Origin of the sequence: Mycobacterium sp. NPDC051804, from assembly GCF_044452905.1 — a bacterium.
GTDB lineage: Bacteria > Actinomycetota > Actinomycetes > Mycobacteriales > Mycobacteriaceae > Mycobacterium.
In genome coordinates this window covers 227,966-340,931 of record NZ_JBITCD010000006.1, presented here as the reverse complement: position 1 = coordinate 340,931, position 112,966 = coordinate 227,966, and the positions used below count along the sequence as shown (strand labels likewise).

Annotated in this window: 113 protein-coding genes and 1 riboswitch (1 of these 114 only partly in view); of the genes, 55 read left to right on the top strand and 58 right to left on the bottom strand. The window is 65.0% G+C overall.

The window, feature by feature from the left end; all coding sequences use genetic code 11:
* The 3 genes in view from ACIA48_RS24525 to ACIA48_RS24515 are tightly spaced (at most 43 nt apart) and all read left to right on the top strand, a layout consistent with a single transcriptional unit that may run on beyond the window.
* On the top strand, positions 1-2,142 hold the 3' portion of the coding sequence (locus ACIA48_RS24525; RefSeq protein ID WP_396737693.1) for an aminotransferase. Its footprint begins 780 nt before the window's first position; only the last 2,142 of its 2,922 coding nucleotides appear in the window; its start codon lies beyond the left edge, outside the window; it ends in the stop codon at positions 2,140-2,142.
* A gap of 43 nt (positions 2,143-2,185) precedes the next feature.
* Positions 2,186-3,352 (top strand): alpha/beta hydrolase family protein, encoded by a 1,167-nt coding sequence (locus tag ACIA48_RS24520; RefSeq protein ID WP_396737691.1) that lies wholly within the window; start codon positions 2,186-2,188, stop codon positions 3,350-3,352.
* A 43-nt stretch (positions 3,353-3,395) separates the two neighbouring features.
* Positions 3,396-3,770, top strand: coding sequence for a nuclear transport factor 2 family protein (locus ACIA48_RS24515; protein WP_396737688.1), 375 nt, complete (start codon positions 3,396-3,398; stop codon positions 3,768-3,770).
* Here the strand turns inward: ACIA48_RS24515 and ACIA48_RS24510 are convergent.
* Entirely contained in the window at positions 3,767-4,723 is a 957-nt protein-coding gene (locus tag ACIA48_RS24510; RefSeq protein ID WP_396737686.1) for a hypothetical protein, read from the bottom strand. The two genes, ACIA48_RS24515 and ACIA48_RS24510, sit on opposite strands and share 4 nt — an antisense overlap.
* 28 nt (positions 4,724-4,751) lie before the next feature.
* On the opposite strand from ACIA48_RS24510, the gene ACIA48_RS24505 reads away from it, so the two are divergent.
* A complete protein-coding gene (locus ACIA48_RS24505) occupies positions 4,752-5,534 on the top strand; it encodes an adenylate/guanylate cyclase domain-containing protein (RefSeq protein ID WP_396738462.1) in 783 nt (260 codons plus the stop codon).
* Here the strand turns inward: ACIA48_RS24505 and ACIA48_RS24500 are convergent.
* Complete coding sequence (locus ACIA48_RS24500) at positions 5,531-5,692, bottom strand: hypothetical protein (protein ID WP_396737683.1); 162 nt, start codon at positions 5,690-5,692, stop codon at positions 5,531-5,533. The two genes, ACIA48_RS24505 and ACIA48_RS24500, sit on opposite strands and share 4 nt — an antisense overlap.
* Before the next feature lie 41 nt (positions 5,693-5,733).
* On the opposite strand from ACIA48_RS24500, the gene ACIA48_RS24495 reads away from it, so the two are divergent.
* Positions 5,734-6,429, top strand: a complete 696-nt coding sequence (locus ACIA48_RS24495; RefSeq protein ID WP_396738460.1) for a guanylate cyclase — start codon at positions 5,734-5,736, stop codon at positions 6,427-6,429.
* Here ACIA48_RS24495 and ACIA48_RS24490 read toward each other — a convergent pair.
* The 3 genes from ACIA48_RS24490 to ACIA48_RS24480 all read right to left on the bottom strand — a co-directional run bounded on the left by ACIA48_RS24490 (position 6,426) and on the right by ACIA48_RS24480 (position 9,384).
* Positions 6,426-7,394, bottom strand: a complete 969-nt coding sequence (locus ACIA48_RS24490) for a DUF2993 domain-containing protein (protein ID WP_396737681.1) — start codon at positions 7,392-7,394, stop codon at positions 6,426-6,428. The two genes, ACIA48_RS24495 and ACIA48_RS24490, sit on opposite strands and share 4 nt — an antisense overlap.
* A gap of 37 nt (positions 7,395-7,431) precedes the next feature.
* Positions 7,432-7,983 (bottom strand): VOC family protein, encoded by a 552-nt coding sequence (locus ACIA48_RS24485; protein ID WP_396737679.1) that lies wholly within the window; start codon positions 7,981-7,983, stop codon positions 7,432-7,434.
* A gap of 72 nt (positions 7,984-8,055) precedes the next feature.
* Positions 8,056-9,384 carry a S1C family serine protease gene (locus ACIA48_RS24480; protein WP_396737676.1) on the bottom strand — a complete coding sequence of 443 codons (1,329 nt, stop codon included), beginning with the start codon at positions 9,382-9,384 and terminating at the stop codon, positions 8,056-8,058.
* An 88-nt stretch (positions 9,385-9,472) separates the two neighbouring features.
* Here ACIA48_RS24480 and ACIA48_RS24475 point away from each other — a divergent pair, with 88 nt between their 5' ends.
* The gene (locus ACIA48_RS24475) at positions 9,473-10,666 is read left to right on the top strand and encodes an acyltransferase family protein (protein ID WP_396737673.1); all 1,194 of its coding nucleotides are present in this window, start codon (positions 9,473-9,475) and stop codon (positions 10,664-10,666) included.
* Here ACIA48_RS24475 and ACIA48_RS24470 read toward each other — a convergent pair.
* A complete protein-coding gene (locus tag ACIA48_RS24470) occupies positions 10,587-11,015 on the bottom strand; it encodes a hypothetical protein (RefSeq protein ID WP_396737670.1) in 429 nt (142 codons plus the stop codon). The genes ACIA48_RS24475 and ACIA48_RS24470 overlap by 80 nt on opposite strands.
* 98 nt (positions 11,016-11,113) lie before the next feature.
* Here ACIA48_RS24470 and ACIA48_RS24465 point away from each other — a divergent pair, with 98 nt between their 5' ends.
* Positions 11,114-11,407, top strand: coding sequence for a hypothetical protein (locus tag ACIA48_RS24465; protein ID WP_396737667.1), 294 nt, complete (start codon positions 11,114-11,116; stop codon positions 11,405-11,407).
* On the opposite strand, the gene ACIA48_RS24460 is transcribed toward ACIA48_RS24465, so the two are convergent.
* From ACIA48_RS24460 to ACIA48_RS24435, 6 genes are all read right to left on the bottom strand, one after another.
* On the bottom strand, positions 11,408-12,154 hold the full coding sequence (locus ACIA48_RS24460) for an alpha/beta fold hydrolase (protein WP_396737664.1): 747 nt from the start codon (positions 12,152-12,154) through the stop codon (positions 11,408-11,410).
* Positions 12,151-12,690 (bottom strand): putative immunity protein, encoded by a 540-nt coding sequence (locus tag ACIA48_RS24455; RefSeq protein ID WP_396737661.1) that lies wholly within the window; start codon positions 12,688-12,690, stop codon positions 12,151-12,153. The genes ACIA48_RS24460 and ACIA48_RS24455 overlap by 4 nt, the downstream gene beginning before the upstream one ends.
* A gap of 38 nt (positions 12,691-12,728) precedes the next feature.
* A complete protein-coding gene (locus ACIA48_RS24450) occupies positions 12,729-13,040 on the bottom strand; it encodes a hypothetical protein (protein ID WP_396737659.1) in 312 nt (103 codons plus the stop codon).
* Between the two features lie 616 nt (positions 13,041-13,656).
* Positions 13,657-14,052: a VOC family protein gene (locus ACIA48_RS24445; protein WP_396737657.1), complete on the bottom strand. Its 396-nt coding sequence runs from the start codon at positions 14,050-14,052 to the stop codon at positions 13,657-13,659.
* Positions 14,053-14,192: 140 nt separating this feature from the next.
* Positions 14,193-14,507, bottom strand: coding sequence for a DMT family transporter (locus ACIA48_RS24440; RefSeq protein ID WP_396737655.1), 315 nt, complete (start codon positions 14,505-14,507; stop codon positions 14,193-14,195).
* Positions 14,508-14,516: 9 nt separating this feature from the next.
* Positions 14,517-14,583, bottom strand: a riboswitch (guanidine-III (ykkC-III) riboswitch).
* Between the two features lie 175 nt (positions 14,584-14,758).
* A complete protein-coding gene (locus ACIA48_RS24435; protein WP_396737653.1) occupies positions 14,759-15,313 on the bottom strand; it encodes a nitroreductase/quinone reductase family protein in 555 nt (184 codons plus the stop codon).
* Positions 15,314-15,543: 230 nt separating this feature from the next.
* On the opposite strand from ACIA48_RS24435, the gene ACIA48_RS24430 reads away from it, so the two are divergent.
* Entirely contained in the window at positions 15,544-15,948 is a 405-nt protein-coding gene (locus tag ACIA48_RS24430; RefSeq protein WP_396737649.1) for a VOC family protein, read from the top strand.
* A 52-nt stretch (positions 15,949-16,000) separates the two neighbouring features.
* Here ACIA48_RS24430 and ACIA48_RS24425 read toward each other — a convergent pair whose 3' ends face one another.
* Together ACIA48_RS24425 and ychF are read right to left on the bottom strand one after the other, a co-directional pair.
* Positions 16,001-16,906 carry an alpha/beta fold hydrolase gene (locus tag ACIA48_RS24425; RefSeq protein ID WP_396737646.1) on the bottom strand — a complete coding sequence of 302 codons (906 nt, stop codon included), beginning with the start codon at positions 16,904-16,906 and terminating at the stop codon, positions 16,001-16,003.
* Between the two features lie 34 nt (positions 16,907-16,940).
* Positions 16,941-18,014 (bottom strand): redox-regulated ATPase YchF, encoded by a 1,074-nt coding sequence (gene ychF, locus ACIA48_RS24420; RefSeq protein ID WP_396737643.1) that lies wholly within the window; start codon positions 18,012-18,014, stop codon positions 16,941-16,943.
* Positions 18,015-18,098: 84 nt separating this feature from the next.
* Between ychF and ACIA48_RS24415 the strand changes: the two genes are divergently transcribed.
* On the top strand, positions 18,099-19,121 hold the full coding sequence (locus ACIA48_RS24415) for a DUF6542 domain-containing protein (protein ID WP_396737641.1): 1,023 nt from the start codon (positions 18,099-18,101) through the stop codon (positions 19,119-19,121).
* 4 nt (positions 19,122-19,125) lie between these two features.
* On the opposite strand, the gene ACIA48_RS24410 is transcribed toward ACIA48_RS24415, so the two are convergent.
* Positions 19,126-20,127 carry a 4-hydroxy-3-methylbut-2-enyl diphosphate reductase gene (locus ACIA48_RS24410; RefSeq protein WP_396737639.1) on the bottom strand — a complete coding sequence of 334 codons (1,002 nt, stop codon included), beginning with the start codon at positions 20,125-20,127 and terminating at the stop codon, positions 19,126-19,128.
* 54 nt (positions 20,128-20,181) lie between these two features.
* On the opposite strand from ACIA48_RS24410, the gene ACIA48_RS24405 reads away from it, so the two are divergent.
* The 4 genes from ACIA48_RS24405 to ACIA48_RS24390 all read left to right on the top strand — a co-directional run bounded on the left by ACIA48_RS24405 (position 20,182) and on the right by ACIA48_RS24390 (position 23,367).
* A complete protein-coding gene (locus ACIA48_RS24405; protein WP_396737636.1) occupies positions 20,182-20,748 on the top strand; it encodes a lipid droplet-associated protein in 567 nt (188 codons plus the stop codon).
* Positions 20,745-21,995 (top strand): exodeoxyribonuclease VII large subunit, encoded by a 1,251-nt coding sequence (gene xseA, locus ACIA48_RS24400; protein WP_396737633.1) that lies wholly within the window; start codon positions 20,745-20,747, stop codon positions 21,993-21,995. Before ACIA48_RS24405 ends, xseA begins: the two co-directional genes overlap by 4 nt.
* Entirely contained in the window at positions 21,982-22,194 is a 213-nt protein-coding gene (locus ACIA48_RS24395; protein ID WP_396737630.1) for an exodeoxyribonuclease VII small subunit, read from the top strand. The genes xseA and ACIA48_RS24395 overlap by 14 nt, the downstream gene beginning before the upstream one ends.
* Before the next feature lie 63 nt (positions 22,195-22,257).
* On the top strand, positions 22,258-23,367 hold the full coding sequence (locus ACIA48_RS24390; protein ID WP_396737628.1) for an NAD-dependent epimerase/dehydratase family protein: 1,110 nt from the start codon (positions 22,258-22,260) through the stop codon (positions 23,365-23,367).
* 10 nt (positions 23,368-23,377) lie between these two features.
* Here ACIA48_RS24390 and ACIA48_RS24385 read toward each other — a convergent pair whose 3' ends face one another.
* Together ACIA48_RS24385 and ACIA48_RS24380 are read right to left on the bottom strand one after the other, a co-directional pair.
* Positions 23,378-23,656, bottom strand: coding sequence for a dsRBD fold-containing protein (locus tag ACIA48_RS24385; protein WP_396737625.1), 279 nt, complete (start codon positions 23,654-23,656; stop codon positions 23,378-23,380).
* 93 nt (positions 23,657-23,749) lie between these two features.
* Positions 23,750-26,416 carry an alpha/beta hydrolase-fold protein gene (locus tag ACIA48_RS24380; protein WP_396737622.1) on the bottom strand — a complete coding sequence of 889 codons (2,667 nt, stop codon included), beginning with the start codon at positions 26,414-26,416 and terminating at the stop codon, positions 23,750-23,752.
* A gap of 270 nt (positions 26,417-26,686) precedes the next feature.
* On the opposite strand from ACIA48_RS24380, the gene ACIA48_RS24375 reads away from it, so the two are divergent.
* The 8 genes from ACIA48_RS24375 to ACIA48_RS24340 all read left to right on the top strand — a co-directional run bounded on the left by ACIA48_RS24375 (position 26,687) and on the right by ACIA48_RS24340 (position 38,258).
* The gene (locus tag ACIA48_RS24375; RefSeq protein ID WP_396738459.1) at positions 26,687-28,573 is read left to right on the top strand and encodes a hypothetical protein; all 1,887 of its coding nucleotides are present in this window, start codon (positions 26,687-26,689) and stop codon (positions 28,571-28,573) included.
* 3 nt (positions 28,574-28,576) lie between these two features.
* Positions 28,577-30,100 (top strand): hypothetical protein, encoded by a 1,524-nt coding sequence (locus tag ACIA48_RS24370; protein ID WP_396737620.1) that lies wholly within the window; start codon positions 28,577-28,579, stop codon positions 30,098-30,100.
* On the top strand, positions 30,097-31,587 hold the full coding sequence (locus tag ACIA48_RS24365; protein WP_396737617.1) for a glycosyltransferase: 1,491 nt from the start codon (positions 30,097-30,099) through the stop codon (positions 31,585-31,587). Before ACIA48_RS24370 ends, ACIA48_RS24365 begins: the two co-directional genes overlap by 4 nt.
* On the top strand, positions 31,584-33,278 hold the full coding sequence (locus ACIA48_RS24360; protein WP_396737614.1) for an ArnT family glycosyltransferase: 1,695 nt from the start codon (positions 31,584-31,586) through the stop codon (positions 33,276-33,278). The genes ACIA48_RS24365 and ACIA48_RS24360 overlap by 4 nt, the downstream gene beginning before the upstream one ends.
* Positions 33,279-33,382: 104 nt before the next feature.
* The gene (locus ACIA48_RS24355) at positions 33,383-34,924 is read left to right on the top strand and encodes an arylsulfatase (RefSeq protein ID WP_396737612.1); all 1,542 of its coding nucleotides are present in this window, start codon (positions 33,383-33,385) and stop codon (positions 34,922-34,924) included.
* 13 nt (positions 34,925-34,937) lie between these two features.
* Positions 34,938-36,491: an arylsulfatase gene (locus ACIA48_RS24350; RefSeq protein ID WP_396737609.1), complete on the top strand. Its 1,554-nt coding sequence runs from the start codon at positions 34,938-34,940 to the stop codon at positions 36,489-36,491.
* Positions 36,491-37,387 carry an HAD family hydrolase gene (locus ACIA48_RS24345; protein ID WP_396737606.1) on the top strand — a complete coding sequence of 299 codons (897 nt, stop codon included), beginning with the start codon at positions 36,491-36,493 and terminating at the stop codon, positions 37,385-37,387. Before ACIA48_RS24350 ends, ACIA48_RS24345 begins: the two co-directional genes overlap by 1 nt.
* Entirely contained in the window at positions 37,380-38,258 is an 879-nt protein-coding gene (locus ACIA48_RS24340; protein ID WP_396737603.1) for a formylglycine-generating enzyme family protein, read from the top strand. The genes ACIA48_RS24345 and ACIA48_RS24340 overlap by 8 nt, the downstream gene beginning before the upstream one ends.
* A gap of 2 nt (positions 38,259-38,260) precedes the next feature.
* Here ACIA48_RS24340 and ACIA48_RS24335 read toward each other — a convergent pair whose 3' ends face one another.
* A complete protein-coding gene (locus tag ACIA48_RS24335; protein WP_396737600.1) occupies positions 38,261-39,052 on the bottom strand; it encodes a Coq4 family protein in 792 nt (263 codons plus the stop codon).
* A gap of 28 nt (positions 39,053-39,080) precedes the next feature.
* Between ACIA48_RS24335 and ACIA48_RS24330 the strand changes: the two genes are divergently transcribed.
* Complete coding sequence (locus tag ACIA48_RS24330) at positions 39,081-39,728, top strand: TetR/AcrR family transcriptional regulator (protein WP_396737597.1); 648 nt, start codon at positions 39,081-39,083, stop codon at positions 39,726-39,728.
* Between the two features lie 3 nt (positions 39,729-39,731).
* Here the strand turns inward: ACIA48_RS24330 and ACIA48_RS24325 are convergent, their stop codons facing one another.
* Together ACIA48_RS24325 and ACIA48_RS24320 are read right to left on the bottom strand one after the other, a co-directional pair.
* The gene (locus tag ACIA48_RS24325) at positions 39,732-41,405 is read right to left on the bottom strand and encodes a SulP family inorganic anion transporter (protein WP_396737594.1); all 1,674 of its coding nucleotides are present in this window, start codon (positions 41,403-41,405) and stop codon (positions 39,732-39,734) included.
* Positions 41,406-41,411: 6 nt separating this feature from the next.
* The gene (locus ACIA48_RS24320) at positions 41,412-43,772 is read right to left on the bottom strand and encodes an arylsulfatase (protein ID WP_396737591.1); all 2,361 of its coding nucleotides are present in this window, start codon (positions 43,770-43,772) and stop codon (positions 41,412-41,414) included.
* Positions 43,773-43,886: 114 nt separating this feature from the next.
* Here ACIA48_RS24320 and ACIA48_RS24315 point away from each other — a divergent pair, with 114 nt between their 5' ends.
* Positions 43,887-46,208 carry an arylsulfatase gene (locus tag ACIA48_RS24315; protein WP_396737588.1) on the top strand — a complete coding sequence of 774 codons (2,322 nt, stop codon included), beginning with the start codon at positions 43,887-43,889 and terminating at the stop codon, positions 46,206-46,208.
* 6 nt (positions 46,209-46,214) lie between these two features.
* On the opposite strand, the gene ACIA48_RS24310 is transcribed toward ACIA48_RS24315, so the two are convergent.
* Positions 46,215-46,664 carry an SRPBCC family protein gene (locus tag ACIA48_RS24310; protein ID WP_396738457.1) on the bottom strand — a complete coding sequence of 150 codons (450 nt, stop codon included), beginning with the start codon at positions 46,662-46,664 and terminating at the stop codon, positions 46,215-46,217.
* 76 nt (positions 46,665-46,740) lie between these two features.
* Here ACIA48_RS24310 and ACIA48_RS24305 point away from each other — a divergent pair, with 76 nt between their 5' ends.
* Genes ACIA48_RS24305 through ACIA48_RS24295 form a run of 3 tightly spaced genes read left to right on the top strand, consistent with a single transcriptional unit; the run spans position 46,741 to position 49,568 of the window.
* Positions 46,741-47,514 (top strand): SDR family NAD(P)-dependent oxidoreductase, encoded by a 774-nt coding sequence (locus ACIA48_RS24305; RefSeq protein ID WP_396737586.1) that lies wholly within the window; start codon positions 46,741-46,743, stop codon positions 47,512-47,514.
* Positions 47,511-48,338, top strand: coding sequence for an SDR family oxidoreductase (locus ACIA48_RS24300; RefSeq protein WP_396737583.1), 828 nt, complete (start codon positions 47,511-47,513; stop codon positions 48,336-48,338). Before ACIA48_RS24305 ends, ACIA48_RS24300 begins: the two co-directional genes overlap by 4 nt.
* A gap of 9 nt (positions 48,339-48,347) precedes the next feature.
* Positions 48,348-49,568, top strand: a complete 1,221-nt coding sequence (locus ACIA48_RS24295; RefSeq protein ID WP_396737580.1) for an AI-2E family transporter — start codon at positions 48,348-48,350, stop codon at positions 49,566-49,568.
* On the opposite strand, the gene ACIA48_RS24290 is transcribed toward ACIA48_RS24295, so the two are convergent.
* Both ACIA48_RS24290 and ACIA48_RS24285 read right to left on the bottom strand, forming a co-directional pair.
* Positions 49,549-50,346, bottom strand: coding sequence for a dienelactone hydrolase family protein (locus tag ACIA48_RS24290; RefSeq protein ID WP_396737578.1), 798 nt, complete (start codon positions 50,344-50,346; stop codon positions 49,549-49,551). The genes ACIA48_RS24295 and ACIA48_RS24290 overlap by 20 nt on opposite strands.
* Positions 50,347-50,369: 23 nt before the next feature.
* A complete protein-coding gene (locus tag ACIA48_RS24285) occupies positions 50,370-51,017 on the bottom strand; it encodes a DUF4245 domain-containing protein (protein WP_396737575.1) in 648 nt (215 codons plus the stop codon).
* 54 nt (positions 51,018-51,071) lie between these two features.
* Here ACIA48_RS24285 and glpX point away from each other — a divergent pair, with 54 nt between their 5' ends.
* From glpX to ACIA48_RS24265, 4 genes are all read left to right on the top strand, one after another.
* Positions 51,072-52,100 (top strand): class II fructose-bisphosphatase, encoded by a 1,029-nt coding sequence (glpX, locus tag ACIA48_RS24280; protein WP_396737573.1) that lies wholly within the window; start codon positions 51,072-51,074, stop codon positions 52,098-52,100.
* A gap of 30 nt (positions 52,101-52,130) precedes the next feature.
* Positions 52,131-53,540 (top strand): class II fumarate hydratase, encoded by a 1,410-nt coding sequence (locus tag ACIA48_RS24275; protein ID WP_396737570.1) that lies wholly within the window; start codon positions 52,131-52,133, stop codon positions 53,538-53,540.
* 100 nt (positions 53,541-53,640) lie between these two features.
* Complete coding sequence (locus tag ACIA48_RS24270) at positions 53,641-56,400, top strand: AAA family ATPase (protein WP_396737567.1); 2,760 nt, start codon at positions 53,641-53,643, stop codon at positions 56,398-56,400.
* 93 nt (positions 56,401-56,493) lie between these two features.
* Positions 56,494-56,748, top strand: a complete 255-nt coding sequence (locus ACIA48_RS24265; protein ID WP_396737565.1) for a hypothetical protein — start codon at positions 56,494-56,496, stop codon at positions 56,746-56,748.
* Positions 56,749-56,752: 4 nt separating this feature from the next.
* Here ACIA48_RS24265 and ACIA48_RS24260 read toward each other — a convergent pair whose 3' ends face one another.
* The 4 genes from ACIA48_RS24260 to ACIA48_RS24245 form a co-directional block, all read right to left on the bottom strand.
* The gene (locus ACIA48_RS24260; RefSeq protein WP_396737563.1) at positions 56,753-58,066 is read right to left on the bottom strand and encodes a PhoH family protein; all 1,314 of its coding nucleotides are present in this window, start codon (positions 58,064-58,066) and stop codon (positions 56,753-56,755) included.
* A 193-nt stretch (positions 58,067-58,259) separates the two neighbouring features.
* The gene (locus ACIA48_RS24255) at positions 58,260-59,087 is read right to left on the bottom strand and encodes an acyl-ACP desaturase (protein ID WP_396737561.1); all 828 of its coding nucleotides are present in this window, start codon (positions 59,085-59,087) and stop codon (positions 58,260-58,262) included.
* 53 nt (positions 59,088-59,140) lie between these two features.
* Positions 59,141-60,589 (bottom strand): glycine hydroxymethyltransferase, encoded by a 1,449-nt coding sequence (locus ACIA48_RS24250; RefSeq protein WP_396737558.1) that lies wholly within the window; start codon positions 60,587-60,589, stop codon positions 59,141-59,143.
* A gap of 18 nt (positions 60,590-60,607) precedes the next feature.
* Positions 60,608-61,810, bottom strand: a complete 1,203-nt coding sequence (locus tag ACIA48_RS24245; RefSeq protein WP_396737557.1) for a DUF885 domain-containing protein — start codon at positions 61,808-61,810, stop codon at positions 60,608-60,610.
* 30 nt (positions 61,811-61,840) lie between these two features.
* Here ACIA48_RS24245 and coaA point away from each other — a divergent pair, with 30 nt between their 5' ends.
* On the top strand, positions 61,841-62,779 hold the full coding sequence (gene coaA / locus ACIA48_RS24240; RefSeq protein ID WP_396737554.1) for a type I pantothenate kinase: 939 nt from the start codon (positions 61,841-61,843) through the stop codon (positions 62,777-62,779).
* A 72-nt stretch (positions 62,780-62,851) separates the two neighbouring features.
* Here coaA and ACIA48_RS24235 read toward each other — a convergent pair whose 3' ends face one another.
* The 4 genes from ACIA48_RS24235 to ACIA48_RS24220 all read right to left on the bottom strand — a co-directional run bounded on the left by ACIA48_RS24235 (position 62,852) and on the right by ACIA48_RS24220 (position 66,041).
* Complete coding sequence (locus ACIA48_RS24235) at positions 62,852-63,262, bottom strand: hypothetical protein (protein ID WP_396737552.1); 411 nt, start codon at positions 63,260-63,262, stop codon at positions 62,852-62,854.
* Between the two features lie 92 nt (positions 63,263-63,354).
* Positions 63,355-63,792: a hypothetical protein gene (locus tag ACIA48_RS24230; RefSeq protein ID WP_396737549.1), complete on the bottom strand. Its 438-nt coding sequence runs from the start codon at positions 63,790-63,792 to the stop codon at positions 63,355-63,357.
* 83 nt (positions 63,793-63,875) lie between these two features.
* Positions 63,876-65,228, bottom strand: coding sequence for a hypothetical protein (locus tag ACIA48_RS24225; RefSeq protein ID WP_396737546.1), 1,353 nt, complete (start codon positions 65,226-65,228; stop codon positions 63,876-63,878).
* Positions 65,229-65,243: 15 nt separating this feature from the next.
* Positions 65,244-66,041 carry a (2Z,6E)-farnesyl diphosphate synthase gene (locus tag ACIA48_RS24220; protein ID WP_396737543.1) on the bottom strand — a complete coding sequence of 266 codons (798 nt, stop codon included), beginning with the start codon at positions 66,039-66,041 and terminating at the stop codon, positions 65,244-65,246.
* Positions 66,042-66,095: 54 nt separating this feature from the next.
* Here ACIA48_RS24220 and ACIA48_RS24215 point away from each other — a divergent pair, with 54 nt between their 5' ends.
* The gene (locus ACIA48_RS24215) at positions 66,096-66,830 is read left to right on the top strand and encodes a hemolysin III family protein (protein ID WP_396738455.1); all 735 of its coding nucleotides are present in this window, start codon (positions 66,096-66,098) and stop codon (positions 66,828-66,830) included.
* On the opposite strand, the gene ACIA48_RS24210 is transcribed toward ACIA48_RS24215, so the two are convergent.
* Genes ACIA48_RS24210 through mca form a run of 4 tightly spaced genes read right to left on the bottom strand, consistent with a single transcriptional unit; the run spans position 66,827 to position 70,334 of the window.
* Positions 66,827-67,198, bottom strand: a complete 372-nt coding sequence (locus ACIA48_RS24210; protein ID WP_396737540.1) for a nuclear transport factor 2 family protein — start codon at positions 67,196-67,198, stop codon at positions 66,827-66,829. The genes ACIA48_RS24215 and ACIA48_RS24210 overlap by 4 nt on opposite strands.
* Before the next feature lie 10 nt (positions 67,199-67,208).
* Positions 67,209-69,251, bottom strand: a complete 2,043-nt coding sequence (locus ACIA48_RS24205) for a thioredoxin domain-containing protein (RefSeq protein WP_396737537.1) — start codon at positions 69,249-69,251, stop codon at positions 67,209-67,211.
* Complete coding sequence (locus tag ACIA48_RS24200) at positions 69,220-69,465, bottom strand: hypothetical protein (protein ID WP_396737535.1); 246 nt, start codon at positions 69,463-69,465, stop codon at positions 69,220-69,222. Before ACIA48_RS24200 ends, ACIA48_RS24205 begins: the two co-directional genes overlap by 32 nt.
* The gene (mca, locus tag ACIA48_RS24195) at positions 69,462-70,334 is read right to left on the bottom strand and encodes a mycothiol conjugate amidase Mca (RefSeq protein WP_396738454.1); all 873 of its coding nucleotides are present in this window, start codon (positions 70,332-70,334) and stop codon (positions 69,462-69,464) included. The genes ACIA48_RS24200 and mca overlap by 4 nt, the downstream gene beginning before the upstream one ends.
* Before the next feature lie 126 nt (positions 70,335-70,460).
* Here mca and ACIA48_RS24190 point away from each other — a divergent pair, with 126 nt between their 5' ends.
* The 3 genes from ACIA48_RS24190 to ACIA48_RS24180 all read left to right on the top strand — a co-directional run bounded on the left by ACIA48_RS24190 (position 70,461) and on the right by ACIA48_RS24180 (position 72,311).
* Positions 70,461-70,880: a DUF4307 domain-containing protein gene (locus ACIA48_RS24190; RefSeq protein ID WP_396737532.1), complete on the top strand. Its 420-nt coding sequence runs from the start codon at positions 70,461-70,463 to the stop codon at positions 70,878-70,880.
* 236 nt (positions 70,881-71,116) lie between these two features.
* Complete coding sequence (gene greA, locus ACIA48_RS24185; RefSeq protein ID WP_083126812.1) at positions 71,117-71,611, top strand: transcription elongation factor GreA; 495 nt, start codon at positions 71,117-71,119, stop codon at positions 71,609-71,611.
* A 37-nt stretch (positions 71,612-71,648) separates the two neighbouring features.
* Complete coding sequence (locus ACIA48_RS24180) at positions 71,649-72,311, top strand: GPP34 family phosphoprotein (RefSeq protein ID WP_396737530.1); 663 nt, start codon at positions 71,649-71,651, stop codon at positions 72,309-72,311.
* Here the strand turns inward: ACIA48_RS24180 and ACIA48_RS24175 are convergent.
* From ACIA48_RS24175 to ACIA48_RS24145, 7 genes are all read right to left on the bottom strand, one after another.
* Positions 72,303-73,457, bottom strand: coding sequence for a cystathionine gamma-synthase (locus ACIA48_RS24175; protein WP_396737527.1), 1,155 nt, complete (start codon positions 73,455-73,457; stop codon positions 72,303-72,305). The genes ACIA48_RS24180 and ACIA48_RS24175 overlap by 9 nt on opposite strands.
* Before the next feature lie 6 nt (positions 73,458-73,463).
* Positions 73,464-74,045: an RDD family protein gene (locus tag ACIA48_RS24170; protein ID WP_396737524.1), complete on the bottom strand. Its 582-nt coding sequence runs from the start codon at positions 74,043-74,045 to the stop codon at positions 73,464-73,466.
* A 10-nt stretch (positions 74,046-74,055) separates the two neighbouring features.
* The gene (locus ACIA48_RS24165; RefSeq protein ID WP_396737521.1) at positions 74,056-74,589 is read right to left on the bottom strand and encodes an RDD family protein; all 534 of its coding nucleotides are present in this window, start codon (positions 74,587-74,589) and stop codon (positions 74,056-74,058) included.
* A gap of 118 nt (positions 74,590-74,707) precedes the next feature.
* Positions 74,708-75,643, bottom strand: coding sequence for a hypothetical protein (locus ACIA48_RS24160; protein WP_396737518.1), 936 nt, complete (start codon positions 75,641-75,643; stop codon positions 74,708-74,710).
* 99 nt (positions 75,644-75,742) lie between these two features.
* Positions 75,743-76,084: a CD225/dispanin family protein gene (locus tag ACIA48_RS24155; RefSeq protein WP_396737515.1), complete on the bottom strand. Its 342-nt coding sequence runs from the start codon at positions 76,082-76,084 to the stop codon at positions 75,743-75,745.
* 177 nt (positions 76,085-76,261) lie between these two features.
* Positions 76,262-77,662 (bottom strand): cystathionine beta-synthase, encoded by a 1,401-nt coding sequence (locus ACIA48_RS24150; RefSeq protein WP_396737513.1) that lies wholly within the window; start codon positions 77,660-77,662, stop codon positions 76,262-76,264.
* Between the two features lie 44 nt (positions 77,663-77,706).
* Positions 77,707-78,768: an alpha/beta hydrolase fold domain-containing protein gene (locus tag ACIA48_RS24145; protein WP_396737510.1), complete on the bottom strand. Its 1,062-nt coding sequence runs from the start codon at positions 78,766-78,768 to the stop codon at positions 77,707-77,709.
* Between the two features lie 195 nt (positions 78,769-78,963).
* On the opposite strand from ACIA48_RS24145, the gene ACIA48_RS24140 reads away from it, so the two are divergent.
* Entirely contained in the window at positions 78,964-79,932 is a 969-nt protein-coding gene (locus ACIA48_RS24140) for an SGNH/GDSL hydrolase family protein (protein WP_396737508.1), read from the top strand.
* 31 nt (positions 79,933-79,963) lie between these two features.
* Positions 79,964-81,181 (top strand): acetyl-CoA C-acetyltransferase, encoded by a 1,218-nt coding sequence (locus ACIA48_RS24135; RefSeq protein ID WP_396737505.1) that lies wholly within the window; start codon positions 79,964-79,966, stop codon positions 81,179-81,181.
* A 38-nt stretch (positions 81,182-81,219) separates the two neighbouring features.
* Here the strand turns inward: ACIA48_RS24135 and ACIA48_RS24130 are convergent, their stop codons facing one another.
* Together ACIA48_RS24130 and ACIA48_RS24125 are read right to left on the bottom strand one after the other, a co-directional pair.
* Positions 81,220-82,089 (bottom strand): hypothetical protein, encoded by an 870-nt coding sequence (locus tag ACIA48_RS24130; protein ID WP_396737502.1) that lies wholly within the window; start codon positions 82,087-82,089, stop codon positions 81,220-81,222.
* Between the two features lie 148 nt (positions 82,090-82,237).
* A complete protein-coding gene (locus tag ACIA48_RS24125; protein ID WP_396737499.1) occupies positions 82,238-83,086 on the bottom strand; it encodes a Bax inhibitor-1/YccA family protein in 849 nt (282 codons plus the stop codon).
* Between the two features lie 165 nt (positions 83,087-83,251).
* Between ACIA48_RS24125 and ACIA48_RS24120 the strand changes: the two genes are divergently transcribed.
* From ACIA48_RS24120 to ACIA48_RS24110, 3 genes are read left to right on the top strand one after another with little or no spacing between them, the layout of a single operon-like run.
* The gene (locus ACIA48_RS24120) at positions 83,252-84,289 is read left to right on the top strand and encodes an enoyl-CoA hydratase/isomerase family protein (protein ID WP_396737497.1); all 1,038 of its coding nucleotides are present in this window, start codon (positions 83,252-83,254) and stop codon (positions 84,287-84,289) included.
* A complete protein-coding gene (locus ACIA48_RS24115) occupies positions 84,286-85,065 on the top strand; it encodes an enoyl-CoA hydratase (RefSeq protein ID WP_396737494.1) in 780 nt (259 codons plus the stop codon). Before ACIA48_RS24120 ends, ACIA48_RS24115 begins: the two co-directional genes overlap by 4 nt.
* Positions 85,066-85,074: 9 nt before the next feature.
* The gene (locus tag ACIA48_RS24110; RefSeq protein WP_396737491.1) at positions 85,075-86,775 is read left to right on the top strand and encodes an alpha/beta hydrolase; all 1,701 of its coding nucleotides are present in this window, start codon (positions 85,075-85,077) and stop codon (positions 86,773-86,775) included.
* 61 nt (positions 86,776-86,836) lie between these two features.
* Here the strand turns inward: ACIA48_RS24110 and ACIA48_RS24105 are convergent, their stop codons facing one another.
* Positions 86,837-87,238: a rhodanese-like domain-containing protein gene (locus tag ACIA48_RS24105; protein WP_396737488.1), complete on the bottom strand. Its 402-nt coding sequence runs from the start codon at positions 87,236-87,238 to the stop codon at positions 86,837-86,839.
* The gene (locus ACIA48_RS24100; protein ID WP_396737486.1) at positions 87,235-87,780 is read right to left on the bottom strand and encodes a cysteine dioxygenase; all 546 of its coding nucleotides are present in this window, start codon (positions 87,778-87,780) and stop codon (positions 87,235-87,237) included. The genes ACIA48_RS24105 and ACIA48_RS24100 overlap by 4 nt, the downstream gene beginning before the upstream one ends.
* Positions 87,781-88,050: 270 nt before the next feature.
* Here ACIA48_RS24100 and lpqV point away from each other — a divergent pair, with 270 nt between their 5' ends.
* Together lpqV and ACIA48_RS24090 are read left to right on the top strand one after the other, a co-directional pair.
* Complete coding sequence (lpqV, locus tag ACIA48_RS24095; protein ID WP_396737483.1) at positions 88,051-88,503, top strand: lipoprotein LpqV; 453 nt, start codon at positions 88,051-88,053, stop codon at positions 88,501-88,503.
* A gap of 15 nt (positions 88,504-88,518) precedes the next feature.
* Complete coding sequence (locus ACIA48_RS24090; protein ID WP_396737480.1) at positions 88,519-89,484, top strand: patatin-like phospholipase family protein; 966 nt, start codon at positions 88,519-88,521, stop codon at positions 89,482-89,484.
* An 11-nt stretch (positions 89,485-89,495) separates the two neighbouring features.
* Here the strand turns inward: ACIA48_RS24090 and ACIA48_RS24085 are convergent, their stop codons facing one another.
* Positions 89,496-90,347 (bottom strand): patatin-like phospholipase family protein, encoded by an 852-nt coding sequence (locus tag ACIA48_RS24085; protein WP_396737477.1) that lies wholly within the window; start codon positions 90,345-90,347, stop codon positions 89,496-89,498.
* A gap of 52 nt (positions 90,348-90,399) precedes the next feature.
* On the opposite strand from ACIA48_RS24085, the gene ACIA48_RS24080 reads away from it, so the two are divergent.
* Genes ACIA48_RS24080 through ACIA48_RS24070 form a run of 3 tightly spaced genes read left to right on the top strand, consistent with a single transcriptional unit; the run spans position 90,400 to position 92,919 of the window.
* Positions 90,400-91,125 carry an HAD family acid phosphatase gene (locus ACIA48_RS24080; RefSeq protein WP_396737474.1) on the top strand — a complete coding sequence of 242 codons (726 nt, stop codon included), beginning with the start codon at positions 90,400-90,402 and terminating at the stop codon, positions 91,123-91,125.
* Positions 91,126-91,132: 7 nt separating this feature from the next.
* Complete coding sequence (locus ACIA48_RS24075; protein WP_396737471.1) at positions 91,133-92,176, top strand: zinc-binding dehydrogenase; 1,044 nt, start codon at positions 91,133-91,135, stop codon at positions 92,174-92,176.
* Positions 92,173-92,919 (top strand): SDR family NAD(P)-dependent oxidoreductase, encoded by a 747-nt coding sequence (locus ACIA48_RS24070; RefSeq protein WP_396737468.1) that lies wholly within the window; start codon positions 92,173-92,175, stop codon positions 92,917-92,919. Before ACIA48_RS24075 ends, ACIA48_RS24070 begins: the two co-directional genes overlap by 4 nt.
* 1 nt (position 92,920) lies before the next feature.
* Here ACIA48_RS24070 and ACIA48_RS24065 read toward each other — a convergent pair whose 3' ends face one another.
* Entirely contained in the window at positions 92,921-93,109 is a 189-nt protein-coding gene (locus tag ACIA48_RS24065) for a hypothetical protein (protein WP_396737467.1), read from the bottom strand.
* Between the two features lie 104 nt (positions 93,110-93,213).
* A complete protein-coding gene (locus ACIA48_RS24060; protein WP_396737464.1) occupies positions 93,214-94,263 on the bottom strand; it encodes a dihydrodipicolinate reductase in 1,050 nt (349 codons plus the stop codon).
* 154 nt (positions 94,264-94,417) lie between these two features.
* Between ACIA48_RS24060 and ACIA48_RS24055 the strand changes: the two genes are divergently transcribed.
* From ACIA48_RS24055 to ACIA48_RS24035, 5 genes are all read left to right on the top strand, one after another.
* Positions 94,418-95,557, top strand: a complete 1,140-nt coding sequence (locus ACIA48_RS24055; RefSeq protein ID WP_396737462.1) for a BTAD domain-containing putative transcriptional regulator — start codon at positions 94,418-94,420, stop codon at positions 95,555-95,557.
* A gap of 50 nt (positions 95,558-95,607) precedes the next feature.
* Positions 95,608-97,368 carry a serine/threonine-protein kinase gene (locus tag ACIA48_RS24050; protein WP_396737459.1) on the top strand — a complete coding sequence of 587 codons (1,761 nt, stop codon included), beginning with the start codon at positions 95,608-95,610 and terminating at the stop codon, positions 97,366-97,368.
* Between the two features lie 219 nt (positions 97,369-97,587).
* Entirely contained in the window at positions 97,588-97,929 is a 342-nt protein-coding gene (locus ACIA48_RS24045; RefSeq protein ID WP_396737456.1) for a DUF732 domain-containing protein, read from the top strand.
* A gap of 101 nt (positions 97,930-98,030) precedes the next feature.
* Entirely contained in the window at positions 98,031-99,221 is a 1,191-nt protein-coding gene (locus ACIA48_RS24040; RefSeq protein WP_396737453.1) for a lipid-transfer protein, read from the top strand.
* 17 nt (positions 99,222-99,238) lie between these two features.
* Positions 99,239-99,547 (top strand): hypothetical protein, encoded by a 309-nt coding sequence (locus ACIA48_RS24035; protein WP_396737451.1) that lies wholly within the window; start codon positions 99,239-99,241, stop codon positions 99,545-99,547.
* 5 nt (positions 99,548-99,552) lie between these two features.
* On the opposite strand, the gene ACIA48_RS24030 is transcribed toward ACIA48_RS24035, so the two are convergent.
* Together ACIA48_RS24030 and ACIA48_RS24025 are read right to left on the bottom strand one after the other, a co-directional pair.
* Positions 99,553-99,849: a hypothetical protein gene (locus tag ACIA48_RS24030; RefSeq protein WP_396737448.1), complete on the bottom strand. Its 297-nt coding sequence runs from the start codon at positions 99,847-99,849 to the stop codon at positions 99,553-99,555.
* A 158-nt stretch (positions 99,850-100,007) separates the two neighbouring features.
* Entirely contained in the window at positions 100,008-101,381 is a 1,374-nt protein-coding gene (locus ACIA48_RS24025) for a cation:dicarboxylate symporter family transporter (RefSeq protein ID WP_396737445.1), read from the bottom strand.
* Positions 101,382-101,479: 98 nt separating this feature from the next.
* Between ACIA48_RS24025 and ACIA48_RS24020 the strand changes: the two genes are divergently transcribed.
* The 3 genes from ACIA48_RS24020 to ACIA48_RS24010 are packed head-to-tail and all read left to right on the top strand — an operon-like array spanning position 101,480 to position 104,624.
* Positions 101,480-102,370: an alpha/beta fold hydrolase gene (locus ACIA48_RS24020; protein ID WP_396737442.1), complete on the top strand. Its 891-nt coding sequence runs from the start codon at positions 101,480-101,482 to the stop codon at positions 102,368-102,370.
* On the top strand, positions 102,367-103,941 hold the full coding sequence (locus ACIA48_RS24015; RefSeq protein ID WP_396737439.1) for an ATP-binding protein: 1,575 nt from the start codon (positions 102,367-102,369) through the stop codon (positions 103,939-103,941). The genes ACIA48_RS24020 and ACIA48_RS24015 overlap by 4 nt, the downstream gene beginning before the upstream one ends.
* Entirely contained in the window at positions 103,938-104,624 is a 687-nt protein-coding gene (locus ACIA48_RS24010; RefSeq protein ID WP_396737436.1) for a response regulator, read from the top strand. The genes ACIA48_RS24015 and ACIA48_RS24010 overlap by 4 nt, the downstream gene beginning before the upstream one ends.
* Positions 104,625-104,662: 38 nt before the next feature.
* On the opposite strand, the gene ACIA48_RS24005 is transcribed toward ACIA48_RS24010, so the two are convergent.
* From ACIA48_RS24005 to ACIA48_RS23985, 5 genes are all read right to left on the bottom strand, one after another.
* Positions 104,663-105,721 carry a hypothetical protein gene (locus ACIA48_RS24005; protein WP_396737434.1) on the bottom strand — a complete coding sequence of 353 codons (1,059 nt, stop codon included), beginning with the start codon at positions 105,719-105,721 and terminating at the stop codon, positions 104,663-104,665.
* A gap of 449 nt (positions 105,722-106,170) precedes the next feature.
* The gene (locus ACIA48_RS24000) at positions 106,171-106,668 is read right to left on the bottom strand and encodes an ATP-binding protein (RefSeq protein WP_396737431.1); all 498 of its coding nucleotides are present in this window, start codon (positions 106,666-106,668) and stop codon (positions 106,171-106,173) included.
* Positions 106,665-106,973 (bottom strand): STAS domain-containing protein, encoded by a 309-nt coding sequence (locus ACIA48_RS23995; RefSeq protein ID WP_396737429.1) that lies wholly within the window; start codon positions 106,971-106,973, stop codon positions 106,665-106,667. Before ACIA48_RS23995 ends, ACIA48_RS24000 begins: the two co-directional genes overlap by 4 nt.
* 248 nt (positions 106,974-107,221) lie before the next feature.
* On the bottom strand, positions 107,222-107,725 hold the full coding sequence (locus tag ACIA48_RS23990; protein WP_396737426.1) for a nucleoside deaminase: 504 nt from the start codon (positions 107,723-107,725) through the stop codon (positions 107,222-107,224).
* A gap of 32 nt (positions 107,726-107,757) precedes the next feature.
* On the bottom strand, positions 107,758-109,041 hold the full coding sequence (locus ACIA48_RS23985) for a ClC family H(+)/Cl(-) exchange transporter (protein ID WP_396738452.1): 1,284 nt from the start codon (positions 109,039-109,041) through the stop codon (positions 107,758-107,760).
* Positions 109,042-109,185: 144 nt separating this feature from the next.
* Between ACIA48_RS23985 and ACIA48_RS23980 the strand changes: the two genes are divergently transcribed.
* Complete coding sequence (locus ACIA48_RS23980; protein ID WP_396737423.1) at positions 109,186-110,445, top strand: serine hydrolase domain-containing protein; 1,260 nt, start codon at positions 109,186-109,188, stop codon at positions 110,443-110,445.
* Between the two features lie 152 nt (positions 110,446-110,597).
* On the opposite strand, the gene ACIA48_RS23975 is transcribed toward ACIA48_RS23980, so the two are convergent.
* Entirely contained in the window at positions 110,598-111,197 is a 600-nt protein-coding gene (locus ACIA48_RS23975; protein ID WP_396737421.1) for a TetR family transcriptional regulator, read from the bottom strand.
* Positions 111,198-111,280: 83 nt separating this feature from the next.
* On the opposite strand from ACIA48_RS23975, the gene ACIA48_RS23970 reads away from it, so the two are divergent.
* Entirely contained in the window at positions 111,281-112,414 is a 1,134-nt protein-coding gene (locus tag ACIA48_RS23970; RefSeq protein ID WP_396737418.1) for a Rieske 2Fe-2S domain-containing protein, read from the top strand.
* A gap of 3 nt (positions 112,415-112,417) precedes the next feature.
* Here the strand turns inward: ACIA48_RS23970 and ACIA48_RS23965 are convergent, their stop codons facing one another.
* Entirely contained in the window at positions 112,418-112,840 is a 423-nt protein-coding gene (locus tag ACIA48_RS23965; protein WP_396737415.1) for a nitroreductase family deazaflavin-dependent oxidoreductase, read from the bottom strand.
* Positions 112,841-112,966 lie beyond the last annotated feature (126 nt).

Genomic DNA, 112,966 nt, shown 5'->3' with positions numbered 1-112,966 from the left:
ACGGCGTCGTGTGTGCTGGGGCATGCGGGCAGCGACCCCACGTCGGTGCTGCCGGCGATCCGGGCATTCAACGACATTCGGCCGCTGTCTGCCACGGAGGCGGAAGCACTGTGGCCGCTGCTGGTGCTGCGCACCGCGGTGCTGATCGTCAGCGGCGCACAGCAGGCGGCTCTCGACCCCGACAACGACTACGTCACCGAGCAGTCCGACGGTGAATGGCGCATGTTCGAGCAGGCGATCTCCGTACCGGTGGACGTGATGACCGAGGTCATCAAGGCCGACCTCGGGTTGGGCCGGGCACCTTCCGCCCTTGAGGTCACGACGCCGCTCGTCGGCGCTGCGGCTGTGACGCTGGACCTGTCGGCGACGTCGGACGCGTACGACGATGGCGGCTGGCTCACAACGGATCTCGAGGATGCGCAGGCGCGTGCCGCCGTGACGGATGGCGCCGAACTGGTGGTTACCGACTACGGCCAGCCGCGACTGAACCGGGCGTCGAAGTTGAGTCAGGACAGCCCCGCGGTCGTGCCGACCGGCATCGGAATGTGGCCTGCGTCGGATATCGAATTGTTCGCCCCGTGGGATGGTGAGGTCGTCGACGCGACCGCGGAGGAGCTCACCTTCCGCGGAGGCGGTTACGAACTCACGCTGACCGGGGTCCGCGCAGGGGCGTCGGGTGCCCTGCGCGTCGGCGATCCGCTCGCACAGGCACCGGCGCAACAGTGGGCGCGGGTATCCGTCCGGCCGATCGGTGCGCCTGCGGCGCCGCCGTTCACGACGGCGGAGTTGGCACCGGGATGGCTTGCGCTGACCCGTGATCCACGTCCGCTGCTCGGGTTGGACTCAAGGGATGTGGCGACGACGCCCGACCTGCTGGCTCGACGCGACGCGAGCTTCGCGCAGGTACAGGAGCACTACTACCGCACGCCGCCGCAGATCGAGCGCGGATGGCGCAACTACCTGCTGTCGACGCGGGGCCGCTGCTACCTCGACATGGTCAACAACGTGACCGTGCTCGGACACGCGCATCCCCGCGTCGCCGCGACCGCAGTCCGTCAGCTGCGCAAGCTGAACACGAACTCGCGATTCAACTACGAGGCGGTGGTCCAGTTCAGCGAGCGGCTGGCCGCTACGCTGCCCGACCCACTCGACACGGTATTTCTGGTGAACTCCGGTTCGGAGGCAAGCGATCTGGCGATCCGACTGGCGACAGCGGCGACCGGCCGACGCGATGTGGTCGCGGTCAGGGAGGCCTATCACGGCTGGACGTACGGCACCGACGCGGTATCGACCTCGATCGCCGACAACCCGAATGCCCTTGCGACCCGGCCGGAGTGGGTGCACACGGTGGAGTCGCCGAACAGCTTCCGCGGCAAATATCGCGGTCCCGATGCGGTGCGGTACGCCGATGAAGCGGTGCGGCAGATCGAGGAACTGATCGCCGCCGGCAGCGCGCCCGCCGGATTCATCTGCGAAAGCGTGTACGGCAATGCGGGCGGCATGGCCTTGCCCGACGGTTATCTGCAGCGGGTGTACGCCGCGGTGCGGGCGGGCGGCGGGCTGGCCATCTCCGATGAGGTGCAGGTCGGGTATGGCCGTCTCGGAGAATGGTTCTGGGGCTTCCAGCAACAGGACGCCGTGCCGGACATTGTGTCGATCGCCAAGTCGACGGGCAACGGCTATCCGCTGGGTGCGGTCATCACGAGCCGCGAAGTCGCGGACAGGTTCGCCTCGCAGGGTTACTTCTTCTCATCGACCGGTGGCAGCCCGATGTCGTGCGCGATTGGCATCACGGTGCTCGACGTACTGGAAGAAGAGGCATTGCAGCAGAACGCCTCTCGCGTCGGCGCCCACCTCAAATCAGGGCTGCAGGCGCTGCAGCAGAAGCATCCGATCATCGGCACCGTGCACGGGATCGGACTGTACCTCGGCGTGGAGATGGTCCGCGATGCGCAGACTCTCGAGCCCGCGACCGAGGAGACCGCCGCGATCTGCGACCGCATGCTCGAGCTCGGTGTGATCATCCAGCCGACCGGCGATCATCTGAACATTCTGAAGACCAAGCCGCCGTTGTGCATCGACGTCGAGGACGCCGACTTCTACGTCGACACCCTGGATCGGGTGCTGACCGAGGGCTTCTAGCTGGTTAACTTTCGCCATGGGATGGTGGCGACCCGCGTCGTGGATGTCTGTTCTTCTGATGCTCGTCTTGGCGACGGCACCGATGGCCCCGGCGCACGCCGTCGCACCGGTGTGGTCCGGGCTCGATGCGCGCTTCTTCGCGGGTCCGATACCTCCGCAGGGCACCACCATCGCGTCGGTACCGCTTGATCCCGCGTTGTCTCTCACCGGCGCGGGATCCGCCTACCGGGTGCTCTATTCCACGGTCAACCAGCACAACCAGCCGGCCGTCAGCACCGGCGCGGTCTTCCTGCCGCCCGGCCCGGCACCCGAGGGCGGGTTCGGAGTCATCGCGTGGGCGCACGGCACCGTCGGCCTCGGCGATGACTGCACCCCGTCCGCGCTGCCGCGTACACCGCGCGACAACGAATACCTCTCGCACTGGCTCGGCCAGGGCTACGCAGTCGTCGCCAGCGACTACGTCGGCCTCGGGACACCCGGACTGATGAGCTACCTGAACAGCGTCACCACCGCTCACGGTGTGGTCGACTCGGTGATCGCGGCCCAGGGCATGGGGCTGCCGCTGTCACCGAAGTGGGCGATCGTCGGTCAGTCCCAAGGCGGCGGTGCCGCCATCGCCAGCGCGCGCTGGGCCACCGAGTTCAGCGCGGGCACCGGGCTCGACTACCGCGCCGTGGTCGCCACCGGCACCCCGGCCAACATCGACCGGCTGATCCTGCAGGCGGGCCCCGACCTGATGCTGCCCGAGTTGGGGCCGATCGCCAACGCCTACGCCGCCTACATCCTGGCCGCGCTGCGCGAGGCACGGCCCGATCTCAACGTCGACCGCGTGCTCAGTCCCGCCGGGTTGAACGCGGCCACCCGCGCCGAAACCGTCTGCACCCTGGCGCTTTCCGATGAACTCGCCAATTTCAAGGTGGCGGACTTCTTCGTCGCGCCACTGAACTCGATTCCCGGCATGGCCGACGCGTTGCACGACTTCATGGGTACGCCGACCACCGGGTTCGATCGCCCTATATTCCTCGGTGTCGGCCTTCTCGACCGCGACGTGCCGCCGGAGTCGACGCTGAAGTTCTACGACGAACTCGTCGCCAACAACCAGGACGTCACGCTTCGCGTCTATCCGGAGGACGACCACAGCGGCACGGTGCTGGCGTCGATGGCCGACTCGACGCCGTTTCTGCGTAAGGCGTTCACCGAGGGCGCCTGATCGCGGTCTTGATTTACCTTGTGTCACTGGGTTTCATCAAGAGATGACACGAACGCCCGATGCACTGGTCACCGAGTTCTGCAAGAAGTGGTCCTCCCCCGATGCCGCCGAGCTGGCCTCCTACTTCACCGAAGACGGCATCTACCACAACGTCCCGATGGATCCGGTGATCGGACCGGAGGCGATCAAGGAGTTCATCGCGGGGTTCACCGCGGCGTTCGACGGTATCGACTTCCAGGTGCACCGGCAGGTCAGCGACGGGAACATCGTGATGAACGAGCGCACCGACGTCATGCGCCGCAAGGACGGTGGCGAGATCGCGCTACCGGTGATGGGTGTGTTCGAGGTCGTCGACGGCAAGATCGTCAAGTGGTCGGACTATTTCGACATGGCCACGGTGACAAAGGCATTCGCTTAGGCCAGCAACGGCACCGCGTCGTGGCGGGCGTCGGTGAGGATTTCGAACATCGCACGTCGGGACGCGACAAGCTCCGCCCGCGAGAATGCCTTGCCGGCCACCTGGATTCGGCATGTCGCGATAGCCGAGTTGTAGCAGTATTTCTGCCCGCCGTCGGTATCGGTGTACGTCAACCCGATGACGTCGTCGACCTCGGCGGTGATCTCACCCTCGATCATGTGGTCACCGATCCGGCCGCCGAACGTCCATGAGAACGGCTCATAGCGCGCGTGCGTCTGCAGGCTGCTCAGGATCGAGCGCACCGCGAATTCCTCACCCTCATGCCGGAATACGAACAGCGTGGCGGCCGGCGTCAGGAACCGGCCGATCGCGGCACGGGCCGTCACGATCTCCAGAGTTGAGTCCGGCGCATTGTCGAACCCGCACACCTGACCGAAGGCATACGCCGGCGTGTGTTTGGTTCCCCAGTTGTGGTTGACGCTGCCGGTCCAGTCGTCGACGACGACGCGGGCATCGTCGAGTTCGAGCAGTCCGTTGAACTGTGCCAGCGGATGCCGCACGGTGGTCTTGGCCGTCGGGATTCGTGCTCTGTAGGCGCGTTCGGTGAGGAGCTTGACCGGTTCGGCCGTTTCCGCGGTGATCCGCATATCCCAACGTGCCGATCGGTCTCTGCCGGTGATGACGCCCTGCGCGGACCGGTCGTCGAGGGAGGTTGCACCGATGCGCGCAGTCCAATCGTGGTACTCGTAAGAGGCCGCGTCGATGGGGTAGGGCTCCTTGAGCGCACGATTGCCCGACCCGTCGGGGTCGAAGACCATCACCCAGACGTCGGCGACGGGCTCGCCGGCCGTCGGCACCAACAGCGTCTCGCGCAACCACAACGCCTGTGCCTGGTCAGGACGGTTGGCCCTGATGTAGCGACTCTCGTAATACGGGGCCTTCGCAGACAGCACGGCCTAAGCATCCAATACTTGGGTGGTGATGGGTGCACAGATCGCGGCCTACGTACTCGGTGCGATTGCCGCCGCGGAGGCGGTCGCCCTCATCGTCCTCTACGTACAGCGCAACCGCGAGCGCGAGGAGCTCGAACAGCTGCGAAGCCGCGTCGACACCAGGAACATGCTGCTCTCCGGTGGTCGTGAAGCCGTCAAGACGGTATGGCAGACGGCCAACATCCTGCGCAAGGACGGGTTCGGCGCCGCGGTGCGATCCTCCATCGAAGACCTCGCCGATTGGGCCGAGGTCGAGCGTCCGGACCTGGCGCGACTGGCCCCCAACGGGCGGGTCGCGATCCTGTTCTCCGATATCGAGGAGTCCACCGCACTCAACGAACGCATCGGCGATCGGGCGTGGGTCCGGCTGATCAGCAGGCACGACAAGATGGTCCGCAGGCATGTGACGAAGCATTCGGGTCATGTGGTGAAGAGCCAGGGCGACGGTTTCATGGTCGCGTTCGCCCAGCCGGACCAGGCGGTGCGGTGCAGCCTCGACATCCAGCGGTCGCTTCGCAGAGAGTCCGAGAACATTCGGGTGCGAATCGGTATCCACGTGGGCAAGTCGGTGCGGCGCGGCGAAGATTTCTTCGGGCGCAACGTCGCTATGGCCGCGCGCGTGGCCGGCGAGGCCGACGGCGGTGAGGTCTTGGTCAGCAAGGAGGTGCGCGATGCCCTCGCCAATGCTGACGGGTACGAGTTCGACGGCGGCCGCGACGCCTCCCTCAAGGGGTTCAGCGGGACCCACCGGCTCTACGCGGTCGCGGCTTAGTCGGCGGAGCCTGCTTCGGCGACGCGCTGGTGCAGACGCGCGCGGATGTCCTCGGGGGTGTACGCGTTGCGACGACGTTGATCGCGCGCGACCAGCGCGCCGCCCGCCACGACACCGGCGACTCCGGCCAGTCCGACCCACTTCCATATCCCGCGCATACCGAGAGTCTGCCTAAGCTGCAGGCGTGAATCCAAGCACCGTGTCGCTGGCGAAGGCGCTCGAAGAGACCCGAACCGGCGATCTCTGGCTGTTCCGGGGCAGCTCAGGGCCCGATCGTGCGATTCAGACGATGAGCAACAGCCCGGTCAACCACGTCGGGATGACGATCGCGATCGAGGATCTGCCGCCGCTGATCTGGCACGCCGAACTGGGCGACAAACTGACCGACATGTGGACCGGCGGCAATCACCGCGGAGTTCAGCTCAACGATGCACGCCAGGTCGTCGAGCGTTGGGTGCACAACTATCACCAGCGCTGCTGGTTCCGTCAGCTGACGCCGTACGCCACCCGCGAGCAGGAGGACCGTGCGCTCAAAGTGGTCGCCCGCATGGATGGCACGCCCTTTCCCAGCACGGCCCGGCTGACCGGTAGGTGGTTTCGCGGCCGCGTGAACACCGCCGACTTCACGCGCGGAATTCCGTTCCTGCACAAGAAGGTTGCTGAGCGCACCCAGAGAAAGAAGCAGGCGAAGCTGCAAGGCGGTCTGGAGACCGCCTACTGCGCCGAGACAGTCGCGATCACCTATGAGGAGATGGGATTGATGTCGACGGAAAAGAATTACAACTGGTTCGATCCGGGAGTGTTCTGGAGCGGAGAAGAGTTGCCGCTCACGCCGGGATACCGGCTCGGGGACGAGATCTCGGTCGTCGTACCGGACGCGCCGCCCGAGGGCTAGAGGCGCGCGAAGCAGGGGTTGGCGGCCTCGTTCGGGATCGAGGCGTTGTGACTCGAGAACTTCCCGACGACTCCTGATTCGGTCACGTCGACGCTGTCGGCATGGATCCCCAGCGGATAGTTGTCGTTCAGCTTCTTCGTCAACCCGTCGAGTGCGCCCTGCACGGCGTCCTTCGGCAACGGGCCCGTCACCTCGAGAACTTCCAGATTCAGGTCGCCCTCCCGCACCACGGGCTTCGCGGTCACGGTGTTGTCACCGGCGTCCAGGATCACAGTGTCCGCGGCGGGGTCGGTACGCACTCCGGTGATGAGATTGCCTACACCGGGCAGGTTTTGGGCCACGGTGTCTTTGATTCCCGCCGACTTCCAGCTGAGCGTCGCGTTGAGCGATCCGATGGTGCCTTTGGAGCCCCCGGATTCATGCAACCGCACATCGGCGAGGGTGACCTCGGCCGTCATACCGTTGGCGCTTTGCACGCGGTTGCCGTCAGTCGTGACCGAGATATTGGTGTAGTCGCCGGTGATGTACTGCCACAGGAAGGGCGGATTCACCCCGAACGAAACGCTGGAACCGTCCTCGACGACGCATTCGGCGACCTCCACCAGAATCGAATCCGCGCGGTGGCGTGCGTAGAGCTCAGCGCCCGCCAGCCCGCCGGCCGCCAGCGCGAGCACGATGACGGCGGTCAGGAGGATCGTCTTGCGGTTACGGGGCCGCGGATCCCAGGGGCTGTCGTCGAACGACGGTGGCGGTGGTGCCGCCGGAACCGGTGGAATCACCTGCGTCGGCCGCACATCGGCCGGTGACGGCGCTCGTCTAATTCGCGCGGTGCGCGTGGAACGACGCGACTTCGGAAGCTTGTCTGTCGGCGGCTCAGGACGCGGGAGTGGCCGAGTGGCCGGGTCCGGCTGTGGCGTGCGCCTACCGCGCCAGTCCGGCTGACCGGGTTGTTGGGGCGGCGTCACGTGCGCGATTGTGCCGTATCCGGGGCCGCTGGGGCGATCAACGGCGCGGCAGACTTCGCCTGGCCTGGAACGTGACGCCCGGAACCGTTCTCGCAAGATCGGACCGGCTCCCGGTGAAGACGCGAAGAGCGCGGTAAAACTGCCAAACCTGGCGCGGGCTGGGCACTTTCGGGACCCACGCCAGTTCCCAGTGAATCCCGTTGATCGGGTCGTCGAAAAACACCGCGTAATAGCCGGGCCAGTACTGCGGGTAGTCCTTCGGTTCGTCCGTGACGTGGATGTCATGGTTGGTCAGGAACTCGCGATAGAACCGATCGACCTCTTTCCGGCTGCGGGCCCACAACGCGATGTGGTTGATGCCGACCGCCTGGTCGCTGTGCTTAAGCTTCTCCCCGGTGCGTGCCGGTTGAATGCCTATGTAGCTGTGCGGGTTCACGTATCGCGTGAAGTAGTAGACCGACTGGTACTCCATGTTCAGCGACGAGAAGCTGTCATAGCCCAGCCAGCCGAACAGGGCGTCATAGAACTTGAGCGACTCGTCGTACTCCAGCACCGCGAACTCGACATGGCTGACACCGCGCCACCGCATCGCACCTCCCACAGTCGTAGCTACTACAAAATGTAGTAGCTACGACTGCTCCTGGGAAGTGTCAGAGGTGACCTACGCCTGGCCGAGCGTGACCTCGGTGGTCTGAGCCGCGCCGGACTCATCGAGGTAGGTCAGCGTGACGGTGTCGCCGGGCGCCTTCGAGCGCACTGCGGCGACCAGCGCCTCAGGACCGTCGATCACTCGGTCGTCGACCTTGGTGATCACCGCACCGCTGGGCAACCCGGCCTCGGCGGCAGGACCTCCGGCCACGACCTTGGCAATAGCCGCGCCACTTGCGGATGGGTCCTTGCTGAGCTGGACACCGAGCGAGCCGTGGCTGGCTGTGCCGTTGGATATCAGTTCGTTGGCAATGCGCTTGGCCTGATCGGAGGGAATCGCGAAGCCAAGCCCGATCGAACCGTTCGGCGCGCCGCCGGATTCACCTCCGCCGCCACCAAGCGTCGCGATCGCGGAGTTCACGCCGATCAGTTCGCCGTTCATGTTCACGAGGGCACCGCCGGAGTTACCCGGGTTGATCGCCGCGTCGGTCTGGATCGCATCGATCACCGACGTCCCCTCACCGGAACCATCGCCCGCAGCGACTGGACGATTCAGTGCGCTGACGATCCCCGTCGTCACGGTTCCCTGCAGCCCGAGGGGGGAACCGATGGCGACGACGTTCTGGCCGACCTGCACATCGGCCGACGAGCCGATCGTTATCGGCGTGAGGCCCGAAACCCCTTGGGCGCGAACGACGGCGATATCGCCGGACGGGTCGGTTCCGACCACCTCGAACGGGACGGTCTGACCGTCGGAGAACGACACAGTGGCACGAATGCCGCGACCACCGCCATAGCCCGAGGCAGCGGCGGCCTCGGCGACCACATGATTGTTGGTCAGGATAAGCCCGTCCGAGGTGAGGACGATGCCGGAACCCTCGCCACTCGAGTTGCCCGTGTCGATCTGCAGTTTGACCACACTGGGCGTCACCTTGGCAGCAACTTCCTCCACGGAGCCGGCGGGCACGTTCGCCGCAGGCCTGCTCGTCGGCTCTGGCGCAGTAGCCGTGTGCGAGACGGTCGCGGGCTCGGACTGACTCGCGACGACTGCGGCTCCGATCCCGCCGCTCACCATGGCGACAGCGAGCGCACCGCCGATCACCTTGGCGCGACCGTGCGAGCGCTTATTCCGCTGGACGCGGATGGGGCCCGTAATCTCCTCACGCGCAGTGTGATACGGATCATAAGGCTGCGTGATAACGGCCTGACCAGCATAGCGCCAGTCGTAAGGAGACCGGTGCGTACCGGTTGTGACGCCAGACGGGTGCCCTTGTCCCATAGCATGATCCGCGTAGGACGGACGGTGCGGATGTCGCGGGGCGCGCGGCGGGTTGTTGGTCATGACGTCTTTCTCGCTCCTGAATCTTCAAAATGCACAGTTGATTTGACCAGCCTGCCGTCGTCATCTGAGAGTGAACTGAGAGATACCTATGGAGAGTCGACGACTTTTCCTGTCCCGCACCGGGGATCGCACGGTGTCACTCACCGGTCTTCGCGCGGTGGCCGCGTTGCTGATCGTCGGTACCCACGCGGCGTACGGCACCGGCAAATTGGCCGATGGCTATCTGGGCGCGCTCTACGCGCGTCTCGAGATCGGTGTCCCGATCTTCTTCGTCCTTTCGGGTTTCCTGCTGTTCCGCCCGTGGGTAAGGGCGACCGCGGCTGCAACTCCGCCACCGTCGTTGCGCCGTTACGCAATTCACCGCCTGCGACGCATCGTGCCGGCGTATCTCGTCGTGGTGCTGATCGCGTATGTGCTCTACCACTTCCGTGATGCCGGGCCCAATCCCGGACACACCTGGAAGGGGCTGCTCGAGCATCTCACCCTGACGCAGATCTACGAACCGGTGTACTTCTACGTCATGCATCAGGGCTTGACCCAGACCTGGAGTCTGGCAGCCGAATTCGCCTTCTACGCGGTGCTGCCGCTACTCGCTGGGCTCCTACTTATAGTCGTCTGCAAGGGAGTCTGGCGGCCGGGACTGCTGCTAGCGGGGCTGGGTTGCCTGGCCGCCGTCACACCGGCGTGGCTCTGGCTGCAGCACGGGACCGACTGGCTACCCAGCTCGGCGGGCATGTGGCTGCCGGCGCATCTGATCTACTTCGTCGGCGGAATGGCACTGGCGGTGCTTCAGGTAGTCGGAGCGCGCGTGCAGGCGCTCATCATGGGTGCGGTCGCGGTGGTCAGTTATCTCCTCGTGTCCACGCCGATCGCAGGCGATGTCACCACTGGTCAGGCCGCACTGTGGCAGATCCTGGTGAAGGTCGCCCTCTATGCAGCCGTCGCATGCGCCGCCGTCGCGGCGTTGGTGCTCAGTGAGGGCCATGGGTTCGAACGACTGCTGCAGGCAGCTCCGGTCGTGTGGCTTGGGGAGATCTCTTACGAGGTGTTCTTGCTGCACGTGATCGCAATGGAGATCGTGATGGCGTCGGTATTGCGCTGGCCGGTCTTCACCGGATCGTGGCCCGTCGTCTTCGTGGTCACCCTGGCGATGACGATTCCAGCAGCCTGGCTACTGCACCGGTGGACGCGACCCGACTGGGCTACTGCTGTCCCTCCAGCAGGTGGGCATAAGGATCGCTCTCGGCGTCAATTGATTCCGGCATCGGATAGTAGGTCTTGATCAGCAGGTTGCCCTCGTCGTCCCACGCGAATGTCTCGATGCTGTAGGCCATTTGAATGTTCGGCTCGGTGCCGAAATGGTTCTCGCAGACCCAGGCCATCTCATTGCCGTTGACCTGAACGGTGAGCATCTTTATCTTGAGGATCGACTGGAACATGTCGTAGGCGTCCGATGTCGCGGCGGCGAAGCCGTGCTTCTCCTCGGTCCCCACCGGGTCGAACATGCGAACCTCGCCCGGGCAGATCGTGCGCCACGACGCGACCCATTCATCCTTCTTGCCGGCATTCCACAGATCAGCATGCTTGGCGGCGTGGGCCAACCGGGCCTTACGGCTTGGAACCATGGTCACGATGGTCACGATAGCCGGGGTTCGAACACGCCGCGGGCGATCGCTGGGTGAAGCCGTCTGGCTTGATAGCGTCGGCAAGCAACGGGCGGAGCAAGCGCATGACAATCGTGGTGATGGATGGCCCGACGGCTTCCGCGCTCGCGCAAATCCTGCCGTTGCTCCTGCTCACGCTCATCATCGAACTGCGGCGTACCGCATTGCACCGCAAGGTTTCTCGTAGCACCTTGGTTGCTTTCTTCGTATTGTTCGGCGTGATCGAAACGGTGCTGGTGTTGTCGATCGACGGTGAGCTCTACCCCTTCCAATGGGGCGATCTGCTGTCCGCGATCACCATCTTCGGATTGCTCGCCGCGATCCTCGGCATCTCCCTGATGGAACCGCGCGACTTCTGACTAGTCGAGTCCATCCCAGAATTGGTTGAGGATCTTCGCGCTTCTGGCGGGATCCTCGACCATCCACCAATGCCCCAGCCCCTCGAGGGTCTCGGTCCGTGCGCCGGCCCGATCGGCGGCGCGGCGGCGTATCTCGACGGACCCAACGTAGGTGTCCTCCGTGGCCAGCATGGACAGTCCCGGCCGAGCCGCCGCGTTCTCCAGGTCCCGACCGGCGTGCGCCATCGCCGGCTGCGCCGCCGAGCGATAGAGCAGCAGGATGGCCCGGCCCAGGTCCGGATCCTGGCCCGCCGCGATCTCGGTGCCGACGTCAATCGGCATGCCGCCGAGGGCGTAGGCGGCGGCGCGTTCCTCGGCAGTACCACCGAGGAAGGTGGCGACCATCTCCTCACCCTCGCCGGGTGTCTGCCACACCTGTGCCAAGTCATGCCACATGTAGTCGGTGTCAAAGATCCCGAGGACGTCGCTGACCCAGCTGCGGACGAGCTCAGGGCGGTGCATCATCGCGTTGACCACGTGGATGCCGCCGAAGTCGTGCCCGACGAGGTCGATCGGCCCGTCGAACTTTTCGAGCTCGTCTTCGAGCCAGTCGCGGTAGGCGAGGTAGGTCGCCGAGAACCCATCGGGCAGCGGGACACCGAACCCTGGTGGTGACAGCCGCACGACGTCGTCACGCCCGAGGGCGTCCACGAGTGGACCCCAGAGCGCGTCGGTCTCCGGATTGCCGTGCACCAGAACAATGGTCATGGTCGGCATCCTCGCACGCGCAGTGACGCGTCCAGCGCCGACATGAGCTGTGCCGCGCGGCTCTTGCCGGTACGTGCGATGGGGTATCTGCGCAGCACGTCGATCAGGGTCGGCGTCGCCCGGACGCGGGCCCGTTCGATGAACGCGACACCCACGTCAGGATCGTCGCCGGCCTCGATCTCGGCGATGCGAGCAGCGTTCGCCGCGGCGCGAAGGATGTGCCCGACTTGGTGCTCCCGCGCGATCGGGTGCAGGTAGGCAGCGGCGGCTGCGTCTCCGGCAGCCTGTGCGGCCAAGCGGGCGATCTCGGTGGGAGCGGCACTCGCGCAACGATGCGCGTCCATCGCGGTCACGCGCTGAAGCCGTGCCCTCGGCGCACCGTTGATGAACGTCCACGCCGCCTCGATGGCTGCGCGCGGACGATCATCGTCGGGCATGACGCGCTCAAAGTGCGGGAGCACGTCGTTGGCGGCCTCTGCGACGTAGCGGGCCACCTCACGCAGCTCGTCGGCGGTCAGCTCGAAATCGCCTGCCACGCAACGACTGTAGCACCGCTAAGCAGCGACGTCGGGTGTCAGAGGTCGGGGATGGTTTGGCTAACGTACGTCTGCCAGGTGGCGATCTGCGAGCTCTCGACCATGAGGGCCTGCATCTCTGGATCGCCCATGAGGGCCTCTTGGAGCTGGCCGAACTTCGCCCAGTCCGCGGCGCTGGAGAGGATGGCGATGGTGTTCGTCGCGTCTCCTCCGAGCATCGTCACCAGCGTCGTGACGTTCTCGGCGCCGTGCTTGCGCGAGAGGTCGTTCGCCTTCTTGAGTTGCTTCTGCACATCGTCCCAGCCAGCGCCAGGGTTTGGGTGGACCGTCACCAACGAGACAATGGCCATTTTCGGCCTCCTTGATTAAGGGATAATTCGGTCCGTCTCGGGCCGCTTTCAGTGTCCTCCTGGCGTGTCGCGAAGACAACAGAAATCTATGCAGGCAAGCCTATTCTAGGCCGTATTTGTGAATTTGCAATTATCCACACAGCGAATGAAACAAATCGGATCGATTCCAATTTGACGGTGCTGTTTATGGCCTCTGGAGTGCAGGCTCAGGCCGCCGGCGATCCTGCGGAATGGCGCTACTTGCATTGAATGCAATGCACGTCGTCGCGATGCTGCGTTTCGTGAATCTGGCCGCATTCGGGGCACTGCTGAATGTATTTGTGACTGGGATTGCATTCCGAATACATCAGCGCTTGCGCTCGCCTATTTGCTGAATTTCGATGTGCACTAGATAGCATTTCTAGCTCTTTCAACTCTTGCAGTTTGCTCTTGCTGAGCATCCTTGAGCCCCTTTGGCGGGTGCCATTGAATATTCCCGAGTGCAGCCGGTTGAAACACTCATGGGCGCATGCTGCGTCAACGCCGAAACCCCGACGGTGGACGGGCGCTTATCTGGCAGCAGTCCTCGACGTGGAAAACGAAACTCCGTGGCGTCGCCAGTGCGATTGGGCGGTCATCAGTCACTCTGAGATGGCGAATCCTCTAGGTAGACAAGCGTGTTGCCATCAGGATCGGTGAACTCGAACATCGGTGGCGCGAAGTCCAGGCGGAGCACTTCCTCGCGAACCGATGGATCGTGGCGCCTGACGACGCGGTGGGCGGCATCGGCGTCGGCCACTCCCATCCGGACGCCGATCGGAATCTCGCCGTTATCACTGAGGAGAAGCAGAGTGACATCCGAGCCGGGCAGGCCAACTTCGAGGAGGCGGGCGCCCGGCCACAACACCTGGTCTGTCAACAGTTCGAAGCCGAGGACATCGCAGTAGTACTGCTTTGCCCTGTCCTGGTCGGACACCTGGATCGAGATCGACTGGATTCGTGTGGTCCGGATGGTTTCGGCGTTGTCGCTCACTGTGTTCCTTCCGTTGATGATCTCTGTCTGGAGATGACGACTTACCGGATCGGCCAAACTCATCGCCGTTGACTCTGCGCCTACGCCGGCGACGCGCCGAGGCACGGCGGCCTCACCGCAGAGTCAACGTTCGGGCGGCGTCAATGGGCGAGCTTGAGCCCCACCACGCCCCCGACGATCATCACCAAGTACACCGCTTTGAGCAGTGATGCCGCGTCCTCACCGGTGGCCATCGCGTAACCGACGGTGAGCACCGCACCGATTCCCACCCATATGGCATAGGCGGTCCCGGCCGGCAAGTCCCGCATGGCGTACGCCAACCCCGCCATGCTGGCGACGATCGCGACCAAGAACACGATGCTCGGCGGCAGCTTGCTGAAGCCTTCAGACTTACCCAACGCTGTTGCCCACACCGCTTCGAGGACACCGGAGACTGCGAGTATTACCCAAGACATGACGCTTCCCTCGGGCCGTCTTGTCGCACACCGGGTACGGCGCCCATCGTCCGGAAGCCAGTTGTTAAGGCTCTGTTACGAAGTTCTCACAACGGGAGGTAGGTGGCAATGTCAGGCTGGTCACCATCGGGAAATCCGCGCTGATAAACGTCTGCCGCGTACGCAGTGTCAGCCTGAGAGCTTCGCGGTGGATATATGTGCGTAGTGAGGCTCGCAGAATGACAATGTGATCCGGCGTCAGACCGCGAGCGCTAGCGTGCTTCGTCTCGAGGCGTCAACCGCATGACCGGGATCGTCCGTGCTTCACCACTTCGCTTGTCGTGCAACGCGAAAACGTTGCTGAGCCGGTCAGTGGCGAGCTCGTAGAGGCGGTCTCGGTCGGCCCCGACGGCTTCCGTTGCGAGGAACGAACCGCCCCGAGGGCCGATGTGCAACTCACATTCGGGGTGAGCGCGCAGGTTGTGATACCACGCCGGATGCCGGCTGCCTCCGTAGTTCGACGCAATGAGTATCACGTCATCACCGTCAGTGAAGTAGGCAATCGGAACCTCTCGGTGTTCGCCGCTACGGGCACCCACCGAAGTCAGCACGACCATCGGCAAATTGGCGCTCAGCTTCAACCGTCCGCCGGTGGCCTTGATCAGTGGCGCCTCGAAACGGTTGATCTTCGGCCAGACGCGAGTCATAGCAGCCTTACTGAGGACGATGGGACCGCCCAGCCACCACCACAGTCTTCGTCGCCACTGCCCGCGACTCTGCAGATCGACACGCGGGATCCCTTGGAGTTTGTCCCCCGACTCGTCCATCGGCTGATTTTAGAAGCAGGCTGCAAGGACGTCGCAGTATTTCCCTACTCGTCAGCAGACGGATGCCTCAGTCGATCAGTGTCCGCCGGCCTTTACCACTAGATGTTGAAGCGGAACTCCACCACATTTCGTCGCGGATAAACGTCGGCGATAGCCGCCGGATCCCATCTTTGCCGGTGCGGTGCAAGGATCTGCCGGAGTGTTGCAAAAATCCAGAGGAGAGAAGCACGATGGCAAACCGCTGGTCTGGAGTGACGATCGATTGCGCCGATCCCATTCGGATGTCGGCATTCTGGGCCGCACTGCTAGGCATTCCAGCTTCAAGCGAGCATGGGGATGATCCGAACTGGGCGACGGTGGGCTCGCGCTCGGGACGGTTTCCCCGACTGACCTTCCAGCGCGTACCCGAACCGAAGGTCACCAAGGTCCGCATTCATCTGGACGTGCAAGTAGACGACGTCGAAGCGGGCCGCGACCAAGTCGAGGCCGTTGGCGGACGGTGGACGGGCATCCGCAACGACCACGACGAGGGAGCGGTCCTTGTGATGCTCGATCCCGAAGGACACGAATTCTGCTTGGTCCAGTACTTCGAGAACCAATCATCAGACGTTGAGCCGGAATCGGTCAAAGGTTGAAGCGGAACTCGACCACGTCGCCGTCGGAACTCTCGAGAGGTCAGCCCTCAGTTCACTCACCGAGGAACTCGACGAGCAGTTTCTGGACAGCTGCGGCTTGGTCCACCATCACCATGTGGTTCGCGTCGTCGACGACCTCGATCCGTGCATTCGGTAGCGACTCGCGCAGCATGCCGGCGGACTTCGGGCCGTTGAGCGCCGACTCGTCTCTGCCGATGACAGCCAACACAGGAATCGTCTTGAGTCGATAGAGATCGCAATCGCTTCGTAATGGCCATGGTCGAGGCTGAGCGTTCCTGAAAGACATCTTGAAATTTATTGCACCGCAGACGAATTGATGCATAGACGGCATCCATGGCTGTTGGCGCAACAGTTTGCGGTTCTCAGGCACCACCATGGTGTCAAGCACCCGCCAGACATGTCTTTCCTTGAGTGGCAGAACCAATGGCGCGAGTCCTCGGACCATGAAGCTCGGACTCATTCCGCCCGCGATGCCAACTGGACACAACAGCGCCAAGCGCTCCACCTTTTCGGGGAACACAGTCGCGTAGTGGGCGGATATCCACGTGCCACGCGAAGCGGCCACAAACGACGACCGCTGAACATCCAGGGCACGCATAGTTTCATCGAGCCAAGTCACGATGTCAGTGATCGACTTGGTGGGCTTCGCAGCGATGCTCTTTCCTGCTTCGTCAATCACATCGATCATGGTCACGCTATGGCTGGCAGTGAGAGCCCCAAGGAGCGGCACCCAGGACGTGGAGCTGATCGACGACCCATGGAGCGTCACAACGGACGGCTTCGACCGGTCTCCCGCGTGAAGCACATGGGTGCTTCCAAACGATGTCTCAACGTCCGATTCCGTGATGTGGATTGGGCTGTCCGAAAGCGCCGCGTCATACAGGCGGAGGTAGGCGGCACGCGCGTCGTCAGAACGGAACTTCGAAAGCCTGGCCATGTTCACACCTGCCTGCTACGAGCTACTGCTTACTTCAGACGTTGAAGCGGAACTCCACCACGTCGCCGTCGGCCATAACGTAGTCCTTCCCCTCCATCCGGACCTTGCCCGCAGCCTTCGCCGCAGCCATCGACCCGGCCTCGATCAGGTCGTCATACGAGACGATCTCAGCCTTGATGAAGCCCTTCTCGAAATCGGTGTGGATCACCCCAGCCGCCTTCGGCGCCGTGTCGCCCTGGTGAATCGTCCACGCGCGCGCCTCTTTTGGGCCGGCGGTCAGATACGTCTGCAGCCGAAGCGTGTGAAAACCCGCCCGCGCCAACGCATCCAAGCCACGCTCGGTCTGACCGATCGACTCCAACAACTCGGCGGCCGACTCGTCGTCGAGTTCCTGCAGTTCCGCTTCGATCTTGGCGTCGAGGAACACCGCGTCCGCAGGCGCCACCATCTCCCGCAACGCCGCGACCCGGGCGTCGTCGGTGAGCACACCCTCGTCGGCATTGAACACGTACAGAAACGGTTTGGTCGTCAGCAGATTCAGCTCTCGCAACACCGCCGAATCAAAGCGCGCACCGAACAACGTTGTGCCGCCGTTGAGGATCTCCTGCGCCGCCACCGCCGCGTCGTACACCGGACGACGATCCTTGTGCGTCCGCGCTTCCTTCTCCAGGCGCGGCAGCGCACGCTCCAGGGTCTGCATGTCGGCGAGGATCAACTCGGTCTCGATCACCTCGATGTCGGACTTCGGGTCGATACGGCCATCGACGTGCGCGACGTCGTCGTCGGTGAAAACCCGGACCACCTGACAGATCGCATCGCTCTCGCGAATGTTGGCCAGGAACTTGTTGCCCAGACCCGCGCCTTCGGACGCGCCTTTGACTATTCCGGCGATATCGACGAACGTGACCGGCGCATGGACGATCTTTTCAGAGTCAAACATCTTCGCGAGCTCCGTGAGCCGCGGATCGGGCAACGGGACGACACCCTCGTTCGGCTCGATCGTCGCGAACGGGTAGTTCGCCGCCAGCACGTCGTTCCGCGTCAGCGCATTGAACAGCGTCGACTTACCGACGTTCGGCAGTCCCACGATTCCGAGATTGAGGCTCACAGGGACGACAGTCTAAGAGACTGTGACGCGCTCGCCGGAACCACGCTGACAGCCTCTCTAACCAATAGCCGGTACGGTCAACGTGTGTCAGCACAGCGCGCGAGGTCGGCCGTTACGGCCGACCATCGTTCTGTGCACCCCAATATCCCAGGTGTCCCCTGGTGGGGCGCGGTGCTCATCGCCGCGACACTGATGGCGGTCGGATTCGCCTATGACGCCGGTTCGGGCGCCAAGGAACTGACCTCCGTGTTTGCCGGCACGTACGTGATCGGCTGCATCTTCGCGGTGCTGGCGGTGCGCCAGACAGGCATCTTCACCGCCGTCATCCAGCCACCGCTGCTGTTGTTCGGCGCCGTACCCGCCGCATACTTCGTGTTCACTGACAGTCAGCTGTCGAATTTCAAAGACACACTGATCAATTGCGCCTACCCGCTGATCGAACGCTTCCCGCTGATGTTCTTCACCTCCGCGGTGGTGCTGCTCATCGGGATGGCCCGCTGGTACACCGGGATGTCCGCACGCCGGGGCGTGCCCGCCGCGACGGACAAGAACGACACGAGCGAGGGCGGCGGACTGGTAGCGGCGGTGAGCGCCAAGGTGTCCGCGCTGTTGGCCGGTCTCGGCACCAAAGACAAGGCCGACGACGCTGACGAGCCGCCGCGCCGTCGAACCGCCGCGGAGCGTTCCGGCCGGACGTCGGGCCGCAGCGGCAGGCCTGCCAGCCGCACGACGCCGTCGCGATCCAGGCACGCACGACCTCCCGAGACGGACTACCCCGAGCCCGGGGACCGGCCACGCCGTCCGCGCCCCAGCAGGCAGGCCGAGCCGCCCATGGAACCGCCCCGCCGCAAGCCCCGATCGGGGTCGAGCCAGCGCAGGGCGACGCCGCCCCCCGAGCGCCGCTCCGGCTACGAGCGCCCCGAGCGTCGGCGCCGCTACGACGACGGCGAGCCGCCCCCCGCGCACACCAATGGAAACGGCAGCCATCACCCGATATCGCGCGTGCGCTACCGGGCGACCGAAGACGGTGACGACTACGCGCAGTACCGCCGGCCACCGCGGTCAGCGCGGGACCGGGCCGTAGAAAGCTGGGAGTACGACATCTGACTCGCTAGACGCGGGCCGGACGGATCTCCCGTGGCAGAGCGAAAACCAAGGTCTCGTTGGCTGTCGTGACCGGCTGCACGGTGTCGTAGCCGTACTCCGCAAGACGCTCGAGCACCCCGCGCACCAGCAGTTCCGGCACCGACGCGCCCGACGTCACGCCGACGGTCGTCACACCGCCGAGCCAGGCCGGGTCGATGTCCTCGGCGTAGTCGACCAGGTAGGCGGCGTCGGAACCCGCGTTCAGCGCGACCTCCACCAACCGCACGGAGTTCGACGAGTTGCGTGACCCAACGACGATCACGAGCTCGCATTCCGGCGCCATGGCCTTGACCGCGACCTGACGATTCTGGGTGGCATAGCAGATGTCGTCGCTGGGCGGATCCTGCAGCGTCGGGAATCGTTCCCGCAGCCGACGCACGGTCTCCATCGTCTCGTCCACGCTCAGCGTGGTCTGCGACAGCCAGATGACCTTGTTCTCGTCGCGGATCGTGACGTTGGCCACGGAATCAGGACCGTCGACCAGCTGCACGTGGTCAGGTGCCTCGCCTGCGGTGCCGACGACCTCTTCGTGGCCTTCGTGGCCGATCAGCAGAATGTCGAAGTCGTCGCGGGCGAAACGTTTGGCCTCGTTGTGCACCTTGGTCACCAACGGACAGGTCGCGTCGATGACCTTCAAATTGCGCTCAGCGGCATTCTGATGCACCGTCGGGGCCACCCCGTGGGCGGAGAACACCACGATGGCGCCCTCGGGCACCTCATCGGTCTCGTCGACGAAGATCGCACCCGCCTTGGCCAGCGTCTCCACGACGTGGACGTTGTGGACGATCTCGTGGCGCACGTACACCGGCGCGCCGTGCTTCTCGAGTGCGCGTTCCACGGTCTCGACGGCGCGGTCGACCCCGGCACAGTACCCGCGCGGCTCGGCTAGCAGCACCCGCTTGCCCGTGACGCCACCGGTCACCGAGCTCGAAGCGCCCGGGATCCCCATATTGATAGTCGGCGGCATGTTTCCAAGGGTACTGACACGCGGGCTCAACTGGCCAACCGTAGGGTGGAGCCCATGGCAACTGCACCGTATGGGGTCCGTCTGCTGGTGGGGGCGGCAGTGACCGCCATGGAGGAAACCCGAAAAATTCCGCAGACCATCCTCACGTACCCGATGACCGTGGTCAGTCAGCTCGCGCATCTCGTGATGAAGATGCAGCAAGACGTCGCTGACCTGGTCATCAAGGGCGACGAGACCCTTGACTCGCTCTTTCCGCCCAAGGACGAGCAGCCCGAGTGGGCCACCTTCGACGAAGACCTCGAAGACGCGCCGGCGGCGACGCCGATAGTCGATCGAGAACGTCTCACCGAGGGTCGTTTCGCGCTCTTCACCGGCGGCGAACCCGACACCGACAAGAATTCCGAGCCCGAGCCGATCGTCCGGACATCGTCGGAGAGCGTGCCCGAGATCGTCGAGGAGCTCGAATACGAGTCGCTGACCCTGGCCCAGCTGCGCGCGCGCCTGACGACGCTGCGGGTCGCGGACCTCGAGGCCCTGCTCGCCTACGAGGAGGCCTCCAAGGCGCGCGCACCCTTCCAGACGCTGATCTCCAACAGGATCACTCGCGCGACCGCGAAGTGACGGCCCCGACGGACGCCGAGCCGGGTAAGTCTCCCGACAACCCCTGGCCCGTTCGCGCGGTCTCCACCCGCGTCGCGAAGTACATCGACAAGCTCGGCACCGTCTGGGTCGAGGGCCAAATCGCCCAGCTGAACCTGCGGCCCACGGTCGCGTTCATCATGTTGCGCGACCCAGCCGCCGACATGTCGCTGTCCGTGGTGTGCCCGCGGGATCTGGTCGAGAACGCACCGGTCGAATTGGCCGAGGGTGTGCAGGTCATCATGTTCGGCAAGCTCGCCTTTCACACCGCACGGGGTACAGTCTCGTTGCGGGTCAGCGAGATTCGCGCTGTGGGCCTTGGCGAATTGCTCGAGCGCATCGAGCGTCTGCGCAAACTGCTCGAGGCCGAGGGTCTGTTCGATCCGCGCCTCAAAAGACCGCTGCCTTTCCTGCCGAACACCGTAGGGCTGATTACCGGACGGGCCTCGGCCGCCGAACGCGACGTCGTCTCCGTCGCGCAGAATCGTTGGCCCGCAGTGCGGTTCGCAATTCGCAATAGCGCGGTACAGGGCCCCAACACCGTGTCTCAGGTCGTCGAAGCGCTACGCGAGTTGGACGCCGACCCCGACGTCGACGTGATCGTGATCGCCCGCGGCGGCGGCGACATCGACGCACTGCTGCCCTTCTACGACGAGACGCTGTGCCGTGAAATCTCCAGGTGCACAACGCCGGTCGTGAGCGCCATCGGCCATGAACCCGACAATCCACTGTGCGATCTGGTCGCCGACATACGCGCGGCAACGCCGACCGATGCGGCCAAACGCATCGTTCCCGACGCCGCCGCAGAACAGGCCGGTGTCCGGGATCTGTGCCGACGCGCCGGTCGCGCGCTACGCAACTGGGTGCACCGCGAACAGCAGCAGCTGGACCACTGGCGCAATCGGCCGGTACTCGCCGCGCCGCTGGCTGCCCTGACCGCACGCTCCGAAGAGGTGCACCGCGCCCGCTCCGCGGCCCGTCGCGACATCGCCCGCCTGGTGGCCGTCGAGGCCGACCGGGTCGAGCACCTGTCGGCACGGCTGGCCACACTGGGACCGGCGGCGACGCTGGCGCGCGGTTACGCGGTGGTGCAGACCCTGCCCGATGCGGCCGTGCTGCGAACCACCGCCGGCGCCCCGTCCGGCGTCCGGCTGCGGGTCCGGGTGGCCGACGGCGCGATCACAGCTGTTAGCGACGGCCCAGAAGGGACATCAAATGAAGCCCATTAGTCAGCTGGGGTACGAACAAGCGCGAGATGAGCTCATCGCGGTGGTACAGCAGTTGGAGCAGGGCGGACTGGACCTGGACGCCTCGCTGAAGCTGTGGGAAAGAGGCGAAGAACTGGCTAAACGATGCGAAGAGCACCTAGCCGGAGCCCGTAAGCGAGTAGAGGACGCGCTGGCCGCAAAGGACCCCGAAGATAGTTGAGTTCGGAATGACTTCCCGCCAAGGGGGTCGAAACTGTAACACGTTTCAGTTAGGCTTCCCGGCATGGGTGATGCAACGTTGACCACCGACATCGGCCGCGTACTTGTCACCGGGGGCTCCGGATTCGTCGGCGCCAACCTGGTGAGCGAACTGCTCGAGCGTGGACACGAGGTCCGCTCGTTCGATCGCGCCCCTTCTCCCCTGCCCGCGCATCCGCGGCTGCAGGTCATCGAGGGCGATATCTGCGACGAGGAAACCGTCGCGGCCGCGGTCGCGGGCATCGACACCGTCTTCCACACCGCGGCGATCATCGACCTGATGGGCGGCGCGTCGGTCACCGAGGAATACCGCCAGCGCAGCTTCTCGGTGAACGTCACCGGCACCAAGAACCTCGTGCACGCCGCGCAGGCGGCTGGGGTGAAGCGCTTCGTCTACACGGCGTCCAACAGCGTCGTCATGGGCGGCAAGAAGATCTCCGGCGGCGATGAAACCCTGCCGTACACCGAGCGGTTCAACGACCTCTACACCGAGACCAAGGTTGTGGCGGAGAAGTTCGTGCTGGCGCAGAACGGCGAAGGCGGTCTGCTCACCTGTTCGATCCGGCCCAGCGGTATCTGGGGCCGTGGCGACCAGACGATGTTCCGCAAGGTGTTCGAGAGCGTGCTCGCCGGCCACGTCAAGGTGCTCGTCGGCGGGAAGAACGTCAAGCTCGACAACTCATACGTGCACAACCTGATTCACGGTTTCATCCTCGCCGCCCAGCATCTGGTGCCCGGCGGATCCGCGCCTGGGCAGGCGTACTTCATCAACGACGGCGAGCCGATCAACATGTTCGAGTTCTCCCGCCCCGTGGTGGAGGCGTGCGGCCAGAAGTATCCAAAGATCCGCGTGCCCGGCCGACTGGTGTGGTTCGCGATGACGGTGTGGCAGTGGTTCCACTTCAAGTTCGGAATCCCCAAGCCGATGATCGAGCCCCTTGGCGTGGAGCGGCTCTACCTCGACAACTACTTCTCCATCGCCAAGGCGAAGCGTGACCTCGGCTACGAGCCGCTGTTCACCACCGATCAGGCGATGAAGGAGTGCCTGCCGTACTACGTCGACCTGTTCCACCAGATGAAGAACGAAGGCACGGCGCCGGCGGTCAGTGTCGCAGGAGCGCCGCCCGAGGGCTGAACCCCTGAGGTCAGCTGACCAGATGGACCGGGTGACGTGTGACCGCCTCGATCCGTCCTCCTGCGCGGTGCAGAAGGTCGGTCCCTAGAGCGATCAGGGCACGCGCCGCGGCGATCTCCTCGCCGATCATCGGCTGACTGAGGTCCTTGGGATTACGGAAGGCGTCCCCAACCGCGGTCATGCTGTCGCCGTCGTCGAGATCGAGACGGACGGTGGCATGCGTATGGGTCTCGTCCTCGTCGAACCGGATCTCGATTCGCCAAATGTTGGTCAGATCTCTGTCGTACATATTTGGTCCACCCTCCACCTTCTACGTACAGACTCCTCCCCTCCGGCCGTCTGCGGGCCGAAACGTGCGTACATCGGGTTGTCTGCGACCTGACTACGGGCGACCCGGCAGCGGACGCTCTGGGACGTCCGGCGTCCCGAGCCGCCCGGCGAGCCAAGGCAGCGCAGCGGAGAAGGCCTCACCCGCGGATAGAAAATCGTGCGAACCGCCGTAGCCGACCACTGAGCATTCGACATTGTGACCACTGAGCAGCAGGCATAGTGTGCGCGAATTATCCTCGTGCTCTTCGGAATAAGGGTCCCATTCCGCGATCCCCGACGGATCCGGCGGGGTGATGGTGGCCGATCGGTAATCGGCAGGAATATCCTCTGAGACGCCCAACCAGGCCGCCATGTCGTCGTACGGACCGTGTTTTTCGATGACGGTCCTGGGGTCGAACGCCGCCCATGCCGCGGCATCTCCCCCGAAGAGACGGGCGATGGTCTGTCGTTTGGTTCCGGTATTGGGCCCAAGCTGGCCGTCGAGGGCGACGAACGCGCTGAACACCTCGGGGTGCATGACCGTGGTCATCAACGCGCAGGTGCCGCCCGATGACCACCCGACCAGACCCCAGTTGGCCGGGTCGGCACTCACGCCGAACTCAGAAATGATGAACGGCACAACATCTTTCATAAGATGGTCCGCAGCATTCCCCCTCGGTCCGTTTACGCACTCGGTGTCGTTGCTCAGGCTGCCGGTGGTGTCGGGGAAGACGACGACGGGCGCATTCCCTCCGTGCGCTGCGGCGAATCGGTTGAGTGTTGTCACCGCGCTGGCGGCGACCGGCCAGTCGGATGGCTGACTGAACTCCCCTCCGAGCATCATGAATGTCGGAAGTTTCGGCGGCGGGTCGGAGCGGAACCAGGCTGGCGGTAAGTACACGAGCTCCGGACGGTGATCAAAGCCCGATGCGTCGTTCGGGATGTCGACCCATACCATCACGCCCTCGGCGGGCGTTGCCTTGTCGCGCACCATCTGCGCCAGGGTGGCCTCGTCGATCCAGTCATCGGGTGTTGCGCCCGTAGCTTGTCGCCATAGCGCCGTGACCGTCGGAAAGTAGCCGGTGGCGGTGTTGAGCGCCATCCCCGCCGACAGCACGCACAACAACACTGAGGCCACCGATGCCGAACGCCGCCACCAGGGCGACCGGGGCCATCCAAAGACTGCGACACCGAGCGCGAAACCGGAGGCGGCTGTCCAAGAAACCGCCTGCATTGACGCCGCCTCCTGATTCCAGCCCTGGTACTTCACGAACAGCCGCGCAGCGGCGGCTGTCGCGAACCCGACCATCAGTGCCGCCGGTATCCAGCGCAGGCGCCAGTCCTCCGACCGCAAGCCGGTCGCGACTGCCAGCAGCGCCAAGGTGGTCAGTTGGATGGTCGCCGGTAGCCAACCCGAGGTCAGGGCGACCCCGGTTTCGGTCGGCGCCGACGTTTGGGTGTCCGGCTCATCGGCCGCAGCCGGCCGGCGCGGCGCCGGGGCCTCGCCAGGTGGCACGGGATGGTCAGCGAGGAACGGCGCGCAGTCGTTCGCTGACGGGTTCGATTTCAGCCGGTCGACGAGCCAACCGACCCCGGCGAGTGGATCGATGTCCTGATGCCCCTTGTCCGGCCACTCCGCGACCTGAATCACGTCACCCATCTGGCATGCGCGGCCGATGGCACGCTCGGTCCACGCGGCGGGGATCATCGGATCGGCGCCGCCATAGATGACGTACATCGGCGCCGCCGTTGGACCCTGGGGCAACGTCGTCTTCTGCATGTAGCCGCGCAGGGTTGTCAGCGCCTGCTCGTCCGCGGGCTTGAGGTCCTGCGGTGGGATCTGCTCAGCCAACGCCAGTCGGTCCGGCTGTTGACAGGACAGCAGCGCATCCCAATTCTGTTGTGCCGCACCGCGTCGGTAACTGTCGAGATCAACGTCGTACTCGTGCTCACTCGCAACGGCCGCCAGATACGCCACGTAGACAAGTTTCTGCTCGGCCGTCAGGGTGCCGACCATCGCCGCATCGGCGAGCCCTTCGAAATCGGCGAGCGGTGCAAGACTCGCGGTGGCGACGAGATCCAGGCCGGATCCGTAATTCTCGACGAGCTCGTTGGCAGCCCAAGCGGCCTGTCCACCCTCCAAGCTGCCCAGCGCGGCCCATGAATTCGACGTCTTCACGGGTGCAAGGGTTTTCGCCGCCCTGACACCGTCGATGACGACGTAACCGGCGGTGGTCGAGTCAAGGTAGGGGTGGTAGATCCCTTCGCTGTCCGACGGCTCGCCCAAACCCTGGTAGTCGGGCACGAACACGACATAACCCGCGTTCAGCAGCGCCGCTGCCGCCCCGGCGCTGCCGAGCAGGTCAGGTGACAGCGACGCGGCGCAATCAGAAGCGGTACCGACGACGCGGGGCGCCAGTGCCACGACGGGAAATCCTCCGTCCGGAGGTTCCCCCTTCGGCGCCAACACCACGCCGGTGACGTGTGTGTTGTCGTCGTCAATGCCGGATCGCGACCGATACGTCATGGCCCTGGCCCACGACGCCGAGTCACGCAGCGCCGGATCGAGGTCGGGTAACTCGGCATCAGAGACGACGGTGCCGGCGCCGGGCTCACTCTGTTCGCCACCTGGCGTCGAGCCGCTGTCTGACGCCCCGCAGCCGACGATGGCAAGCAGGAGTGCGCACAGCAGCCCTACACCCCGCGCCGTGCGACGGCGGCTCGGAAAGATCCGTTTCAACAGAACGGAATTTCCGCTATGCACTACGTCGTCAATCCGCTGGCTTCATCGCGGTTGCCATCGCGGGATCTCATAAACTCCGATTATTGCTGTTTGCAGGACATTTCGATTGGGGTTTCTGCTCATCGCTTTGCAGAGGCAAGGTCGTCTAAAGATTCCCGATAAACGGACATCGGCCAGTCCGCCTCACCTAGACTTCTGCCCGTGGGGTGGCATATAGCTGGTGGCCGGCGCGCACTGGCCACTGTCACCGCCATTGTCATTGCTCTTATGGGGCTCGTGCCAGCTCCGATTGCAGCGGCCCAGGGTGACGAGGCGGATCCTCAGACTCTGAGCCTGCGGTCGTTGGGCTTGGGAAACACGCTGTCGTTCTACGGGTTGGACGGCGAAACGACTCTGACGATCCCGGTTCCGGTCGGGGCGGACCCGGTGGATCTCAACGGCACCGTCGAAATGCCGCCCACGGTCTTGCGCGGTTTCCTGACCGTCACCCAGGGCGACCGCTCCATTGTGCGAATGCCATTACCGGCAAACGATCTGGCACCAATTACGATTCCACTGGCAGGCGCCGCGGTGGTAGATAACTCGATCACGATTCAAATGCGCGCCACGCTGATCCCGCCGCCGGAATACTGCCTTTACGATCCCGCAAATCCGTTGAGGCTGACCGGTATGTCACTTGAATTGGCCGGCAATGAAGCCCCGCCGGCTGCTGTCGCCGATTTTCTGCCGCCGGTGTTGCAACGGCTGACGATCTTCGTTCCTCGCTCACCGTCACTGGTCGAATCCGACGCCGCGATTCGGCTGACCGCCGCGGTCGTCGCCCACTACGGACAGCAGAATCCCGAAGTGAGCGTCGTGGCCCTGGACGGGACAACAATCCCGCCGACGCCACCGGGACAATTCGAACGGCAGATCGTGGTCAAGGAGGGCCCGCAAGCTTCGGTAGGCCTGCAGCGCGGGCCGGGCCCGATGCCATCGCTACTGATCACCGGCCCCACCGGAGAGATCACCAACCAGGTGCTGCTGCTGACCAGCGACCTGTCGCGACTGGCCGCGAGCGCCAAGGCCACCGTCGGTCCGTTGCATCCGGTGGCCCAAATCCCCGCCGACCTCACCACCATCCGCGATCTCGGGCAGCCAGGCGTCAACGCCACCGACCTGACCAATCCCAGGGTGACCATTCCGCTGGACCAGACGCGGCTGGGCCGACCAGTGCGCGCAGTGCGGGTCCATCTGATCGGCAGCTACACACCGCTACCTGACTCACTCGGAGGCCAGGTGGTAGTGAGCATCGCCGATCAGACGGTCGCGCAATGGCCCACGGAATCAACAGGTTCCATAGACCGCTGGATCGACATCCCCGAGGATCGGATATCCCGGTACACCGCGTTGGATGTCGAAGTGCAGGCCGCGGGCAACACCGGACGCTGCGGCGAGAACGCACCCATTCGGTTGGTCATCGACGGCGCCACCGCCGTCGAGACCGCGCTGGCGAACCCACCCGTCGACCTCGGATTCCAATCGATGCCGCAAGCTCTGATGCCGCGAGTCGAGGTCGGACTGAACGGAGGCGAGGAGGCGTTTGCGAACACCGTGCGGGCCGCCACCATCGTCGAAGGCCTACAGCACCTCAGTGCCCGTCCCCTGGACACGGTTGCGGTGCCATTCGCCGACGCGGTCGGTTCGCCGAACCCCGCGATCCTGATCTCCGCCACGGGCTGGGACCAAAGCGCAATTCCGCTGCTCGTCTCGGCCGACCAATCGGGTCCGATCACTGTGCGGGGCGGCGACGGTGATGGCGGCGACACGACGCTGACCCTGGATCCGACGAAGCCGTTCGGATCGCTCCAGACGGTGTACGCAGGTGGCCGTACGGTCTTGGTGGCGACGTCCAACGGCGATGCGGCACAACTGGACTCGTTGTTGTCCTGGCTCGACCAAGACACCCTCCGCTGGTCGCAACTCGACGGCAATGTCGTGATTGCGATGCCCGGCCGTCAGCCGGTGACGGTCGATGTCGACGTCCCGCAAGCGCCGGCACCGGCCGGCGACGGACAATCCGCGCTGTGGTGGCTCGGCGGCGGCTTGATCGCTGTGGTGATTGCCGGTGTCCTCGTGTGGACACTGAAGCGGCGTCGATCGACGAGCGGCTAAGCGATGCCGGCCGCCACACCGGTTGAGTCCGAACGTAAGTCGTCGCTCGGCCGCATGTGGGAGGCGACGGAGTCCACTGACCGGCTGGTCCTGCGCTGGATTCTGATAACCGCTCTGACGGTGTTCGCCTTTCACCGGAGCCTGGCCAACCTGGTCGCCGCGACGCGCGGCGACACGCTGATCGGTTTCGTCTGGACAGTTTTTGCCGCGGGGCTGTTGGCCGCGATAGCGGTGACGCTTCAGCCGCGTACCGACCGGCCCATCCACGATCGCCAGACCGACATCATCGTCGGTGTGATGGGCCTGGTGCTCTCGTTGCTGTTACACGCGGTGCTACTGGACCGCTACGCCATGTACTTCGATCTGTTGCGGCTGGATCTGGTCGCGATGTGGTTGTTCGTGCTGTCGTCAACGGTCGTGCTCTTCGGAATCCGGCCACTGATCAGATACGTGTGGGTGTGGATTCTGCTGCTCGCGGTCTTTCCGCTGCCGTACCAGATCCTGGTCGTCGTCCTACTCGGCGGCGGAAAGCTGACCGCCGCGGTGGGAACGCTGCTGATCGCCGCCTTCGCGGCGTGGATTTGTACGCGTCGCGGACCGCGCCGCGGTGCGATCGGGGCGCTGGCAGCGGTGCTGGTGGGAATCGTCGTGCTGGGCGTGATGGCCATGTTCTTCCCCGCGGCCCCGCTGCTCGCCTACCAATTGGTCCCGTCGCTCGCCGCCGTCATCGTCTCCGCGATCGGCGTGTTCTTCTACGCGCACAAGGGACTGCGGTTGTCTGCTCTCAACACCCACCCGCAACCGTTGGCCGCTCGGCAGGTGTGGGCGGCGGTTCCTTTGGTAACCGTCGTCGCCGTTGCGCTGTCGTTCGTACAGCTGCCCGTGGTACCACGGCCTGCACCCGTCTCATCGGACATGCTGACGCTTGACCGGCCGTTGATCATCCCGCCGGGGTGGCACCAAACCGACATCATGGAGTTCCCCGCGGTCGCCAGCCGCCTTTACGGCCCCGGAGCCCGGATGATCCGCCAGCAGATGACCGCGAACGTCGGAAACCCAGACTGGGACAAGCTTTCTGCGCCACGCACAGTTGTCATGGACACCATCACGACCAACCTTTCATCTACCCTCCAGATCTATCCGAGCCTGGTGGTCTACAACGCGCCACATGTGCGGTTCAGCGAGTCCCGTGTAATAGATCTCGGTCACGGTGTTCGCTCCCAACTCCTCTCCGGTATAGATGACCAGCTTCTGGTGACCTGGAACGTCCTGCAATGGACGTGGACAAACGGCTCTGTCGCGCAGCGCGTACTGGTGGCGTCGGTGGACAACCATGACGACGGGGCGCCCTTCCCCAAGCCGGGCCACTCCCTGCCCACCCTGCTCAACTCTCTGATCGTCGTGCTGTTCCGCGGAAACGCGGCGGTCGAGAACCGCGAGCCGGAGTTCAAAGACGCCGGCATGCTCGAGCAGGTCGGCACCGCACTCGTCACAGCCCAACTCGAACCTTCGGCGGAACAACAGTGAGTGCCGGGCAGAGAGAGCACATCCCGCTCACGGTCGACACGCTGACCGAGACGGAGAAACACCGTGCGCTGCACATTGCCGTTGACGGACTACGCGAGACGGATCCGTCACGTTCGGCGTCGGTAGCGGTGGTCGGGTGGCAGCGCCTGACGGCGTGGACTCTGTTGGCCGTCATCGTCGTATGCCTCATTCTGTGGCCGATGGGCACGATAGTGACCCTGATCGGCCTGTGCACCCTGGGTTACGTGCTCACGATGGTGGACAGGGTGCTGATCTTTCGTACCGGACTCGCGACGCGTCCGATCGTCGTGACAGACGAGGAAGCCCTCGCGATACCCGACGCCCACCTCCCGCTCTACACGATTCTGGTGCCCGCTTACAACGAACCCGAGGTGGTCGCCGACCTCATCGGCTCGATGGCCGCCCTGAACTATCCGAAGGCGAAGCTACAAATCCTGCTTCTGCTCGAAGCCGATGACGAGGCCACCATCAGCGCTGCCCAACAATGTGCCGAAGTGGACACGATCACGATCGTCCTCGTGCCACCCGCCGAACCGCGCACCAAACCCAAGGCGTGCAATTACGGGCTGCAGTTCGCCACGGGCGAGATCGTCACCATCTACGACGCGGAAGACCTTCCCGAACCACTCCAATTGCGCCGTGTGGTCGCGGTTTTCGATCGTCTTCCGGACAACATCGCTTGCGTGCAGGCCAAACTGGCCTACCACAACGGCCATCAAAACATCCTCACCGGATGGTTCACTGCCGAGTACGCCCTATGGTTTGGCTACCTGCTGCCCGGCTTGATGCGTAGCAATTCACCTATCCCGCTAGGGGGCACGTCGAACCATCTATTGCATCCGGTTCTCGACAAGATCGGTGCATGGGATCCGCACAACGTCACCGAAGACGCCGACCTCGGGCTGCGTATCGCGGCGTCTGGTTACCAAACCGCGATCGTGGACTCCCAGACTTTGGAAGAGGCCAACAGCGATCCGGTGAACTGGGTGCGGCAACGATCCCGCTGGTACAAGGGCTACCTCCAGACGTGGCTGGTTCAGATGCGGCATCCTCGAAAGCTATTGCACACCATCGGTTTTCGTAACTTCCTGCGATTCAATCTGGTCTTGGCGGGCACTCCCATCATCGCGGTCCTCAACCTCATGTTCTGGCTGATCACCATGTTCTGGTTCCTTGGCCAACCCGCACTCATCGAGGCCGTCTTTCCTTGGTACATCTACTTTCCCGCCCTCGTTTGCCTGGTACTGGGCAACGCAGCGACGATCTACATGAACCTCATCACGCTCTGGGAGGATGACCGCGCCGACCTCCTGTGGCCTGCGCTCACCGTGCCGGCCTTCTGGCTGATGATGAGTGTGGCAGCCGCCAAGGGCACCTACCAACTCATTCGCAATCCCTCTTACTGGGAGAAGACGTTCCACGGGCTCACCGACTCGCCTGGGCAGGCCAAGGAGGCGGCCACGTGAGCCTGCGCCGACTCACCGACAGCCGGCTGGCGTGGGCCGCATTCACGACGATGTTCGTCGGCTACGCCGCGGTCGGGTACTGGCTGCAGGTACGACACGGCTTCATCATCGGTGACGCTCTCGCCCGTGTCGCCGCTGCGCAAAGCGTGTTGTTCAGCCGGAGTCCGCATCTAGCCGCCATCGGGTTCATCTTCACGCCGCTCACCGCGATGGTGCAGATTCCGCTTGTGGCGCTGAGCGCACTTTGGCCGCCGATGGCCGAGCGTGCGTTCTCCGGAACGCTGATGTCGGCGGCATTCATGGCCGGTGCGGTGTACCAAACTCTGCGCATGGGAATGGATCGCGGCTTACCGCGGGCATTCACGTTGACGATCGTCGCGCTGTTCGCGCTCAACCCGATGATCATCTTCTACGGATCCAACGGGATGAGTGAGGCGCCTTTCGTATTCTTCGTCGTTTGGGCGGCCCGGCGATTGACGATGTGGATGGTCGACAATGATGTCCACCATCTGGTGGTTGCAGGCGGTATCGCGATGGGCTTGGCCTACCTCACCCGATACGATGCCGCCGCGGCGATCGGCGCCGCGGGGTTCCTCGTCGCGATCACAACCTATGTGCGAGCGCGCGGAAAACCACGCCTCAAACGGGCGTTGTTGGGCATGATCATCGTCAGTGGGCCGGGCCTCGCCGCGTTCATCGGCTGGGCGGTGGCCAGTTGGATGATCACCGGTCTGGCCTTCGCGCAGTTCGGTTCGCGGTACGGGAATACCGCGATCCTCGAGCAAGAAGGCGGGACCGGCGCGTCGGGATTCACCGATAGCCTGACGTTCTCGCTGATGTCCTTCACCTTGTTGGCACCCACCTTGCTTGTGCTGATCGTCGGCGGCGTCTGGCTACGGTGGGGACGGCCGAACTGGTCGATGCTGGCCGCGCCCCTCACCGTCTTCGGCGCGGTGTTGGCGTTCCAGGTGTATTCATTCTCGAGTGGATCGACGTTCCCTTTCCTTCGCTTCTACATCATCGCGATACCGTTCGCTGCGGCGATGGCGTTGATGTGGGTGCCGGACGGCCCGCTGCGCTCTCCTGCCCGCCGCGGCCGCTACCCGGCACCGCCGGTGACCGAGACAGCGACCGATCCCCGTCGGCGGTGGGTGTACGCCGCGGCCGCGTTGCTGCTGGCGGTCTGCGTGCCAGTCGCGGGATTCGGTATGGCACAACCGAAGTACGCGCCGCAGGAATACGGACTCGGCGCGGTCGTGAATCCTGACCCCGATGATGTGTCCCCGCGCAAGGCCGACGAACGGGCGCTGGCGACCCAGTTCTCGACGGAACGGGCGATCGCCGAGTATCTGGAGCGAAAGAACCTCCCGGATTCGTCGATCCTCACCGACCCCGTGTACGCGTTCTCGGTCATCGCGGCCTCACAACAACCCAAAGCCTTTATCGTGCCGTCGGATCCAGACTTCGTCCGTTTGCTCAGCGATCCGTCCGCGCACGGCATCGAGTACATGCTGGCCATTCCCAACGAGGGCAGAGGTACCTCGGATGCCCTGAATCTGCGGTACCCGACGCTCTACGAGACCGGTGCAGACGTGGCGACGCTAGAGCTCGAGGTGCCGAACAACGGCAAGGACCAACCGACGTGGCGCCTGTACAAGGTGAAGGAGCCGACACCTCCGCCTGAAGGATGACAAACCACCACGTAAGTTTCTGCTGAGAAGCGCCGCTTTCCAGCACGACTTGCCTTGATACGGCATAGCGTCCGACGTGACGACGTGCTGGAAGGGAGCAGGCCATGCCGGACGGAAAGCCCAACATATTGGTCATCTGGGGTGATGACATCGGAATCTCGAACCTCAGTTGCTACAGCGACGGCTTGATGGGCTACCGCACCCCCAACATCGACCGCATCGCCAACGAGGGCATGCGGTTCACTGACAGCTACGGTGAGCAAAGCTGTACCGCTGGACGAGCCGCATTCATCAGCGGACAAAGCGTGTACCGAACCGGCATGAGCAAAGTCGGGGTTCCCGGCGTCGATATCGGGTGGGCCGCCGAAGATCCCACCATCGCTGAACTGCTCAAGCCTCTCGGCTACGCAACCGGGCAGTTCGGGAAGAACCACTTCGGCGATCTGAACAAGTACCTGCCGACCGTGCACGGGTTCGACGAGTTCTACGGCAACCTCTACCACCTCAATGCCGAAGAGGAGCCCGAGCAGTACGACTACCCACACAAGGATCAGTTCCCGAGGTTGTACGAGCAGGCCTTGCCGCGCGGCGTGATGAACTGCAAAGCAACGGGCGAGGTGTCGACCGAACCCGACGACCCGAAGTTCGGCCCGATCGGGAAGCAGACCATCGAGGACACGGGTCCGCTCACCGCCAAACGCATGGAGACCATCGACGACGACATCGCCGACCGCACTGTCGACTACATCAAGCGGCAACATGCTGAGGGCAACCCGTTCTTCGTCTGGTGCAACTTCACCCACATGCACCTGTACACACATGTGAAGCCCGAAAGTAGAGGGCAGGCCGGGTTGTGGCAGTCCGAGTACCACGACGTGATGATCGATCACGACAAGAACGTGGGCACGGTGCTCGACGTGCTCGACGAACTCGGCATCGCCGAGGACACCATCGTCATCTACTCCACCGACAACGGGCCGCACCGCAACACGTGGCCGGACGGCGGCACGACGCCCTTCCGCAGCGAGAAGAACACCAACTGGGAGGGCGCCTACCGGGTGCCGGAGATGATCCGTTGGCCGGGAAAGATCAAGGCGGGCATTGTTTCCAACGACATCATCCAGCACCACGACTGGCTTCCCACGCTGCTCGCCGCAGCGGGCGACCCCGACGTAAGCGACAAGCTGAAGAAGGGCTACCAGATCGGCGTCATGGAGTACAAGGTCCATATCGACGGGTTCAACCTGATGCCGTATCTCCTCGGCGAGGTCGAACACAGCCCCCGGCGCGGATTCTTCTACTTCAACGACGACGCCGAACTGGTCGCGATGCGCTTCGAGAACTGGAAGATCGTCTTCGCCGAACAGCGCTGCCAGGGCACGCTACGCATCTGGGCCGAACCCTTTACCGAGTTGCGGGTGCCCAAGCTGTTCAATCTGCGCACCGATCCGTTCGAGTACGCCGACATCACGTCGAACACGTACTACGAGTGGTTCCTCCGCCGTGATTTCTTCGCCTTCTACGCGACGGCGATGGCGGCGCAGTTCCTCGACACGTTCAAAGAGTTCCCCCCGCGGCACCCACCGGCCAGCTTCAGCATCGACCAGATCGTCAAGAAGCTCGATGCCTTCTTGGCATCCGACTAGAAGAGGATTGCGCATGCCTGATTCCAAGCCGAACATTCTCGTCATCTGGGGCGACGACATCGGTATCCAGAATCTCAGCTGCTACAGCCGCGGCATGATGGGTTATTTCACGCCCAACATCGACCGGATCGCCGACGAGGGAATGCTTTTCACCGACTCGTACGGCGAGCAGAGCTGTACCGCGGGGAGGTCGTCGTTCATCACCGGGCAGAGCGTGTACCGCACCGGGATGAGCAAGGTCGGGATGCCAGGCGTCGACGTCGGTCTGCAGAAGGAAGACCCGACGATCGCCGAAATCCTCAAACCCATGGGGTACGCCACCGGACAATTCGGTAAGAACCACCTCGGCGACCTGAACAAATACCTGCCGACCGCCCACGGATTCGACGAGTTCTTCGGCAACCTCTATCACCTCAACGCCGAGGAGGAACCTGAGCACGAGGACTATCCGACCGCTGAGGAAGCGCCGCTGCTACGCAAGGCGCTGCTCCCCCGCGGCGTGATCCATTCCTGGGCGACCGAGGAAGACTCCGGCGAGGTCGACGACCGGTACGGCCCGGTCGGCAAGCAGCGCATCGAGGACACCGGCCCGCTGACCAAGAAGCGAATGGAAACGGTCGACGACGAAACCACTGCCGCGTGTGCGGATTTCATCAGGCGACAACACGAGGCCGATACCCCGTTCTTCGTCTGGATGAACATGACCCACATGCACTTCCGCACTCACACCAAGCCAGAGAGCCGAGGGCAGGCCGGCCGCTGGCAATCGCCGTACCACGACACGATGATCGACCACGACCGCAACGTCGGCCAGCTGCTCGACCTGCTCGACGACCTGGGCATCGCCGAGGACACCATCGTCATCTACAGCACCGACAACGGCCCACACGCCAACAGCTGGCCGGACGGCGCCACCACGCCGTTCCGCAGCGAGAAAGCGACCAACTGGGAGGGTGCGTTCCGTATTCCCGAGATGATCCGCTGGCCCGGCAAGATCAAGCCACGGTCAGTCTCCAATGAGATTGTCCAGCACCATGACTGGCTGCCGACGTTCGCTGCAGCCGCAGGCGACCCGGACATCGTCGAGAAGCTCAAGAAGGGCTTCAAGGCCGGCGCCGACGGAAAGACCGAATACAAGGTGCACATCGACGGCTACAACCTGCTGCCGTACCTCACCGGCGAGGTCGATGAGAGCCCCCGGCGCGGAATGATTTACTTCTCCGACGATGGCGATGTGCTGGGCATCCGATTCGACAACTGGAAGATCGTCTTCATGGAGCAGCGCTGCCCCGGCACGCTGCAGGTGTGGTTCGAGCCCTTCACCAAACTCCGCGCACCGAAGTTGTTCAACCTCCGGACCGATCCCTTTGAGCACGCCGATATCACGTCGAACACCTACTGGGACTGGATGATCGACCGCCTGTTCCTGATGTTCTACGGTTCCGCCCTGGTGAACCGGTTCCTGGAAACCTTCAAGGAGTTTCCGCCGCGGCAGGAGCCGGCGTCGTTCACGATCAACAACGCCGTCGAGGAACTCGAGAAGTTCCTCGCATCTCGGGGCGGCTGATGCTCGATACCTGGAACGAGGGTCCCGCAAAGTCGGCGATCGTCGACTTCGTGGGACGGATCATCACCGAAGGCGGTCCGGAGTACGTCGCACCCGAAGAACGCGTTGCCGTGTTCGACAACGACGGCACGCTGTGGTGTGAGAAGCCGATGTACATCCAGCTCGACTTTCTCCTGCGCCGCTTCAAGGAACAGGCCGAGGCGGACCCGTCGCTGCGCGACCAACAGCCCTACAAAGCCGCCTACACGGGTGACCTACAGTGGCTCGGCGACGCGGTCACCAAGCACTACCAGGGCGACGACACCGATCTCAAACCGCTTATGGGAGCGATCCTCCGCGCCCATCACGAGATCACCGTCGAGGAGCACGCCGGGCGGGTCAGCAGTTTCTTCGCCGAAGCTAAGCATCCGACGCTGGGCCGGCCGTACACGTCGTGCGGGTACGCGCCGATGGTCGAGCTGCTCCGCGATCTTGAAGCTAACAGCTTCACCTGTTACATCGTGTCCGGCGGTGGCCGGGACTTCATGCGTCCGGTGACCGGATCGCTGTACGGTGTCCCGCCGGAGCGCGTGGTGGGCAGCTCGGTAGGTCTCGTCTACCGCGACGGACACCTCTACACGACGGATCAGCCGGAGTTTCTCGACGACGGGCCGATCAAGCCGGTACGGCTGTGGAGCCGGATCGGTCGCAGGCCGATTCTCGGCGCGGGCAACTCCAACGGCGACATCGAGATGTTGGAGTTCACCAAGGGCCTGCGCCTGTTGGTGCTGCACGACGACGCCGATCGCGAATTCGATTACATCGCAGGTGCAGAGAAGTCCTTGGACCAAGCGTCCAACGAGGGCTGGACCGTCGTCAGCATGAAGAACGACTGGACCACTGTCTTCGGTGACTGACGACCTCGTCTGGATTCCGCCGCAGACCGCGACGCTGGGATCCGATCACCACTACCCCGAGGAGGCGCCGGCGCGGCCCGTCGACGTCGACGGGTTTTGGATGATGGCCAGGGCGGTCACCAACACGCAGTTCGCCGAGTTCGTCGATGCGACAGGCTATCTCACGGTCGCCGAGCGGCCCGTGGATGCCGCCGCCTACCCCGACGCGCCATCGGAGAACTTGCAACCCGGATCGATGGTGTTCACCCGCACCAAAGGGCCGGTGGACCTTCGGCACCTCAACCTGTGGTGGACGTGGACGCCGGGGGCGTCGTGGCGTCACCCCGTCGGCCCGCTGTCGTCCATCGACAAGCGCGCCGATCACCCCGTCGTCCATGTCGCATACGAAGACGCCGAAGTCTATTCGGTGTGGGCAGGCATGTCCCTACCGACCGAGGCCGAGTGGGAGATCGCGGCACGGGGCGGTCTGAACCAGGCCGAGTACACCTGGGGCGATGAGCCGGAGTCGCCGGGCCAACCGATGGCCAACTACTGGCACGGCGATTTCCCGTGGCGACCGGAGAAGGGATACGGCCGCACCGCCCCGGTCGGCAGCTACCCGCCCAACGGGTACGGGCTGTTCGATATGGCCGGCAATACATGGGAGTGGACCACCGACTGGTACGGCGAGACCCGTGACAACCAACCCTGTTGCGCCTCAGACAGTTACGATCCTCGGCAGCCGCAGTTCCAGGTGCCGCGGAAGGTGCTCAAAGGCGGATCATTCCTGTGTGCCGATGTCTACTGCCTGCGGTACCGTCCCGCCGCACGTCGCCCGCAGCCAGTCGATACTGGTATGAGCCATGTCGGTTTCCGCTGTGTGAAGCGCTAGCACTATGCGAGGGACTTCTCGTACTCCCACGGTTCGTAGGGGACGCCGCCTAGAAACGGTGGCTGCCACCGGGTGAAGAAGTGTCCCGCGGGATGTGCAACGTCCGTCGGCTCGATGCCAAGCTCAGCACGGACCTCTTGAAGGGGCCGGGCGAGGAGTTCTTCGTAAGGCGCAGCCATCAAGCTCTTGGCGGCCCGGCCACGGTCAACCGCTTCCTGCCAATACCGGCCCTTACGTCGCACGGACCCACCTTGAATCAACACACGGAGTAGCGCGCCGAAAACGGCTGTCGTTCGGCAGCTTCCGAGCTGCCCGTGAGTGAAGCCGAGATTGCCAAGTTCGCCACCGAGGTCGGGGCCGTACCCTCCGAGGACATGGAACAGGTCGTGCAGGACGGTGCCGCGGGCGATCATGTAGCAGAAGTCCCGGTCCCAACCGTTTCGCTCAACGACCGGTCGAATGACGTCGGCGGCGTCGAACACGCCGGCGTCGAGGCGGTGCTGGCGCAGAAAGTCTCGGTACGCGGCGCCGAGCGATCCGGGCGGAAGCGACGCGAGGTAATCATCGTCGCCGAGGAAAGCCATCAGGTCCGGCTTGTTCTGCAACAGCGTGCGCCCCTCGGGCGACTCGGCCAGCTTGCGGTATTCGCGTTCTATGGTGGGGAATCCGAACGCGACGACGGCTTCGAATACCTGCTCATGGTTGAAGGTGAGACCTATGAACTTCAGACCGAAGACACGGGTAAGCGCCTGAAATCCCGTTCGCAGTTGCCCGCCACGTGCGCGCGCGTCCATGACCCAAATAGTATACATTCTGAGGTATATGTCAATTATGTCCCCGATGGTGAAGGCCCGGCCTCGAGGCAGGCCGGCGGGCGGTGGAAATTCCCCGGCCGAAGCCCGGCAAGCCTTGGTGGATGCCGCCGAATTGTGCTTCGCAGAGCGCGGACTGGACGTGACCATGGCACAGGTCGCCCAACGCGCCGGCGTGACACGAACCGTGCTCTATCGACACTTCGACGGGCGCGACGAGCTCATCGTTGCCGTAGCCGCCCACGTGATGGACAGGTACGTGGCCACATTGATCGCAGACCTGCTGCCCACCGACGACGTTGGCGGACTCATCACCGAATCGCTGGTTTTCGTGACCACAGTCGTCAGCCGCGATCCACTGCTGGTGTTGCTTTCCTCGGGTGGCGAACACGCGCTGGCGAGCCTGCTTACCAACTCCCCTGTGCTCAGCGCCAAAGTCAGCGGACTCTACGAGCAGCTTTTCGTTCTCTACCAGGACCACCTTCGGCCGGGGCTCGAACCAGGTGATGTCGGACGCTACGTCCTCAGCATGGCTCTGACGTTGTTGATGAACGTGATTCCCGGATCGGACGACGCCGACGTCGTCCGCCGTTTCATCCACACCTTCGTGCTGCCCGCTGTCGTCCGCCGGCCGCCGGCGCCTGGACCGGTGTTCTGACACTCAATCCTTTGGGCCATCGGCGTGGATCCACCGCTTACCGCGGTCAACGGCCTCGTCGAGTGCGCCGAACACCCGCGGCGTTGCCGGGATTATCCCGTCTCCGCCGACGACGTCGCCGACACCCGCGCGCTTGAGCACCGCCTCAGACGCCTGATCGACACCCGCGATGATCAGTCGGCCACCGTTGGCCGACAGTCCTCGCGCCCACCGTTCGAGCGCATGAATCACCTTGGTGGACGGCACATCCGGCAGGGAGCCAAGGCTGAGAACCACGACTGCCTTGCTCGTACCGGACACATCGGGCCACTCCTCGTCGATTCGCGGTACTTCGGCGAACAGTCCGATACCCGCATAGTGCAGCACGGTCACGTCATTGCTCGACAGCTGGTCGGGCACCGGTGCCCGGTCCCAGCCATCCCTCGCGGGACGCAATGCGATCAGCGTTGCCGACTGCGTAGCCTTCACGCAGTAGAGAACCAGCGATGTGATCGCACCGATCAGAATCGCGGTATGCAAGGGCAACTGTGTCGTCGCCGCGAAGGTGATCAGCATCGCAACCGCGGACAGCGGCGCGGTGCGCAGAACGAGCTTGATGTCGGCCCAGCGGCCCGACACGAGTTCGGCACCGATCACCAGGATCAGCCCGCCGATCACCGGCATCGGGATCAGCTCCGCCAACGAGCCGGCGACCAAAACCAGTGCGGCCAGCCAGATCCCGGCGAAGATGCCCGACCATCTGGTCTGCGCCCCCGCCGAGACCGCAACGCCGGTGCGCGACAGTGACCCACCGGTCGGCAGTGCGCCGAAGAAGCCACCGGCCAGGTTGGCCGCGCCCTGGGCGACGAAATCCTTGTTCGTGCTCGGACGGCTGCCGTCGGGATTCGGTACCGCGGCCGAGATGCCTGCCGCCTGGGCGAGTCCGACCAATGCCACGGCCAATCCCCCGGCCAGCAGCTCCGGCATAACGGCGAAGTTCGGAATCTCCAACGGCGGCAGTGCGTTCGGGATCGACGCGATGTTCCCAACCGTTTCGACATCGACCGCGAGGAGTGTCACGCCGGCGGTCACCACCACCAACGCGATCAGCGTCGCAAACGCTTCAAGAGGCTTGATGAAGTGGAACACTGCCCACACCGCGACGGTCCCAAGCGCGACCAGGCAGGGCGCCAATTGCCACGACCCGACGTGGGCGAACGCATCGATGAACTTGCCGACGGTGTTGTGGCTGGCGGGTTTGTAGCCGGTGGCGTCGTGGATCACGCCGGCGATGATCTGCAGCGCGATGCCGGTGGTGAAACCGGTCATCACCGCGTTGGAGACGAAGTTCATCATCGCGCCGAAGCGCAGCAGCCCGAACAGCAGCATCACCGCGCCCGCGACGAGGACCAGCGCCGCGATGTTCGCGGGTTCGGTCGGATCCAGACCCGCGGCGGTCAACACACTTTGCGACGTCAGCGCCAGCGCGCTCGTCAGCGTCGTCACCATCAAGACGGTGCGCGCGAACATCGACCCGACGATCGTCGAGACGACACCGGAGTAGAGGCCGGCCACCGGATTGAAGCCGCCGATGCTGGCGTACGCCATGCCCTCTGGAATAGAGAACAGGCCGGTGACGAGCCCGGCGATGACGTCGCGGAATCTCGGCTTGCCCAGCGATGCGATCGGCGATTTCACTCCGGCTCAATCCATCTTCGTGGCCATCTCGAGCCGGTCCATACCCGATGGCTCGTCAAAATCGCCGAACTTGAACGTCACCGACTCGAATGTTCCGGTGAACGGAAACAGCCCTTTGTCGCCGTACTCATCGCAGACCGGTGAGACACAGTCCATCCCCACATCGAACGTCTCGGTGCCGCAGCGCTGCGGAACCTGCCGTTCGATCCTCGCCTGGGCCACCTGATCACCATCAACCGAGACGGTTACGGACGCGGGGCTGCCAGGCTGCGGGCTGTCCGGTTCGAAGTCGACGACGATGGTGTGTTTACCTGGAGGCAACGCGTTCTCGGCGACGGCGTCGTATCGTTCGATGCCGAAGAAGTTGTAGTGGTAACGAACCTTGCCTTCCCACAGGAACAACGCGAAACCTGCGGCATCACCGCCGAGGGCGCACAACACGCCTTCGGCACCACCTTCGGGTATCTCGACCGGCACCGTGATCGTGTGCGGCACGCCGACCATCTTGGGCGCCGACCCCTCGGGTAGCCGGGTCATGCCCGGATGGAAAGTGACTTCCTTGCGTCCGGTGAAGAAGCCAGGACGAAGCGTGACATCCAGTCTCTCGGCGAAGCGGTCGTCGATCGGCAGCACGTTGTACTTGGCGGCTTCGGCCAAAAACATGTCCTGCAATTCGCGCAATTTTGCGGGCTCTTGTTCGGCGAGATCGACGGACTCGCTGAAGTCTTCGGCGATGTTGTACAGCTCCCACGTGTCGTCGTCATACGAGAAGGTGCCCGCGGTCTCCCAGGGCAACCGGCCGTGACGGCAGCAGGCGATCCACCCGTCGTGGTACATCGCGCGGTTGCCCATCATCTCGAAGTACTGCTTGTCGCGGGCACTCTCCTGGTCAGCGTCGGCGAATGAATAGGCAAGACTGACACCCTCGATCGGGCGCTGAATGTACCCGTTGACTTCGACTGGTTCGCGGACACCGACGACTTCGAGAAGTGTTGGCAGGACATCGATCACGTGGTGGAACTGCGACCGCACGGCGCCGTGGTCGGCGATGCGCTTGGGCCACGACACAACCATGCTGTTGCGGGTGCCCCCGAAGTGCGACGCCACCTGCTTGGTCCACTGAAACGGGGTGTCACCGGCATGCGCCCAGCCCACCGCGTAGTGCGGCGACGTGCCCGGCAGTCCCCAGCGGTCCATGAAACGCATGGATTCCTCGACGGTGGGCTGCTGGCCGTTGAGGCTCATGACCTCGTTCGGCGTGCCAATGAGCGACCCTTCGCCCGACGAGCCGTTGTCGCCGATGATGTAGATGACCAGGGTGTTGTCCAGCTCGCCGATCTCGTCGATGGCGTCGACGACGCGACCCACCTCGTAGTCGGTGTGCTCGAGGAAATCCGCGAAGTTCTCGGCCTGGCGGGCGAACAGCGCCTGGTGCTCGGCGGGCTGGCTGTCCCACGACGGGATCTGCTCGGGCCGGTCGGTGAGCTTCGTACCGGCCGGGATGATGCCCATGTCGAGCTGATTTTGGTGAACGGTCTTGCGGTATTCGTCCCAGCCCATACTGAATCGGCCCTCGTTACGACCGCGCCAGTCGAGCGGCGGTTGGTGCGGGGCGTGCGCCGCTCCAGTTGAGAAGTAGCCGAAGAACGGCCGGTCGGGGGCGATCGTCTTCTGCATCTGAATCCACCCGATCGCATCATCGGCCAGGTCACGGGTGAGCTGGTAGCCGTCCTCCGGGCGCGCCGGTGGTTCGACGGGAGTCGTGCCCCGGATCAACGACGGATAGAACTGATCGGTCTCGCCGGCGATGAATCCGTAGAAGTGATCGAATCCCTGATTGGTCGGCCAGTTGTCGAACGGGCCTGCCGGGCTGGTCTGGTTGTCGGGCACATTGTGGTTCTTGCCCCACCACGCACAGGTATAGCCCGCTTGTTTCAGCAACTCACCCATCGTCGCGCAACTTTTCGGAATGATGCCGCAGTAGCCGGGATAGCCGGTCGCCATCTCCTGGATGACACCGGTGGCCACCGAGTGGTGGTTGCGCCCGGTCAACAGCGCTGCCCTGGTGGGTGAGCACAACGCGGTGGTGTGGAACTGGTTGTAGAACAAGCCGCGCTTGTGCAGGCGTTCCGCCGTCGGCATCCGCACCAGGCCGCCATTGACGCTAGGCCAGCCGAACCCGACGTCGTCGATCAAGACCAGCAAAATGTTCGGCGCGCTGTCCGGTGCCTGACGTACCGGCGGGAAGTCCGGAGTCGAATCCTGTGCGTACAAATTGATTTGGGCGTCGGGGAAAGTCCACTCCGGCTCGGGCAGGTGATAACGATCAAGGTGCAGCGGGTAATCCGAGTCGTTGTCAGCGGCCATGCGTCAATGCTGTCACTGCACCCGTGATCGTCGCTGGCAATTTCTGCACTTCGCAACAATCGACATCCTCAGGTGGAAAGCTCGGAACCATCGTCGGAGGCGAAGGAAAAATCGATGAACGAGGATTTTTACGGTGAGATCAAGCTCGACGTCCGCGACTCGAAGGCCGATTGGACTCCATACTCGTTGAAGCGTGCGCCTGAAGGTGCGCCGAATGTTCTGGTGGTCTTGTACGACGACACCGGCATGGCCTCGTGGTCGCCCTTCGGCGGCCGAATCAACATGCCGACCCTCCAGCGTTTGGCGGACAGCGGGCTGACGTACTCGCAATGGCACACCACCGCGCTGTGCTCGCCAACGCGATCCTGCTTTCTGACCGGCCGCAACCATCACGTCAATCGCTCCGCCTCGATCGTCGAAGGCTCCGACGGGTTTCCAGGTGCTGCCGCTCGGATACCGGCCGAGTGCGCGACTCTTGGCCAGGTGCTTCAAGACAACGGCTATTCCACCTTCTGGATCGGCAAGAACCACAATGTCCCCGAGGAGGACATCGCCAGCGGCGGCAGCAGGTCCGAATGGCCGCTGCAAAAAGGGTTCGATCGCTTCTACGGATTCATCGGCGGCGAAACCAATCAGTGGTATCCGGATCTGATCGAAGACAATCGATTCATTGAGCAGCCGTACAGCCCCGAAGAGGGCTATCACCTCTCGAAAGATCTCACCGATCAAGCGCTGCGGATGTTACGTGACCAGCAGGCCACCAATCCGTCGAAGCCCTGGTACATGTGGTTCTGCCCCGGCGCCAACCACGCGCCGCACCACAGCCCCGCCGAATACGCCGAGAAGTACAAGGGCATGTTCGACGACGGGTACGAGGCTTACCGCGAGTGGGTGCTGGCGCGCATGATCGAAAAGGGCATCCTGCCCGAGGGCACCGCGATGACGCCGCTAAACCCGATGCCCGGCGACGCCGCCCTGGCCGGAGATGCGGTGCGGCCGTGGGACAGTCTCAACGATGACGAGAAGCGTCTCTTCTCACGGATGGCCGAGGTGTTCGCCGGTTTCTCGGAGTACACCGACGCACAGGTCGGACGGATCATCGACCACCTCGAGCAGACCGGACAACTCGACAACACGCTGGTCTTCTACTGCGCCGACAACGGAGCCTCCGGAGAAGGATCACCGAACGGTTCGGTCAACGAGAACAAGTTCTTCAACGGCTACCCCGACGAACTGTCGGAGAACATGCAGTATCTCGAAACGCTTGGTACTCCAGCCACTTACAACCACTACCCCACCGGATGGGCGGTGGCGTTCTCGACACCTTTCCAGATGTTCAAGCGCTACTCCCAGTTCTCCGGCGGCACCTGCGACCCGATGGTCATCCACTGGCCCGCAGGCATCAAGGCCAAAGGTGAAGTGCGCCAGCAGTATCACCACGCGACCGACGTCGTCGCGACCATCCTCGACGTCGTCGGGCTCGAGATGCCGGACACCTACCGCGGTGTCGAACAACATCCGCTGGACGGTGTGTCGATGCGGTACAGCTTCGACCAGGCTGACGCTCCCACCACAAAGAAGCGGCAGTACTACGCCATGTTGGGAACGCGCGGCATCTGGGAGGACGGCTGGAAGGCCGCCGCCATCCACGCACCCCTCAGCTCGGCAGGCAAGTTCGACCAGGACCGCTGGGAGCTCTACCATGTCGACGAAGACCGTTCGGAGTCAAAAGATCTCGCCGCGGAGCATCCAGAGAAGCTCAAGGCGCTGATCGACGTGTGGTTCGAGGAGGCCGACAAGAACTTCGTTCTGCCCCTCGATGACCGCTCGGCCACCGACCTGCTGACGATCGAACGCCCGCAGTCCGAACCGCCGCGGAACCGCTATGTGTATTACCCCGGAACGGCACCGGTGCCCGAGGGCGTGGCGGTCAACGTTCGCGGCCGTTCGTACAAGATCATCGCCGATGTCGAGATCCAAGCCGACGCGAACGGGGTAATCTTCGCGCACGGCTCACGATTCGGCGGCCATGCGCTCTTCATCAAGGAGCGCAAGCTGCATTACGTCTACAACTTCCTGGGCATCAAGCCCGAGCAGGAATTCGTCTCAGAGGAACTGAGTCCCGGCGCGCACAAACTCGGCATGGAGTTCAGCCGCGAGACTGCGGGCGATTACGGCGAATCACATGGAACGACAACGCTCTACGTCGACGACAAAGTCGCCACCAAGGGTCCGATGCGGGCACAGATCGGCAAGTTCACGCTGTCCGGCGACGGGTTGTGCGTCGGCTTCGACAGCGGCGACAACGTCTCGGCGCACTATGCCAATCCCGGCACCTTCACCGGCGGCACCATCCGAAGCGTGACGATCGACGTCAGCGACGAGGCGTACCTGGATCTCGAACGTGAGGCGTCGGGAGCGCTCGCGCGCGACTAAGCGACGTCACTCCCTCTCGGCGGTCTTTTTGATCGCTGCGAGAGTCGCCGGTATGCCGCTTTCGGCTGCCGCGCGGCGGATTTCGATCTGGTTCTCCGCGTCTGCTCCCCACCGCTCGTGAAAACCGGCGATGCCCTTCGGCAAGAACTCCCAGTGCTCGGTGAGACGGGTGCCGTCACCCTCGGGTTCGAGCGTGTAGCCCCAGTGCACCCAGCCGTTGTTGACCTCCCACGCGAACTCACGGCCGGGTTCGGCGGCCACCACCTGAGAACGCGTCTCCCAGGTCCGCTCCGGGGTTTCGTTGCGCCCCGTGAACCAGGCGCCGACCTCGGGACCGGCACCTTCGTCCCACCAGCACTCCCGGCAGATCGGACTCCATTCACCCGTCCGGGTCACGTCGGACACCAGCGCATACAGCTCGTCCGGGGACACTGCGACGCGCACGGACTCGGACATCTTCAATTCGGCCACGAGTCGAGTGTGCCAAAGCGCTAAGTTGGAACACGTTCTACTTCGTCGAAAGGGCAACGGGATGAGCAACGGTAGTGAGCGGGTGGCGGTCGTCATCGGCGGGGCGTCCGGCATCGGCTGGGCCACCGCGCAGGCGCTGGTCGCCGACGGCTGCCGCGTCACGGTCGCCGACCTCAACGCCGACGGCGCGCGGGACCGGGCCGCCGAGCTGGGCGAGCCGCACACCGCGGCGGAGGTGAACGTCACCGACGAGGCCTCGGTGGAGCGTCTCTTCAGCGAGATCGGGCCTCTCGACGTCGTGGTGAACTGCGCGGGCTTCGGCAGCCTCGGCCTGATCACCGACCTGTCGGTCGACGAGTTCCGCGGCGTTGTCGACGTCTGCCTGACCGGATCGTTCATCGTCGCCAAGTACGCCGGGCAGCAGCTGCGCGAAGGCGGGTCGCTGGTGTCGATCAGCTCGCTCAACGGGCGGCAACCTGCCGTCGGGATGAGCGCCTACTGCTCGGCCAAAGCCGGGCTCTCGATGCTGACCCAGGTCGCCGCCCTGGAGTGGGGACCGCGCGGCATCCGCGTCAATGCGGTGGCGCCCGGCTTCGTCGACACCCCGCTGACGGCGGGCTCGTCGCTCATCCCCGGCCTCGTCGAGGACTACGCGGAGAACACTGCGATCGGGCGTGCGGGGAAGCCGGAGGAGATCGCCAACGCGGTGGTGTTCCTGTGCTCGCCGCAGAACTCATGGCTGACCGGTGAAGTGCTCGACCTGAACGGCGGCGCGCACCTCAAGAAATATCCCGACGTGCTCGGGCATGTGATGAAATTGGCTGAAGCGCAGTGAGTTTCAAGGGAAAGCAGGCCATAGTCACGGGAGCCGGATCGGGGATCGGCGCCGCGTTGTGCCGTGCCCTGGTAGCTGCGGGCGCACATGTGGTTTGCACCGACATCGACGTCGAGGCCGCCGAGCGTACCGCAGCGCAATTGGGCGACAGGGCACGCGCGGCGCGACTCGACGTCACCGACGCGGCCGCGGTGCAGTCCGCGGTCGACGAGGTGGTCGATCGCGCCGGACGGCTCGACTTGATGTTCAACAACGCCGGAATCTGTTGGGGCGGCGACACCGAACTGCTGACGCTGGACCAGTGGAACGCGATCATCGACATCAATCTGCGCGGCGTCGTCCACGGCGTCGCGGCGGCCTACCCGGTGATGTTGCGCCAGGGCCACGGTCACATCGTCAACACCGCATCGATGGCCGGCCTTGCGGCGGCAGGACAGATCACCAGTTACGTGACAACCAAACATGCCGTCGTCGGGCTGTCGATGGCGTTGCGCTCCGAAGCAGTTCCCCGCGGCGTCGGTGTGCTCGTGGTGTGTCCGGCCGCCGTCGAGACACCGATCCTCGACAAGGGTGCCATCGGCGGATTCGTTGGCCGTGACTACTTCTTGCAAACCCAGGGCGGCAAGCCGTACGACGCCGACCGGTTGGCGCGCGACGTCCTGCGCGCCATCGAAAAGAACAAGGCGATCCTGGTGAAGCCCCGGATCGCGCGCCTGCAATGGCTGTTCGCCAGGGTCGCGCCGACATTGCTGAATCGCATGTCGATGCGGTTCATTCAGGGCCAACGCGCCAAACAGGTCGAGGCGAGGTCGAAAGTCCGTTAGAAATAGCGCGTGAATACCGAATTCACGCTGACACAGAAGCGTGCACTGGCCATCGCGACTGTGATCGCGATCCTCTTCGGCGCGTACTTCCTGCGTGGATACTTCATTCTCATCGTGGTTGCCGCGGTGGCGGCCTATTTGTTTCAGCCGCTGTACACGCGGCTCAACAGGAAGCTCGGCGCGGGACTGTCGGCCACGCTGACCCTGCTGGCGGCGTTCGCAGCCGTGATCATCCCGCTGAGCCTGTTCGTCTTCCTCGCGGTCGTGCAGATCACCACGATGGTCGAACGGGTCGCCGTCTGGGTTCAGCACACCGACCTGTCTGCCCTGGGCGATCGGTCGTTGAAGTTGGCCAACGAGCTCCTGGACCGCGTGCCGTTCGTCGACTACAACATCACTCCAGAGTCGCTACAGGGTTCGATGACGACCGTCGCGCAGGAAGTGGGCAAGTGGCTGCTCGGCTTGCTGCAAGGCGCGGCCGGCGGTGCGTTCGGCGCGATCACCGCGGCGATCCTGTTCCTGTACGTGTTCATCTCCCTGCTGACCAATCGCGACAAGGTGCTGCTGCTCATCCGGCGACTCAACCCGCTCGGCGAGGAGATCACCGATCTCTACATGTCGAAGATGGGCGCGATGGTCAAGGGCACCGTCATGGGGCAGTTCGTCATCGCCGTCTGCCAGGGTGTCGCCGGCGCCGCGTCGATCTACATCGCCGGATTCCACCAGGGCTTCTTCCTGTTCGCCGTGCTGCTGTCCGCACTGTCGGTCATCCCGCTCGGTAGCGGCATCATCACGATTCCGTTCGGCGTCGGCATGGTGCTGTTCGGCAACGTGTGGGGCGGCATCTTCGTGATCCTGTTCCACCTCATCGTGGTGACGAACATCGACAACTTCCTGCGCCCGATACTCGTTCCGCGCGCCGCCCGCCTGGACTCGGCGCTGATGCTGCTGGCGGTGTTCGCCGGTATTGCGATGTTCGGTGCGTGGGGCATCGTGATCGGTCCGGTACTGATGATCATCATCGTCACGACGATCAGCGTGTACCTGGCCGTGTACAAGGGTGTGCCGATGGATGAACCCGACGAGACGGACACCAAACCCAAGAAGCGAAACCCGTTGGCGCGGTTGGGTCGCCGCATCAAGCAGAATCGCGACGAGGCCAAGAGCGAGGACGAGCCCGACAACGCTGAGGACGAGGCGCAGCCGAAAGCTACGTCAAGCGCTGATTGAAGAACTCGATGACGCGCTTCATCACGTCGTCGGTGGGGTGACCCTCCTGCACACGGCGCTCCAGCGTCAGCACCGAATGCGCCATCTTCCCGAAGCCGTGCTCATTGCCCTTCTTCGAGTTGAGCTCGATGACCTCGAACGCATCGCCCAGCCGGTCTTTGAGTGTCTTGAACCGTTCGGCGGGCACCAGCGGGTCCTCACTGAACCGCAACCCCAACGCGCACAATCCTTCGTTGGCCGCACGCCGTTCGACAATTTTCAGCTCGGCTTCAGACAGGCCCGGGTCGCGCCGCTGCTTCGGCGTCAACGGAAACGGCAGCGAAGGCTGGCTGAGAACAGGCGCGAGCACGCTGTCGTCGACCGCCGCTGCGAGCGCAAACCCACCGGTGAAGCACTGGCCGATGACCCCGACACCCTTGCCCGGCGTCATCTCGTTGAGGTCACGGGCCAGCGCACGCAGGTAGTGCGCGACCGGACGGTCGGCATTCGTGGCGAAACCCGCGAATTCCTTGGCCACACAACCACGCAACATGACCGGGACCGCACCGGGACGCATCGCCGGCGCTCCGGGAGTGCCGAACAACGACGGAATCGCGACCGTGAACCCGTTGTCCACCAGATGATTTCCCAGCGCGAACACACCGGGATGGGCGCCGGGCATCTCCGGAATCAACACCACGCCAGGACCTTCGCCCCTGCGGTACACGTCATGGGTATAGCCCGCGGCGGAGAACGGCGAAACGGTCCAGCCGGTCAGATCTGCTTCGGGCGCGGTCATGGCGTCTCCTATTGGGCAGGCAGCTACTTAACAGGCAAAGGCGAGGCGGTCTGCGTCGCCGCAGCCAGCGTACGGAACTCTTCGGTCGTGGCCGCCCCGGTCAATGCAACCTGCGCCGGTCCCGTGGGGCCGTTCAGTCGCGCCGTCCAGAGGGGCTCGTCGGGCCGCCCTTCCCGGTCGCCGCCTTCGTAGACGACCCACGTCACGCCGTCGACGTCCTCGACACCCGTCGGGTGCATGTCGGGTCGCATCGAGGCGACGAGTTTGTCCTCGTCGGCGTTGCTCTGCGTCAGGCTCACGTACAAGTGGCTCGGCGCCAGAAAGCCGATGGTCGAGCTAACCGCGCGCAGGCTCTCCCCCGACGTCGGGTCGGTGCGTCCACCGTCGATACCGTTTCTGCTGCCGGAGTTCGGCTGCCATCCCTGGGGAAGTTGCGGCAGCCGTATCGGGATCTTGAGGGCGTCGGCGTCGGCCTGGAGCGCGCGGGGCGCGTCATAGGTGGGTGCCGGGCCCTCGGCAGGCCCGCTGGCCTGAAACGAGCACATGCCCAGCACTCCAGCCAGCACGATGCAGGCCACGATCAGCGGTCCGATCGACCAGAACATGTCCCGGCCGTCCTGCAACAACCGCGACTTCGCCGGCTTCGGAGCCGGCTGCGGCTGGGTGGTCATAGTCGCCAGTATCCCAGGTCCCAAAGGGCGGGCGCCTAATGGGACAATCTGCCCATGACCCCCGCTCGCGGTGAAGCACCCGACCGTAACCTCGCCCTTGAACTCGTCAGAGTCACCGAAGCCGGCGCGATGGCGGCAGGACGCTGGGTAGGCCGCGGTGACAAGGAGGGCGGCGACGGGGCGGCCGTCGACGCCATGCGCGAGCTGGTCAACAGCGTGTCGATGCGCGGCGTCGTGGTCATCGGCGAGGGCGAGAAGGACAACGCGCCGATGCTCTACAACGGCGAAGAGGTCGGCAACGGTGACGGACCGGAGTGCGACTTCGCGGTTGACCCGGTCGACGGCACCACACTGATGAGCAAGGGCATGCCGAACGCCATCTCGGTGCTCGCGGTGGCCGAGCGGGGCGCCATGTTCGACCCGTCGGCGGTCTTCTACATGAACAAGATCGCCGTCGGTCCCGACGCTGCCGACGTCATCGACATCACCGTGCCGGTCGCCGAGAACATCAACCGCGTCGCCAAGGTGAAGAATTCCAGCGTCGCCGATCTCACCGTCTGCATCCTGGACCGGCCGCGCCACCAGGAACTCATGGCCGAGGTCCGTGACGCCGGGGCCCGGATCCGGCTGATCTCCGACGGCGACGTCGCGGGCGCCATCTCGGCGTGCCGGCCCAATTCGGGCACCGACATGCTGCTCGGTATCGGCGGCACCCCGGAGGGCATCATCGCCGCGGCGGCGATCCGCTGTATGGGCGGCGCCATCCAGGCGGTGTTGGCACCGACCGATGACGACGAGAAGCAGAAGGCAATCGACCGGGGTTATGACCTGAACCGCGTGCTCACCACCGAGGATCTGGTGTCCGGCGAGAACGTGTTCTTCTGCGCCACCGGTGTGACTGACGGGGACCTGCTGCAGGGTGTGCGTTACTCCGGCGGCGGCTGCACCACCCAGTCCATCGTGATGCGCAGCAAGTCCGGCACCGTGCGCATGATCGAGGCCTACCACCGCCTCTCCAAGCTCAACGAATACTCCGCGATCGATTTCACCGGCGACAGCAACGCGTTCTACCCGCTGCCATAAAGGATCAACACACCAACGAACAGGGAGCAAATGTCCGACGACGCTGTCGAGTACCGCATCGAGCACGACACCATGGGCGAGGTCCGGGTGCCGATCAACGCACTCTGGCGTGCTCAGACGCAACGCGCGGTGGAGAACTTTCCGATCTCCGGCCGTGGTCTCGAGCGCACTCAGATCCGTGCGCTGGGCCTGCTGAAGGGCGCCTGCGCACAGGTCAACAAGGACCTCGGCCTGCTGGACTCCGACAAGGCCGACGCCATCATCGCCGCCGCCGGTGAGATCGCCGACGGCCTGCATGACGACCAGTTCCCCATCGATGTGTTCCAAACCGGTTCGGGCACAAGCTCGAACATGAACACCAACGAGGTCATCGCGGGCATCGCCGAGCGCAACGGTGTGAAGGTGCACCCGAACGACGACGTCAACATGTCGCAGTCGTCGAACGACACCTTCCCCACCGCCACCCACATCGCGGCCACCGAAGCCGCGGTTCGCCACCTGATCCCGGCGCTCGAGGTGCTCCACGAGTCGCTCGACTCCAAGGCCCACCAGTGGCGCACGGTCGTCAAGTCCGGCCGCACACACCTGATGGACGCCGTTCCGGTGACGCTGGGGCAGGAGTTCAGTGGCTATGCCCGTCAGATCGAAGCATCGATCGAGCGGGTGAAGTCCACGCTCCCGCGCTTGGGCGAGCTGGCCATCGGCGGGACCGCGGTGGGAACCGGTCTGAATGCCCCCGACGACTTCGACGAGCGCGTCGTCGCCGTGTTGAAGGAGCAGACCGGGCTGGCTGAACTGCGTGTCTGCGCAAACCATTTCGAGGCGCAGGCCGCCCGTGACGGACTGGTCGAAGCGTCCGGCGCGCTGCGCACCACCGCGGTGTCGCTCACTAAGATCGCCAACGACATCCGGTGGATGGGCTCGGGTCCGCTGACCGGCCTCGGCGAGATTCAGCTCCCCGACCTGCAGCCGGGCAGCTCGATCATGCCGGGCAAGGTCAATCCGGTTATCCCGGAGGCGATCACCCAGGTCGCCGCGCAGGTGGTCGGCAACGACGCCGCGATCGCCTGGGGTGGAGCCTTCGGTGCGTTCGAGCTCAACGTGTACATCCCGATGATGGCGCGCAACCTGCTCGAGTCGTTCAAGATCCTGACCAACTCCTCGACGCTGTTCGCGCAGCGCTGTATCGACGGCCTGGTCGCCAACGAGGATCGCCTCCGCGAGCTGGCCGAGTCGTCGCCGTCGATCGTGACGCCGCTGAACTCGGCGATCGGTTACGAAGAAGCCGCCGCGGTGGCCAAGCAGGCACTCAAGGAGAAGAAGACCATCCGTCAGACCGTGATCGACCGCGGGCTGATCGGCGACAAGCTCTCGCTCGAGGAACTCGACAAGCGCCTCGATGTGCTGGCGATGGCGAAGGTCAAGGACGGGTCGCGCTAAGGGTATGCATACAAACGCTGCGTAGCGGGTATAGCCCCCAAGTCATCGCCGTTGTGCGGTGCAGGGGATTGTTGACTTGTCTACGTGCCGGGGATTGTGGATGCCGGAGGCTGGGCTACCAGGCCGTCCGACGGAGGACTCTGCGGTCAAGGCGTTCTTGACCTCGACGACCGTCGGGCCATCCGCGCTGCTGATCGAAGGCGAACCGGGGATCGGCAAGACCACCCTCTGGCTGTCCGCCATCGAAGAAGCGACGGCACGTGGGTTCCGGGTGCTGTCCACACGCGCCGCGGCGGCCGAATCCGTCCTCGCGTACACGGGCCTGGGCGACATGCTCGACGACGTCGACCCGGGGACGTGGGCCGACCTGCCGCCACCACAGCTGCTCGCCGTCGACCAGGTGCTGTTGCGGGCGGGCACGGGTGAGGTAACCGACCAGCGCGCAGTGGCGGCCGCGTTCCTTGCGGTCGTCGAGCGATACGCCGAAGCCGGCCCGGTGCTGTTGGCCATCGACGATCTGCAGTGGCTCGATCCGTCCAGCGTCCATGTGATCGCCTTCGCCGCGCGGCGACTCACCGGGCCTGTAGGAATTCTAGGCAGTGTGCGTTCCGACGTCCGCGACGGCGCGAGCACGGCGTGGCTGCAGTTGCCATGTCCCGACGCACTCAACCGTATTCGTCTGAGTCCGTTGAGTATTCGCGAACTACATACCGCCGTGTCGTCGCGGCTGCAACGGCCCTTCTCGCGCCCTGCGATGGGACGCATCTACGAAGTCTCCGGCGGAAATCCTTTCTATGCCATCGAATTGGCCCGGGCGCTGGACGAAGGGTCGCTTCGAACCACGGCGGCGTCGCTGCCGCGAACGCTCAACGATGTCGTCCGCAACCGCCTCGGCGGTCTCGACCCCGACGTGCACGAAGCGCTGCTGGCGGCGTCGTGCCTGGCGGCGCCGACGGTCGAAATGGTGTCGAGGGCAACGATCGGCGATGCCGATCAGCTGATCGATTTACTCGAAATCGCTGAGGGCAAAGGCCTCATCTCCATCGACGGCAACCGTATCCATTTCACGCACCCTTTGCTGGCCAGGGGCGTCTACACCGAGGCACTACCCGCGAGCCGCAGGGCTATGCACCGTCGCCTCGCCGGGATCGTCGACGAGACCGAGCTGCGCGCAAGGCATCTGGCGCTGGCGGCGACCCGAGGCGACGACGTGACGCTGCGTGCGCTCGACAGGGCTGCCGAGTCGGCGCGTGCGCGCGGCGCACCCGAGGCCGCCGCCGAACTCACGGACCTGGCCATCGGCCTTGGCGGTGATGCGCCTGAACGCCGCCTCCGCTCGGCGCTGAATCACTTCGACGCCGGCGATCATGACCGAGCGACGTCGATGTTGCAGGAAACCGTGGACCGGCTGCCGCCCGGCGATCTGCGTGCAGAAGCGTTGTGCCGCTTGGCTGTTGTACGCCTCTACACCGAGGGATTCTTCGAGGCCACGACAGTGCTGCAGCAGGCACTCGACGATGCCGACGGCGACAGTCCGCTGCGCGTGCAGGTGCTGATCACCCTGGCGTACTCACTGATGCACGCGAACCAGGTCAGTGAAGGGAAGGACATCGCCAGCCAGGCGGTCGACGATGCCGAGCGACTTGGCCAGCCGCACCTGCTCAGCCTCGCCATCGGTATGCGGGTCATGTTGGGCTTCGTGGCCGGCGAGGGCTTCGACGACGTGAGCCTCCAGCGCGCGCTGGAGCTCGAGGACGAGAACGCCTTTACGCCCTTGGTTTTTCGGCCCAGGATGCAGCAGGCCCTGCTGCTGGAATGGACCGGTGAGCTGGCGGCGGCGCGGAAAGCGCTGGAAGCGATCCGGCTGCGCTGCATGGAGAAGGGTGAGGAGGGCGAATACGTCTTCATAGCCCAGCACGTCGTGATGAGCGCGGTGTGGGCCGGCGACTTCGTCAACGCCAACCTGGTCGCAGAAGACGCGATGGAACGTGCCCGTCAGCTCAGCGGCGGTACGCCTCTGTTCCTGGCTCACAGCATGCGCGGACCATTGACCGTGTTCGCCGGCCAGGAGGCGGAGGCGCGGCGCACCATTGCCGCCGGACTCGAGATCGGCAGGCGGGCAGGAACTTTCCGGCTCGGGGAGCGACTGCTTTCCGCCCTGGTATTCCTGGAGGTGTCACTGGGCAGGTACGCGGACGCGGTCACCGCGGTCACCCCGCTGCTGTCAGCCTTTGATCCCGACTCGACTCCTACCGAACTGCCCGGCGCCACCTTCCTGCCGGATGCCATCGAGGCCCTGGTGCAGTTGGGCAGATCGGGAGAAGCCGCGCCGCTGATCGAGGCGCTCGAACGTAATGGCCGTCGGTTCGACCGCGCCTGGATGTCCGCGGTCGGCGCCCGGGGCCGAAGCATGCTGCTGGCGGCGATGGGTGACCTCGACGGTGCGTACGCCGCGGCGCAGCGGGCGATGACGCAACACCAGCGGGTGGCGATGCCCTTCGATCGGGCCCGCACCCTGCTGCTGCTCGGCCAGCTCGAACGTCGGCTGCGCAAGAAGGAGTCGGCGTCGGCAACCCTGCAGGCTGCGCTGGAGATCTTCGAGCGGCACAACGTCCCGCTGTGGGCCGACCGCACCCGCGCCGAACTGGCGCGCGCGAACGTCGGCCCGCAGGGCTCTGGCCAACTCACCCCCTCTGAACAGCGCGTTGCCGAGCTCGCCGCGTCGGGCATGAAGAACCGCGACGTCGCGAACGCCTTGTTCATCAGCCCCAAGACCGTCGAGGCCAACTTGGCGCGGATCTACCGCAAGCTCGGCATCCGCTCACGTGCGGAACTGGGCCGCCACATCGGTCGGGTCTAGCTCGATCAGAAATAGGGAAACACCCTATTCCCCAACGCCGTTCTACGAATTAGCGTCAAGTCGGCTCCGAACACGGCATCTCCAGGAGGATAGGTGAGCGTCGACCAAGCTGCCTCGACCCCGACTCCCGTGGTCTCCCAGAGCACGGCGGCTCTGGTGACGACGGCGACCAGCCAGCCGGCACTGCGCACAGGTTTCGCGGTGCTGGGATTGGTGTCGCTGCTCGATCTGCCGAAGGCGGACAGGGCTGACCGAGTCGTGGCGTTGAGCGGTGCGGCGGCCGCGGGGTGGTTCCTGGTTCGGGGTTCAATGTCGCCGGCCAAGCGGCCGGGCCGCCGCCGCGCCTAGACGGTCACGGGAGGGCGCTCGGGCTGATCTCCTCGAGCATCTCGGTGACCAGTGCCGCGATGGGCGAACGCTCGCTGCGCAGGAGAGTGATGTGAGCGAATAGCGGGTGCCCCTTTAGCTTTTCGATCACCGCGGCCACACCGTCGTGACGCCCCACCCGTAGGTTGTCGCGCTGGGCCACGTCATGGGTGAGCACCACCCGTGAGCCCGCACCCAGACGCGACAACACCGTCAGCAGCACGTTGCGTTCCAGCGATTGCGCCTCATCGACGATGACGAACGAGTCGTGAAGCGAGCGACCGCGGATGTGTGTCAGCGGAAGCACTTCGAGCATGCCGCGCGACAGCACCTCCTCCAGCACCGCGGGGCTGGCCAGCCCCTCGAGCGTGTCGAAGACCGCCTGCGCCCAGGGACCCATCTTCTCGCTCTCGCTGCCGGGCAGGTAGCCGAGATCCTGTCCGCCGACCGCGTACAGCGGCCGGAACACCACAACCTTTCGCTGGGTGCGACGTTCGAGCACGGCCTCCAGGCCCGCGCACAACGCGAGCGCGGATTTACCGGTGCCCGCCTTGCCGCCGAGGGAGACGATGCCGACCGATTCGTCGAGCAGGAGATCCAGTGCCACACGCTGCTCGGCCGACCTTCCCCGGAGGCCGAACACTTCGCGATCACCACGAACCAACTGCACTCGCTTCTCGGCGTTCACCCGGCCCAGCGCATGTGAGCTGCCACCGAGCAGCCGGGTTCCGGTGTGGCACGGCAGATTACGCGCACCCTCGAGATCGATCTCGCCTTCGGCGAACAATGTGTCGATCTCGTCGGCCGACACCTCGACCTCGTCCATCCCGGTCCAGCCGGACGTGATGACATCCTGCGCGTGGTACTCATCGGCGCAGAGGCCGACCGCGCCCGCCTTCACCCGCAGCGGAATGTCCTTGCTCACCAATGTGACCAGTTTGCCCTCCGCAGCGAGGTTAGCCGCGACGGTCAAAATGCGAGCGTCGTTGCTGTCGTTGCGGAATCCCGCGGGCAGCACCGACGGATCGCTGTGATTGAGCTCGACGTGCAGCGTTCCACCTTGTGTCCCAACGGGTATCGGCTGGTCCAGCCGCTCGTGTTCGAGTCGCAAATCGTCGAACATCCGCAGTGCCTGCCGCGCGAACCAGCCAAGCTCGTGATGATGACGTTTGGCTTCCAGTTCGCTGATGACCACCAACGGGACCACAACCTCATGCTCGGCGAACCGGGTACATGCCCACGGATCGGACAGCAATACGGAGGTGTCGAGCACATAGGTCCGCAAGGGCGAATCAGTCACGTAGCGCTCCTCGAGTTCGCATGGCCCCACACGAACTTTCGGTGGCGGACACTGCGGTACTGGGACCGGGGCCGGTCCTCTCGTGATCACAACGATCGGTACCGCCCGGACAGCAGAGCATGTCGCTAGCCATCGGAAATGACGCTACTCCCGCCGCGCCATATGCGCCGCGCAGGCGCGCCGTAGCTAAGAGTTAGCGCTGTGTGAACTGCTTGAGCTCAGGCTCGTCGGCGAGACCCCACGCGGTGATGCGGTCGGCGATGACCTGACGCAGCTGCTCGGGTCCGAAAATGCCGGCATCCGCCATGTGCTGCACCTTGTCGGCGTAGGCGTCGATGTCGCCACCGACGACGTCGAGTTCGGCGGCGCGGCGCGCGATCGCGGTGACCGTCTCGTCGCGGCTGGTCGTCAGCAGATGCGTGATGAGGTTGGCGAAGAACTCCTCGTGGCGCTCCTCGTCCCTGGCGATGCGGCCGACGAGCGCCTTGAGCGTGGGCTCGGTGATCTGCGCTTCGAGGTTGCGGCAGAAGACGGCGTGCTCGCGCTCGAAGAACGCCATGAACGCGAGGCGCTCGATCTGGCTGTAGGACTCGGCGCGATAGCCCTTCATCACGTGTTCGACCCGAACGTCCTCGTTGGCGGTCGGGTCGATCTCGCGGGTGACGACCAGGTAGTTGCGCAGCGCGATGGCGTGCAGATGCTCCTCGGCGGTCCACCTGCCGAGCCAGCGGCCGAACTTCTCTTCGAGGATGAAGCTGAAGACGAGTTCGCGGTGGTAGCCGGCGAGGTTGTCCTTGATGATCAGCAGGATTTCCAGCCCATCGGTGATCACCTTCGGCAGCGTCACCTGGGACGGATCCCAATCCTTGCCGCCGAGGAAGGCGAAATTCTCGCCCTGTTCGAACGGCACGTAGTCGTGGGCGTACCACAGATCTTCGGAGTCGATATGACGACGCAGCTCCCGCTGCACGACCGGCTCGAGTTCGAGGATCAGCGCATTCGCGATGGGTCTCTGTGCCATAAAGTAACTGTAACCCGAATTCACAGGTTTTTAAAAACCGCGCACACGCGTGTCTACAGAGTGAGTCCCGGATACAGCGGGTTCGCCGCAAGCAGCTCCCCGGCGGCGGCGTGCACCCGATCGGCGGTGCCGTCGGTCAGCTTGTACTTGGCCTTGGATGTGCCCTCGGGCTGCGTGTTGGACAGGACGTCGACTACCAGCTCGGCCACCCGGTCGAAGTCGTCGGCGCCGAATCCACGGGTGGTCAACGCCGGGGTGCCCAGCCGGATGCCGCTGGTGTACCAGGCGCCGTTCGGATCGGCGGGAATCGCGTTGCGATTCGTCACGATCCCGGAGTCCAGCAGCGCGGACTCGGCCTGCCGCCCGGTCAGCCCGAACGAGGTCACGTCGAGCAGCACCAGGTGGTTGTCGGTGCCGCCGGTCACCAGCCCCGCATCGCGCTTGGTGAACCCGTCGGCCAACGCCTGCGCGTTGTCGGCGATGGACTGGGCGTACTGGCGGAACTCGGGTTGGCGGGCCTCGGCCAGCGCGACGGCCTTGGCGGCCATCACATGCGACAGCGGACCGCCGAGGACCATCGGGCAGCCCTTGTCGACCGCAGGTGCGTACTCCTCGGTGGCCAGGATCAGCCCGCCGCGCGGACCGCGCAGCGACTTGTGCGTCGTCGTCGTGGTGACGTGCGCATGCGGCACCGGGTCCTCGTCGCCGGTGAACACCTTGCCCGCGACCAGACCGGCGAAGTGCGCCATATCGACCATCAGCGTCGCACCGACCTCGTCGGCGATCTCGCGCATCTTGGCGAAGTTGACCCGCCGCGGGTAGGCCGAGTAGCCGGCGACGAGCACCAGCGGTTTGAACTCACGGGCCAGGGCGGCAACCGCGTCATAGTCGATGAAACCCGTCTCGGGGTTCGTGCCGTACTGGCGCTGGTGGAACATCTTGCCGGAGATGTTGGGCCGGAAGCCGTGGGTCAGGTGGCCGCCGGTGTCCAGCGACATGCCCAGCAGACGCTGGTTCCCGAGCTTGTTGCGCAGCGACTCCCAGTCGGCCTCCGACAGGTCGTTGACGTGCTTGGCGCCGAGTTCAGCCAGCCCGGGGGCTTCGACCCGGGTAGCCAGGATCGCCCAGTAGGCGACCAGGTTGGCGTCGATGCCCGAGTGTGGTTGGGCGTAGGCGTACGGCGCGCCGAACAGTTCGCGCGCGTGCTCGGCGGCCAGCGCCTCGACGGTGTCGACGTTCTGGCAGGCGGCGTAGAACCGGTGCCCGATGGTGCCCTCGGCGTACTTGTCGGAGAACCAGGTGCCCATGGTGAGCAGCACCGCGGGCGAGGCGTAGTTCTCGCTGGCGATCAGCTTGAGCGAATCCCGTTGATCAGCAAGCTCTTTGCGGGTGGCATCGGCGATGCGCGGCTCGACGGACTCGATCACCCGCAGCGCGGCACGGTACGCCTCGCTGGCGGTGTCGGCGTACTCGGCTCCCAGACCAGTGGACTCTGCAGTCATGGCTGCGAGCCTAGTCGGCTAAGCGGTCCGCAACGACGACGGGATCAGCGGCTCGTCGAGCAGCCTGCCGAACCGCTCGGCCAGCGACACTTCCGCCGGCCGGGCCTCCAGCCAGCCCCGCAGCAACCGGTAACCCTCGACGTAGGTGCTGGTGTACGCCCGCCACAGCGGCGAAGACAGAAACCGCAACATCTGGCGCGCCCGCTCATCGTTGACGAGTAGCCAGCGTTTGAGGAACTCGACGACGTCATCGACGTCGCGATGCTCGTCGTGCAGCATCAGCGCGGCGTCCTGGCGCACGTCGGCCAGGGTTGCCGCCGCCTCGGAGACTGCCTGCGCGCGGTCGCCGTCGAAACCGAGGCCCAGATCGGCATAGATCTCACCGGCCCATGCGCCCCAGTCGGGGCCGATCGCGGCGTAGAGCGCCAGGTCGGCCAGACCCTCGGCCATCAGGCATTGCGGGGTATTGACCAGAAAGATCGTCTGCTCAGCCTGACCCTTGCCCTCGACGAGCCCGGCCTCTTTGCGGCAGTGCTCGGTGTGGTGGCCGGGATACGACTCGTGGGCCACCAGGCGCGGCAGGTTCGACATCTGCTGTTTGAGGTCGGCGTTGACGGCCACCGTAGAGGTGTAGTTGCCCACGTAGTAATTGAACCCGGACCACGGCTTGTCGGTCACCACCTCGTAGGTGATGGTCTCGGCGTCGTGCAGCGGGTACTCGGTGCGGACCCGGTCGCGAAGTGCGCTGGAGAACGCGTGGATGCACTCCTCCAGGCGCTCAGGCGGCAGCTCCTCACCGGACCGGTAGGCGACCATCCGCTCGGCGAGCGATCCGGTGCCGCCCAGCGCGTCATCGAGCTTGGCGTGCGCCTGCCGGTACTGGTCGGGGTCGCCCTTGGCGATGCGCACGTCGAAATACGCCTCGACCTCGTCGACGAAACCGACGTCGTCGCCCGAGAATTTGCGGCCCGCGCAGGCCAGCGCCCGCAGGTGGGCGCCGATGAACTCCGCGCGGCTCGCTTCCAGGTCGACGCCCGCATCGAGTTCGGCCAGCAGCCGCTCGGCCTGGCGGGTGAGATCAGCGGGCTCGGGAGAGGGCTCGTCGGCGACGATGCGGCGCAGTTCGGGGTCTCCGGTGAAGGAGTCGACGTAGCCGTCCTCGACCCGGTCGAAGCGCAGTCCGAGCATCAGATATTCACGGATCAAGGTGCTGGCGTTCATGTGTCCAACGCTAACTGCAAGACTGGGCGTATGCCGCGGCTGAGCGAGCCGAGCCCCTACGTGGAGTTCGACCGGACTGAGTGGCGTGCGCTGCGCATGTCGACCCCGTTGAAGTTGACCGAGGACGAGCTGCAACGGCTCCGGGGTCTCGGCGAGAAGCTCGACCTGCTCGAGGTCGAAGAGGTCTACCTGCCGCTGGCCCGGCTCATCCACCTACAGGTGGCGGCACGCCAGGCGCTGTTCGCGACGACCGCCCAGTTCCTCGGCGAGCCGACACAGAATCCAGACCGTCCGGTGCCGTTCATCATCGGCGTGGCGGGCAGCGTCGCGGTCGGCAAGTCCACCACCGCACGTGTGCTGCAGGCGTTGTTGGCGCGCTGGGAACACCACCCTCGCGTCGACCTGGTCACCACCGACGGCTTCCTGTATCCCAACTCCGAGTTGGCCCGGCGAAATTTGATGCACCGCAAGGGCTTTCCAGAGAGCTACGACCGCAGAGCACTGATGCGGTTCGTCACGACGGTGAAATCGGGTTCCGACGCGACGTGCGCACCCGTCTATTCGCACCTGCTCTACGACATCGTCCCCGGCGAGAAACAGATGATCCGGCACCCGGACATCCTCATCCTCGAGGGCCTCAACGTGCTGCAAACCGGTCCGGCCCTGATGGTTTCGGACCTTTTCGACTTCTCGGTCTACGTCGACGCGCGTATCGAGGACATCGAGCAGTGGTACATCTCGCGGTTCTTGTCGATGCGCGCCGGTGCGTTCGCCGATCCGGCTTCGCACTTCCATCACTACTCGACCCTGACCGACGATCAGGCGGTGTTCGCGGCGCGTGACATCTGGCATTCGATCAACCGGCCCAACCTGATCGAGAACATCCTGCCGACGCGACCGCGGGCCACGCTGGTGCTGCGCAAGGATGCCGACCACTCGATCAACCGGCTGCGCCTGCGAAAGCTCTAGAAGCGAGAAGACGCGAAAACCCCCAAAATCAAGCCATTTTGGGGGTTTTCACGTCTGCTCGCCGATTACACCTTACTTGTTGATGCGGCGCACCCCTTGGTACTGCAGTTCGGCCATCACGAGGGTGTAGACGCCGGTGGCCAGCGTCGCCACGACACCGAAGGTGGTCAGCGGGAACACATCGACGAGCACGAACACCACAGACAGCACGGTGTAGAACACGTTGCCCGCGGCGATCACGATGCCCGCCTGCTTCACCGATGGCCGCGCGGCGAAGAAGAAGACGCCGGCCGCGAACGCGATGAAGAAGGCGCCGACGGCGTACTCGAACGCGACCGAGGTGCCCGAGAGCTCGGCGACCCAGCCCGCCAGAGCGACACCGGCGATGCCCATCACGGCGCTACAGGTCGCATCGAGGCGAAGCGCGAAGCGCAGGAACGAGTCGTTTGAGCTACGCAGTTTGGGTGTGGTGGTGGCGGTCATGCGATTTCCTTTCGGGTGGGGTGGTGGTGGACCGTTCCGGAGCCGACGACGCAACCTCTTACGGCGGCGGCTCCGGACCAGTCATGTGGGGGTCACGCCAATCGGCGCACCCCGAGGTACTGCACGTAGGCGAAGCCCAACGTGACTGCGGTGAACGCGATGATCGCGGCGACACCGAACTGGGTCAGCGGCAGCCAGCCCGCAATGAGCACAACGGTCACGAGGATCGCGAAGGCGATGTTGCCGGCCAGCACCAAGCCGCCCACACGGCGGACGTGAGAGACACCGGCGAGCAGATAGAGCGTCGCGCCGTAGACAACGAGTGCCGCACCCGAAATCCACTCGGAGGTGGGCGACAGGCCCGACAGCCGCGACAACGGATCGGCGGCCATGGCGATCAGCAGACCGAGACCGGCGCACAGCGTGGCGTCGGCGCGGAGGGCGAACCGCAGCAGTGAGTCACCCGAAGCCGCCCCGGTGGCGACATCGGATCGTGTTCCCCGGACGGGCCGGGTGGTGATGGCGGTCATGGCTCCGATGTTGCGCAGATGCCACTGCCAGATCGACGCCAGCCGCTGCCAGCTACTGCCAAGCGCAGGTCAGAGGGGTGAACCTAGTCTTGCGCGGCCACCAGGTTTCCGCGCAGATCGGCGGCGATAAGGCGGGCCGCCGCGTTCTGCCAGTTGTGCAGCGACCGTTGCGGCACCTCGGTGACGAACCACTGCCAGGCCTGGCGCGCCACCGGGTCGAGCCCCGCGGCGGTCGCGTTCTGGGCGTAGGCGCGCACGCCGACGACGTACGGGAAGTACAGCGAGTTGTAGTAGCGCCATTGCTCCGTCGTGCCAAACTCACCGCCGTCGCGCGGCTTGAGGCGGGCGATGCGATCGGCCAGCAGCGCCTTCAGTTCGTTGGCCCGCTCCAACGGCTGGTCGGGGGCGTCGCGCGCGGCGAGCCGCTCATCGATCGTCGGCAGCGCTGTGAGCGGGCTGGCGACGAGCTTGGAGAGGTCGCCATAGTGGCCCAGGGCTCGGCGGGTGAGCCGGACGAATGTGTCGTCGTCGATGTCGTCGAGCGGGTTCGCCGACCTCAGCGGCAACGCAGCGCCGGCACTGCGCAGCGCCGCACGGTCGGCGCGCAGGCCGGGTGAGCGGGAAAACGCCAGCCGGTCCAGCACGCCGGCCAGCGGATCGGCCAACACGTTGACAGCGATCGCGATGGCCAGGCTGGTGAACAACAGCACAGTGAGTGGGGTCTGCGGGCCAGTGACCGCAAGACCGATCAACGCCTGCCCACCGAACAGCACGACGACGACGCCGGTGGCGACGAACGAACGCAACATGTCGGCGCGCAGAGCCTGCCCTTCGTCGAAGGCATCCCACATCGCGACCGCGACGCCGAGCAGGACGACGTCAAATCCCGTCGACGCCAACGCCAGCCAGCTCGGGACAACGCCCAGCGGGATGACGATGATCGCGTTGCCGAGCGCGAAGAACAGCGTCGCGACGATGAGGTAGCCGACGACGGGCCTGGGCTGCCACGGTCCGAAGACCGCGCGAAGCATCGCGCCTAGCGAGGACAGCGAGATGACGGCGAACATCACCCAGTGGCCCAGCCGCACCGGGCCGTCGACATTCCCAGCCATCGCCGCGCCGACGAACGCGCCCACCGCGACACACGCGACAGCCACCACTTCGGTCGCCCTGCTGCGCCAGGTGTCACGCGGACGGGACAGCTCGAGAAGTACCGCGAACCAGGCGATGCCGGGCACCGTGACGAGGTAGACCTCGATGCTGCTCAGCACGGCGGAAGCGCTCCGGGTTCGAACGGCATCCAGCGCCACGACCGTCGCGAAGCTCGTCAGGCCGATCGCGGCGAATACCAGGACCGGCTTTCGCGGATCACGGGCGAGCAGATACAACCCCAGCCACCAGCTGAGTGAGAAGACGAGCGCTGAAAGCGCAGCCATGACTTCAGTGTCGCACTAGATGCCGTAGCGGCGGTGACGCGCGGTGTAGTCGCGCAGCGCGCGCAGGAAGTCCACCCGCCGGAACTCCGGCCAGTACGCCTCGGTGAACCACATCTCCGAGTAGGCGCTCTGCCACAGCAGGAACCCCGACAGCCGCTGCTCCCCCGACGTGCGGATCACCAAGTCCGGGTCGGGCTGGCCGGACGTGTAGAGATTCTCTGAGATGCCGTCCTCGGTTACGGCCTCGATCAGCTGGTCACCGCTCCTGCCATTGGCGAGTTCCTTGCCGAGCAGCTGCCGCACCGCGTCGACGATCTCCTGACGGCCCCCGTACCCGACAGCGACGTTGACGTGGAAAAACCCGGCGCCGGCTTGCGCTTGCGTCGACTCGACGGCGTCGCGCAGCCGCCGGGCCGGCTCCTCACCGATCAATTCGAGGTCGCCGACGGTGCGCACGCTCCACCCGTTGGCTGGGGCACAGATCTCTTCGACGACGTCGGTGATGATGTCGATGAGCGATGCCAACTCGGCAGGCTCGCGCTGCAGGTTCTCAGTGGAAAGCAGGTACACCGTGGCCATTTCGACGCCGGCCTCCTGGCACCAGCGCAGCATCTCGGCGATCTTGCGCGCACCCATCCGGTACCCGTAGCTGACGTCGTCGTGACCAGCATCACGAGCCCACCGCCGATTCCCGTCGCACAACACCGCGATATGACGGGGAAGCTCGGATTTCGAGGAAGCCAGACCCTGGCGCAACCGCATCTCGTAGAGGCGGTACATCGGTTCCTTAAGTCGCGAAGGAATGATGGCCACCGAATCAGACTACTGTGGCGTTCGAAAAGCCCCATGGCATTGGTGGAGGTGAACATGGCTCAGGTCGATGCCGACGAGGCTCAACAACAACCGGTCCGCGTCTACGCGGAGGATCTTCCCGAGGCGGTTGTTGATGGCGTCGCGAACTTCATCGGCAAGCCGCGGTTACGCGGCTGGATCCACGTCTATTCGGCGGTCGTCGCGTTCATCGCAGGCGCGGCGCTGGTGTCGGTGTCGTGGTCGGTCGTATCGGCCCGGGCTGGAATCGCCACGCTGGTCTACACGCTGACGATCGTCGCGATGTTCGCCGTGAGCGGGGCGTACCACCGGGTGAACTGGCGATCGGAAACAACCCGGAAGTGGATGAAACGCGCCGATCACTCGATGATCTTCATCTTCATCGCCGGCAGCTACACGCCGTTCGCCGTGCTGGCGCTGCCCGAGTCCGACGGTCTGGTCCTGTTGGCGATCGTGTGGTCGGGCGCGCTCGCCGGGGTGCTGCTCAAGATGTTCTGGCCGTCCGCCCCGCGCTGGGTTGGGGTGCCGCTGTACCTGTTGTTGGGCTGGGTGGCGGCGTGGTTCGTCGGGCCGATCATGCACGGCGCGGGCGTCGCTGCGTTGGTGCTACTGATCGTCGGTGGCGCGCTCTACAGCATCGGCGGCGTGCTTTACGGCCTCAAGTGGCCGAACCCGTGGCCGAGCACCTTCGGCCATCACGAGTTCTTCCATGCGTGCACCGCGGTCGCCGCGATCTGCCACTACATCGCGATGTGGTTCGCCGTCTTTTAGTGATTAGTGATGTTCTCCGGCGTCCAGTAAGCCTTCATCGACGCGATCTTGCCGTCACCGTTGAAGGTCATGACGCTGATGATGTCGATACTCATTCTGGCGTCACCCATGTTGATCGTCAGCGTCCAATGGAACGCCACTTCATTGCCCAGCGCGCGCAGGGTGAGGACGTCGGTCCCGTTGTCGCCCTGCGGAATGGCCGAGTAGAAGCCGCGGATTGCCTGGCTGCCGATATGCACCTCGCTGCCGACGGGATCCTCGACAGTCGCGTCGTCGGCGTACAGCTCGACGATGTCGTCAACCTTCCCCTTCGCGGCGTATTCGAGGTAGCGGTTGACGGTCGCGGCGTTGTCCTCAGGCGTTGGCATGCGCCGAAGGCTACACGGGCGCGGCAAGGGCGGCCGCGAGTTCGCTCGCCGAGGTGACCGGCAGGTCACAGGTCCGGCCACGGCATACATAGGCGGCGTCGCCGCCGCCCACCCGATCACGGTCGATCAGCAGCTCGGAAGCGTTGACCTCACCCCCGACGACGATCGCGCCGCCGGGCGCCAGCATGCGCGCGGCCGCCAGCAGCTCGGAGCCGACGGGGTCGCAGGCCACGGCGATCTGAATCGGTCCGCGCACAGCGGCTTCGGCGACCGCCAGCCAATGGCCACCCGAACGCGCGAGGCGCGCCAGGATGACCGCCGCACCTGCCAACGTGGCCTCGGCCGCCGACGCGTAAGCATCGGCGCGGTCCGCGGGGGCCAGATGAGCCGCCAACTGCAGAGCTTCGGCGATCAGGGATGCGCCGGACGGCGTGGCGCCATCGAGCGGATCGGCGGGCCGAACCATAAGCGCCTCAGCGTCATCCGCCGTGTCGAACCAGCGTCCGGCATTCTCCGCATCCGCGAAATGCTCCAGCGCGATGTCGAGCAACGACATCGCGGCATTCAGCCACGACTCCTCACCCGTCAGCTGATACAGCGTCAGTAGACCGGTGGCCAGTGCGGCGTGGTCTTCCAGGATCGCCGCGCTGTCACCGACACGACCGCCGAGGCTCGCCCGGCGCAGCCGTCCGTCGACGATGTGCAGGTCGACGATGGCCCGTGCGCATTGCGTTGCGGCGAGCAGGAATTCGGGGTCGTCGAGCGCCACTGATGCCTCGGCGAGCGCGGTGATTGCGAGCCCGTTCCACCCGGTGACGACCTTGTCGTCGCGGCTGGGCTGAGGCCGCGTCGACCGGGCAGCCAACAGCACTGTACGCACGCGGTCGAGTCGATCGGCATCGTCGGGGTCGCGCGACAATTGCAGCACCGAGCTGCCGTGTTCGAAGGTGCCGGTGTCGGTGACGCCGAAAAGCTCTGCGGCCCAGCGCCCATCATCGGGACCGAGCACTTCATCCAGCTGCCCGGCCGTCCACACGTATGTCAGACCCTCGTGGCCATCGGAGTCGGCATCCAACGAGGAGGTGAACATACCGTCGGCGCCGAGGTCCTCGATCAGGAACCTCGCCGTTTCACGGGCCACCCTGCGCGCCAACGGGTTCGATGTGCGGCGGGCCCAGTGTGCGTATGCCCGCAGGAGCAGTGCGTTGTCGTAGAGCATCTTCTCGAAATGCGGTACCACCCACTCGGCGTCGACGCTATAGCGCGCGAAACCCCCGGCGAGCTGGTCGTAGATTCCGCCTCGCGCCATCGCCGTGCAGGTCCGTTCGACCGTCTCGAGCGGCATCACGTCGCCGGCGCGTTCGTGATTGCGCAGCAGCGCCTCTAACATGGCCGACGGCGGGAACTTGGGCGCCCCATGCTGATTGGTGAGGAATCCACCGTTGACAGGATCTTCGTGCTGAAGCACTTCCGCGACGGCGTGATCGCACAGCGACGGCCGAATCGGCGGTCCGCCACCGGGGGAACCCGATGCCATCGACTGCAGCTCGCTGCTGATCTTGTCGGAGGTCTCCTCGACGTCGGCACGGCGGGTCCGCCAGGTATCGGTGACGGCGGCGAGCAACTGCAGGAAGTTGGCCTTCGGGTAGTACGTGCCACAAAAGAACGGGCGGCCATCCGGCGTCAGGAAGCACGTCATGGGCCAGCCGCCCTGACCCGTCAGCGCGACAGTGGCGTTCATGTAGACGGCGTCGAGATCGGGGCGTTCCTCGCGGTCGACCTTGATGTTGACGAAGCCCTCGTTCATCGCGGCCGCCACCTGCTCGTCCTCGAATGACTCGTGCGCCATCACATGGCACCAGTGGCACGCCGCATATCCGATCGACAACAGGATCGGCAGGTCCCGCGACGCCGCCTCGGCTAGCGCCTGCGGTGACCACTCGAGCCAGTGCACCGGATTGTCGGCATGCTGGCGAAGGTACGGGCTGGTGGCCCCGCCCAACATGTTTCGGCCGGTGAACTCAGCCGGACTCACGCTTGTTCTCGCCGTCATCGGCTCGCTCGTCGGCCGGTTCGTCCGGCTCGTCGAAGGACTTCGGCAGCTTTTTCAGATGTCGGTTCATCGACCAGACCAATCCGAACGTGCCGATCAGCAGCAGCACGAGAACCAAGAGGCCGAATGGACTGGCCTTGCCGAAATCCGGACCGGTCTGGCGGGGCGGGTCCTGCGCCAGCAGGGTGACGATGGTCAGAGCGATGTCATTCATGTGTCGTTCTCAATCCCTGCGAACAGATCGGTCTCGGGCAGGGATACCCGGACGCGGGAGCGGGCTAACTCGAATTCCTCTGTCGGCCAGAGCCGTTGCTGCCATTCGATCGGCGCACGGAAGAAGTCGCCGTTGGGATCGATCTGAGTGGCGTGCGCGCGAAGCGCGTCGTCGCGCTGGGCGAAGTACTTCGCGCATTCGACACGGGTTGTCACCCGCTTCTCGAAGATGTCGTGGTCGGCTTCCCAGTGCTTGAGCCATTTCTCGAAGGGACCCACTTCGCCGTGCTTGGCGAACTCGTCCTGAATCAGCTGCATGCGCTTCCGCAGGAAGCCGTGGTTGTAGTAGAGCTTCTGCACGTTCCACGGCTCACCGGCGTCGGGGAACAGCAGATGGTCGCCCGCAGCTTCATACGCGGCGATCGACACCTGGTGGCACCGGATGTGATCGGGGTGCGGATAACCGCCGTTCTCGTCGTAGGTCGTCATCACGTGGGGCCGGAACTTGCGAATGACGCGCACCAGGGACTCCGTCGGCTCCTCCAGCGGCACCATGGCGAAACAACCGTCGGGCAGGGGCGGCGGCGGATCGCCCTCCGGCAGGCCCGAGTCGACGAAGCCCAGCCAGTGGTGGTCGACGCCGAGGATCTCCGCGGCCTTGGCCATCTCGTCGCGCCGGATCTCGGTCATCCGACCGTGCACCTCGGGCAGATCCATGGCCGGGTTGAGGATGTCGCCGCGCTCGCCACCGGTCAGCGTCACCACCATGACCCGTACGCCCTCGTCCGCGTACCGTGCCGTGGCGGCCGCACCCTTGCTGGACTCGTCGTCCGGGTGGGCGTGCACCGCCATCAACCGCAGTTCACTCAACCTGTTCTGCCTCATCTAGGTCTCGGATATGTCGCCAGTCGACATTCCCGAGAAATTTCAACCATCGCGAGTAGCCCTATAGTTCCAGTTCTGTAGATCCATCGAACCGACGGGCATGAAAACTAGATGATCGAGCGTCCCACCGCGCGTTATGGGCGTCAGCGCCTGACCCGGCGCCAGCGGCGCCTGATCGCCGGCGCGCTGACCGCGGTCGTCCTCGTGGCCGGGGTGACGATCGCCATCATCGCGTCCGGACGGTTCAGCAGTGCGGTCGAGGGGGAATTGGGCGGTTATCGCCTGGTCGACGACGAAACCGTCGACGTGACGATCAGCGTGACTCGCGAGGATCCGTCTCAACCGGTGGTGTGCATCGCACGGGCCCGTTCGATCGACGGCAGCGAAACCGGTCGCCGCGAAGTGCTGGTCCCGCCGTCCACCCAGCAGACCGTGCAGGTGACGGCCGCCGTCAAGTCCAACAGACCTCCCGTCGTCGGCGACGTGTATGGCTGCGGCACCGACGTCCCGGCCTACCTGGTGGCCCCCTAAAGCGCGTCGCGAGGTAAATACAACAAACGCCGAACTGCGAATACGTGAAAATCCGTTGTCGGCGCGGTGCTACGATGGATCGATACACGGTTCCCCGCTGGGACCGTGTATTGCTGCATTTAGTGCGCTGATTAGGCGTTGACGACCGCGGCAATACACGTAGAGCTCCCGGCGCCGAATCCCAAAACTACTTACGCGAAAAGCGCGAGAGCAACGAACGACAGGAGCGCGACATCATGACCGACACGCAGGTGACGTGGCTGACTGAGGAAGCACACGATCGGCTGAAGGCCGAGCTCGATCAGCTGATCGCCAATCGACCCGTCATCGCCGCCGAGATCAACGATCGCCGCGAAGAAGGCGACCTGCGCGAGAACGGCGGCTACCACGCCGCCCGCGAGCAGCAGGGCCAGGAAGAGGCTCGCATTCGCCAGCTGCAGGAGTTGCTGAACAACGCGAAGGTCGGCGAGGCTCCCAAGCAGTCCGGCGTGGCGCTGCCCGGCTCGGTCGTCAAGGTGCAGTACGGCGATGACAAGAGCGATACCGAGACGTTCCTGATCGCCACCCGCCAGGAGGGTGTCAGCGACGGCAAGCTCGAGGTCTACTCGCCGAAGTCACCCCTCGGTGAGGCGCTGATCGACGCGAAGGTCGGCGATGTCAAGACCTACACGATTCCCAACGGCAACACCGTCAAGGTGACACTCCTCAGCGCTGAGCCGTATCACTCCTGAGGCAGCCGCCCCGGCGCCTCGCGCTACAGTCCGCACTATGGCGCAGATCGCCGAGGACCTCCTTCTGCTCCTGCTCGACAATGCGTCGGCGCAGCCCGGGCTCGAACAGCATCGACGTGAGCGCGTACTCGCGGCGGCAGTGCTGCTGGATCTTGCCTACGCCTGCCGGGTTCGGCCGTCGATGGCCGCAGACGAGGTTGAGCCAGGTCGACTGGTCGCACTCTCGGCGCCGGGCATGATGGATCCGATTTCGGAGTCCGCATTCCAGATGCTGCAGCGCCGGCCGATGCGATCGGTGACGGCCGTTAAGAAACTGTCCAAACGCACCGAGAACGATCTCACGCACCAGCTGGAGCAGTCCGGTGAAATCCGGCGTATTCGCTTGCAATCCAACAGGTTCACCCATCCGTACGCCTGGCCACTGACCAACCGAGGACGGGTGGGTCAGGCCCGTTCGGCGCTGCTGGCCGCGCTGTTCGACCGACGGCCACCCACCCCGGCGACAGCGGCGATCACTACGCTGCTGCACGCCGTCGACGGGCTGGGCGCACTGCTGTCGCTCAACGACCGCGGATGGCGGTGGGTACACGCCCGCGCCGGCGAAATCGCAAGCGGCAGTTGGGTGGACGAGTATCCCACCTCGATGCGGGAAGTGAATCTCGCGGTCACCGCGTCGGCGCTGCGGCCCGCCTTAGGTTAACGCCTGCTCCAGATCGGCGATCAGATCCGCCGAATCCTCGATACCGACCGATAGGCGCACGAGATCGTCGGGCACCTCCAATTGCGAACCCGCCGTCGAGGCATGTGTCATCGCGCCGGGATGCTCGATCAGCGATTCCACTCCCCCGAGCGACTCGGCGAGGATGAAGATCTCCGTGTTCGCGCACAGCTTGCGGGCGGCGTCCGCACCGTCGCGCATCCGCACCGAGACCATCCCGCCGAAGCCGCTCATCTGCTTGGCGGCGACGTCATGACCCGGATGACTCGACAGCCCGGGGTACAGCACCATCCCGATCGCCGGGTGATCCGCCAGGAATTCGGCCACCAGGGCGGCATTTTCACTGTGCTGGCGCATGCGCAGCACCAGGGTCTTGAGTCCGCGCATGGTGAGGTATGCGTCGAACGGCCCCGCGACCGCGCCCGCGCCGTTCTGGAGGAAAGCGAACGCGGTGTCGAGTTCTTCGTCGCTGGTCAGCAGCGCACCGCCCACGACATCCGAATGGCCGCCGATGTACTTTGTCGTCGAATGCAGGACGATGTCCGCGCCGAGCGTCAGCGGCTGCTGCAGCGCTGGTGAGGCAAAGGTGTTGTCCACCAACACCTTTGTTTGTGACGACGACGCAATTCCAGCGATACCCGCGATGTCGGCGATGGACAGCAGCGGGTTGGTCGGCGTTTCCACCCAGATCAACTTCGTCTGCGGGGTGATCGCCGCACGCACCGCGTCGAGGTCGGCCAGTGACACCGCGGTGTAGTTGATGCCCCACTGCGTGAACACCTTGTCGATCAGACGAAAGGTGCCGCCGTAGGCGTCGTCGGGCATGACGACGTGGTCGCCGGGGCGCAGCACCGCGCGCAACGCGCAATCGGTGGCCGCCATGCCCGAGGCGAACGCCCGCCCGTATTCGGCCTCCTCGACGGCGGCCAGCGACGCTTCGAGCGCGGTGCGCGTCGGGTTGCCGGTTCGGGCGTACTCGTATCCGCCGCGCAGCCCGCCAACACCATCCTGGGCGAAGGTGGAGCTGGCGTAGATCGGTGCGTTGACGGCGCCGGTCGCCGGATCGGGCCGGAATCCCGCGTGGATGGCCTTGGTGGCGAGCCCCCACAACCTGTGCTGTTCAGTCATCACAGATCAGGGTAGCGACGGGCCCGGCGCCGGCGACGACTGCGGGGGTGACGGCGGCGGTGCGTTCACCGGTACACAGACGGTGCCCACTATCTTGTCGGCGATCGTTTGGCGCTTCTTGTCCCACAACGGCCACAAATAGCCGACATAGCAGAGCAGTTGGTCTACGTAGTGGGCGATCTGGCGGACCATAGACATCAAGAAGCCGATGGGCTGCCAAGTCTGTTGACTGATGACCTTGAACTTCATCACCGTCTTGCCGATGCTCTGCCCCGTCCTGCCCTGCCGGTAGCAGAAATTCCAGAAGAAATAGACGACGCCCGGCAACACCGCGATGTACTGGACCGACGTCCAGAAGTCGGAGACCGCTGTCGAGCAGTAGCTCTTTCCGCTGCCATAGATGCTGTCGAGGCACTCCACATCCCCCGCGACCAGCAGGCCGATCAAAGGAATCAGGGCGATCACCGAGATCGGGGTCCAGTCGATGATGTTGGCGACCACTCGGGTGGACCAACGCGTATACGCCTGTTTAGGCAGCACCCGGACCGGCGGCGCGTGGTGCGGCTGTGGAGGTGGCGGTGCGGTCACATCCACCGATCTAGCGCGGTACGCAGACGGTCTTAAGGAGCTTGTCGGCAATTGTCTGACGCTTGGCATCCCACAGCGGAAAAAGGAATCCGATGTAGCAGATGAGAGCGTCGAGACCGTGGGCTATCTGACGCAGAAGCGACTTGCCGACGCCGATCGGCTGCTGTGTCTGCTCTCCGACGACCCTGAAACTCATCAACTGCTTGCCGATACTCGAACCGGTATTGCCCTGCCGCACCACGAAATTCCACAACGAGTAGACCACGGCAACGAGGACGCACAACGAGAAGATGATCCATGCCGTTGTCGAGGGTCCGTTTCTTCCGGTGGCGCAGAACGCGTCGGCAACACATAGTGTTTCGATCGGCTGGAAGATGTAGAGGACCAAGCCACCGATCGCCGTAAGCAGATACACCGGAATGCTGTCGATCACGTATGCGAGCACCCGGGTGAACCACGACGTGTAGTCACTGCCGCTCGCGATCGGCGTAATCGTTGGGATGCCCTGGGCGAAGTTACCTGCGGGTGGCGGCTGACTGGTCACGTTTGCCTCACTGTCAATCCATCGAGGACTGGTGGCAGCTTACAAATGTGGCCACGATGACGCAGAGACTCGCGAAGACCCGGTCCGCGCCCACGGGCGCAGACCGGGTCGTTCACGACTACGGAGTCAGTGGAGCAATCTGGCCGTTGGTGAGCTTCCGGTAGGTGTACACCAGGAACAACCCGGCGACCGGGACGGCAACGATCAACCCGATGCCGCAGGCCAATGCCCCGACAAACGTGATGGCGTAGATGACGAGGAGTGCGAGGATCACCGGAACCAAATTGTTCTTGGTGATGTCGATGCTCTGCTTGATCGCGTCAATGGGAGAGGCATTGCGCTCGACGATGATCACGGTTGCAAAGAGCGTGAACAGCGATACCACGAGCCCGCCGATGAAGCAGAAGGACAGGATTCCCGCCGCGATCCCGATGATCAGGCTCGCGACGATCACACTGCCGATGTTTCTCGGCTTGAAAAACGACCCGATGGTTACGGGCTGACCGTTCGCGATATCCAATAGGCCACTCAGATAAGCGGATTGCATCGCCGCGGCAACGACCATCAGGATGATGTAGCCAACGATGATCACGAGGACGCTTGCGAAGCCGAAGCTGGCTTCGACACTGTAGCTATTGCCGGCGGAACCGTAAGTCGTTTCGGGTGCTAGCGCGAAAGCCAGGCCGTAGACCGCTCCGAGCAGGATCGCGACAATGACCCCGTACACGAGCGCCGGGACGATCAGCGCAGCAGCGTTCTTGCTGAATTTGTTCCACGCCCACGAGAACCCCTCGCCGACGTTCAACTGCTGTGCGCCCGGGAAACCCGGGCCTGCGGCCGGAGGGTAGCCGCCAGGTGCGCCCGGCTGCCCGTAGCCCGCTTGCGGGGGTGGGCCGTAGCCGCCCGGTCCGGGTGGCGGCGGCGGTGCGTAACCACCACCTGGCGGCGGGAAGCCGCCACCCGGCGGCGGTGCTGGCGGTGGGTAGTTACCGCCGGGCGGGGGCGGCGGGTAGCCACCACCCGGCGGTGGCTGAGGAGGTGTTTGATCACTCATGGTTTGCGTTCCTTTCGAACAATCCAAATCCCCACTGGCACCGGCGAAGTGGCGACCGCGGCCCAGAGTGGCCACACGGGTTAGTGAGCGCCGTGAACGTTAGGAGTAGCTAGATGTGGCGCCGACGCCGACAACGACGTTGATGATGATGACGACAACGAAGACGATGACGCCCGCGATCGCACCCCACACCGCATACTTTTTCGCGTCGTCAGCCGCCTGCTGCGCTTCGGCAGCACGCCCCTGGGCCCACAAACCGGATACCTGAGTCGATTTCACGATCGACACGATTCCGAGCGGTAGACAGCACAACACCGTCACCAAGATGCCCCAAATCAGGTTGTTGTTCGGCTGACCGGCGGGAGGAGGTGGTGGCGTGCCGCCGCTCGGCGGTGGCGGCGGAGGGTAGTTCCCGGGGGGCGGTGGCGGTGGTTGGGTCATAGCGCCTTCCAGTCTTTGTCTTAGCTGGCAACGAGCGTGCTTACCCTACCTGAGAAGTGGGTCGGTGCAGCGGTTTCTGTCCGGAAGTTGATCGCGTGGCGAAATGGCGAAATACGCTGGTAACGGCCGGTTTGGGAGCGCACCCTCCCAATTGTGTGCCAGTCTTCGCACAGCGGACTAGCGGATGCGATGGCTCCTGCCGTCGGACAGGAACCCGAGCAGGTCGTGGCGCGTGAGTACGCCCACCGGCTTGCCCTCTTCGACGACCATCACGGCGTCGCACTCGCGCAACGTCTTGGCAGCCGTGCTGACGAGCTCCCCCGCGCCGATCAAAGGCAGCGGCGGACTCATGTGCTGGGACACGGCATCCGCCAGGTTCGCCCTGCCCTCGAACACCGCGGACAGCAGCTCGCGCTCCGCGACGCTGCCCGCCACCTCACCCGCCATCACCGGCGGCTCGGCGCCGACGACCGGCATCTGGGAGACGCCGTACTCGCGCAGAATGCCAATGGCGTCGCGCACGGTCTCCGACGGGTGGGTGTGCACCAGATCGGGCAGTGCGCCGGACTTACCGCGCAGCACCTCCCCCACCGTCGTCTCCTCAACCGAACCGTCGAGCCGGCTGCGGAGAAATCCGTAGGACGACATCCATCCGTCGTTGAAAACCTTTGACAGATAACCTCTTCCGCCGTCAGGCAGGAGGACCACGACGACAGCGTCGGGGCCCGCCTTCTCGGCAACCCGGATCGCGGCGCCAACAGCCATGCCGCACGATCCACCGACTAGGAGTGCCTCTTCACGGGCGAGCCTGCGCGTCATCTCGAATGAATCAGCGTCCGACACGGCAATGATCTCGTCCGGGACGCTCGGGTCGTAGGCGGACGGCCAGAAATCCTCGCCCACGCCTTCGACCAGGTAGGGCCTGCCGGTGCCGCCGGAGTACACCGAACCCTCCGGATCGGCACCGATGACCTTGACCAATCCGCCGGAAACCTCCTTGAGGTATCGCCCGGCGCCGGTGATCGTGCCGCCGGTGCCGACGCCTGCGACGAAATGGGTGACCTTTCCGTCGGTGTCGGCCCAGATCTCGGGCCCGGTCGTCTCGTAGTGCGACTCCGGTCCCATCGGGTTGGAGTACTGGTCGGGCTTCCATGCGCCGTCGATCTCTTCGACGAGACGATTCGAGACGCTGTAATAGCTGTCCGGATTGTCCGGCGCCACGGCCGTCGGGCAGACCACGACGTCGGCGCCGTAGGCGCGCAACACGTTCTGCTTGTCCTCGCTGACCTTGTCAGGGCAGACGAAAATGCATTTGTAGCCGCGCTGCTGCGCCACCAGCGCCAGTCCCACGCCGGTGTTGCCAGAGGTCGGCTCGACGATGGTGCCGCCGGGCTTGAGTTCCCCGCTGGCTTCCGCGGCGTCGATCATCTTGATTGCGATGCGGTCCTTGGAGCTGCCGCCGGGATTCAGGTACTCGATCTTGGCCGCGACGATGCCCGCGCCGTCCGGGACGACGGAGTTCAGCTGTACGAGAGGGGTATTGCCGATGAGCTCACTGATGTGCCGTGCGATCCGCATGACTCCATCGTGTCAGGCGGGGCACCGGTGTACCAGGTGAGGGTTTACCAGGTCGCTTCGCGGATGTAGTCGCCGATCTGGCGCAGCGACCGCGTCGCCTCGGGCACCGCGGGAGATGCCAGCTGGAAGACGTGCATTTGACCCGGCCAGACGCGAACCTCGACGGGCACACCTGCGGCCGCCAGTCGTCGGGCCGCCTTGCGCGCGTCGCTCACCAGTACCTCGGACCCCGACACGTGGATCAGGGTGCGCGGAAGCCCCGGCTCGATGTGATCGAGCGGCTCGTAGACGTCTTCGGGCTTTCCGTCGACCAGGTGCCGGCCCGCCGCTTCCTTGACCAGGTCCACCAGCGCGTAGAACGCGCGCGGCGGGAACATCGCATCACTGTGGATGTTCGGATGGTTGGCGCGGGTCTCGTTGTCGATCTCGAACAACGGCGACATCGTCACCATGGCCGCGGGTATTTCACCCTCCAGGCCTTCGCGCTGCAGCTTCTCGGCGAGCGCCAAAGCCAGGTACCCACCGGCGGAGTCGCCTGCGAGCACAATCTGATTCGGCTCATAGCCCTTGAGCCGCAACCACTTATAAGCGTCATAACAGTCGTCGAGCGCCTCGCCGACGGAGTGCTTGGGGATCATCCGGTAGTTGACGACCAGCACAGGGCAGTCCGCGTATCCCGAGAGCGCTGTCACGAGCCGACCGTGGGAGTTCACTCCGCACGTCAGGAACGCCCCGCCGTGCAGGTACAGAATCACGCCACGCTTACCGTCGGCAGGCAGCACTCCGCCCGCCCGCACGAGCTGTGCGGTGCACTGTGGCAAAGAAATCGTTGCGCGCACTGTCCCTTGGGGCGGACGCATCACCTTTGACACCAAATCCACCAAACCCCAAGGCCACGGAAGTCGCGGAGCATAACTTCCGATAGCTAGCGTCGGGCGAATTGTTAGCAGCGCCGCCAGTGAAGTGATGCGTCCCGCAAGGCTTGGGCCGTCCTCGACGACTTCTACGGGTGCGCCGTCGCTAACCGGAAACTTGCGCGGCTTCCGTGCTTTAGCAGGCATTTCGCCGGCACGAGAAACTCTGGCTACTTTACTTGGTGCCGTCATCGCCACCACTCCTACGCCTTTGTAGAGAGCCCGGGCCGCCGTTTGCTTCAGCGTACCGATACCTTAGCTTGACAGGCTCTGTTCATTTCAACAATCAACGAGTCAATTTCGATACCGGACTTGATACCGCACTGTGATCCCCTGACGTTCGCCGCCACGCGGGTATCCCAGAAAATCCCACTTAAACTAGTGACCGTGGGCATACGTGTTCCGCGTCGGACAACGACCGTCGCCTTTGCGGCCGCAGCCACGCTCGCTTCGACGGGCTCCGCATATGTCGGGGCCCGCAATCTGCTGAGCGGTCAAGCAGACAAGGCTCGCCGGGTGATACCGAAGGCTTGGGACGTGCCGCCGCGCGCTGACGGGGTCTATCAGCCCGGCGGCGGACCCGTGGACAAGTGGCACCGCGGGGTGCCCTTCGACCTGCATCTGATGGTCTTCGGCGACTCCACGGCCACCGGATACGGCTGCGACGACGCCGACGAGGTGCCGGGCGTGCTCATCGCCCGCGGGCTCGCCGAAGTGTCAGGAGAGCGAATCAGGCTGAGCACCAAAGCCATCATGGGCGCGACGTCGAAGGGGCTTTCCGGGCAGATCGACGCGATGTTCGTCGCCGGCCCGCCACCCGATGCCGCGGTCATCATGATCGGCGCGAACGACATCACACGGCCCAACGGCACCGGGCCGTCGGCCCGACGGCTGGGCAGAGCGGTTCGGCGGTTACGGGCCAGCGGCGCCGTCGTCGTGGTCGGTACCTGCCCGGATTTCGGTCTGATCACCGCGATCCCCCAGCCGCTGCGCTGGGTGGCGCGCAGTCGCGGGTTGCGTCTGGCGCGAGCACAGGCGTCGGCCGTGCGCGCAGCGGGAGGTGTCCCTGTGCCGTTCTCCGACCTCCTCGCGCCCGAATTCCGCAGGGCTCCAGAACAGCTCTTCAGCCAGGACATGTTCCACCCTTCGGGTGCCGGCTATGCGCTGGCGGCACAGCAGTTGCTTCCCGCGCTGTGTAATGCCCTGGGCGAGTACATCGATGGGAACCAGCCCGACGATGCGCTGGAGTCGAGGAACGCCGAGGGGAGCTCGCTGCTGGCCCGAGTCGGCAACATCAGCCGGCTGTGGCGCCGCTCAACTGGGGTCCCCGCACCCATCGTCGTGCCCGCAGGCTAGTTTTCCTCTATCCGTATATAGAGGAGTTCTCATGCCTGAAGCCGTCATCGTCGCCACTGCACGCTCGCCGATCGGCCGCGCCGTCAAAGGGTCGCTCGCCACGATGCGCCCCGATGACCTCGCGGCGCAGATGGTGCGGGCGGCATTGGACAAGGTTCCCTCGCTGGACCCCAAGGACATCGACGACCTGATGATGGGCTGCGCGCAGCCCGCCGGTGAGGCCGGCTACAACATCGCAAGGGCGGTGGCCGTCGAACTCGGCTACGACTTCCTGCCGGGCACCACGGTCAACCGCTACTGCTCGTCGTCGCTGCAGACCACGCGGATGGCCTTCCACGCCATCAAGGCCGGTGAAGGTGATGTGTTCATTTCGGCGGGAGTCGAGACCGTGTCGCGGTTCGGCGTCGGCGCGGCCGACGGTGCGCCGAATTCCAAGAACGCGTTGTTCGAGGAGGCTCAGGCGCGCACGGCCAAGCAGGCCGAGGGTGCCGACGAGTGGCACGATCCGCGCGAGGATGGCCTGGTGCCCGACGTGTACATCGCGATGGGCCAGACCGCCGAGAACGTCGTGAACTACACCGGCATCAGCCGCGAGGACCAGGACCACTGGGGCGTGCGGTCGCAGAACCGCGCCGAGGACGCGATCAAGAGCGGATTCTTCGAGCGCGAGATCGTGCCTGTGAAGCTGCCCGACGGCACGACTGTCACGACTGATGACGGTCCGCGAGCGGGCACGACGTACGAGGCTGTCTCGCAGCTGAAGCCGGTGTTCCGCCCCAATGGCACGATCACCGCGGGCAACGCGTGTCCGCTGAATGACGGTGCGGCCGCCGTCGTCATCATGAGCGATACCAAGGCCAAGGAGTTGGGCCTGACGCCGTTAGCCCGCATCGTGTCGACGGGTGTGAGTGGTTTGTCGCCGGAGATCATGGGCCTTGGCCCGATCGAGGCGATCAAGAGGGCACTGGCCAAGGCGGGCAAGACGATCTCGGACATTGATCTGGTCGAGATCAACGAGGCGTTCGCGGTGCAGGTGCTCGGTTCCGCGCGGGAGTTGGGTATCGACGAGGACAAGCTCAACGTGTCGGGTGGCGCGATCGCGCTGGGGCATCCGTTCGGTATGACGGGTGCGCGCATCACCGCGACTCTGCTGAACAACCTTGCGACGCATGACAAGACGTTCGGCATCGAGTCGATGTGTGTTGGCGGCGGCCAGGGCATGGCGATGGTGGTGGAACGCCTCAGCTAGGTTTCCGTTGCCGCCGAGACTGCAGACAGATCGCGATTTTACAAAATTTCGCGATCTGTCGGCAGTCTCGATCGCCACATGCGTTCCAAACGCCGCAGCACTTCGAATGGTTTGTTCGCCTTGACGACTCGCAGACGCGTCCAGCCCAATTCGGCGATGCGCTCTGACCGTTGGATGTCGTCGGCATAAATATCCGAGTCGTTGCGGTGCTGTTCGCCGTCGTACTCAAGGGCCAACATGAGGTCTTCCCAACTCATATCGAGGTAGTACCAACCGGCTCCGTCTCGTTTGGGCACGGGTATTTGGGTGCGCGGTCGTCGGTACCCCGCGCGAATCACTAAGAGTCGCAACCATGTTTCTCGTGGCGACTCGGCTCCAGCGTCGTGTAGATCGAGCGCCGCCTCGAGCTGACGGAGGTTGCGAGCGCCGGGGTGCGCTTGCGCCACCGCAAGCACAGCTTCGGCGGAGACTCCGGTGGCGTTGGCCAGTGCATCCAACCGTGCGACAGCCTGGTCAAGGCTGCCGCGGCGTGCGATATCGAATGCGGTGCGCCCGGGACTCGTGATGAGAAGCCCTTTGTAGAAGCCGTACTCGCCGTCTCGAAGCCTCATGTCGTAGGTGCGCAGACCACGTGGACGCCGCGCGTTTTGCGATACCAATTCGATGGGATCTGTGGCGTCAATCCACTTCGCACCGTGCAACGCCGACGCGGTCAACCCCGCAATCACGCCCTGTCGGTGTGTCCACAGCCATCCCGCAACGGCGCGTTGATGCAGCGTCGGCACGGCATCCTTCGGTACGTAAACGTCGGGAAACAGCGCGCGGAACCGAGCCCGCAGTTCGTGCTTCTTGAGGAGGCCGTGGGTGATGGCTTCGCTGCCGACGAACGGCCAGTTGGGTGTCGTCATGGAGAGACTCTCGCCGCTCCCGACCACCGAAACTGCTGGCAGATCGCAAAATGTGGATGAATCGCGATCTGTCAGCAGTTTCGGCGTAGTGGAGAAGAGGCACGAAAAAAGCCCGGCACATTTCGTGCCGGGCCTTTCGCGACGACTACTAGTCGCTGTTGAAGTACGACAGCAGTCGGAGGATCTCCAGGTACAGCCAGACCAGCGTGACGGTCAGGCCGAGGGCAACACCCCACGCCGCCTTCGACGGCGCACCGGCGCGGATCAACTGGTCCGCCTGGTCGAAGTCGATCAGGAACATGAATGCCGCCAGACCGATGCAGACCAGCGAGAAGATGATGGCCAGCGGACCACCGCTACGGAGTCCGAAGCCCTCACCGCCGCCGACACCGAAGATCGCGAGCACGAAGTTGAGCAGCGCGATCGCCACGACGCCGAACAGCGCAGCGACCATCATGCGGGTGAACTTCGGCGTCACCCGGATGGCGCCCGTCTTGTAGACGACGAGCATGCCGACGAACACACCGACCGTTCCGAAAATCGCCTGCGCGATCATCCCGGGGCCGCCGGTGGAGACGAGGTTCGCGAACAGGAACGACGCGGCACCGAGGAAGAGCCCCTCGAGTGCGGCGTAGCTCAGCACGATGGCCGGGTTGTCCTGCTTACGGCCGAACGTCGCGATCAACACCATCACCAAGCCGCCGAGCGCGCCGATCAGCGTGAACGGCATCATCAACGCGAGGTTCTGCGACACCAGGAAGTACGAGATGATGCCGACCACCGTCACGACGCCCAGCGTCATGCCGGTCTTGGTGACGACGTCATCGATGGTCAGCGGCCGGGAAACGCCCGTCTGCCGCTGGTCGGGGTACTGCGTCACATATGGATCGGCCTGTACTGCCTGCGCACCGTAGCCGGCGGCTCCGGTACCAAACTGCGCATAGCCACCCTGGCCCTTGGGCAGGGATCGAAATACCGGGTTGCTGGACTCCCGCACCGTCGGTTCCTTCCTGATGCTTGGTTCGACTCGTTGACGAACAAACGCTCAACGACTGGCGATCCCGGACGGTTCCCGAACGAACCTCCCAGGGTCTTCACAGGAAACCCTACCCGGCGAAGCTCAATGCAGGTTGACGAACTCCGACAGCTAAGGTTGCATTCCGTGGACGAAAACGAGGATGTCCTAGTAAACGTGCGCCAGGGCGTCGGCCTGATCACTCTCAATCGGCCCAAAGCCATCAATTCGCTCACGCACCCGATGGTCAACGCGATCTCGCCGGTCCTCACCGACTGGGCGGTGAACGACAACGTTCATACCGTCGTCATCGACGGTGCAGGTGAACGTGGCCTGTGCGCCGGCGGCGACATCGTCGCGCTCTATCACTCGGCCCGCGCCGACGGATCGGAGGCGCGACAGTTCTGGTACGACGAGTACCGCCTCAACGCCCAGATCGGCCGCTTCCCCAAGCCGTATGTGGCACTGATGGACGGCATCGTGATGGGCGGTGGCGTCGGCATCGCCGGCCACGGCAGCGTCCGCGTCGTCACCGACAGCACCAAGATGGCGATGCCCGAGGTCGGCATCGGCTTCATCCCCGACGTCGGCGGCCAACTCATCCTGTCGCGGGCGCCGGGACTGCTCGGCCTGCACGCCGCCCTGACCGGTGCGACGTTCGGCGCCGGCGACGCGATCGCCATGGGTTTCGCCGACCACTTCGTGCCCCATGACGCTATAGCCGCGTTCAAAGAAGCCGTCATCACCGATGGGGTCGACGCCGCACTAGCCGCCCACTCCGCCGACCCGCCGGCGAGTCCCTTTCTGGCGCAACGGGAATGGATCGACCGGTGCTATGCCGAGCCGACCGCCGTCGAGATCGTCGCCGCCCTGCGTGGTGACGACACGAGCGCCGCCAAAGACGCCGCAGACCTGATCGAGGCCAAATCCCCCATCTCGGTCTCCGTCGCGCTCGAAGCCGTGCGACGGGCCACCAAGCTCGACATTCTGGAAGACGTGCTGCGCCAGGAATACCGGACCAGTTGCGGGGCGCTGCGCAGCCACGACTTCGAAGAGGGCATCCGCGCTCAAGTCATCGACAAAGACCGCCAACCGAAATGGTCGCCCGCCTCGCTGGCGGCCGTCACCACCGCCGACGTCGAGGCATACTTCGCGCCGGCCGACCGCGAACTGGAGTTCACATGACGGACTACGAGACCATTCTGGTCACGCGTGACGACCGCGTCGGCACCATCACGCTGAACCGGCCCAAGGCCCTCAACGCGCTCAACAGCCAGGTGATGAACGAAGTTGTCGCGGCTGCAGCGGAATTCGACAGCGACCCCGGTATCGGCGCGATCATCGTCACGGGTAGCGGCGAGAAGGCATTCGCCGCGGGAGCCGACATCAAGGAGATGGCCGAGTTGTCGTTCGCCGACGTCTTCTCGAGCGACTTCTTCGCGGCGTGGGGCAAGTTCGCCGCGACACGGACGCCGACCATCGCCGCGGTCAACGGCTATGCGCTCGGCGGCGGTTGTGAACTCGCGATGATGTGCGATCTGCTGATCGCCGCCGACACCGCGAAGTTCGGTCAGCCCGAGATCAAGCTGGGCGTGCTTCCGGGAATGGGTGGTTCGCAACGGCTCACCCGCGCCATCGGGAAGGCCAAGGCGATGGACCTCATCCTCACCGGGCGCAACATGGATGCCGAGGAAGCCGAGCGCGCCGGCCTGGTGTCGCGCGTTGTGCCCGCCGACACCCTGCTCGACGAGGCGAACAAAGTCGCCAAGACGATCGCCGGGATGTCGCTTTCGGCATCGCGGATGGCGAAGGAAGCCGTTGACCGTGCGTTCGAGTCGACGTTGGCCGAGGGACTCCTCTACGAGCGCAGGCTCTTCCATTCCGCGTTCGCCACCGACGATCAGACCGAGGGCATGAACGCGTTCACCGAGAAGCGCACACCGGAGTTCCGCCACCGTTAATCTGCCTGGGTGACCGACACCGCTGAGGCCGTCGACGACGCTCCGCCGCAGGAGCAGTTGCCACCCGAGCCGGATTGGTGGGTCCGCCGATACACGTTCTTCGGAACCGCGTTCGGCCTGATTTTCATCTGGTTGTCGTTGACGCCGTCGCTGCTGCCGCGCGGGCCGCTGTTCCAGGGCATCGTCAGCGGCTCGGCAGGCGCTATCGGTTACGGCCTCGGCGTGTTCGGCGTTTGGCTGGTGCGCTTTATGCAGTCGAAGGACACCAGTCCGAAGCCGCCGCGGTGGGCCTGGTTCACGCTTGTGGGCGTGGGAATCATCGGCCAGGTCCTGATGATCTTCTACTTCCACCGATGGCAAGACGAGGTGCGCGACCTCAACGGTGTACCGCGCCTGGAGTTCTGGGACTATCCGCTGACCGCCGTCCTGTCAATCGTCGTCCTTTTCATCTTCGTCGAGATCGGCCAGCTCATCGGCCGACTCGTGCGCTTCCTGGTTCGACAGCTCAATCGCGTTGCACCGCCTCGTATTTCGGCCGTCGTGGTGGTTGCGCTACTGCTGACCCTGACCATCGCACTCCTCAACGGCATCGTGGTGCGTTTCGGCATGAGCGCATTGAACTCGACGTTCTCGGCGGCCAACGACGAGACCGATCCGGAGTTCGCGGCGCCGACGTCCCCGCTGCGCTCGGGCGGCCCGGGCTCGGCAATGTCGTGGGAATCGTTGGGGCATCAGGGTCGGGTGTTCGTGTCGGCGGGACCGACGGTCGAAGACCTCACGAAGTTCAACGGCCGACCCGGCACCGAACCGATCCGCGCCTACGCCGGACTGCATTCGGCCGACGGCATCAGGGCGACAGCCGCACTGGCCGCCCAGGAATTGCAGCGCAAGGGCGGCCTCGACCGTGCCGTCGTCGCCGTCGCCACCACCACCGGTACCGGCTGGATCAACGAGGCCGAAGCGTCGGCGCTGGAATACATGTATAACGGCGACACCGCGATTGTGTCCATGCAGTACTCGTTCCTGCCCAGTTGGCTGTCGTTCCTCGTCGACAAGGAGAACGCGCGACAGGCCGGGCAGGCACTGTTCGAGGCCGTCGACGCGTTGATCCGCGAGATGCCGGAAGCGCAGCGGCCACGGCTGGTGGTGTTCGGCGAAAGCCTCGGGTCGTTCGGCGGTGAGGCACCGTTCCTGGCGCTGAACAACCTCATCGCCCGCACCGACGGTGCACTGTTCTCCGGCCCGACGTTCAACAACACCATCTGGACGCAGCTCACCCGCGACCGCGACAAGGGTTCACCGGAATGGCTGCCCACGTTCGACCGAGGTGAGAACGTCCGCTTCGCCGCACGATCGGACGATCTCAACCGACCCGAAGGCGCCGAGTGGGGCCATCCCCGCGTCGTGTACCTGCAGCACGCGTCCGACCCGATCGCCTGGTGGAACCCGGATCTGCTGTTCGCCGAACCGGATTGGCTCAAAGAGCCTCGTGGCTACGACGTCTCGGGTCGCATGCAGTGGATTCCGATCGTCACCTTCCTGCAAGTGTCCGCGGATATGGCGGTCGCGGTCGACGTGCCCGACGGGCATGGCCACGTCTACGTCAGGGACGTTGCCAATGCGTGGGCGGCGATCCTCGAGCCGCCGGGTTGGAATCCGGAGAAGACAGAGAAGCTGCGTCCGCTGCTGTCCAACGACGAAAACGCTTAGACCAGATCCCGCGGGCTGGGCCCACGGCCGCAGGCCAGGGGAGAGCGGAGCGACCGGGGAATCAGCAGAAGCCTTCGGCCTTGAGCGCGTGATATCCGCCGATGACGTCGGTGGAGCGGTGCAGCCCGAGGTCGAGCAGGGCAGCCGCGGCCAGGCTCGAGGTGTAGCCCTCCGAGCACAGCACGACCCATTCGACGTCGTCGTTCACGGCCTGCGGAAGACGGGCGTCACTGGTGGGGTCGCAACGCCATTCGAGCACGTTGCGTTCGATCACGAGCGCCGCGGGAACGTCACCCTCACGGTCGCGCTGGGCCTGCGGCCGGATGTCGACCAGTATCGCGCCGCGGGCCAGTGCCGCGGGCACGTCGTGCGCGCTCATCCTGCTCAGCCGGCTGCGGGCGGCGTCGAGAATCCGGTCGATGCGGCTGGCCGAGGTCGTCAAACCCGTCAATGTCGCTGTCATCCTTCCGGCTCATCGGTGAGTTCGGTGCGCTTGCGGCGCAGCGTGTTCCGGTGTGTGACCTCGTAGTACGACATCGCGGTCAACGGTGGCGAGTATGCGTGCACACTCAGCGTGGGCGCAACCGGCGCGACAGGCACTGCGGACGATATGGGCGCCGCGGTATGCCGATCGGGTGCCCACACGACGTCATGCACCCAACCGAGCGGGAAGGCGGCCTGATCCCCCGCCGTGAGACGACGGCGTTTGAAAGCCCGCCCGTCCCAGCGAGTTTCCTTCAGTACGCCGGACACCACGGTCAGCGCGCCGAGCGAGCCACCGTGGTCGTGCAGCTCGGTCGAGCGGTCCGGAACCCAGCTGATCAACCAGACGTCGAGTTCCTCGTCGCCGTGCAGCCGGGTGAACCAGCGGTCATTCACGGGCAAGCCGCCGGCGGGCAGCAGAGCGTCGTAGCGGCCGGACAGCACACCGTCGGCGTACCGGTCGGTGGCGTGCAGCAGATCAGGTGGGCGCAGCCGAGTGGGCAACGACAGGGTGGAAACCATCAAGACTCCAGGGATGACGAAAGGAAAGGGATCGAGGCATGCGCGTCAGGCGCAACAGTCCCCGTCGCAAATCACCAGGTATCCGGTCGTCACGGGGCAAGTGTGGCATGTCAAACCGGCCTAAACGGCTGCGCTCGATTGCCGCTCCGTTAACGCTATGGTCAACAACCTGGTCAGGCGGCCATCTGCAGCGCAGGATCCAAGACTCACGGTGATCCGAAGTAGATGGGCGCCAACAGCGGCGACGCAGCCATTGCATAGATTGGCTGAATGCGCAGGTACACCCGTCGGGCCGCCAACGCGGTGACACTCGTGATCGTCGGCACGACAGTCGCCACCGGGTGCTCGTCCGGGAATGACGGCGAACCGGCCACGTCAGCTCCCGAAACGACGGCGACCACCGCCTCGGAGCCTTCCGAGACCCCGACCGCGGCGCCCGGCGAGGTCGCGGTGTCCCCCGGCGGCGTCACCACCGCCATCGGCGCCCCCGCGGACTCCACCGAGGACGAGTACTTCCAGGCGTGCCTGGCCGCGCGCGAATGGATGGGCCGGCAGGGCGGAGACCCGAAGTCGCAGCTCGAGCCGTACCTCAAGAGCGTGCAGAGCGCCGACGCCGCCCCTGGCCCCGGAACCTTCGGAACGCCCTGGTCTGCGCTCCCGCCAGAACGCCAGGCCGCGGTGATCGTGGCAGCGCAGGCCGCTGCCGATGCCCTCTGTGGATAAGCGCAGAATGATCCCATGGCCGGCAAGCGCGTGGCCCTCGCCCTCGGCAGTGGAGGAGCGCGCGGTTACGCCCACATCGGGGTGATCGACGAGCTGCGCGAGCGTGGCTTCGAAATCGTCGGTATCGCGGGATCCTCGATGGGTGCCCTCGTCGGCGGCCTGCAGGCCGCGGGCAAGCTCGACGATTTCGCCGAATGGGCGAAGTCGCTGACCCAGCGCGCGATCCTGCGCCTACTCGATCCGAAGATCACCGCCGCCGGGGTGCTGCGCGCGGAGAAGATCCTCGACGCGGTCCGCGACATCCTCGGCGAGGTCACGATCGACGAGCTGCCGATCCCGTACACGGCGGTCAGCACCGACCTGCTGACGGGGAAGTCGGTGTGGCTGCAACGCGGGCCGGTCGACGCCGCGATCCGGGCCTCGATCGCGATCCCCGGCGTGATCGTGCCGCACGTGCTCGACGGGCGGCTGCTGGCCGACGGCGGCATCCTCGATCCGCTGCCGATGGCGCCGATATCGGCCGTCAACGCCGATCTGACGATCGCGGTGAGCCTGTCCGGCAGCGAGGCGGGCGGCGACGAGCCCGAGGACGACGGGCCCAGCGCGACCACGGAATGGCTGGGCCGAATGTGGCGCAGCACGACCGCGCTGTTCGACGCCGGCCAGTCCGACACCGGCCAGTCCGACACCGGCCAGGCCGACGAAAACGAGGACAAACTCATCGACGCGTCGAAAGAGGTCTCGGTGCCAAGACTTGGCAGCTTCGAGGTGATGAACCGGACAATCGACATCGCGCAGGCCGCGCTGGCCCGCCATACGCTCGCGGCCTACCCGCCCGACGTGTTGATCGAGGTGCCACGGACCGCATGCCGCAGTCTCGAATTCCACCGTGCGGCAGAGGTCATCGGCATCGGTCGCGAACTCACCGCCGCGGTGCTCGACGGGCTGGAGAAGCCCCAAACCGTCTCGGCGAAAGCCTGATTCAGCGGCCTTCAGCGGTTGAGGAAGGTCGCGACCTCCCCCGCCACCAACCTGCCCTGCTCACGTCCCGCCACCGCGGACGGCGCGCGGCACGCCGGGTCGAGTGGGTTGGGACCGAACGCCGCCAGCGACTCGTCGTCGGCGAAAACCGCATAGACCGATCCGGGAAAAGTGTCGACCTCGGCGACCGCACCGTCGCCGAACGGTGACGGCGACGTCCGGCCTTGCGGCAGCAGCGTGACCAACACATCGCAGTCGGCGGCCAGCTCGAGGTTGACGGTGCTGCCGACGCCGCCGTCCATAAAGCGTTTACCGCCGATTGTGACGGGTGGCCAGACGCCGGGCACCGCGCAGCTGGCGGCCACGGCGTCGACCAGATTCACACCGGAATTGCGATCGAGCGATAGCAATTCACCTGTGGCGGTGTCGATTGCGCTGATGCGCAAGTCACGCTCGGGCCACTCGTGCTCGGGTAGCCGGCGCTCGATCACCTGGCGCCGGACGATCTCCGGCACGGTGTCCGTCGAGAGCGCGACGGCACCGATCCTCGTGAGCTTCTCCTCTTTGGAGCCAGGCTGCGTCACGGCCGTCAGGAACAGTTCGGTGATCTCCTCGATGCCGACGTTCGGGTTCAGCTCGGTCGTCGACGTTTCTAGTTGCTGCTCGAACAGCGTGTCGAGACTGAGTTCGCTGATGAGTTGCGCGGCCACGGCCGATCCCGCTGACGTGCCGACCAGGACGTCCGAATTTCGCAGCGACTCGGCTGTCGCGGGCGATGCGTCGGCGATACCGCGCAGGATTCCGATCTCCCACGCGATACCCGCCAGCCCGCCGCCGGCAAGCACCAGTGCTCGTTTCGTCACGGGAAGTGAGTCTGCCAGGCGGCCGAATAGATGCGGCGGCTAAGGTCTGGCCATGGTCCGCGGTGTCCTGGTCGCAGCTGTAACAGCGCTGGTTCTCGCGGGCAGTCCAGTCGCCGGTGCGCAGCCGCCCGCGCCGCCGGCGCCGATCATCCCGTCGCCGATTCAGCCCGCCAATGTCGGCGACCTGAAACGCGATGCCACTGCGTACTACGACAGCGGCGCCTACTTGACGAATTTGCAGCAGGCCGCGGCGCCCGCGGTGGCGTGGATCAACGAGCAGGCACCGCGCGTCGCCCGACCGGCGGTGGTTTTCGACATCGACGAGACCGCGCTGTCAAACTGGGAAGTCATCAAGGCCAACGATTTCGGTCGCGTCTACAACGGCCCGTGTGACGATCTGCCGCATGGGCCGTGCGGGTTGCAGGCGTTCGGCCAGCTCGCGGAGTCGACGGTGATTCCGCCGACGATGGACGTGTTCACGGCCGCCAAACAGCGTGGTGCCACGGTCTTCTTCATCACCGGCAGGCAAGAGTCGTGGCGCGCCGCGACCGAACAGAATCTGCAGGCCGTCGGTTACACCGGTTATGAGCAACTGATCATGGAACCGACTGGCTCACACTACGTTTCCGCCGCGGACTTCAAAGCCCCGCAGCGGGCACAGATCGAGGCCCAGGGCTACACGATCATCGCCAACATCGGGGATCAGCCGTCGGATCTGGCCGGCGGCTTCGCACAGCAGACGTACCTACTGCCGAATCCCTTCTACCGCATCCCCTAGGAGCGACATGGCCGACACGATGAGGGCGCAGCGCTTCTACGCCGAAACCAAAAGTATTGCCGTGGAGGATGTTCCGATTCCTGAGCCCGGACCGGGCGAGGTTCTGGTCAAAGTGGCGTTCTGCGGCATCTGCCATTCGGACCTCAGCCTGATCAACGGCACGTTCCCGGCGATGCTCCCGGTGGTCACGCAGGGCCACGAGGCGTCGGGAACGATCGCCAAACTCGGCGCGGACGTCACCGGGTGGGCGGAGGGCGACCGCGTGGTCCTAGCCGCGGGCAGGCCGTGTACCCAGTGCGCGAACTGCCGCCGCGGCGATGTGGTGAATTGCCTGGCCATTGCGCTGATGGCGTTCGCCTACGACGGCGCGTGGGCCGAGTACACCGTCGCGCAGGCCGCCGGCCTGACCCGGGTACCGGACAACGTCCCGCTCGAGCAGGCGGCGATCCTGGCCGACGCCGTATCCACGCCGTTCGGCGCCGTCGTACGCACTGGCAAGGTCGGCATCGGCGAATCGGTCGGCGTATGGGGCGTTGGCGGGGTCGGGACTCACATCGTGCAGCTGGCACGGCTGGTCGGCGCCGTTCCGGTGATCGCCGTCGACATCAAGCCCGAGGTGCTGGCGCGCGCGACCGAACTCGGCGCCGACTACGCGTTCGACGCCCGCGACGACCGGCTGGCCGAGAAGATCGCCGACGCCACCGGAGGCCGCGGCCTCGATGTCGCGTTCGACGCGGTGGGGCTCCAGTCGACATTCGGTCAGGCGCTCGACAACCTGACGGTCGGCGGTCGTGTCGTCGCGGTTGGAATGAGCGCAGAGTCGGCGTGCGTTGGAACGACGACCATGTTCGCACTCACGCAGAAGCAGGCACTGGGCCACCTCGGCTACCAGAATGTCGACATCGAAACGCTGGCCACACTGGTATCTCGTGGGCGGCTGGACATTTCACGCTCGATCAGCGACGTCGTCTCGCTCGAGGACATCGAGGTGGGCATCGAGAGGCTCGACCGCCAGGAAGGCAACCCGATCCGCATCCTGGTCCAGCCGTGACCGGTGACCTGACGGGCCGGGTCGCGGTGCTGACCGGCGCGTCCGGTGGCATCGGAAAGGCGATCGCGCGAAGGCTCGCCGACGAGGGCGCCGACCTGTGCCTGTCCTATGGTCGGCACGCCGACGATGCCGAAGAGGCAGCGGCCTACGCCCGCGCGCAGGGGCGGCGGGTCGCCGTCGTCGCCGCCGATCTGTCTGACCCTGAGGCGCCTGCCGCGCTCGTCGCGCACGCGGTCGACGAACTCGGCCCGGTCGACCTGCTCGTCCCCAACGCGGGCCGGGCGGACTTCAAGCGGTGGCCCGACATCGATCACGACTCGTGGAACACCACCCTGGCGGTGAACCTCACGGCGCCCTGGCTGTTGGTCCAGCAGGTGCTGCCGGGCATGGTCGAGCGAAAGTTCGGCCGCATCCTGTTCATCTCCTCGGTCGCCGCGTTCACCGGCGGCGTCGTCGGTGCGCACTACGCGACGAGCAAGGCGGGTCTGCACGGTCTCATGCATCACCTCGCGCCGCGGGTGGCGGCCGATGGGGTGACGGTCAACAGCCTGGCCCCCGCACTGGTGGGCGAGACGAAGATGTTCCCCGCGGACCTGGAGACCGGCACTCCCCCGATCCCGATTCCGGTCGGTCGCATCGGACGCCCCGACGAGGTCGCGGACATGGCAATTGCCATGCTGCGCAACGGATATCTGACCAACAAGGTCATCACGCTCGACGGCGGTATCCTGCCGCGCGACTAGCTCAGCCGGGTGCGGGCGTGAATGTCTGCGTGACGCTTCCCGGCGGCGCCGTAGCCGGAAGCGGTGTCGAAATGTACGTGGGCAGCCCGTCTCCGAGTGCGTAGACGCCGAGTGCGATAGCGGCACCGGCGATACCGACGATCGCGGCGTTGAAAACCACCGTCGATGCTCGAGTTATGTCGTGTGACACGACGTGCTCCTTCAGTAGGTGAGTAACCCGTTCGGGTCACCTGCTACAGGTAGGAGCGCGTACGTCGGCTGGACGGGACACTTTTCGCGGCATCCGCCGCGCGACTAGCTCAGATGCGGGGCCGCCTTGCCGCTGATGAGCGGCAGATCGAGGTAGGTGGCGATACCGGGTTCGGCCGCGCACACCGCGGGGACCGAGTTCACGCAATGCGCCGCGGTGCCCACGATTCCGTACTCGGGTCCCTCAGTACCGACCGCGGACTGGAAGCCCTTCACCGAGATCGAGACGTCGGGATTACCGCGCACCTCCATCTCGTAGCGCTGCCCTTCGGGGCCGAATGTCCATGGGGGATCCATCTTTTCCTCGCCCATGAGCCAGTTCACGGTGACGCGGACGACGACCTCGTCGCCAACCAGCGCCTCCCAGTGAAACTTTCGACCCGCGACCTGGCCCGGTTCGATCACGCCGATCGGCGACTCGATGGGCGCGGTGGCGACGGCGATCTCCTGCGACGAGCGCACCTTCGGGTCGGCGTTGAAGCCCGCCTTGTCGACGATCATCCGCACCGCCTGGATGAAACCACCGTCGAGTAGCTTTTGCATGGGTCCGCTAAGAGCCTTGTCTGGCACTTCGCCGAAGCCCATCACATGGCGGACCACATCAGGCGCCTCATAGGTGCGCAGGTCCGAATACTCCTCGGCCCGAACGAAAGTCACGCCCGTCGAGAAAGCCGAGAACAGCAGCGGGAACTTCTCGCTGATACCGCCGGGCGCGATGCCGGTGCCGTGCAGCGTGGCGTTGCCCTCGATCGCAGCATCGCGAAGGGCCGCGGACTGCCGCTCACTGGGATAGACCCAACCAACCGGGGTCACCACGTTCTTCCCGGACCGCAGCAGGGCGGCGACCTCGTCGGGGTTGGGCAGCAACGGTGAATAGATGACGGCGTCGGCGTCGAGCGCGAGGATCTCGTCGACGTTGTTGGTCGCGGCGACGCCAAGGGGCTCTGCTCCGATGAGCTCGCCGACGTCCTTGCCGGCCTTATCAGCCGAGTGCACCCAGCAGCCGGTGAGTTCGAGCTCGGGGTGCTCCAGCACGCCCTTGATGGCGGCGACTCCAACGCCTCCTGTCGCCCACTGCACGACCTTCAGCGCCATACCGCCTCCTCATAACTAGAACACGTTCTACCAAGGTCTACACGACGGCGACTTCGTGCGCGGCGATCTGCTCGAGGAAGGCACGAGCGGGCGCATCCGCCCCGATTGCGCATCATGTGTGCGCGTCGCGCCGGTTCGCGATAGAACTTCCGTAATGGGTTCGATCAAGATCGGGTTCGGCGTACTGGGACCGCTTCAGATGACGGTCGACGGTGCGCCGGTGACGCTCGGCACGCCGAAGCTACGCGCGGTGCTCGCCCTGCTGGTGATGAACCGGAACCGGCCGGTGTCCACCGATTCTCTGATCACTGCAGCGTGGGAGGAAGGGCCGCCCGCGGCCGCCAGCGCCAGCCTGCACTCCTACATCTCCAATCTGCGCAAGCTGATCAGCACTGCGGGAGCGGACCCGAAGCAGGTGTTGGTCAACGCGCCGCCGGGCTATCGACTCACCGCCGCCGACGCCGACTGCGACATCGGCCGATTCGTGGTCGAGAAGGCGGCCGGTGTGCACGCCGCGGCGGCCAGTCGCTTCGAAGAGGCCAGCAGGCACCTCACCGACGCGCTGGCCGAATGGCGTGGACCCGTCCTCGACGACCTGCGCGCCTTCCAGTTCGTCGACGTGTTCGCCACCGCGCTCACCGAGGACAAGGTGGAGGCGCACACCGCGCGGGCAGGAGCCGAAATCGCTTGCGGGCGTGCCTATGCCGTCATCGCCGAGCTGGAAAGCCTCACGGTCGAGTATCCGTACCGCGAACCGCTGTGGGCGCAGCTGATCACCGCGTTCTATGCCGCCGAACGCCAGTCCGAGGCGCTGGACGCCTACCAGCGGCTGAAGACCACGCTGGCCGAGGACCTGGGCATCGACCCCGGACCGACAGTGCGCACGCTGCACGAGAAGATCCTTCGGCAGGAGCCGCTGGACGTGAAGCAGGCCGCGAAGACGACAGCCGTGCACCAGGTCAACGACATCGACATGCGGACGGCGGTCAACGCGACGGCGGCACTGGCGACCCTTCGCTCGGCGAGCGGGTATGGCTACCGGCTGACGGCGACGGCCACCAGGATCGGGCGGCTGTCCGACAACGACATCGTGCTCGACGACAACAATGTCAGCCGCCACCACGCCGTGATCATCGACACAGGTACGAGCTTCGTGATCACCGATCTGCGCTCGGCCAACGGCATCGACGTGCGCGGAGAGCGGATTCGGGGCACCGCGACCCTCGGCGACGGCGACGCAATCCGTATCTGCGATCACGAGTTCACGTTCGAGATCGAGCCGCGCCCGGCCTAGTGAGGATTTAGGGTGTCTTTGCCCGGCAAAACACCCTGAGGAGAAGACCGATGAGCGATTCCGAGCAGGGGTCACGCGTTGGTTCCCAGATCGGCCCCTACAAATTGCGCCGTCTGCTGGGCAAGGGCGGCATGGGCGAGGTCTACGAAGCCGAGGACACGGTCAAGGATCGCATCGTCGCGCTGAAGCTGCTGCCGGAGTCGGCGTCGACCGATCCGGTGTTCCGCAAGCGGTTGCAGCGCGAGGCGCACGCCGCCGGCCGACTGCAGGAGCCGCACGTCGTGCCGATTCACGATTACGGCGAGGTCGACGGCTTCCTGTTCGTCGATATGCGCATGATCGACGGCACCGATCTGCGCAAGGTCCTGAAGGGCTACGGACCGATGACACCGGCACGGTCGGTGGCGATCGTGCGTCAGATCGCCTCGGCGCTCGACGCCGCGCACGAAGCGGGGATCACCCACCGCGACGTCAAACCCGAGAACATCATCCTCAACCGTGAGGACTTCGCCTACCTGGTCGACTTCGGCATCGCCAACGCCGTCACCGACGAGAAGCTGACCCAGCTGGGTACCGCGGTCGGCACCTACGCGTACATGGCGCCGGAGCGTTTCACCAGTGACGACGTCACCTACCGCGCCGACGTGTACGCGCTCGCGTGCGTGTTGCACGAATGCCTGACCGGGGCGCAGCCGTACTCCGGCGACAGCGTCGGGACGATCATCACCGCGCACCTGATGAACCCGACACCGCGCCCGAGTGTGCAGCGGCCCGGAATCCCGCCGAAGTTCGACGAGGTGATCGGCCGCGGGATGGCGAAGAAGCCCGAGGATCGCTACGCCAGCGCCGGCGATCTGGCGACTGCGGCGACCGATGCGCTCACCCATCGCGAACAGGACCAGGCGGCCACAATCCTGCAGCGCAGCGAGGCGGCGACCAGGCCGGTGCCACCGCCACCGCCGCCGTCGCAGCCGCGGATGTACGCGTCGCAACCACCGCAGCCGCCACCACCGCCCTACTCGACGCAGACACCGCCGCCTCCGTCCGGCCCGCAGCCCGCGGCGTTCCACACCGGTCCCCCGCCGACGGGTGGACCTCCGAGCGGGCCAATGTGGGCGACGTCCCCGCCGCCACCGTCCGGACCGCTACACCAGACGCCGGGCCCACCGCAGCAGCCGCCGTCAGGAGGCTCGAAGGTCCCGTGGATTCCGATCGCGGCCGCGGGTGCCGTGTTGGTGTTGATCCTCGGAGGTGTGGGCATCTTCCTGGGCACGCGATCGGGGGACGACAAACCGATTCCCGACCCTGACGACACGCCCACTGCGGCGTCGTCTACTACCGAACGGACCAGGACGTCGCGGACGCCGACGCCGACCGAGAATCCGGACTCGTTCAACTCGAAGCTCATGTCGATTTTGCCGCGCGGCTACGACGCGGGCGTGTGCGAGCCGGCCAGCCCACCGGCCACCGGCGCGCTGGCCACGGTGGACTGCGGAAAGGCCTCCCCGGCGGGTGGCCCCGAGAACGCCCGCTACTCGCTGTTCGCCGATCAGGCGGCACTCGACAGGGCCTTCGACGATTCGATGGGCGCGAACTCCGAGCTGTTCTCATGCCCGGGCAACAACAATGCGCCGTCTCCGACGACGTGGCATTTCACCGAAACGCCCGACAAGGTCGAGGGCCGTATCGCCTGCGGTGTCTTTAACGGCAACCAGGACATCACCTGGACCTTCAACTCGAACCTGCTGATCGGCGATGCGCAGGGCCCGAACATGGACGATCTGCACAATTGGTGGCTGAAGTTCGCCTGACCCACTGACGCCCGTACGATTTCGGCGTCCTCACCCGTCCCACAGAGCAACGTTTCGCAGACGAAGTTCGAGTAGAGGCCTGCAAAAAGTGAGTCCTTGAGGTACCTGCGCACCCTTGCGACTTAGCCCCCAAGAATCTGGCAAGGATCCGCCAAGGGCGCTGGCCGAATCTGATGTCGACCCGGAAACAACCGGACCGAATCGACATCAGGAGTTTCCATGTTCACTCGCAACGGAGTCACCAAGCTCGCAGGCACCGCGGTCGTCGCGAGTGCGCTGGGGCTGGCCGCATTCGCCGCCGCGGGCACCGCGTCCGCATTGAGTTCGGCGGACGACAACTTCCTGTCCGACATCAGCGCCGAAGGCATCGCCTACGACACCCCGAAAACCGCGATCTCCCTCGGCCACGACGTCTGTGTCGCGTTCGACGACGGCGCGGACCCCGTCGACCTCGGCATGGAGATCCTGGACCAGACGGACCTGACCACCGATCAGGTCGCGACTTTCGTGACTTCCGCGGTCGACAACTTCTGCCCCGAGCACGTCGGCCTCTTCGTCTAGACCCCTCCCCCCGCGGGGACCCCGCTGCGGCGGCGGGGTCCCCGCACCCCTTTCCGATAGGCGGGCTAGACAGTTTCCCCGCCGTATGTTTCTGTCGTCGCATGCCAAACAAAGTTTTCGTCGTCGGTGTCGGAATGACGAAGTTCGAAAAGCCAGGTCGCCGCGAGGGCTGGGACTATCCGGACATGGCCCGCGAGTCGGGCACCAAGGCACTCGAGGACGCCGGCATCGACTTCACCGAGGTGCAGCAGGGCTACGTCGGGTACTGCTCGGGCGACTCGACATCGGGCAACCGCGCCCTCTATGAACTCGGTATGACGGGCATCCCGATCGTCAACGTGAACAACAACTGTTCGACGGGTTCGACCGCGTTGTTCCTTGCCGCGCAGACGATTCGCGGCGGACTGGCCGACTGCACGATCGCGCTGGGCTTCGAGAAGATGCAGCCCGGTGCGCTGCAGGGCGGCGCCGAGGACCGCGAGTCACCCCTCGGCCGTCACATCAAGGCGCTTGCCGAGATCGACGAGTTCGCCTTCCCGGTCGCACCGTGGATGTTCGCCGCCGCCGGCCGTGAGCACATGCGCCAATACGGCACCACCGCAGAGCATTTCGCGAAGATCGGCTACAAGAACCACAAGCACTCGGTCAACAATCCGTACGCGCAGTTCCAGGAGGAGTACACCCTCGAGGACATCCTGGCCGCGAAGATGATTTCCGATCCGGTGACCAAGCTGCAGTGCTCGCCGACGTCCGACGGTTCGGCCGCGGCGATCCTGGCCAGCGAGGCCTTCGTTGACAAGCACGGGCTGGCGGGGCAGGCCGTCGAGATCGTCGGCCAGGCGATGACCACCGACTTTGATTCCACGTTCGACGGCAGCGCCCGCAACGTCATCGGCTACGACATGAATGTTCAAGCTGCACAGCAGGTTTACGACCAGTCGGGTCTCGGCGCTGAAGATTTCCAGGTGATCGAGCTGCACGACTGCTTCTCGGCCAATGAGCTGCTGTTGTATGAGGCGCTGGGACTCTGCGGTGAGGGCGAGGCGCCGAAACTGATCGACAACAACGACACCACATACGGCGGGCGCTGGGTCGTCAACCCGTCCGGTGGCCTGATCTCCAAGGGGCATCCGCTCGGTGCGACGGGCCTGGCGCAGTGCGCCGAGCTGACGTGGCAGCTGCGCGGCACGGCTGACAAGCGTCAGGTGGACAACGTCAGCGCCGCACTGCAACACAACATCGGCCTGGGCGGTGCGGCAGTTGTGACCGCTTACCAGCGCGCCGAGCGTTGATGGGGGATACTTGGCCGGTGCGGGCAACATTGATCCTCGCCGCGGGTGCACTCGGTGTGTGCGGGCTGGCGTCGGCCGGCATCGCGTCGGCCGACGAGGGTAAATCAGCGCAGGAGACGATCCAGGACTTGCAGGACAAGGGCTACAACGTCACCATCGACAAAATCGGCACCGCGCCGCTGTCGCAGTGTGTGGTGACGAGCGTCCGCAATCCTCAGCAGTTCACGCAGTTGGTGCCGCTCCTCGGAGGCGACAACGACGGCGTGCTGTTCCCGCAGGTCATCAGCCAGCCGATCTCGGTGTCGCTGGACTGCTCGCGGCGCTGATCGGCTCATCGCCGCGAGCAATCGGCGGTGACGGTGATGTTGCGCTGTTTGACAACCTCGATCAGGTCATCGCCACGACGCACCAATTCGGTTCGTTCCCTGGCATTTCGGATGTCGGTGACGACGCACTGGTTGAGCGGTGCGCTGCCGATCCGGTTGACCTTCACGTCGAATCCCTGCGCCTCGAGCGTCGAGATCGTCAGCTGAGCCGACTCCTGGGCTGACGAGATGGCTGCGGGGGCGAGGATCAATCCGCACGCCGCCGCGGCAATTCCGGCCTGGATCAAAAGTATGGGGCGCATATCCGCGCCTCCCTTCGTCTTTCGTGTAGGCCCCGGTGGCCTTCACGCGGTACGACGGGGCACCCGCGGATGAGGTTCAAAGCAATTTCGAAAACGTTTCTGGGAAAAGCGAAAGACCCGGCCGCGGGGGGTTTCGGCCGGGTCTTTCATTCAATTGGCTAGGCGGTGACGGGTACGCGCTCCTCGCGGGTGGCGTGATCGTCGTCGACCATCGTCAACTCGTCGAACGGATCCTCACCGCGCAGGACGGAGTTCACCCGGTCCTTGTCGATGGTCTTCGTCCACGAGCCGACGAGGATCGTCGCGACGGCGTTGCCGGAGAAGTTGGTCACCGCGCGGGCCTCGGACATGAACCGGTCGATACCGACGATCAGACCGACGCCGTCGAGCAGGTCCGGGCGGTGGCTCTGCAGGCCGCCGGCCAGTGTGGCCAGGCCCGCACCGGTGACACCGGCGGCGCCCTTGGACGCGACGATCATGAACACCAGCAGGCCGATCTGCTCGGGCAGCGACAGCGGGTCACCCATCGCACCGGCAATGAACAGCGACGCCATGGTCAGGTAGATCGCGGTGCCGTCCAGGTTGAACGAGTAACCGGTCGGCACGACGACACCGACGGTGCTGCGATCGACGCCCAGGTGCTCCATCTTGGCAATCAGGCGCGGCAGTGCGGACTCCGACGACGAGGTCGACACGATCAGCAGGTACTCGCGCGCCAGGTAGCGCACTAGCTTGAAGATCGACACCCCGGAAACGACGCGCAGGATCGTGCCGAGCACACCGAAGACGAACACCAGGCAGGTCACGTAGAAGCCGAGCATCAGGCCGAGCAGTTGGGTCACCGCGGTCCAGCCGGTCTGCCCGACGACGTTGGCGATCGCGCCGAAGGCGCCGATCGGGGCCAGCCACAGGATCATCACGAGGACCTTGAACACCAGCTTCTGCAGGTACTCGATGCCGCGCAGGATCGGCTCACCCGTCGTGCCCATGGCCTGCAGCGCGAACCCGACGAGCAGTGCGACGAACAGCGCCTGCAGGACGCTGCCCGCGGTCAGCGACGAGAACAGCGTCTCCGGAATGATGCCGTGGACGAAGTCCATGAGACCGCCTGCCTCGTGGGCGGTTTCGGCCAGTTCGGCGCCCTTGCCCGCGGCAGTCTCGGTGAGGTGCATGCCGGTGCCGGGATGCAGGAGGTTGCCGACCACCAGGCCGATGGCGAGCGCGAAGGTGGACATGACGAGGAAGTACACGAACGCCAGGCCACCGACCTTGCCAACGGTCGCGGCTTTGCGTACCGAGCCGATGCCCAGCACGATCGTGCAGAAGATGACCGGTGCGATCATCATCTTGATCAGGTCGACGAACATGGTGCCCAATACGCCGACGCTCTTGCCCACCCCTGGCGCCAGGATGCCGACGGCGACGCCCGCGAACACCGCGACGATGACGGCGATGTACAGCCAATGGGTGCGGTCGCGGCGCGGTTTGTCCGGCGGCTGCGCTGCCGATGGCTGACGGTCAAGGATGGCCATTGCTTCCTCCAGGTCGACGAAAGTGATCTGTAGGTAGCGTCAAGGAGGGCGTGAGCCAGGTCACGCTTTAGTTCATTTAGTTCGGTATGTTCACGAACATGGCCGACGAAAGGGCTGGTCACACCGAGACCGGAGACGGACGTCGCCTGGCGTATCTGGAAGTCGGCGACCCGGACGGTCCGCTCGTCATCCACAACCACGGCGGCCCGAGTAGCCGGCTCGAGGTACGGATGCTGGCAGACGCGGCGATCAAGAGCCGAATCCGACTGGTGGGCGTCGACCGACCCGGCCAGGGTCAGTCCAGCCCGCAGAAGACACGCACCTACTCCGGCTGGGCCGACGACATGGTCACGGTCGCCGACGCACTGGGATTTCGAGAATTCGGGGTGAGCGGCTGGTCGGAGGGTGGCCCGTGGGCGCTCGCCGCGGCCGCCTACATCGATCCCTCCCGGCTGCGCCACGTCAGCAGCATCGCCCCCGGCAGCTACGGAGCGTTCGGAGACAACTCAGCGGCGCAATACCTTTCGAAGATCGACGCGCTCGGCGGAACGCTGGCCCTGCGCTTCACGCCCGGCTTCCGGCTGATGTATGCCACGCTCGGCTTCACCGCCAGACACTTCCCCGACTCGTTCGTCAAACAGGTGCGCGGCACCCTCAACGACTACGACCGACAACTTCTGCTCCAGCCCGACATCGCGAAAGCCTTCGGCGACACCTGCGCCGAATGCTTCGCGCACGGATCCGACGGTCTGGTCCACGACGCCGAACTGCTCTACCGCCATTGGGCTTTCGACGTCGCCAAGATCGAACGGCCCGTCCACCTGTGGCAGGGGCTAGACGACAAGCTGGTGCCCGATCCGATCAACAAGGCCGTCGCCGACGCGATGCCGGGTTCGATCTGGCATCCCGTCGACGGAGCGGGGCACTTCATCGCCGTCGGCGCGGGCGACGACATATTCGCTATTGCCGCTGAGGAATTGGGCGCTTGACTCGGCCCTGGCCAATAGGCCGCTCGCGGCCGTGGCCCCGCTCGCTTGCCGGTCAGGCGATCGCACTTCAGGTCATCGTGGTCGCGGTGGTCGTGCTGGCCGGCAGCGCGCTGGCCGTGTTCGACGCACGGCGCGACGCTGACGAGGCGGCACGCCAGCAGGTCGTCGGTATCGCTACCTCGCTCGCCGATTCACCATCGACGGCTGCGGCCATCGAATCCGGAAGAGCGACTGAGCTTTTGCAACCGGTCACCGAAGCTGTGCGCAGGCACACCGACATCGCCTTCATCACCATCATGTCGCCGGACCGGATCAGGTTCACCCATACCGACCCGACGCAGATCGGCGGCGAGTACATCGGCACCATCGAGCCCGCCCTGCGCGGCGACGCGTTCAGCGAGCTGTACACCGGCACGCTGGGGCCGTCGATTCGCGCCGTGGCACCGGTACGCAACCAGTCTGGCGCGATCGTCGGCCTCGTATCGGCGGGCATCCTGCAGACCAACCTGGCCGACCGATGGCGCTCGACCTGGCCGACCATCGCCGGTGTAAGCCTTGGAGCACTGGCGATTTCGTTGGCAGGTGTCTGGTTGATCAGGCGCCGCTTATTGCGGCAGACGCACGGTCTGCGACCCGACGAACTGCGGCTCATGTACGACCACCACGACGCGATCCTGCACTCGGTCTCGGAGGGACTGATCGTCGTCGACCGCACCGGCGTCGTGCTGGTGAACGACGAGGCCCGCCGCCTGCTCGCACTCCCGCCCGGTCCGGTCGACCGCACCGAGCTGCCGGAGTTTCTGCGGACCTACAACCCGGGCGCGCGCGACGAGGTGCACGTCACCGCGGACCGAGTCCTGGTGGTGAACCGCTCCCCCGTCACCGATGGACATACCTCGGAGGTCGTCACGATTCGCGACCGCACCGAATTACAAGGCGCACTGGGCGAACTCGGCTCGTTGAAGGTACTCACGGATACCCTTCGGTCGCAGGCGCACGAGGCGGCCAACAAGCTGCACACCATCGTCACGATGGTCGAGATGGGCCGACCCGACGACGCGGTGCAGTTCGCCACCGAGGAACTCGCACTCTCTCAGCAGCTCGTCGACAGACTGTCCAGCGCGGTCGGCGAGCCCGCGCTGGTTGCCCTGCTGCTCGGCAAGGCAGCGCAGGCCGACGAACGCGGTATCGAGCTCACCATCACCGAAGACACACACCTACCGTCGAACTCCGATGACGTACCGCTGACCGGCCAGGAGCTGGTGACCGTGGTCGGCAACCTCATCGACAACGCCATGGACGCCTGCGACCGTGACGACCCATGGGTCGAAGTCACCGTCCACATGGTGGACGACACGCTCACGCTGCGCGTCGCCGACAGCGGGCCGGGCATGGACCCGGCCACCTTCGAAAAGGCCATGCAGCGCGGGTACTCCACGAAGGGCGACTCGGACCATCAAGGCCTCGGGCTGGCGCTGGTCAGTCAGATCGTCAAGCGCCACAACGGAATTCTCGCCACCGATATCACCTATGGATCGGTCGTGACCGTGACAGTACGGGCGCGTTCATGATCCGCGTGTTGATCGTCGAAGACGAACCCCTGATCGCCGAGGCCCATCAGACCTACCTCGGCCGACTCGAGGGCTTTACGGTGGCCGGCATTGCGCACACCGCCCGCGACGCCATGCGCACGGCGTCCGAGGCCTCGGCCACCGACTCACCGATCGACCTGGTGCTGCTGGACCTTGGCCTGCCGGATGCCAGCGGGATCGCTCTGGCATCTGGATTATCCGGGCTGCGGCCGATCCCCGACATCATCGCGATCACGTCCGAGCGCGACCTCGAAATGGTCCGCGCGGCGGTAGGTCATGGCGCGCTGGCGTACCTGCTGAAGCCGTTCACGTTCGCGGCATTTCGTGATCGGCTGGATCGCTACCGCCGCTATCGCGAGGCGCTGCCAGCAGGAACCGATGCCGCCAGCCAGGCGGAGGTCGATCGCGCGCTCGCCGAACTCCGGGTGATCGACCGGGCGGCGGCACCCAAGGGTGCGGCACCCGGGACAAACGACGAAATCGCCCGCGCGGTAAGGGATTCAGCCGACGGCATCACCGCTGACGAAGTCGCCAAGCAGGTGGGCGTGTCGAGGGTGACCGCATGGCGATACCTGGAACGGCTCGCCGACGACGGCACGGTCACCCGTCACACGGACTACGGCAAGGCGGGCCGCCCCAAGACCCGCTACCAGTGGCGCTAGCTGTCAGTACGACCTGCGCGCCGCACTAGCGCCGGCTGTCAGACGGTGACGGGCTCCAGTTCGGCGGCCTGCGGTGCGTAGATCGGATCAGTCGCCACGAACTGCGAGTACAGCAGCGGCCTGGCGGCCTCGACGGACAACCCGGTCACACCGCCCGCGTAGTCGGCCACGTACAGCCGACCCGCATCGGAATCGACTGCGACGCAAGACGGCCGGGCGTCGAGTTTCACCTTGTTGACAATCTTGAGCGTGAGGGTGCACAGCACCGTGACGTTGTCGTAGTCGACGATGTAGGCACGCGTCTTGTCCGCGCTGACGGTCATCTGCGTCGGAGCGCCGATACCCAGTTCGGCGGTGCCGGTGATGCGGCCGTTGGACAGGTCGATCACCTTGACTGCCCCGCCCGTGGCGCGGTCGGAGGTGAGGACGTAGGCGACGCGATCGGCGATCGCGATGTCGCGGATCGGCGCACCGATCTGCACCGTGCGCTGAACACGCGCGGCCTCGACGTCCACGACCACGAGCGTGCTGCCGCGATCATCGGTGGTCGCGACGTACAGGCGCTTTCCGGTCGGATCGACCTGCAGGGCGTCGATACCGACACCCGCGCCGGTCGCGATGTCGATGCTGGCCACTCGCTCGGCCGTCGTGTCGACCACGACGACATCCACATGGCCGTCGCCGGTCCGGCCCGCGTACACGCGCTTACCATCCGGGCTGGCGGCAAGTGCCGTCACGCTGAAGGCCAGCGAGTAGTTGGCAACCACCGTCTGCGTGACGGTGTCGACCACGGAGATGGCGTCGCAGGTATCCGACGACGTGCTGACGTAGGCGCGACCGTCGGCGACAACGACCCCGAACGGCTCACCCGGGACCTCGACGACGCCGGACACAGTCAGGGTGCCGGCGCGGAGCAGCGACACCGTGTCGTCGGCGTGGTTGGTGACCACGAGCCTGCCGTCGTCCGTGGCGGCGATGTCGCCGATGGCGCCACGCTGAACGTCAACGGCACCCACCCGGGTGACGTCCGCGCTCAGGTGCGTCCCGTCAGTCACATCGGCCCCAGGAGCACTCTTGGGCATCAAAAAGTTAGCCATATCAATCGGTACCTCCGCCGGTTTGACGATTACCGGCTCTCGTTTTCACGTCTCCATGCGCCCGCTGGGGCGCGATCGGTGTCGATTCTAGCGACGAAAATCAGTCCTCCGAGACGCCGCAAACCGCCATGGGCGACAATGCACGGCAACCTCTCAGACACCGCTTAGAAAACTATTCGTTATGCGCTCGTTATATATCAGAGGCAATCACTCCAACAAGATTGACCTGCACACATCAAGCAGTAGCAACCGTTGCGACCCGAACTGGATAGTTTGCAGGGGTAACGATTTCTTACTTTTCAAATCGAAATTGAGCGGTAAATCACATGCCGACACGACAGCAAACTTGGACGCAACCGCGTACGGGAGGTCAACGAGCGCAGAAGACGGCGACACCTGGATCGGGAAAGCGCCGGAATGGCCGACTCAGTGTTCGCTGGCCGAACGCGTCACGCAGTCTCGTAGACCTCCGCGGCGACACGTGCCGCGCAATCGCCGAACTGCATCTGCACGTTGGTGCCGTCCGGCAACCGAGAGATCGTGGTCCGGTCGGCCAGCGCGCGCATCAACGGGATGCCGCGGCCCCTGGTGTTCGGCTGGCTTTCGGGATCCACGTGCCGCCAGGTTCCACGATCGGAAACGTCGACGAGCAGCGTGCCGTCGGCACCGTCGTAATGAACGGTCAGCGTCATCGTGCCCTGCCGTCCGCGGTACGCGAACTCGGCAGAATTCGTCAACGCTTCGTTCACCGCGAGCAAGACGTCGTTCAGCCGGTCGGGGTCGAGCATGAGATGTGTGCTGAGCCACTGCGACAACTCGCGTCGCATCCTGGCCACAGTGAGCGCATCAGCAGTATCGACGCGGACGAAATCCGCGTCGACAGCGCTCGTGGAGTAAATCTGATCGGTCATGGTGCTCAACGAATACCCCGCTGAGCGATCAGTCATTCAGTGAAGTTCTCCACAGCGTCATCCAGCGAGGAGAAGAGGTCGATCAAGTCGGCGATGCCGGTGATCTTCAGCGGCCGGCTCGTCGCCGACCCATCCGCGACCACGGCGAACCGGGTTTCCGTCCCGCCTGTCTGGTTGTGCGCCTCCATCAGCACCTGCATGCCGGCCGAGCCGAGGAAATCGACGCTGGAGAGGTCGACGATCAAGCCAGTGGGCTTCTGTGACAGCGCGGACTGGACGGCGTCCCTCAGCTGGGGTGCCGTGAGCATGTCGAGTTCTCCCGTCGCGGCGACGATCGCCACCCGGTCAACCCACTTTTCAGTGCAAAGCTGCTCTTCCAAGCCTCACCTCTTGTTACGCGACCGGCAGGTGCGGTCGGGGCTTATCGCGAGGCTGCAGTCTGAACCCGCGCCGCAGGCTAGCGAGTAAATCACACCCATACGCCGGCGGATACTGCTTGTCCTGGTCAGGCCACAGGATATAGGACAGGCGCCCGGAGCCTGCAACTTGCCTGCTCTCTACGTGCCTTCGCCGGAGTTCACAGGCCTGCTCATTCGAAACGCGGCGCGTCAGGCACCCGCCGGTCGCCACCGTTGCGCTCCTGCCAGAGGCGGTAGACATCGACGGCGTCCTTCCGCGGCTCGTAGCGCATCGGAAGCCGACGCTGCTCCCATGATCTGGCGAACTCCTCATAGAAGGTGCCGAGTTCGAAGTACTTGCGGTCGTCGACGTAGTGCGGTTCGTAGCCGTCGCGGGTGGTCAGGAAGACGACCTCGTCCGGCGAGCAGTAATACAACGCGCCGAGGCACATCGGGCACGGGTGCGCGAGCACATAGATGGTGGCGCCGAGCAAGTGCTCGGTACCCAGCCGCATGCATGCCTCCCGGATGGCCAGGATCTCGGCGTGGGCGGTCGGGTCATGCGTCTGCGCGACGAGATTCGGGCTCTCGGCGAGGATCTCGCCGTCCCTGACGATGACGGTGGCGAAGGGTCTGCCGCCTGCGGCGACGTTCTTTCGGGCGATGTCGATCGTGCGCTGAACGAAGTCGGCCACGATCTCCGAATATAGCCGTGTGAAAGGCTCAATCAGCGCCGCAAGTCGGGCGACATTCGTTCCCGTAGCGAGTCGTAGATCGGTGGTGATTTCGTGAGCTCGGCGACGAGCACCGCGGCGGCGGTTGCCGCAATCATCGGGATACCTACGGCCGTCGTCGCGGTCATCTCCATCACCAGAACGACGGCGGTGACCGGTGCCCGAACTGTCGCGCCGAAGAACGCCGCCATGCCGACCAGCGCCATCGGGACGGCCAGGCCGCTGGCGTCCCCGGGCCACGCGGCGTCGAATCCGCCGACGAAAAGCAGGCCCCACAGCGCGCCGACCGCCAGGAGTGGCGCGAACAACCCGCCGGGCACGGCGGCCGAATACGAGAGCGGACCGGCGACAAAGCGCACCAGCAGGCACCCGGCGACGATGGGCAGCACGATCCCCTGACCGCTCAGAATCAACTGCGTCAAAGAATCGCCACCGCCGACGGTGTGCGGATAGATGAACATCGCCAGCCCGATGACGGCGCCGATCATCGCTGCCTTGGCGACCGCCGGGATCCGCCTGATCCCCCCGATACGATCGAGGAACCACAACAACAGCCGGTTGTACACCGCGCCAAGACAGCCGGTGAGCAGACCGAAAACCACGAAGAGCGGCAGCCAAGCAAGTGCAGGCGCATCCAGCGCTTCGACACGGAAGTCCGGTTCGTTCCCGAGCAGCAGCCGCATGCAGCCGACCGCCGACGCGGCCGCAAACAGGGTCGCCAGCACCGTCTGAAGCCGGAACGATTTCGTCACCTCTTCGAGCGCGAACATCGTGCCCCCGATGGGCGCATTGAACGCGACCGCGAGACCGGCCCCGCCGACGGCGGTTTGCATCATCCGTATATCGGCGTCCGAAAGCCGCGCCCGCCGTGCAGATTCCGCACCGATCGCCGCCCCCATATGAACCGTCGGACCTTCGCGGCCCAGCACGAGGCCGGCCCCCATCGAGAGCACGCCACCGATGAACTTCGCAGGAAGCAGCAGGATCAGCGGCGGCTCGGCTTCACCGCGGTAGACGGCCTCCACGTGCTGGATACCGCTACCCGCGGCCAAAGGCACCCACCGCACGATCAGGGCGGCGAGTGCCGCGCCGAGCGCCGCGAACGCAATGGGCACCAGCCACCCGGGTCCGGGCAAGCCGTGCGCCCAGTGGACGAGGTCGATCCGCAACCGGTCCGCGGCTTCCAGACACCAGCGGAAGGCACCACCGATGAAACCGATCGCCACCCCGGCCACGACGGCGGTCACGCAGACGAGGATCGATCCGCGCACATGCACGCCCGAGCATCCTCCTTCGGCGTTGGACCGCGTCGACTGAAAGTCAGTTTTGCAGAAAAGGACGCGCATCGTTGCGGTGCCGCGAACCTCAACTGCCACCTAGGGTGATGCTCGCTGAGGCGTACTTCGACGATGGGACGAGCGATGACGGCAATGTTGTTGAGGCGGTGCGGCGTTCTCGTGGCGGCCGCGATGATGTTCGTCTCCGGGTGCGGGCAAGATTCGGTATCTCAGGATGCTGGGACCACAGGGGCCACCGCGACCACCGACGCGTCGAGCGCACCGGTGGGCAAGGAGATGGACGCCGCCGTCGCCGCGCGGCTCGATGAGGCCATTGCCAAGGTGATGGATCAGGCCGGAGTGCCCGGCGCGATCATCGGGATCTGGGGCCCCGACGGCGATTACGTGCGGGCGTCGGGGGTCGCAGACCAGGCCAGCGGCGCACCGATGAACACGGACTTCTACCACCGAATCGGCAGCCAGACAAAGACTTTCACCGTCACCGGGGTTCTTCAGCTCGCCGATCAGGGCAAGCTAGGACTCGACGATCCCATCGCAAAGTTCATCGACGGCGTGCCTGAGGGCGGCGACATCACGCTGCGGCAGCTGGCGCGGATGCAGAGCGGCCTACCGAACTACTCCGATTCGGACGGCTTCCAGCAGGCGTTCTTCGCCGATCCGTACCGCAACTTCACCCCGCAGGAACTCCTCGACTACGCGTTCACCGAGCCCATGAAATTCGCACCAGGTGACGGATTCCTGTACTGCAACACCAACACCATCCTGCTGGGTCTGGTCGTCGAGAAGGTCAGCGGTCAACCGTTGCCGGACTACATTCGCGACCACATCACGACCCCACTGGGCATGAGCCACACCAGTTTTCCCACGACGAACGCGTTCCCCAAGCCTCATGCCACCGGGTACACCACACAGGACGCCGACAATTCACCGACGACGGCCACCGACTGGAATCCGTCCTGGGGGTGGGCCGCCGGCGCGATGATCTCCACGCTGGACGACATGCGCATGTGGGCGCCCGCGCTGGCAACCGGAAAGCTGCTGACTCCGGAGATGCAGGAGCAGCGGCTGCAGACCGTCACCACGCCCGGCATGCCGGCCACCGACGGATACGGCGTGGGACTCTTCAACCTCGGCGGCTGGATCGGACACAACGGCAGCCTGCCCGGCTACCAAACCGTCTCGGTCTACCTGCCGGAGAAGCAGACGTCGATGGTGATTTTCCTCAACACCGATATCGCTTCCGATGGCCAGGAACCGAGCACGTTGGTGGCCAAGGCGATCACCGAGATCATCACGCCGGACAACGTGTACTCGATGGGTGAAGCGGTGCAGCCACCCGACATCACGTCACCGCCGGCGACGACGACGACCAAACCGCGGTAGAACCTCCAAGAAACTTCCAAGAACCTGCGCGCAATCTTTCATCAGCAAGTGCGGGGACCTAACCCGACGAGGCCCCCGCACTTGCCACATACAGCCAGGCTCGTCCGCGAGCAGAAGCGTCTGCTTGCGGATGCGTCTGCTCGCGGATGCTGTCAGCGTGTCGACGAGGCATCCACCGGCATGGGCGCGGTCAGCGCCGCAGCCAGCATGGCGACGATCTCCTCGGGACTGCCCGCATCCGCCCCCGCCTGAGCCAACCGCTCACGCTCTGCCAGCAGCGCGAACATCGTGGTGGCGATTGCCGAAACCCGACGACCGCGAGCGTGCCGATCGTCGGTCGGGATGGTCAGCGCCAGCCGTTCGAGGACCTTCGGCCACACCGGCCCCTGCGACTCGTCGACGTCGGCGCGCAGGTGCATCGACGCCGCCTGCAGAAACCGCGCGTAGTACGGGCTACCGACGCCGGTGAAAGGCAGCACCATGATCCGCAACCAGGTGCGGACGTCGTCGCCGGTCTCAGCCTCCAACGCGTCGATCATCTGCGCGCGCTCCCGCTCCATCGGCTCGAGTCGGCGCCGGACGATCGCATCGATGAGGTCCTGGCGATTGCGGAAGTGATAGTTGACCGCGGAGTTGTTCCGTTGGCCCGCCGCCACCGCGATGTCACGCAACGGCACCTGGATGCCGCGCTCGGCGATCAGCCGTTCGGCCGCATCAAGAATGTCGGCCCTGGCGCGTTCACCACGGTTCACCCGATTGATGATAGGAACTGGACCCCGTTTAAGCGAATATGCTTAAATTGGTGTCGGCCGACAGTTCCTACAGAGGTGACTCCATGACCCCCACGCATGAGATTCGCGAGATCGACGCGGGCACGCCCATGCAGCGGTTCGCCCGCGGCTGGCACTGCGTCGGCCTGGCCGAGGACTTCCGTGACGGAAAGCCGCACAGCGTCAACGCATTCGGCACCAAGCTCGTGGTGTTCGCCGACTCGCAGGGTGACCTCCAAGTTCTGGATGGCTACTGCAGGCACATGGGCGGGGACCTGTCGCAGGGAACCGTCAAGGGCGATACGGTCGCCTGCCCATTCCATGACTGGCGCTGGGGCGGAGACGGCAAGTGCAAGCTGGTGCCCTATGCCAAGCGCACGCCGCGGCTGGCGCGGACCCGACGCTGGCTGACGGGCGAGGTCAACGGCCAGCTGCTCATCTGGCACGACCCGGAAGGTTCGACGCCACCGGCCGAGTTGTTCCCGCCCACGATCGACGGGTATGACGAGGGCAAGTGGTCGCCGTGGTCGTGGAACTCGATCCTGATCGAGGGGTCACACTGCCGCGAAATCGTCGACAACAACGTCGACATGGCGCACTTCTTCTACATCCACCACGCCTACCCCACGTTCTTCAAAAACGTCATCGAGGGGCACACCGCGTCGCAGTTCATGGAGTCCAAGGCCCGGCCGGACTTCACCAAGAACTACGAGAAGCTCTGGGAAGGAACCAAACTCCGCTCCGAGGCGACGTATTTCGGACCGGCGTACATGATCAACTGGCTGCACAACGACGTCGCGCCGGACTTCACCATCGAGGTCGCGCTGATCAACTGCCACTATCCGGTGACCCACGACTCGTTCGTGCTGCAGTGGGGTGTCGCGGTGCAGGCAGTGCCGGGTCTGCCCGCCGACAAAGCGACGAAACTTGCGGGGGCGATGAGCCGTTCGTTCGGTGAGGGCTTCCTCGAAGACGTCGAAATCTGGAAACACAAGACGCGCATCGAGAACCCGCTGTTGACCGAAGAGGACGGCGCGGTGTACCAGCACCGCCGATGGTACGAGCAGTTCTACGTCGACCTGGCCGACGTGACACCGGACATGACCGACCGCTTCGAGATGGAGGTCGACACCACGCACGCCAACGACATTTGGCAGAGCGAGGTCGCCGACAATCTCAGCGCGCTGTCACCCAGCTGACGCTTACTCGACGACGAAAACCGGAATCTGCCGCGACGTCTTCGTCTGGTACTCGGCGTACGGCGGGTAGGCGGCTACCGCCAGCTTCCACCAGCGCTCGCGCTCGTCGCCCTCGACCTCGCGTGCGGTCATGGTGGCGACCTTGTCGCCGTCCTGCACCGTCACCTCGGGATGGGCCTTGACGTTGAAGTACCAGAACGGATGCGCCGGGTCGCCGCCTTTGGACGCCACCATGGCGTACTTGCCGCCGTCCTCGACGCGCATCAGCGGCACATAGCGCTTCGCGCCGGTCTTGGCCCCGGTCGTGGTGAACAGGACGATCGGGCGATCGAGGACTTCGACGCCGTCGGTGGTGCCCTGCTCCAGGATGCGTTCGGTTTGTTCGCGAACCCAATCGGTGGGGCTCAGCTTCGCTTGCTCGGTCACGAGGGCTTCAACATCGTGGCAGCACCGATATTCCCGACACGTGGCGGACCTGCCCCGTAAACGAAATTGGCGTGTTGATGCGCGGTAATGTCGCGACCGAGAATGAATTCACCAACCCACTGAAAG

Bases quoted from the DNA above. Each gene is read 5' to 3' on its own strand.
- ACIA48_RS24520 (WP_396737691.1), top strand. From the start codon at position 2,186: ATGTCTGTTCTTCTGATGCTCGTCTTGGCGACGGCACCGATGGCCCCG.
- ACIA48_RS24515 (WP_396737688.1), top strand. From the start codon at position 3,396: ATGACACGAACGCCCGATGCACTGGTCACCGAGTTCTGCAAGAAGTGG.
- ACIA48_RS24505 (WP_396738462.1), top strand. From the start codon at position 4,752: ATGGGTGCACAGATCGCGGCCTACGTACTCGGTGCGATTGCCGCCGCG.
- ACIA48_RS24500 (WP_396737683.1), bottom strand. From the start codon at position 5,692: ATGCGCGGGATATGGAAGTGGGTCGGACTGGCCGGAGTCGCCGGTGTC.
- ACIA48_RS24485 (WP_396737679.1), bottom strand. From the start codon at position 7,983: ATGCGGTGGCGCGGTGTCAGCCATGTCGAGTTCGCGGTGCTGGAGTAC.
- ACIA48_RS24480 (WP_396737676.1), bottom strand. From the start codon at position 9,384: ATGACCAACAACCCGCCGCGCGCCCCGCGACATCCGCACCGTCCGTCC.
- ACIA48_RS24475 (WP_396737673.1), top strand. From the start codon at position 9,473: ATGGAGAGTCGACGACTTTTCCTGTCCCGCACCGGGGATCGCACGGTG.
- ACIA48_RS24465 (WP_396737667.1), top strand. From the start codon at position 11,114: ATGACAATCGTGGTGATGGATGGCCCGACGGCTTCCGCGCTCGCGCAA.
- ACIA48_RS24460 (WP_396737664.1), bottom strand. From the start codon at position 12,154: ATGACCATTGTTCTGGTGCACGGCAATCCGGAGACCGACGCGCTCTGG.
- ACIA48_RS24450 (WP_396737659.1), bottom strand. From the start codon at position 13,040: ATGGCCATTGTCTCGTTGGTGACGGTCCACCCAAACCCTGGCGCTGGC.
- ACIA48_RS24440 (WP_396737655.1), bottom strand. From the start codon at position 14,507: ATGTCTTGGGTAATACTCGCAGTCTCCGGTGTCCTCGAAGCGGTGTGG.
- ACIA48_RS24435 (WP_396737653.1), bottom strand. From the start codon at position 15,313: ATGGACGAGTCGGGGGACAAACTCCAAGGGATCCCGCGTGTCGATCTG.
- ACIA48_RS24430 (WP_396737649.1), top strand. From the start codon at position 15,544: ATGGCAAACCGCTGGTCTGGAGTGACGATCGATTGCGCCGATCCCATT.
- ACIA48_RS24425 (WP_396737646.1), bottom strand. From the start codon at position 16,906: ATGGCCAGGCTTTCGAAGTTCCGTTCTGACGACGCGCGTGCCGCCTAC.
- ACIA48_RS24410 (WP_396737639.1), bottom strand. From the start codon at position 20,127: ATGCCGCCGACTATCAATATGGGGATCCCGGGCGCTTCGAGCTCGGTG.
- ACIA48_RS24405 (WP_396737636.1), top strand. From the start codon at position 20,182: ATGGCAACTGCACCGTATGGGGTCCGTCTGCTGGTGGGGGCGGCAGTG.
- ACIA48_RS24395 (WP_396737630.1), top strand. From the start codon at position 21,982: ATGAAGCCCATTAGTCAGCTGGGGTACGAACAAGCGCGAGATGAGCTC.
- ACIA48_RS24390 (WP_396737628.1), top strand. From the start codon at position 22,258: ATGGGTGATGCAACGTTGACCACCGACATCGGCCGCGTACTTGTCACC.
- ACIA48_RS24385 (WP_396737625.1), bottom strand. From the start codon at position 23,656: ATGTACGACAGAGATCTGACCAACATTTGGCGAATCGAGATCCGGTTC.
- ACIA48_RS24375 (WP_396738459.1), top strand. From the start codon at position 26,687: ATGGGGCTCGTGCCAGCTCCGATTGCAGCGGCCCAGGGTGACGAGGCG.
- ACIA48_RS24370 (WP_396737620.1), top strand. From the start codon at position 28,577: ATGCCGGCCGCCACACCGGTTGAGTCCGAACGTAAGTCGTCGCTCGGC.
- ACIA48_RS24355 (WP_396737612.1), top strand. From the start codon at position 33,383: ATGCCGGACGGAAAGCCCAACATATTGGTCATCTGGGGTGATGACATC.
- ACIA48_RS24350 (WP_396737609.1), top strand. From the start codon at position 34,938: ATGCCTGATTCCAAGCCGAACATTCTCGTCATCTGGGGCGACGACATC.
- ACIA48_RS24345 (WP_396737606.1), top strand. From the start codon at position 36,491: ATGCTCGATACCTGGAACGAGGGTCCCGCAAAGTCGGCGATCGTCGAC.
- ACIA48_RS24335 (WP_396737600.1), bottom strand. From the start codon at position 39,052: ATGGACGCGCGCGCACGTGGCGGGCAACTGCGAACGGGATTTCAGGCG.
- ACIA48_RS24330 (WP_396737597.1), top strand. From the start codon at position 39,081: ATGTCAATTATGTCCCCGATGGTGAAGGCCCGGCCTCGAGGCAGGCCG.
- ACIA48_RS24320 (WP_396737591.1), bottom strand. From the start codon at position 43,772: ATGGCCGCTGACAACGACTCGGATTACCCGCTGCACCTTGATCGTTAT.
- ACIA48_RS24315 (WP_396737588.1), top strand. From the start codon at position 43,887: ATGAACGAGGATTTTTACGGTGAGATCAAGCTCGACGTCCGCGACTCG.
- ACIA48_RS24310 (WP_396738457.1), bottom strand. From the start codon at position 46,664: ATGTCCGAGTCCGTGCGCGTCGCAGTGTCCCCGGACGAGCTGTATGCG.
- ACIA48_RS24305 (WP_396737586.1), top strand. From the start codon at position 46,741: ATGAGCAACGGTAGTGAGCGGGTGGCGGTCGTCATCGGCGGGGCGTCC.
- ACIA48_RS24290 (WP_396737578.1), bottom strand. From the start codon at position 50,346: ATGACCGCGCCCGAAGCAGATCTGACCGGCTGGACCGTTTCGCCGTTC.
- ACIA48_RS24285 (WP_396737575.1), bottom strand. From the start codon at position 51,017: ATGACCACCCAGCCGCAGCCGGCTCCGAAGCCGGCGAAGTCGCGGTTG.
- glpX (WP_396737573.1), top strand. From the start codon at position 51,072: ATGACCCCCGCTCGCGGTGAAGCACCCGACCGTAACCTCGCCCTTGAA.
- ACIA48_RS24275 (WP_396737570.1), top strand. From the start codon at position 52,131: ATGTCCGACGACGCTGTCGAGTACCGCATCGAGCACGACACCATGGGC.
- ACIA48_RS24270 (WP_396737567.1), top strand. From the start codon at position 53,641: ATGCCGGAGGCTGGGCTACCAGGCCGTCCGACGGAGGACTCTGCGGTC.
- ACIA48_RS24255 (WP_396737561.1), bottom strand. From the start codon at position 59,087: ATGGCACAGAGACCCATCGCGAATGCGCTGATCCTCGAACTCGAGCCG.
- ACIA48_RS24250 (WP_396737558.1), bottom strand. From the start codon at position 60,589: ATGACTGCAGAGTCCACTGGTCTGGGAGCCGAGTACGCCGACACCGCC.
- ACIA48_RS24245 (WP_396737557.1), bottom strand. From the start codon at position 61,810: ATGAACGCCAGCACCTTGATCCGTGAATATCTGATGCTCGGACTGCGC.
- coaA (WP_396737554.1), top strand. From the start codon at position 61,841: ATGCCGCGGCTGAGCGAGCCGAGCCCCTACGTGGAGTTCGACCGGACT.
- ACIA48_RS24235 (WP_396737552.1), bottom strand. From the start codon at position 63,262: ATGACCGCCACCACCACACCCAAACTGCGTAGCTCAAACGACTCGTTC.
- ACIA48_RS24230 (WP_396737549.1), bottom strand. From the start codon at position 63,792: ATGACCGCCATCACCACCCGGCCCGTCCGGGGAACACGATCCGATGTC.
- ACIA48_RS24225 (WP_396737546.1), bottom strand. From the start codon at position 65,228: ATGGCTGCGCTTTCAGCGCTCGTCTTCTCACTCAGCTGGTGGCTGGGG.
- ACIA48_RS24215 (WP_396738455.1), top strand. From the start codon at position 66,096: ATGGCTCAGGTCGATGCCGACGAGGCTCAACAACAACCGGTCCGCGTC.
- ACIA48_RS24210 (WP_396737540.1), bottom strand. From the start codon at position 67,198: ATGCCAACGCCTGAGGACAACGCCGCGACCGTCAACCGCTACCTCGAA.
- ACIA48_RS24205 (WP_396737537.1), bottom strand. From the start codon at position 69,251: ATGACGGCGAGAACAAGCGTGAGTCCGGCTGAGTTCACCGGCCGAAAC.
- ACIA48_RS24200 (WP_396737535.1), bottom strand. From the start codon at position 69,465: ATGAATGACATCGCTCTGACCATCGTCACCCTGCTGGCGCAGGACCCG.
- ACIA48_RS24190 (WP_396737532.1), top strand. From the start codon at position 70,461: ATGATCGAGCGTCCCACCGCGCGTTATGGGCGTCAGCGCCTGACCCGG.
- greA (WP_083126812.1), top strand. From the start codon at position 71,117: ATGACCGACACGCAGGTGACGTGGCTGACTGAGGAAGCACACGATCGG.
- ACIA48_RS24180 (WP_396737530.1), top strand. From the start codon at position 71,649: ATGGCGCAGATCGCCGAGGACCTCCTTCTGCTCCTGCTCGACAATGCG.
- ACIA48_RS24175 (WP_396737527.1), bottom strand. From the start codon at position 73,457: ATGACTGAACAGCACAGGTTGTGGGGGCTCGCCACCAAGGCCATCCAC.
- ACIA48_RS24160 (WP_396737518.1), bottom strand. From the start codon at position 75,643: ATGAGTGATCAAACACCTCCTCAGCCACCGCCGGGTGGTGGCTACCCG.
- ACIA48_RS24155 (WP_396737515.1), bottom strand. From the start codon at position 76,084: ATGACCCAACCACCGCCACCGCCCCCCGGGAACTACCCTCCGCCGCCA.
- ACIA48_RS24150 (WP_396737513.1), bottom strand. From the start codon at position 77,662: ATGCGGATCGCACGGCACATCAGTGAGCTCATCGGCAATACCCCTCTC.
- ACIA48_RS24145 (WP_396737510.1), bottom strand. From the start codon at position 78,768: ATGACGGCACCAAGTAAAGTAGCCAGAGTTTCTCGTGCCGGCGAAATG.
- ACIA48_RS24135 (WP_396737505.1), top strand. From the start codon at position 79,964: ATGCCTGAAGCCGTCATCGTCGCCACTGCACGCTCGCCGATCGGCCGC.
- ACIA48_RS24130 (WP_396737502.1), bottom strand. From the start codon at position 82,089: ATGACGACACCCAACTGGCCGTTCGTCGGCAGCGAAGCCATCACCCAC.
- ACIA48_RS24115 (WP_396737494.1), top strand. From the start codon at position 84,286: ATGACGGACTACGAGACCATTCTGGTCACGCGTGACGACCGCGTCGGC.
- ACIA48_RS24105 (WP_396737488.1), bottom strand. From the start codon at position 87,238: ATGACAGCGACATTGACGGGTTTGACGACCTCGGCCAGCCGCATCGAC.
- ACIA48_RS24100 (WP_396737486.1), bottom strand. From the start codon at position 87,780: ATGGTTTCCACCCTGTCGTTGCCCACTCGGCTGCGCCCACCTGATCTG.
- lpqV (WP_396737483.1), top strand. From the start codon at position 88,051: ATGCGCAGGTACACCCGTCGGGCCGCCAACGCGGTGACACTCGTGATC.
- ACIA48_RS24090 (WP_396737480.1), top strand. From the start codon at position 88,519: ATGGCCGGCAAGCGCGTGGCCCTCGCCCTCGGCAGTGGAGGAGCGCGC.
- ACIA48_RS24080 (WP_396737474.1), top strand. From the start codon at position 90,400: ATGGTCCGCGGTGTCCTGGTCGCAGCTGTAACAGCGCTGGTTCTCGCG.
- ACIA48_RS24075 (WP_396737471.1), top strand. From the start codon at position 91,133: ATGGCCGACACGATGAGGGCGCAGCGCTTCTACGCCGAAACCAAAAGT.
- ACIA48_RS24060 (WP_396737464.1), bottom strand. From the start codon at position 94,263: ATGGCGCTGAAGGTCGTGCAGTGGGCGACAGGAGGCGTTGGAGTCGCC.
- ACIA48_RS24055 (WP_396737462.1), top strand. From the start codon at position 94,418: ATGGGTTCGATCAAGATCGGGTTCGGCGTACTGGGACCGCTTCAGATG.
- ACIA48_RS24050 (WP_396737459.1), top strand. From the start codon at position 95,608: ATGAGCGATTCCGAGCAGGGGTCACGCGTTGGTTCCCAGATCGGCCCC.
- ACIA48_RS24045 (WP_396737456.1), top strand. From the start codon at position 97,588: ATGTTCACTCGCAACGGAGTCACCAAGCTCGCAGGCACCGCGGTCGTC.
- ACIA48_RS24040 (WP_396737453.1), top strand. From the start codon at position 98,031: ATGCCAAACAAAGTTTTCGTCGTCGGTGTCGGAATGACGAAGTTCGAA.
- ACIA48_RS24030 (WP_396737448.1), bottom strand. From the start codon at position 99,849: ATGCGCCCCATACTTTTGATCCAGGCCGGAATTGCCGCGGCGGCGTGC.
- ACIA48_RS24025 (WP_396737445.1), bottom strand. From the start codon at position 101,381: ATGGCCATCCTTGACCGTCAGCCATCGGCAGCGCAGCCGCCGGACAAA.
- ACIA48_RS24020 (WP_396737442.1), top strand. From the start codon at position 101,480: ATGGCCGACGAAAGGGCTGGTCACACCGAGACCGGAGACGGACGTCGC.
- ACIA48_RS24010 (WP_396737436.1), top strand. From the start codon at position 103,938: ATGATCCGCGTGTTGATCGTCGAAGACGAACCCCTGATCGCCGAGGCC.
- ACIA48_RS24005 (WP_396737434.1), bottom strand. From the start codon at position 105,721: ATGGCTAACTTTTTGATGCCCAAGAGTGCTCCTGGGGCCGATGTGACT.
- ACIA48_RS24000 (WP_396737431.1), bottom strand. From the start codon at position 106,668: ATGACTGATCGCTCAGCGGGGTATTCGTTGAGCACCATGACCGATCAG.
- ACIA48_RS23980 (WP_396737423.1), top strand. From the start codon at position 109,186: ATGACGGCAATGTTGTTGAGGCGGTGCGGCGTTCTCGTGGCGGCCGCG.
- ACIA48_RS23970 (WP_396737418.1), top strand. From the start codon at position 111,281: ATGACCCCCACGCATGAGATTCGCGAGATCGACGCGGGCACGCCCATG.